This window comes from Rhizobium sp. C1, from assembly GCF_021026335.1.
Taxonomy (GTDB): Bacteria; Pseudomonadota; Alphaproteobacteria; order Rhizobiales; family Rhizobiaceae; genus Ensifer_A.
Genome location: NZ_JAJNCY010000004.1, coordinates 115,090 through 227,382 on the forward strand (window position 1 = coordinate 115,090; position 112,293 = coordinate 227,382).

Below are 112,293 nucleotides of genomic sequence, written 5' to 3' on the forward strand. Positions count from 1 at the left end.
AGTTTTCCGGCGTCCAGTCGCCGATGCGCACCGGGGCGTCGTTGCGGATCGAGTCCGGCGTATCGCCCAGTTCAAGTGCTGCAACATAGACAAACGGCTTGAAGGCGGAGCCGGGCTGGCGCAGGGCCTTGTAGGCACGGTCATACTGGCTCTCGGCATAGTCTTTTCCGCCCACCAGCGCCCGGATTGCGCCGGTTCCGTCGATGGAGACGAGCGCCCCCTGGCTGACATTCAGGCGTTTGCCTTCCTTGTCGATGGCATTGCGAATGGCATCGCCAGCTTCGGTTTCCAGCTTGGGATCGATCGTCGTGTCGACGATCAGGTCTTCCTTCACGTCGCCGACCATGTCGTGCAGCTTGTCCATGACCATGTCGGCGACATACTGGCCGGCACTGGACATGTAGGGCCGCGCCGGATCAGGCGTCATCGCCAGCGCGCTCTGCACCTGCTTCTCGTTGATGTAGCCGGCATCCCGCATCGCGCCGAGAACGACCTCGGCACGCGCCTTGGCGGCCGCAGGATCCTTCACGGGCGAAAGCCGCGACGGCGCCTTGAGGAGCCCGGCAATGGTGGCGGCCTCCATCAGATTGAGGTCGCGCGCCGATTTGTTGTAGTAACGCCGTGCCGCCGCCTCCACGCCATAGGCATTCGCGCCGAAATAGACGCGATTGAGATACATGGCGAGGATTTCGTCCTTGGTGAACTTGTGCTCGAGCCAGATGGCGAGCAGCACTTCCTGCACCTTGCGCTCCATGGTGCGCTCAGGCGTCAGGAAAAGGTTCTTGGCCAGCTGCTGGGTCAGCGTCGAGCCGCCCTGTACGGTATGACCACTCACAAGGTTCGTGACAACGGCGCGGGCCAGACCGATCGGATCGAAGCCGAAATGGTAGTAGAAGCGCCGGTCCTCGATGGAAATCACGGCTTCCGGCAGGTAGGGCGACATACTGTCGAGGCTGAGCGCCTCGCCGCCGGTCGAGCCGCGATTGGCGATGATCGAGCCGTCGGCCGCCACGATCTTGATATTCGGCGGCCGGTCCGGGATGGTCCAGGAGGTCGCATTCGGCATCTGCGCGCCGTAGTAGAGGAAAATCCCGCCAATGCCGATCGCACCCCAGATGGCGAGCACGATGCCCCAGTAGATCATACCGCGGATAAGGGCGAAAATGCCGCCGCCGGACCGCTTGCGCGAACGCCGAGAAGAGGCCTTCGCATCACGATCCTCACGTCGGGAGCCGCCCCGCCGCGATCCGCCGCCGGAATTGTCACGCGAACCACGCGACGGGCCGCCAACGCGATCGCTTTGGCTCGCGTTCAATCCACCATCGAACGAGGGTTCGATGCGCCTGTCACTATCGTCGTGTCTTGCCATTCCGCCGGGTTAAGTCCTTGAAGGGCTGGAGGGCCTTCATTGCCCTGGAGTTTCGATGTCGCCGTGAACTTTAAATGTGGCGGTTTAAGGGGGCGTTAAACATTCTGACATGAAGCCACAATCCGCAAAGAAAAGGGCCGGCCAGCGGCCAGCCCCCTCCCCGATCGAAAAATCTGCAGCCGTCTCAAGCTGCCAGCGCGTCCATGATGCGGATCCAGGAGCGTATGCCCTTGCGGTAGGATTCGAGATTGTACTTCTCGTTGGGCGAATGGATGCGGTCATCGGCAAGCGCAAAACCGGCCAGCAGCGACTGCATGCCAAGCATCGACTGGAAGTCGCCGACGATCGGGATCGAGCCGCCCATGCCGATCATCAGCGCGGGTTTCGACCATTCCTGCGACAGCGCTTCACGCGCCCTGGTGAGCAGCGGCGAATCATAGGGCAGCTGGATGGCCGGCGAGCCACCATGTTCATGGAACTCGACCGAGCAATCGGCCGGAATGCGCGACTTGACATAGGCGCGGAAGCTCTCGCGGATCTTTGCCGGGTCCTGCTTGCCGACCAGACGGAACGAAACCTTGGCCGACGCCTGGGCGGCAATCACGGTCTTGAAGCCACCGCCGGTATAGCCGCCGATGATGCCGTTGACCTCGGCGGTCGGACGCGCCCAGGTCAGCTCGAGAATGGAACGGCCCTTTTCGCCCGACGGGATCGACAGGCCGATGGCGCCCAGAAAGTCCTCGCCGGTACGGCCAAGCTCTTCCCATTTCGCCTTGATGTCGGCCGGCGTTTCCTCCACGCCCTCATAGAAGCCCGGCAGCGTGACGGCACCGTTCTCGTCATGAAGACCGGCGAGAATGTCGGAGAGAATGTGGATAGGGTTGGCGGCCGCCCCACCATAGTAGCCCGAGTGGAGGTCGCGGCTCGCCGCCTTGACCACGATTTCCTCACCGACGAGGCCGCGAAGGCCTGCGGAGATCGCCGGCGTTTCGGCATCCCACATGGACGTATCGCAAACGAGCGCAAAGTCGGCCTTCAACTCGTCCTTGTTGGCCTCGAGGAAGGGCTTCAGCGACGGCGATCCCGATTCTTCCTCGCCCTCGAACAGAATGGTGACGCGAACGGGAAGCGTACCCTTGACGTCCTTGTAGGCCCGCACGGCCTCCACAAACGTCAGCAACTGCCCCTTGTCGTCGGAAGTGCCGCGCCCCGTAATGATCTTGCGGCCCGATGCGTCCTCCTTCACGGAAGGCTCGAACGGATCGGTCTCCCAAAGCTCGATCGGGTCGACCGGCTGGACGTCGTAGTGGCCGTAGAACAGCACATGCGGACTGTCGGCCTTCGCGCCTGCATGATGCGCCACGACCATGGGATGACCGGGCGTGTCGCGCACCGAGGCTTCGAAGCCGAGACCGATCAGGACGGAGACCAGATAGTCCGCCGCCTTGCGGCACTCCGCCTTGAAGGCCGGATCGGTAGAGATCGACTGGATGCGAACGAGTTCAAAAAGCCGGTCAAGGCTTGCAGGCAGGTTTTCGTCCGCGCGGGAGAGCACGTTGTCGATTTGGGGCATGGCAGGATTTCCAGCGTTGTTTAAGCAGGTGGGTTGGGCCGGACCATAGCCCACATTGGCTCAGACAGGAATCTGTTTTCTTTCCGAAATCGGGCCGGGGACGGATTGCGGATCTTCGTCCAGTTTGCGGGCATTCTCGACCAGCCAGCGCATGTATTCCAGCAACAGTTCGCGCTCGAAACGGCGAAACCCGCCGAACATGGCGTCCTCTGCGGCGCGGGCGGCGGCCTCGGCCTCGGGCTGCATTGCGCTGGCGCGCTCGGTCAGGAAGAGAAGCTGGGCGCGCTTGTCGCTCGGATGTGGCCGGCGCTCGATGAGCCCGTCCCGCTCCATGCGGGCGAGCGTATTCGCCATCGTCGCCTGCTCGATATCCAGCCGGTCGACGAGCTGACGCTGCGTGAGCCCGTCCTCAGCCCAGAGCGCGACAAGAACCGGAAACTGCCCCGGAAGGAAGCCGAGGCTCGCCGTCCGCTCCTGAAACGCCCGCGCAAATCCGCGAGCCAGAAGGCTCGAAAGATAGGTCGCGGAAGTGGTTAGGTCGAATGCCATATTCGTCTTGATAGACGAGCCGGCGATTCGCAGCAATCCGGTTGACAGCAGGCTATGGAACTGAAGGTGGGCCGAACCGGCAGGGGCGGCGAAGCCTGAAAAAGCAAAAGCCGCCATGGCCTGGAGGGGGGGATGCCATGGCGGCTTGCGATTTGGGGACAAAGACCCGGAGAGGGGGGATGAGGTCTTTGTCCACGTCTGACAATGGCGGGGGACAGGCCGTTTGTCAGACAGCGGCGTGATCAATCGCCGACGCACTCAAAATGACTGTCGGAATGTGGCTTTTCAAGGTCTCCAGAATTACAAATTGGTAATGCAACGTGATCATCCGCCGGCGCGCAGCGAACGCTTGAAAATATTAGCAAACCATTGAATTACCGAAGAGAAAAGGCCGCAACGGAAGGGGCAATTCCGCTGCGGCCGCGATGTAGCGCAGCGCCACGGGGCGATGGCAGCTGCAATCGGCGCGAACACTATTGGGGGGACGGTTTCGCGCCGGTCAGGCCGCAGGCGGCGGCCTATGAAAAAGAGGTTGCCGCCCGAAAATGGCGATTTGATGATCCGCCATGACGCCCGACCGACCTTTCAAGTCAGGCCGTTTTCAGTTTGGACAAGTGCGAAGCTGGGCGGCGTAGCGATAGGCCATCCTGGTGAAGCGCTGCGCACCGTTCAACGCCTCCGCGTTTCCAAGATAGCTGCGCCTTGCATAGCCCTGCTGCCCCGAGTGATAGGCCAGGTAGAGATTATAAGGATCGTTCAGGGCGATCCCGTTTACGGCAGCACTCTTGCGATGGAACCAGCCGGCGAAGTCGACCGCGTCGGCGAAGCTGGTACGGCGCGCCGTGTAGCGCCCGGTTTCGGCAACATAATGCGACCAGGTGCCGTCGAGCGCCTGCGAATAGCCATAGGCCGTCGAGGGACGCGACCAGGGAATGAAGCCGAGAAGCTTCCTGCGCGGCGGCCTGGCGGCGGGCCGGAAGCCGGATTCCGTGTAGATCGTCGCCAGCAGGATCGGTGCCGGAACGCCCCACCGGGCCTCGGCCTTTCGCGTCGCGTCGCGCCAATTGTCGAAGAAGCTGTCCTTCTCGTCGAAAATGGCACAGGCATTCGTCGTATGCCGAGGAACAGTGGCGCAGCCCGCCAGCAACAGCAGGCATGCCAGAAACACCCAACGCATCGTCATTACTCCATACAAACATGCCTGGAATGATGCGGACTGTTACGGTCCGCAACGGCATGGACTGAAAGCGTTTGGCCGCCGCTGGACAGGCCGTGAGACAGGTGCAGCGGCGAACGGAACTCAGACCGTTTATAAATCCTGAAGCTTAACGTTCGGTTTTTATCGAAATCGTACATCTCGCCGGGTGGTCAAGTTTCGCTTTGACACGCGGCGACAAGATCAGTAAGGGACCGGCTTGATTTTATTTCGTCTCAACCACCAGTCCGGCCCGGCCGGGCTTCGAATGGCGACACACGAGGTTTCACCGTGGCGAAAGCAGAACTTGGCACGAAACGTGTCGACCCGGATACGGGCCGCAAATTCTATGACCTGAACCGCGATCCGATCGTCTCGCCCTACACGGGCAAGTCCTATCCGCTGTCCTTCTTCGAAGAAACGAAGGTCAGCGCGCTGATGGAAAAGGAAGAAGAGGAAGACGTCGCAGAGGTCGATACCGAAAACCCGGAAATCGAACTCGTCTCTCTCGAAGACGCCGATGACGATGCAGCAGGCGGCGCGGAAGACCTGCCGGATCTCGGCGACGACGACGTCGAACTGGACGACGATGACGACGATACGTTCCTCGAAGCCGACGAAGACGATGAAGACGACGACATGTCGGGCATCATCAGCGTCAACAGCGACGAAGACGAAGTCTGATATCGACGCGATTTCGCCCCGCAGGCAAAGGAACCCGGCGGGGCGGCATCAAGGCCGGAATAAAAATTTCCGACTTTCGAATTTGGGGCTTGCCAACGCGATTAAGCAGCGTTATCAAGCCGCCACCTTCCGGGGACCCAAGCCCGGACAGTCGAGCGAAACGCTTGGCGAAAATGGGGCTATAGCTCAGCTGGGAGAGCGCTTGCATGGCATGCAAGAGGTCAGCGGTTCGATCCCGCTTAGCTCCACCAAATCTTCTCCCGATGATGACAACAAACTAGACTGTGAACATGTCAGGTCGATGAAATGAGCGCGAAAGCGCGCTCACTCGACAGCCACGACCGACAGCAGGTCGACAGCCACCATCGATGCCGCCACCAGCGCCAGAATGCCGTAGGTCGTCCATTTCACGAAAGTCTTGTTCACGCCGTCTCTCCATTGCGGGTTTTTGATGGAGGATAAACTGGTGGCGTGATGGGCGAAATTCAAGGCGCGCCGATTGAAGGACGAATGGCCACCCTTCCCGCCTTCGCATCAATTGGTCATGCGCGTCGTCTGATTCGCGACTTTGCCGCCGATATCGCTGAAGGCCTTCACCAGACTGTTCATGTCGGTCGCCTTGTAATAGTTCGAAATGTCGCCGGCGCAGGATTTCAGCAGGGCTTCTCCATTCGGCGGCGCCATATAGGCGACGGTAAAAATGGTGACGTCGGACGCACGGGCGGCAGTGCAGATTGCCAGGGTTTCGGCATCCAGCGGCGGCTTCCAGTCGGCACCGTCGCCGGTGTTCTGACCATCCGTCATCAGGACGATGAACTTCTTGAAGGTCGAATTTCCGCTTGCCGCCTGCGTTTTGGCTTCGCTGGGATCATTGACCAACTTGTTGGCCTGATCCATCGCATCGGTCATGTCCGTGCCGCCCATGGGCTTCCTCGGCAACCTGGAGACATATTTTCGCGACGCCTTGGTTCCCCAGCTCAGCGGCGAGGTTTTCTGCAGCTGGTGGTTAAAGGAATTGAAGCCCGTCCGGACCAGTGCATTCGTCGCATCTGCGGCCTCGATCTTGTCCATCTGATCGAACAGGGCTGCGGCCGCCGTCTTCAGCGAGGCGATCTTGCTGATGTAGCAGGGCGACATGTAGCGGGCGCTATCCCAATATTTCTCCGGATACTGATAGCACCCGTCGGGCTGCGACGTATCGACTGTACTGGTGGGCCATGCCATCGAGCCAGATTCGTCCACCACCAGGAACAGGGAGATTGCCGTTGCCGTCTGCGCCTGACTGGTGGATGTGCTGCTTCCCGACACCTTGCGCGCGCCGGGCGTATGAAAGGCGGAAAAGGCAAGCAGTTGCGCGGTGAACTGCCCGCTGACCTTGACCGTGTAATCCTTTTTGGCGCCGACACCCTCACTCGTGACATCCGCCACGATCGTGGACTTCAACTCCCTGATCTGAGCCTCCGACAGCGAGGCCGCCATCTGGCCGGAAGCGATCCGAAGGGCGAAGTTCTGCGCTTGCGGGACCGTGATGTCGCCGTTGGTCAGCGCCGCAGCCGTGGCCAGCGACGCGGAATCAAGAGCCGCCGACAGCCTGCCCTTGTCGGAGAGAAGCTTAGAGATGTCCAGACTGACCGCGACGGTCGTCAGCATGATCGGGAGGATCACCGCCGCCATAACGGCAAAATTACCGCGCCTTTCCGAAAGAAGGCGACAAACCGTCGATCTGAAAATGCCCTCGCAATACATAACCGCGTGTTTTCCGTTGAAACAGGAAACGTACTTTAGGTTGGAAAGCATTAACGCGAACCTTCCCGGAAGCCTAAAAGTCGAGCGACAAGCAGAGTTGCCCAGGATGCTGCGATCCACTGTCCCGCTTCGGAACAAATCTCGCAACGTGGCACAGATACAGGATCGAAAGGGTGGGGTGAAAACACTCAAGCCTGACGGCAGGTCGGCCCGCTATATTGCCGCACAGCAAATCTGGGGGAACGACGAATGAGTTTTGCCGACATTCTCAACTATGCCGGAATAGGCGTCTTCGCCGCCACGGGTGCGCTCTCGGCCTCGCGCAAGCAGATGGACGTCATCGGCTTCCTCTTCCTGGCCGTGGTCACGGCCGTCGGAGGCGGTACGTTCCGCGACCTCATTCTCGGCGATCTGCCGGTTTTCTGGGTGCTGAACCCGATCTACATCATGGTTTGCGCTGGCGTTGCCGTCCTGCTGTTCTTCACGGCCCACCTTCTCGAATCGCGCTATGTCTGGCTGCTCTGGCTCGACGCGATCGGCCTGTCGGCCTATTGCGTCATCGGCGCGCAAAAGGGGCTGGAAGCCTCGACCTCACCCACGGTCGCCGTTGTCACCGGCGTTCTGACAGCTGCATTCGGGGGCATTCTGCGCGATCTTCTGACGGGCGAGCCGTCGGTGCTGCTGCGTCCTGAAATCTATGTGACTGCGGCTCTGGCCGGCGCAGGCACCTATACTGCTCTGGTGCAGCTCGACCTCTCCCATGCGGTGGCGGCAGCGATCGCGGCACTGGCGGCCTTCATCATTCGTGGCGGTGCGCTGAAGTTTGGCTGGCGGCTGACCGGATATCGTCAACGGCCCGGACGTCACCCGGATGACATCCCCTCAATCCGGCACTGAGCGATCTCCCATCGCGCAAAGCAAGTGCTCAATGGAAGATAACGGAAAAACCCGCAAAGCTGGGACAGGACCGACGATCAGCGCGTCTTGCGGCGAAGCCGGATCACCACGTCGACATGGGCAATTTCCAGGCCGTCCGGCGGTTCCGGCAGATTATTGATCTCGAGATTGCTGACCGGGATATCGACCACTTCGCTGTCGCCCTCGACATAGAAGTGGTGGTGGTCGGACACGTTCGTATCGAAATAGGTCTTGGCACTCTCGATGGCGAGCACACGAAGGAGACCGGCTTCGGTAAACTGATGGAGCGTGTTGTAGACGGTCGCAAGCGACACCGGCACACCGGCAATCGTTGCTTCTTCATGCAGCTCTTCCGCCGTGAGATGGCGATCACCCTTGGCGAACAACAGGTCCGCAAGCGCAATCCGCTGCCGCGTCGGCCGCAAGCCGGAGTGGCGCAGTCTACTCTCGGTATCGGGAAGCATTCGTTGGTCCATGCGTCTCATGCCGTCTCGTTCCGCCCGCGTAAAACTGGACGAATTCACTACTGTTTATCATATATCGCGCCCAACAGCCTGTTGCAACCGCTTCATGACCGTAAAAGCCCGCAAAAACCTGTCGTTAAGCCCGGCAACGCAAAATCAGGACTGGCTGCAGGCTTGCAACTCGACTAAGAAACCGCACAATAAAGCTGGCATTGGGCCGGCATGGGGCGAAAGCCTTTGGGGGAATTGCACAGGCCCGCGTCGAGCGCCATATGAGAGAAGGCGCCCCTCATCCGAGCCTTGGAGTTTCCCCCGCGTCGATTTTTTTGCTAGAGGCTTCGGAGCGACATTCTCCTGAGCCTTTTGCAAGGTAGGCAAATGTCGGAGCCGTACCATGAAGCTCGGTTCGCAGACGGAATTAGGGACCTGCATTTGATGACCTCCAGAAAGTCCAGCTACACATATGAAGAGATTTTGACCTGCTCGCACGGGCAGATGTTCGGACCCGGCAATGCGCAGTTGCCGCTGCCGCCGATGCTGATGCTGCACCGGATCACGGAAATTTCCGAGACCGGCGGCCCGAACGACAAGGGTTTTGCCCGCGCCGAATTCGACATCACGCCAGACCTCTGGTTCTTCCCGTGTCACTTCGAAGGCGACCCTGTCATGCCGGGCTGCCTTGGCCTTGATGCACTCTGGCAGTTGACGGGCTTCTATCTCGGCTGGCTCGGCGAACCCGGCAAGGGCCGGGCGCTTTCCACCGGCGAAGTGAAGTTTACCGGGCAGATCACCCCGGAAACGAAGCTCGTCGAGTTCGGCATCGACTTCAAGCGTGTCATGCGCGGCCGCCTCGTGCTGGGTACCGCCGACGGTTGGGTCAAGGCAGACGGCGAAGAGGTCTTCAAGGCCACCGATCTGCGTGTCGGCCTGTTCAAGGAAAAGACCGCCTGACGCTTTGTCATGCACTGAATTCAGCCGCCCGGCGGCACGAACAATCCTGCGCGCGACCAACGTCGGCGCGGCAGACACAAGGACGGGGAAAGGCTTCTCATTTGGCCTTTCACCCATCTGGTTAGAAAAAGGTAGGTTACATGAGACGGGTCGTCATCACGGGTCTCGGAATTGTTTCGTCCATCGGCAACAACGCCGAAGAGGTCACGCAATCGCTCAAGGAAGCGCGTTCGGGCATCAGCGCCTCGCCGGACTTCGCCGAACACGGCTTCCGCTGCCAGGTCTGGGGTCGCCCGACACTGGGCGCCGAACAGCTGGCCGAAATGGTCGATCGTCGCGCCATGCGCTTCCTCTCGCAGGGCGGCGCCTGGAACCATGTCGCCATGAAGCAGGCGCTCGCGGATGCCGGCCTTGCCGAGGGCGATTACGCCGAGAACGAGCGCGTCGGGATCATCATGGGTTCCGGCGGGCCCTCCACGCGCCAGGTCGTGGAAGCAGCCGACATCACCCGCGCCAACAAGAGCCCGAAGCGCATCGGCCCGTTCGCCGTGCCGAAGGCCATGTCATCGACCGCATCTGCGACGCTTGCCACATGGTTCAAGATTCACGGCGTCAACTATTCGATCTCGTCCGCCTGCTCAACGTCGGCGCATTGCATCGGCAACGCCGCTGAAATGATCCAGTGGGGCAAGCAGGACATGATGTTTGCCGGCGGCCACGAAGACCTCGACTGGACCATGTCGAACCTCTTCGACGCCATGGGCGCCATGTCGTCGAAGTATAACGACACGCCGGCAACCGCATCCCGTGCCTATGACGCTTCGCGTGACGGCTTCGTCATCGCGGGCGGCGCCGGTGTTCTGGTCCTTGAAGAGCTGGAACATGCCAAGGCTCGCGGCGCGAAGATCTATGCTGAAATCACGGGCTACGGCGCGACCTCCGACGGCTACGACATGGTCGCTCCTTCGGGCGAAGGCGCGATCCGCTGCATGCGCCAGGCGCTGAAGACGGTTCAGGGCGAAGTTGACTACATCAACACGCACGGCACCTCGACGCCGGTGGGCGACAGCAAGGAAATCGGCGCGATCCGCGAAGTCTTCGGCGACAAGATCCCGCATATCCAGTCGACAAAGTCGCTGACGGGCCATTCGCTGGGTGCCGCAGGCGTACAGGAGTCCATCTACGGCCTCCTGATGATGCAGAACCGTTTCATCGGCGAAAGCGCCCACATCACCGAACTGGATCCGGAATTCGACGGCGTACCGATCGTGCGCAAGCGCATCGACGACGCCAAGATCGACACCGTGCTTTCCAACTCCTTCGGTTTCGGCGGCACCAACGCCACGCTGGTCTTCCAGCGCTATAACGGGTAATCGTCCATGTCGGGTTTCATGCAGGGTAAACGCGGCCTCATCATGGGGGTCGCCAACAATCATTCAATAGCCTGGGGCATTGCCAAGACGCTGCACTCGCAGGGTGCAGAACTAGCCTTCACATTCCAGGGCGAGGCACTGGGCAAGCGCGTGAAGCCGCTGGCAGCCGAAGTCAACTCCGACATCGTGCTGCCCTGTGATGTTGAGGATATTGTATCCGTGGATGCCGTTTTTTCGGTACTGAAGGAGCGCTGGGGAACGATCGATTTCGTCGTGCACGCGATCGGCTTCTCCGACAAGAACGAGCTGAAGGGCCTCTACGCCGACACGACGCGCGAGAATTTCGTGCGCACCATGGTCATCTCCTGCTTCTCCTTCACGGAAATCGCCAAGCGCGCCGCCGCCATGATGAATCCGGGCGGCTCGATCCTGACGCTGACCTACAACGGCTCGCAGCGCGTCATCCCGAACTACAACGTCATGGGCGTTGCCAAGGCGGCTCTTGAGGCCTCCATGCGCTATCTGGCGGCCGACTATGGCCCGCGCGATATCCGCGTCAACGCGATCTCCGCAGGCCCGGTTCGCACGCTGGCTGGTGCCGGCATCTCGGACGCCCGCGCCATGTATTCCTGGAACCAGAAGAACGCGCCGCTCCGCCGCACGGCCTCCATCGAGGACATTGGCGGCTCAGCGCTCTACCTGCTCAGCGACCTGTCGCGCGGCGTGACCGGCGAAGTGCACTATGTCGATGCCGGCTACAACATCACGTCCATGCCGGTGCTCGACCAGCTTATGAAGTCCGACCAGGACTGAGCGCTCCCCAAAAGGAAGCCTGAAATGACAAGGCCCGGTCGTTGGGAGCGACCGGGCCTTTTCCGTAGGATGGGTCCGCCTTCGGCGCGATGGCAATCAGGTCAACGCCCCAAAGGCATCATACCGCCAGCAATACGCAGAAACTTCAAGCGCCGTTTATCATCCCCGGATTAGTCGTTGCACTCGATCAGGTTCATCGCCGCCGCGCGGCAAAGCGCGTGCATACGATTTTCAGCACCGAGCTTGCGCTCGGCGCAGAACAGCAGCGTCTCGACCTCGTGCGTCGCCATCGCCAACTTGCGGGCGATCGATTCCACGCCGTGTCCCGACGCAGTTAATGCCAGACATTTCAGTTCCGAGCGGGTCAAGGTTTCGACAAGCGAAACACTGTCGCCGACCATACGCGAGGGAATGGCCACGATTGTCTCCAAAAGGCGGCGTCAAAGCGCTTAAAATGGCGCGAAAAAAATAATGCGCTTGATCCGGAAGAGATCCGCGCATCTCATGAGCGAATATATAAACCGGATTTATCAATCTGTCTTTGACAGACCATGCCAATCGCTTGACACTGGAGCACAATCTTATGACCCGGGCACAGTGTCTTTGATCTGTATCAAATTTTGAGAGCGAGTGAGGCTACGGTATTCCCGCGGTGTGATACCGAACCAGCGATGAAAGGATCGGGTGAACACGCTGGGAGCGGAATAACCGAGCCTGTAGGAGACTTCCGTGGCGCTGAGTGCCGTCTCGGCCATCAACTGCTCGGCGAGGCGTCGTCGCATGCCGTCGCGCAACTCGTTGAGCGTGGTGTCAAGCTCGGCCAGGCGGCGCTGCAGCGTCCGTTCCGAGACGCCGAAGAAGCTTGCGGCCGAAGCGAGCGTGATTTCGTCTTCCGAGATGCGTGACAGGATAAAGCGCTCCATCTCCTCGCGGAAATCCGCTTCCTCCGTCAATTCCGGCCGAAGCTGTCGGCATTGCAGGTCCATCAACTCGAATAGCTTCGGATCACCGTTGGCATTCGGAAGCGAGAGAACTTCAGTGGGAACCCAGAGACTGTTGATATGACAGTCGAATGTGATGTGGCCCGCGATGTTTTCACGGAAAGGTCGCGGATCGACGGGCGGCTTCCGCTCCAGTTCCACCTCGATCTCCGATGTCCTGGATCCAAACAGATGCCGGATATGCCGCATGACCAGAGTTATGCCGAGATCAACAAACTGGTCGCGCTTGAGGATAATGGGCGCGAATGTCCAGCGATAGACGAGATAGTTGTCCTCGGCCTGCAGACGGCCGTAACTGGTCTGTGCGCTGTATTGCATATGCTCGCTTTGAAAGCGCAGAAAGTGCTCCAGCGTGGGCGCAGCCATGAGGCCGTAGCCGAACGGACCGGTCGAGCCTGCCTTGTATTGCAGGCCGAACTTCAGTCCGAAAGCCTCGTCTTTCGTCGCTTCGGCGCAATATTCCAGGAGCGCGCAGAAACGACCGAGACTCATCCGCCCGACCATCGAATTGAAGAGTGAAGGATCGATCCCCAGCCGCCGGCATTCGGGCAGGATATCAAGCCCCTGCCCCTGCGCAAACTCCACCAGCCCCGCGCCCATCCCGGACACGATGCTGTAACGATCCGAAAAAGCCTCCTCCAGCATAGCAATCCAAGTGTCAAATAAGTGGCGTCTAAAGTTAAAACGCACACATATCTGAAAAAGTCTAGATGTCATGCCTTCCAAAGCGCTTGCGACACACCGCGCGCATTCATACGCAGAGGCTCAACCAGAGGAAGGGGCAGGAAACGGCCTATTTGCGCGCCCAGAGCACCTTGTAGCGCGCGTTGCGGCAGGTCTCGCCATGCGCCTTGAAGAGCGTCGCGAGCGTGTCCTCGTAGGGCAGGCCCCGGTTGGCAACCATGAGCAGGCTACCCCCGATCTTGAGAATATCCGCAGCCCGCTTGACAAAGGCTCTACCCAGCGCCGGATCGGCAGCGTGGCCCTCATGGAAGGGCGGGTTCATGATGACGAAATCGTATTTCGCCTTGATCTCTTCGCCAGCCACGTCGTGCCAGTTGGCGTGCGAAGCCAGACCCGGGTGCGCGGCCGCCAGATTACCCTTGGCCATCTGCAACGCGGCATAGTCAGCTTCATAGAGATCAATGGACTTCAAGCGCGGCGAGGCATCGGCCAGCATGACGGAAAGATAGCCCCAGCCCGCGCCGAGATCGGCCGCAGCGCCATCCAGATCGGTCGGCAGGCGGCCGGCCAGAAGCTCGGAGCCGGCATCGACTTCCGCGTAGGAGAACATGCCCGGTGCCGTGCGGAAACGGCCTTCGACCATGGCAGGCTCGGGCGCCAGCGCCGCAGCCAGTGCATCGGCATTGTCCGGACGCACGAACCAGACGGCCTGACCGTGATACTTCGGCATGTGCTCGACCGAAACGCCGAGCTTGGCAATCCGCTTGCGCAGCGCCTCGATGCCGTCTTCCTTGGCGCCTGCCAGTACGATCATCGCACCCAGCTTCGTGCGGCGCAGCGCTTCGGCCACGCGCGCCTCGTTGTTGCCCTTGAACTTGTCGCAGAGCACCAGCGCGAGATCGTAGTCAGTCCCTTCAGCGGACGGCGTTGCCGAAGCGCCAGCGGATACCAGACGATTGTAGACCGGGCGGAAGCCCTGGACGCAGGCGATCTCCGCCGCAAAGCCTTCCGGCAGCCGGAAACCCGCTTCGGCCCCGAGGAACAGAGCCTTCTGCTCCGCGCCCGGCGCGTCAAGCGTTCCGGTGTCGAAGGGATGGAAGAGGGTTTTCAGCGCGTCGCGGGCCATGGTGGTCAATCCGATTGTTCAAACAAAAAAGGCGCGGGAACTGGTCCCGCGCCCGATCGGGAATAGCAGACGCTTATTCAGCGTCGCCTTCATCCTTGGACTTCTTCTCAGGGGCCGGAAGCTCCTTGCCGGTTGCCTGATCGACAACCTTCATGGAGAGGCGAACCTTGCCGCGTTCGTCGAAGCCCATGAGCTTGACCCAGACCTTCTGGCCTTCCTTGACGACATCGGTCGTCTTGGCAACGCGGTCGCCGGCGAGCTGCGAGATGTGGACGAGACCGTCACGCGCGCCGAAGAAGTTGACGAATGCACCGAAGTCGGCGGTCTTGACGACCGTGCCTTCGTAGATCGCGCCGACTTCCGGCTCTGCAACGATGGAGTGGATCCACTTGCGGGCCGCTTCGATTTCCTTGCCGGAGGCAGAGGCGATCTTGACGGTGCCGTCGTCTTCGATGTTGATCTTCGCGCCGGTCTTCTCAACGATTTCGCGGATGACCTTGCCGCCCGAACCGATGACTTCGCGGATCTTGTCGACCGGGATGTTCATGACTTCGATGCGCGGAGCGAATTCGCCGAGCTGGCCGCGGCTTTCGGAAATGGCCTTCGCCATTTCGCCGAGGATGTGCTGGCGGCCGCCCTGAGCCTGGCCGAGAGCGACCTTCATGATCTCTTCGGTGATGCCGGCGATCTTGATGTCCATCTGCAGCGAGGTGATGCCGTCGGCAGTACCGGCGACCTTGAAGTCCATGTCACCGAGGTGGTCTTCGTCACCCAGGATGTCGGAGAGAACCGCAAAGCGGTCGCCTTCGAGGATGAGGCCCATGGCGATACCGGCAACCGGCTTAGCAAGCGGAACGCCTGCATCCATCAGCGCCAGAGAGGTGCCGCAAACGGTTGCCATCGAGGAAGAGCCGTTGGACTCGGTGATTTCCGAGACGACGCGCAGCGTGTAGGGGAACTGTTCCACCGTCGGCAGCATCGGGCGGATTGCGCGCCAAGCGAGCTTGCCATGGCCGATTTCGCGGCGGCCCGGGGAGCCCATGCGGCCCGTTTCACCGACCGAGTAGGGCGGGAAGTTGTAGTGCAGCAGGAAGCGTTCCTTGTACATGCCGGTCAGGCTGTCGACATACTGTTCGTCTTCGCCGGTGCCGAGCGTGGCGACAACGATCGCCTGCGTTTCGCCACGGGTGAAGAGAGCCGAACCATGGGTGCGCGGCAGCAGGCCGACTTCCGAGACGATCGGACGGACGGTGACGAGGTCACGGCCATCGATGCGGCTCTTGGTGTCAAGCACGTTCCAGCGAACGATCTTCGCCTGCAGGTGCTTGAAGGTCGCGCCGATTTCTTCAGCGGTGTACTTGGCTTCGCCGCCCTCGGGCAGGAAATGCGCCTTCACCTTCGCCTTGACGGCGTCGACGGCAGCGTAACGGGCAGCCTTTTCAGTGATCTTGTAGGCAGCGCGCAGTTCGGTTTCGGCAAGGCCGAGCATTTCGGCTTCGAGCGCGGAATAGTCTTCCGGCTGGAAGTCGCGCGGTTCCTTGGCGGCAACTTCGGCCAGCTTGATGATCGCGTCGATCACCGGCTGGAAGCCACGGTGGCCGAACATGACGGCGCCGAGCATGGTCTCTTCGTTGAGTTCCTTGGCTTCCGATTCCACCATCAGAACGGCGTCGGACGTGCCGGCAACAACGAGGTCGAGCGTCGACTCGTCCATCTCGTCGATATGCGGGTTCAGAACGTATTCGCCGTTGATGTAGCCAACGCGTGCGCCGCCGACCGGGCCCATGAAGGGAACGCCGGAGAGCGTGAGCGCAGCAGACGTCGCAACCATGGACAGGACGTCCGGGTTGTTTTCGAGGTCATGCTGGACGACGGTGACGACAACCTGCGTGTCGTTCTTGTAGCCTTCCGGGAAGAGCGGGCGGATCGGGCGGTCGATCAGGCGCGAAACCAGCGTTTCGTTTTCCGACGGACGACCTTCGCGCTTGAAATAGCCACCCGGGATCTTGCCGGCGGCATAGGTCTTTTCCTGGTAGTTGACGGTCAGCGGGAAGAAGTCCTGGCCGGGCTTCGGCGACTTGGCCGAAACGACGGTCGCCAGAACGACGGTTTCGCCGTAGGTGGCGAGAACTGCGCCGTCAGCCTGACGGGCAATCTTGCCGGTTTCGAGGATGAGCGGGCGGCCTGCCCACTCGATTTCGACCTTGTGAGTCTCGAACATGTCTTGTCCTTCAATAGAAGGCGGATCAGCCGGCTACCCCTTCGGGAAACACGCGCTTTCGCCTTTTGATGCAGCACATCACGGGCAAGACAACAGGAAGCTTTGGTCCGACTGGTGAGACATTCCCACCAAAAGCATCCGGCAATCCTGCCCCATGACAGGCCAACGGTTAAGTTGCGGCATTCCGGCCCATCCGGACAGCCAGCGCCCACCCCGGTTGAAACGGGAAGGGAATTCTTGAGAAACACCGCGCTCTTTGTCTTGACTTTGTCTTGAGCAATTCGGGGCGCGAAACCGGTTTCCACTTTCGGCTCGAAATTGCTCTAGGCGGTGCGACAAGGCCGGCGAAACCGTGAGGCTCGCCGGCCTTGCAACATATTAGCGGCGGATGCCCAGCGAACCAATCAGCTTGGTGTAGCGGGCTTCGTCCTTCTTCTTGAGGTAATCAAGAAGCGAGCGGCGGCTGGAAACCATCGTCAGGAGGCCACGGCGGGAATGGTTATCCTTCTTGTGGTCCTTGAAATGGTCCGTCAGGTTGTTGATGCGTTCCGTCAGGATGGCAACCTGGACTTCCGGAGAGCCGGTGTCGCCTTCGAACGTTGCATATTCCTTGATGAGGGCCGTCTTGCGCTCAGCAGTGATCGACATCGTGTGATCCTTTCATATTAAGGAGTAATCGGACGCCACAAGCCGGGATGTCGTCCAGCTTCGGCCATGAGGCTTTCGGGCAAACTGCCCAAAGCTGGCTGCGCTATACAGGAAAGTCTTGAAGAATGGAAGGGGCGGCGTTTTCGCGCAACCTGAACGATTCCACGCTCTCAGGCAGCACGCTTCACATCCCGCCCAACAAGCGCAAACCCGATCATGCCCAACGCGCCCAGCGCGGCATTGAGAAGGAGCGAGACTGGGATGCCGAGCCGCTCCATGGCAAGCGCAAAGACAGCAGGGGCAGCGGCGCTTGCCACCAGCCGCGCCGCCGTCATCCGCCCGGCAATCGCCCCATAGCCCTCGGAGCCGAAGAGATGCAGCGGCACGGACCCTTGAGCGATACTGCCGATACCCGATCCCATGCCGGCGCAGAGCGCAAAGACGACAGCGCCGACCAGATTGCCATCCGTGACCGCCAGGACGACGCCGCCGAGTGCAATCAGCGCCGTCGAAAGCATGGCAAGCCCGGTCGGCGGCAGGCTTTCGCCGAAGATCATATTGACAAGCCGGCTCGCCACCTGCGCCGGACCGAAAAGCGCGCTGACGGTGACGGCCGCCCCGGCCAGCCCCATAGCACCGAGCATCGGCACCATATGGATAAGCAGCGAGGAGAGCGCGAAGCCAGACAGCGCAAAGGCAAGCGAAACAATGATCATCGCCCGCCGCCGCTCCCCCGGCGCGATCACGCCGGTGACCGGCGGACGTGGCGTCTCGCTGGAGACAAGCGCGGCCCGCCGCGCCCGGCCGCCTGCCAGCGCCAGATGCACAGGCAGACAGACGACAAGGTTCAGCCCGGCAAAGATCAGATAGATCGTGCGCCAGTCGAAATGCGCGGCAAGCGTCGTGGTGATCGGCCAGAAGACGCTGGAGGCAAAGCCGGCCATCAGCGTGAGATAGGTGATGTTGCGCGTCGCGTTCTGCGGTGCATGTTCGACCAGCGCGGCAAAGGCTGCCTGATAGGTTACGAGACCCGTCGCGACCTGGGCGAGAATGACCGCGCCGACGAAAAACCACGCGGTCGGTGACCAGGCGCACAGGACCAGCAGCAGGGCACACAGGACGGACCCGAGCGCCATCATCCGCGCAGCACCGAAACGGTCCAGCCATACACCTGTGAAAGGCGCCGCCAGCCCGCCGGCCAAAAGCGCCGCCGAGAAGGTGCCGAACACCGCCTCCCGGCTCATTCCCACATCCTTGGCCATGCCGGGCGCAAGAATGCTGAAGCTGTAATAGAGCGTGCCATAGCCGATGATCTGCGTGAGCCCCAGCGCCGCAACGATGGCCAGGGATGGGCGGACATGGACGTGGGACAAGGCGAGGCTCGTTTGGTGAGTCGAACGGCGGAAACGCGCCAAGCGTTAGCCCAGGTCACGGCCGCTGTCATGGAAAAATCGAAGGGGCCGCAGACCGAAACTCGCTCCACCCTTTAAGGCCGCGGCCAAAGCCCCCACAACCCGCTTGAAAAATGATTAAGGCTCCCTTACTGCTTGCTTTGCGTTTTGTTAAGCTTTTGAGACGCTTCTGAAATGCGCCTTGGGGAGGGCCGGGACATGCAAAGGACCCGTGTTTCAAGCACCGCCGCCAGACCCTGATTTTCGCCGCCTGCTTGCAGCCCCGCAGGGCTCTAAGCGTGTCTGGTTCAATATGGAGGAGAGACCTTGCGTTATATTCTTCTGCTCATACCGTGCATCGCCTCGGTCGTGACGCCCTTCTACAACATGACCGACCCAATGCTCTTCGGCATTCCGTTCTTCTATTGGTATCTGATGCTGCTCATCCCGGTATCGTCTCTGTTCATCTGGCTCGCAGCCAAAACCGGTGGAGATGACCTGTGAGCGGGATCAATGTCACGGCAACGGCCGTCTTCATCTTCTTCTTCGTCCTCGTCACCGTCATGGGCTTCATCGCCGCACGCTGGAAGGCGGGCGACCTCAACGAGCTGCATGAATGGGGCCTCGGCGGCCGCCGCTTCGGCTCGTGGATCACCTGGTTCCTGCTGGGCGGCGACCTCTACACAGCCTATACCGTGATCGCGGTTCCGGCCGTGGTATACGCCATCGGCGCCTACGGCTTCTTCGCCGTGCCCTACACGATCCTGATCTACCCCTTCATCTTCCTGACGATGCCCCGCCTCTGGAACGCCACGCACAAGCGCGGCTATCTGACCGGCGCCGACTTCGTCTACGGCGCCTATGGCAACAAGTGGCTGGAAGGCATGGTTGCGCTGACCGGCATCATCGCCACCATGCCCTATATCGCGCTGCAGCTCGTCGGCATGGAAAAGGTTATCCAGGCGCTCGGCTTCCCGCATGAGGGCATGACGGGCCACCTGCCGCTGACGATCGCCTTCCTCATCCTGGCCGTTTACACCTATCGCAGCGGCCTGCGCGCACCGGCCATGATCGCCTTCGTCAAGGACATCATGATCTATATCTTCGTGATTGCGGCCGTCATCATCATCCCGGCGAAGCTTGGCGGCTATGGCGCGATCTTTGACTCGGCACAGAAGGATTTCGCAGCACAGCTCGCGACCAATCCGAACGTTGCCCGAGGCGTGCTGCTGGCACCGGCACAGATCTGGCCGTTCATCACGCTGGCCATCGGTTCGGCCATGGCGCTGTTCATGTATCCGCATTCGCTGACCGGCGTGCTTTCCGCCTCCGGCCCGAAGGCGATCCGTCACAATGCGATCTCGCTGCCCGCCTATTCGCTGGTTCTGGCGCTGATCGCCATGCTCGGCTACATGGCCCATGCGGCAGGGATCAAGGTGCAGAACCCGCAGGACGCCGTCCCGCAGCTGTTCCTGGCCATGTTCCCGAGCTGGTTTGTCGGCTTCACCTTCGCGGCGATTGCCATCGGCGCGCTGGTCCCTGCAGCCGTGATGTCCATCGGTGCGGCCAACACGTTCACGCGTAACCTGTGGCGGCCCTTCGTCAATCAGAACATGTCTCCGTCGGAAGAATCGACGCTCGCCAAGCTGATGTCGCTGGTGGTCAAGATCGGCGCGCTGATCGTCATCCTCTTCCTGCCGACGCAGTTCGCCCTCGACCTGCAGCTGCTGGGCGGCGTGTGGATGATCCAGATCTTTCCGGCGATCATCTTCGGGCTCTACACCCGCTGGTACAAGGGTGGAGCGCTTCTGGCCGGCCTGATCGTCGGTCTGGCGCTCGGAACCTACCTTTCGATCGGTCCGACATCCTGGGTCCCGGTTTCCAAGGCGTTCTTCGGCATTCCGCTCTATAACGGCCTGACCGCCGTGATCGCCAACGTGATCGTTGCCACCCTGCTCTCCTTCATCCTGCCCGCCAATAAGTCGGACGAGCTGACGGAAGCGGACTTCCGCGACGCCAAGGCCTGAACAAACAGGCCTATTAAACGACAAAGGCTGCCGCAAGCGATTGCGGCAGCCTCTTTTTTGTCCGTTTGAAAGACGTTTGCGATCAGCCGAAGACGCGCTTCGGCCGGAACTCGCCCTCTTCGACGGCACCGATGGCAACAAGCTCGCCAGAGATCGACGTCGCATAGGCTTCCGGCGTCGGCAGCGGCGCATCGCGGCCCCGCAGGATCACCGGATTTCCCGAGCGCAGACGCCGGACCTGATCATCGCTCACGCGCACATGCGGCAGGTTGGTCAAAGCCTCGACCGGGGCGATGAGGAAGGCATCGAGCGCGGCCAGACGCTCGTCGGCATCCTCGATCTCTTCCAGTGCCACGAGCTTTTCCAGCGGCACCAGACGCTCTTCGCCGAACGGGGCAACCAGCGTGCGGCGAAGACCGGCAATATGGCCATAGCAGCCGAGATCGCGGCCCATGTCGCGGGCGAGCGAGCGGACATAGGTGCCCTTGCCGCACTCCACTTCGAAATGCGCCTGATCCTTTTCGGCCTTCAGCAGCGTCAGGCGATGGATCTCAACCTCGCGGGCAGGGATTTCAACGGCCTCGCCTTCGCGCGCCATGTCATAGGCCCGCTCACCGGCAATCTTGATGGCCGAGAACTGCGGCGGCACCTGCTCGATCACGCCGGTATATTTCGGCAGCAGCGCGCGGATGTCTTCTTCCGATGGACGCTTGTCGGAGGTCTGCGTCGGCTCGCCCTCCAGATCGTCCGTATTGCGCTCCTCGCCCCAGGCGACGGTGAACTCATAAATCTTGCGGCCATCCATGACGTAAGGAACGGTCTTGGTGGCATCGCCGAGCGCGATCGGCAGCATGCCCGAGGCAAGCGGATCGAGCGTGCCGGCATGGCCCGCCTTCTGCGCCTTGAAGAGCCATTTCACCTTGGAAACGGCTTCCGTGGAGCCGAAATCGAACGGCTTGTCGAGCACGAGCCAGCCCGAGACCGGGCGGCCTTTCGGTTTACGCGGTTTGGACATGTCTGCTTATTCTTCTGTTTCTTCGTCGAGATCGCGGGCAACTTCCGGCGAGCGCAGAAGCTCGTCGATCTTCTGGTAATTGTCGAAGCTCGTATCGTCGCGGAAGCGCAGTTCCGGCATGTATTTCATCTGCCGGAGCGCATTGCCCAGCCGGCCGCGAATGAACTTGGCGTTGCGGTTGAGCGCCGCGACGGTCTCGTCGTGGTCGGTCGCGCCAAGCGGCGTCACGAAGGCCGTGGCGATCTTGAGATCGGGCGACATGCGCACTTCCGAGATCGAGATCACGGTTTTCTCGATCAGCGGATCGCGGACATCGCCGCGCTGGAGCACCTGTGTAATGGCGGCGCGAACCTGCTCGCCGACACGCAGCATGCGCTGCGAGGGAGCCGATGAAGTCGGTTTTTTCATCTGTCTTTCTGTCTGTATGGTCGTGAGGCCGCTCAACGCGGCAAATTCGGGGTTCGAACCCGGGGAATTTCAAAGAGGCGCCTCAATGCCTCGTTTCGTCCCCGAGGTCAAGGGGCGGAGGGTCCTTGCGCACCGGCTCACCGCGCGCGGGCGCTTTGCGTGCGGGCTCGGTACGGGCCACCTCCGGCCGTGCAGCCGCTTTTGCCCGTCTCCATAGATCGACGATCTCCTGGCCACGAAGCTCGAATTCCTTGCGATCCTTGAACGCGCGGGCAGGAATGGAAAACAGCGCATCATCCCGGAAGAAGGTGATCGCATTCTTCTCCAGCTGAACATCGAGAAAGGCCGGCCAGCTGCAATAGCTGAAAACGCCGCCAATGCTCGTCTCCATGCCGCGCTCATAGATATCGACATCGATCATGACATTTTCAGCCAGCGAGGCAATCAGTCGCTTGCGCCGCCCGCGCCGCACGATCTCCCGCTGGATGACGGCACCGGCACCGATCGCCAGCATGACCGGCAGCATTTCAAACGCCACGACCTGGATGGTCGGCAGCGCGTTGATGCCGAAATAAGGCGCCAGCACGAATTGCCGGAAGGCCTCGATGCCGACACCGCAGACCATGCCGAAAATGACAGCGCCAATGAGATAGGGAACGGGCTTGCGCCGCGAACGCGATTGCAGGAAGAGCTTGCCCGCGCGCAGCATCAGGTCCGCATGCTCTTGCGGCATGCGTTTGAAGCTCAATTGTGTGACGCGTGCGCCAAACGGGTTCATGTCTTCCTTCCGGTCTTTCAGGGGCCGTTATAATGATCACACACGGAACTGGGCAGAGACTTGCGGCAACGCAGATGGGGAAAACGGGAAGCCTAGCGCTTCTCCCAGTTCGATGTTGCGGCATAGGTCCGAAATGCGGCTTCTCCGGCCTCGTCAATGGCCCGTTTCGGCACGATCACGGCCTGAAGGCGGTTGATCCAGAAGAAGAAATGCCGCTCCGTCTCCGTGAAACTGCCGATTTCGGACCGCACCACCCGCGAAGACAGGCCGCCCGCTGTCAATTCTATATCGTCCTCACCGAAGACGATCCGGTAGTCGCGACCCGCAAGCTTCAGCCTCCCAAGCGTCCATCGCCGCATCCACGGTATGAAGACGTATCGCCCTGCGAGCATCAGGAAAGCAAACAGCAGATTGGCGATATCGATCCATTCGAGGCTGCGTTCGCCCGACAGAACCGGCTGGAGAAACAGCGCCCCCAAACCCAGATTCGCAAGGAAAAGCGGCCAGAATGCATAGCGGTATAGCCAGCGGCTCAAACGATCGCTGGCGGCTTTCGCCATCTCATCATAGTCGGCTTGGGTCAGTGTATATAAAACGACCGGCGGCAAAGCCGCCGGTTCGAATGTTGTATCTGACATCGTCACACCTCCCGTTACGGTTCCAGGCTGACGCGGCAGGTGTCACCCGCCGATCAGAGCGTGCGGGTGATGTGCTCGACGCGGAAGCATTCGATGACGTCGCCGGCACGGATGTCTTCGTAATTCTCGAAGGCCATACCGCATTCCTGGCCCATCGGCACTTCTGCCACTTCGTCCTTGAAGCGCTTGAGCGTCTTGAGCTTGCCTTCGTGGATGACGACGTTGTCGCGCAGCAGGCGTACGCCTGCCCCACGCTCGACCTTGCCCTCGATGACACGGCAACCGGCAACCTTGCCGACCTTCGTGATGTTGAAGACTTCGAGGATTTCGGCATTGCCGAGGAAGGTCTCGCGACGTTCCGGCGACAGAAGACCGGACATGGCCGCCTTCACGTCATCCGTCAGATCGTAGATGATGTTGTAGTAGCGGATCTCGATGCCGGCCCGTTCGGCCGCATCGCGGGCCTGCGGGTTGGCGCGAACGTTGAAGCCGATGATGGCGGCGTTCGAAGCTTCAGCCAGCGAGATATCCGATTCCGTGATCGCACCGGCACCCGAATGGACGATGCGCGCACGCACTTCGTCCGTTCCAAGCTTTTCGAGCGCGCCGGCAATGGCTTCGATCGAACCCTGCACGTCGCCCTTGATGACCAGCGGGAACTCCTTGAGACCGGAGGTCTGAAGCTGGCTCATCATCTGTTCGAGAGAACCGCGCGAACCGGCATGACGTGCCACCGCCTTGTCGCGAGCAAGACGCTGGCGATATTCGGAGATTTCGCGGGCACGGCTTTCGTTCTCGACGACCGCGAAACGGTCACCGGCCTGCGGCGTGCCCTGAAGGCCGAGGATTTCCACCGGCATGGCGGGACCCGCTTCCTTCACATGTTCCCCGCGATCGTTGACGAGCGCGCGGACACGGCCCCACTGATCGCCGGCAACGATAATCTGGCCGGGCTTGAGCGTGCCCTTCTGGACGAGAACGGTCGCAACCGAACCACGGCCACGGTCGAGCTGCGCTTCGATGACGCTGCCTTCTGCGGTACGCTCCGGATCGGCCTTGAGGTCGAGGATTTCGGCCTGGAGCAGGATCGCCTCGAGCAGCTTGTCGAGGTTGAGCTTGTTCTTGGCCGAGACTTCGACGTCGAGCACTTCACCGCCGAGCGATTCGACGAAGACTTCGTGCTGCAGCAGCTGCTGGCGAACCTTTTCGGGCTTTGCCTCGTGCTTGTCGATCTTGTTGATCGCCACGATGATCGGAACGCCGGCCGCCTTGGCGTGGTTGATCGATTCGATCGTCTGCGGCATGACGCTGTCGTCAGCGGCAACCACGAGGATCGCGATATCGGTGGCCTGCGCACCGCGTGCACGCATCGCCGTGAAGGCGGCGTGGCCGGGGGTGTCGATGAAGGTGATCTTCTGGCCGTTATGCTCGACCTGATAGGCACCGATATGCTGCGTGATGCCACCGGCTTCGCCGCTGACCACGTTGGCATTGCGGATGGCGTCGAGGAGCGAAGTCTTGCCGTGGTCGACATGGCCCATGATGGTGACGACCGGCGGCCGCGGCTGCATGGCGGCTTCATTGTCCTCGACATTGAAGATGCCGGTTTCAACGTCCGATTCCGAGACGCGCTTGACGGTATGGCCGAATTCCGAGGCGATGAGTTCTGCGAGGTCGGCGTCGATGACGTCGCCCGGCTTCATCATCTGGCCTTCCTTCATCAGGTACTTGATGACGTCGACGGCGCGTTCGGACATGCGCTGCGACAGTTCCTGAATGGTGATGGTTTCCGGCAGGATGACTTCGCGCATGACCTTTTCGCGCGTTTCCTGCATCTGGCTGCGGCGGAACTTCTCCTGACGGCGGCGCATGGCGGCCATCGAGCGGCCACGCTGCGAACCATCTTCGTCGAGCGCCGTGTTCAGCGACAGCTTGCCCTGGCGGCGGCCATCGTCGGCCTTCGGACGGGCGGGAACCTTGGCGGGAGCCGGACCGGCCACCTTGCCGCGCGGCGCACCGGGGCGGGCACCACCACGGTCTTCTTCTTCGTCGTCAGCACCGCGACGGCCACGTGGTGCACCGGCTGCCGGCACGGGTGCGCGGGCGTCGGGACGCGGAGCGGTCGCATCGGGCTGCGCCGGACGGCGCACCTGGACACCACCGGCCGGCTGTGCAGCGCGCGGAGCGGCAGCAACGGGTGCCGGGGCTTCTTCAGCCTCGACGACAGGCTCCTCAACCTTGGGCTTGAGCGCTTCTTCGCGGGCACGGGCTTCGGCCTCGAGGCGCTCGCGCTCCAGACGTTCAGCCTCTTCAACCTTGCGACGGGCTTCCTGTTCGGCGCGCTGCTTGGCTTCTTCCGCATCGCGGATCTGCGCTTCGGCGAGCGCGCGGCGGCGCGCTTCCATCTCGCCGGCGGAGAGATCGTTGAGCACGGTTACGGGACGCGGGCGAGCCTGCGGCGGCGGGGCCACCGGCTGCTGGGTGCGCGTCTGCGATTCCGGCTGGCGCGGCGCGGGGGCCGGCTGCGTCTGCTGTACGGGTGTGATTACTTTTTCGTCTTCCGGGCGGTTGATGCGACGCTTGCGCGTTTCAACCACGACGGCTTTGGTGCGACCCCGACCCATGTCCTGGCGGACGGTCCCCTGCGCGAAGCCGGAGGGCTTCAGGGTCAGCGTCTTCTTGCCAGCCATGCCGGTCTTGTCGTCATTGTTATCGGTCATTCCGTTCCAGTTCCTCAGGGACCGGGTACGGAATCGTCATCACCGATCCGGTCGTTCAACGTTCAAAAATGAGATGCGCACACCGGCTTCAGCCGGGAATTTCAACACTTGTTCATCAGGGCACCTGAACCCTTCTCCCTTGTGCATTGCCGAGGCTTCGAAAGCGCTCAAGCAGTCTTGCGCGCTTCACTACACCCTCTCCGGCCTTTCCTGCAAGCACGCATGCGTGAATAAAGCCATTCTCGCCCATCAGTTTGACCATTTCTTCGGCAGAAAACGGCCGGTAGGCAGGAATTTCCTCATCCGTCTCGGCAAGCATGTGAAAGGCCTTGCGGGCCTGCCCCACCTTGCGGACGCCGTCATCGGCAGCGTCCTGGGCATGCAGCACGGCAATGGCCTTGCCGGATCGCACCGCGCTATCGACCTTGGCGAAGCCGGAAACGAACTCGCCCGCCTTGCGCGCCATGTTGATCATGCCGGCAAGATCTGCCGCAAGCAACCGGTCCACCTGGTCGGCCAGATCGTCCGGCACGGTCACCTTGTTCTTGAGCGCGCGGGCGAAGAGGTTCTTCGCCATCGCCTTTTCAAGCACAATCCGCTCGGCCTTCACCCAGCAACCGCGCCCGGGAAGCTTGCGCTTGATATCCGGCACGACGGTTCCGTCGGGGCCCGCCACGAAGCGGATCAGGTCATCGACCGATCCACTTTCTCGCGTCACGATGCATTGGCGGCCGTTCACGTCAGAAATGTCCTCATCTTCCGTCATGAACGGCCCCTGATCTCCAAGACGCCTTTAAATCAGGCGTCCTGCTCCTCGTCGCCGGCCTCAACTTCGGCCTCGGCAGCGAGATCGTCTTCCGTGATCCAGCCAGCCGCCAGGCGAGCCTGAACGATCATGGCTTCGGCTTCGGTGCGCGAGATTTCGACGTCGGAGAAGATGCCCGGGAACTTCTTCGTCTCGCCGTTCTTGCGTTCCGACCAACCGATGAGGTCGTCTGCAGCGCAGCCGGCGAAGTCTTCCATCGACTTGATGCCGTCCTTGCCGAGTGCGACCAGCATCTTGCGGGTCATGCCATCGATGGAGAGCAGTTCGTCGGAAACGCCGAGCTTCTTGCGCTCTTCGTCGAGTTCGGCATCGAGGCGATCCAGATAGTCGCGGGCGCGGTTCTGGATTTCCTGAGCCGTTTCTTCGTCGAAGCCGTCGATGGAGGCGATTTCGTCGAGATCGACATAGGCCACTTCCTCGATCTGGGCGAAGCCTTCGGAGGCGAGAACCTGACCGACCATTTCGTCGACGTCGAGGGCATCCATGAACAGCTTGGAGCGTTCGTTGAATTCCTTCTGGCGGCGCTCGGACTCTTCCTGCTCCGTCATGATGTCGATATCCCAGCCGGTCAGCTGCGAAGCCAGACGCACGTTCTGGCCGCGGCGGCCGATGGCGAGCGACAGGTGCTCGTCCGGAACCACGACTTCGATGCGCTCTGCATCTTCGTCAAGCACGACCTTGGCGACTTCCGCCGGCTGCAGCGCGTTGACGATGAAGGAGGCCGGATCCGGCGACCACGGAATGATGTCGATCTTTTCGCCCTGAAGCTCGCCGACAACGGCCTGAACGCGCGAACCGCGCATACCGACGCAGGCGCCGACCGGATCGATCGAGCTATCGTTGGAGATCACGGCGATCTTGGCGCGCGAGCCCGGGTCACGGGCCACCGACTTGATCTGGATGATGCCGTCGTAGATTTCCGGCACTTCCATGGTGAAGAGCTTGACCATGAACTGCGGATGCGTGCGCGACAGAAAGATCTGCGGACCGCGCTGTTCGCGGCGCACGTCGTAAACATAGGCGCGGACGCGGTCGCCATAGCGCATGGTTTCGCGCGGGATCATCTCGTCGCGACGGATGATGCCTTCACCACGGCCGAGATCGACGATGACGTTGCCATATTCGACGCGCTTGACCGTGCCGTTGACGATCTCGCCGATGCGATCCTTGAATTCGTCGAACTGGCGGTCACGCTCGGCTTCCCGCACCTTCTGCACGATGACCTGCTTGGCCGACTGGGCGGCGATGCGGCCGAAATCCATCGGCGGCAGCGGATCGGCAATATAGTCGCCGAGCTTGGCATCGACGTTACGATCGCGGGCAAGTTCCAGAGCGATCTGCGTCGAGTAATCCTCGACCTTCTCGACGACTTCAAGAAGACGCTGCAGGCGGATTTCGCCGGTCTTCGGGTTGATGTCGGCCTGGATGTTCGATTCCGTGCCGTAGCGGGAGCGGGCCGCCTTCTGGATCGCATCGGCCATGGCGGCCAGAACGATCTCGCGGTCGATGACCTTTTCGCGCGCAACAGCATCCGCAATCTGCAGAAGCTCAAGCCGGTTCGCACTCACTGCCATTTCATTCGTCTCCATTTGAGGACCGGGGCATTATGTTCAAGCCCGGCGGTCAATCGTCTTGGGGTTCTTCATTCTCGTTGGCGGCCTCGCGGGCGGCTGCCTTTGCATCCTTGTCGGCCTTCAGCGCATCGCGGATCAGGTCGTCGGTCAGGATCAGCCGCGCTTCGGACAGCGCCGTATAGGGGATCTCGACCGTCAGCTCCTCGCCGTAACCCGGCTGGTCGCGCTCGACGGTAAAGCCCGTCTCGCTTGCCGAAACCAGCTTGCCGCGGAAGCGCTTGCGGTTGTCGACAATCACCGAGGTCTCGCACTTCAGGAGATGGCCGATCCACTTTTCGAAATCGGACTTGCGCACCAGCGGCCGGTCGATTCCGGGCGAGGACACTTCGAGATGATACGCCTTGTCGATCGGATCTTCCACATCGAGAACCGGCGAAACGGCCATCGAGACCTGTTCGCAGTCCTCGACGGTCATCGTGCCGTCGAAGCGTTCGGCCATGATCTGCAGCGTCAGGCCGTTCTGCCCTGAGAGGCGAACGCGCACCAGATTGTAGCCCATGGACTGAAGCAGCGGCTCGATCATCTGCGCGATGCGCAGGTCAAGACCGGTTTCGGTGATCAGACGCGCTTCCGGCGCGAATTCGGTATCGGACAAGGCCGTTTTCCCAAGGGTTAAAGAATTCTTTCTCCCGCCGGCAGGTAACAAAAAAGAGCGGGACCTCGCGGACCCACTCTTCATCTACCGATCAAGAATTTGAGGCTCATATAGGCCGATTTCGGCTAAAAGGCAAGCGAATTGCGAGGGTCACACTTTTCGCGCCGCCGGACACATTCTGCCATAGGTCAGCCACGTCTTCTTGCCTATAGTCAACGACGCAAGCAGACGAGTCCCCACCGCAGCAGCAAAGCAATCCATACCCATGCCCGACAGAAAACCACTCTTCGCGCCGCTTTCCAACACGACGTTTCGCGATTTGTGGATCGCCAACAATATCTCCAACCTCGGCGGCCTGATTCAGGGCGTCGGCGCGGCCTGGATGATGACCTCGATCTCGGCGTCCGAAAACATGGTCGCGCTGGTGCAGGCCTCGACCACGCTACCGATTATGCTCTTCTCGATCCTCTCCGGTGCGCTTGCCGACAATTTCCAGCGGCGGCAAGTGATCCTCTGGGCGCAGACCTTCATGTTCATCGTGTCGGTCCTATTGGCTGCCTTCGCCTATCTCGGCTGGATCACGCCATGGACGCTGCTGGCCTTTACCTTCCTGATCGGCTGCGGTACGGCGCTCAACAATCCGGCCTGGCAGGCCTCGGTTGGCGACATGGTGCCGAGGCAGGATGTGGCCGGAGCGGTCTCGCTCAATTCAGTGGGCTTCAACATGACGCGCAGCGTCGGCCCCGCACTCGGTGGTGCCATCGTGGCCTTTGGCGGCGGAGCTGCCGCTTTTGCGGCCAATGCCGTGAGCTATCTAGCGCTGATCTATGCGCTTTTCCGCTGGAAGAATTCAGAGAAGGTACGGACTCTGCCACGCGAGGATATCGGCCCCGCGGTGGCCGCTGGCCTTCGCTATGTCGCCATGTCACCCAAACTGCTGAAGGTCTTCTTCCGCAGCTTCGTCTTCGGCCTCTCGTCCATCGCCATCCTCGCCCTCATGCCCATCGTGGCAAAAGACCTGATCCAGGGCGGCCCGTTGACCTACGGCCTGCTCCTCGGCGCTTTTGGCATCGGGGCGATCGGCGGGGCCTTTGCCAATGGCTGGCTCCGCGAGAAGCTGACGAGCGAGAACATTGTCCGCCTCTCCTTCGCCGGCTTCGCGCTTTCGGAAGCCGCCATGGGCGCGACCGGCAACGGCATCGTGTCGGGCCTTGCGGCCGTGTTGGCCGGCGGATGCTGGGTCGTTGCGCTCTCGCTCTTCAACACCATCGTGCAGCTTTCGACGCCGCGCTGGGTCGTCGGCCGCGCCGTCTCCTTCTACCAGACCGCGTCCTTCGGCGGCATGGCGGCTGGCAGCTGGCTGTGGGGTTCGGTCGCCGAAAGTTCCGATGCCGGAACAGCGCTTTCCATCGCCGCAATTGTCACCGCCGTCGGGGTCCTGATCGGCTTCTTCATGCCCATGCCGGTCTTCGAGGATCTGGACCTCGACCCTCTAGACCGCTTCCGCGAACCGGATCTCAACCTCGAAATCCTGCCCCGCAGCGGCCCCATCGCGATCAATATCGATTATGAAATCGCCGATCAGGACGTTGCCGAATTCCTCAAGCTGATGGTCGAGCGGCGACGCATCCGCATCCGCGATGGCGCGCAGGCCTGGGCGCTGATGCGCGATCTCGAAAACCCGCATATCTGGACCGAGACCTATCACACTCCGACCTGGGTGGAATACGTTCGCCACAACCACCGCCGCACCAAGGCGGATGCGATGAACTTCGACCAGATACGCGCCCTGCATCGCGGCGAAGGTCCACCCAAGGTCCACCGCATGATCGAACGGCAGGTCATCCCGCCGTCCGACGATGTCTTCCACAAGTCGCATATCGTCCCGCACTGAGCGGCAGGGGACGACTCAAGCCTTCCCGGCAATCACCACGGCCGTATCGAGCATGAAGCTGCCATCCGCCTCGAAGGCAAAGTGCTTCGCGACTTCCGCAGGCGCCTGTGCCTGAAGCGCGCGGATCGCCGCAGCATTGACCTCCGGCGTGCGGATACGCTTGATCCAGGACGAAAACTCGAGCCGGATGCGCAGGCGCTTGACCTCGCGGACCTTGAAGCCGGCCGCTGTCACCATCGCCTCCCATTCGCTGACCTTGAAATCCCGCACATGCGAGGGATCGCGCAGCAGTTCGATGGATTGCAGCCATGTGTCGATCAGCGGGTCTTCATGCGCGACAGCATCGGCAAACAGCGCGAGCGCGCCCGACTTGGCGGCACGATACATCTGCGCAAGCCCAGCCGGCACGTCGCGCCAGTGATGCGCGCTGAAGCGCGTCGCCACGACATCGAAGGAATTGTCGGGACAGGGGAGCTGTTCCGCCGCACCGTTTTTTGTCACGACACTGGCAAGCCCCCGCTTTTCAGCCTCGCCCGCCACCGTCTGCAGCATGTCGGTCGAGAGGTCGTAAGCCACGATCTTCGCGACATGCGGCGCGAGCCGGAAGGTCACATGACCACCGCCGCAGCCCATGTCGAGCGCGATGCCTTGGGGCCGCTTGCCGACGGCGCGCTCCATGATGTCGAGATCCTCGCCGGCGCTATGCACGGCGCTTTCGAGATAGGCGCGCGCCTGCTGGCCGAATTGCTCGGTGACGAAACTGGCATGGGATTTCTGGGCGTTATCGGTGCTGGCGGACATGGGTCTCTTCCTCGGTGCTTATATCCATTGACAGGAGGCAATCTGACAGCAATTTGTACTGGTACAAGATGAGCATTTATCCTGGTATAAAACCCACCATGAACGACGCATCCGCCAACAAGCGCCTCGGCGATTTCATCCGCGCCCACCGCGAGCGGCAGCCCCCGCCACCGAACGCCGCGAACCGCCGGCGTACGCCCGGCCTGCGCCGCGAAGAACTGGCCGACGCCGCCGGAATCAGCGCAACTTGGCTCACCTGGCTCGAGCAGGGCCGCGAGGTGAAGGCTTCCGTACCGGCCCTTGTCAGGCTTTCAAATGCGCTGCGTCTGACGCCCGCCGAACGCGCCTCGCTTTTCGATCTGGCCGGCAAGCGCGATCCGGATGAGACGGTTCCGGACGAGACCGATCTGCCAACGGAACTGCTCGCGCTGCCTTCCGGCTTCTCAGGCCCCGCCTATCTGCTCGATCATCTCTGGACGGCGCGCGCCTGGAACGAAGCGGCGGCCGACCTCTTTTCGGGGTGGCTCGATCCGGAAACAACCGAGCGCAACCTGCTCGCCTTCGTTTTCCTGTCGCCCGAGGCACGAACGCTCATCGGCAGCTGGCAGGACCGCGCCAGCCGACTGGCCGCGGAATTCCGCGCCGATTTCAACCGCCATCCCGACGATGACGCGATGCGTCAACTCGTAGCAGATCTCACTGCAAAGAGCCTGGAATTCGCCCGGCTCTGGAAAGCACAGACTGTGCTGGGCCGCGAAGGCGGCGAGCGGGACTTCAACCACCCGGCACGCGGCGCGCTGTCCTATCACCAGACCACGCTGCTCATCGCCGCGCGGCCTGACGTCAAACTCGTCTGCCTCACTGCTCGCTGAGCTTCATGGCGGGATCGTATTTCTTGCCCCGGACCTTCTTCACGACGGCCTGACCACACTTCATCGTGCCGGTCGCGGCATCGAAGGCATAGGTCGGCGAGCCTTCGAGAGACCAACCCTTGTTCAGCGCCGCCGTGACCTTGTGGCAGAACGTGGCGTCATCGGGGCCGGTGAGAAAACGATAGAGCTTCATGGGGTTTCCTTTTCTTCAGAGCAATGCCAGCAAAAGTGCGTCGCGGTTTTGCGTCCGGAATTGCGTAAAACAAACAGTCTAGGATGACACGCGCGCGAGAAGTTTCCGCGCCTCTTCGAGATGCAGCCTTTCGACCATCTCGCCGTCGATATTGATCGCGCCCTGTCCTTGAGCCTCAGGCGCATCAAAGGCCGCAACGATCTTCCGCGCCGCCGCAATCTCCTCCTCCGACGGGCCGAAGCGGCGGTTGGCCGGTTCGATCTGCGCCGGATGGATCAGCATCTTGCCGTCAAAGCCCATGGCACGCCCCTCCGCACACTCCGCGTCGAAAGCGGAAAGATCGCGGAAATCATTGGAAACGGCATCGATCGGCGAAACGCCGTAGGCACGCGCAGCCAGCACGACCTGCATCAGCCACGGCACCAGAACGCGGCGATCCGGCCCGCGCGGGACCTTCGTTTCCTTGCGCAGATCGTTGAGGCCGACAATCAGCGCTGCAAGGCGTGGCGCATGGGCCTCTGCAATCGCGGCAGCGTTCAACACACCCTTCGGCGTCTCGATCATCGCCATCAGCCGCGTTCCATTGACCCCGGCCTTGTCCAGCCGGGCCGCAACTTCGGAAAGGTCGGCAGCGCTCTCCACCTTGGGGACCAGCACCGCATCCGGCCGGCATTGCGCAACGGCCTCAAGATCGGCCTCGCCCCAGGGCGAGGTCAGCGCGTTGATGCGAATGATATGCTCGACGCCCGCCTTGGCCCCTGCGGCAAAATGGCCGATCAGAGCTTCTCGAGCGGCCGCTTTCATATCAGGCGCAACGGCATCCTCGAGATCGTAGATTGTTGCATCGCACTCCAGAATCGCAAGCTTTGCCAGAGCCTTGGCATTGGAGGCGGGCAGGCAGAGCATGGAGCGGCGAAAGCGAGCGTCAGTCATGGTGCAATATTTGGCGCGGATCGCTTGGCCTCGCAAGAGCAATATCTTGAAGACCTGCCCTTGTGTGGACGCATTTGCCCTCCCAAATGTGGTTCAAGCTGAAAGGAAAATTCCAAATGATCATGCTCAGGACCGTTGTTTTCACCGTCATCGGGCTTGCCGTCGCGCTGCTTGCGACGCTGTTCACCGCGTCCCTCGTCGTCGCCTTCGCCGGCATTGCGACCGTGCTTCTCGCCGGCCGCGCGCTGACGATGAAGATGCAGGCGAAAGCCCAGCCGGCCTACGTCTATGCAGACCGCCGCAATGCCAATGCGCGCCAGCCGGTCCGCATCTGGAACGACGGCCGCGGCACGATCATCGACATGTAAGGAACGCAGCGGGCCGGAAACGGCCCGCAAGATTCCCCTTCATTTCGGACGCCGTTTGTTTTAAAGGCAGGTCAGTTTTACGTTTCTGACACGATTGAAGGCGAGACCATGGACAAGTTTGTCAAGCTCACCGGCGTTGCAGCGCCCTATCCGGTCGTCAATATCGACACGGACATGATCATCCCCAAGGACTATCTGAAGACGATCAAGCGCACCGGTCTCGGTGCCGGCCTGTTCGCCGAAGCCCGCTTCAAGGAAGACGGTTCGGAAAACCCCGATTTCGTCCTCAACAAGCCCGCTTACCGCAATGCCTCGATCCTCGTCGCCGGCGACAATTTCGGCTGCGGCTCCTCGCGCGAACATGCGCCGTGGGCGCTTCTCGACTTCGGCATCCGCTGCGTGATCTCCACCAGCTTCGCCGACATCTTCTACAACAACTGTTTCAAGAACGGCATCCTGCCGATCACCGTAACGCCGGAAGAGCTGGAAAAGCTGCTGGATGACGCATCGCGCGGCTCCAACGCCGTGTTGACCGTCGACCTCGAAGCCCAGGAAATCACCGGCCCGGATGGCGGCAAGATCTCCTTCTCCATCGACGAGTTCAAGCGCCACTGCCTGCTGAACGGCCTCGACGATATCGGCCTGACGCTGGAAAAGGCTTCCGCCATCGACGCTTACGAAAAGAAGACGGCCAACGAGCGCCCCTGGGCCTGACGCGTGGCTTGATCGTGCTTCATGAGCCCGGCGAGGTGTGAAGCCTCGGCCGGGCCTTTTTTTATACGCAAACGCCGGACCGGATCATGCATATCGGGATCGTCATCGATGCAACTCTGCCGCCCCGTCTTTATGGCGGGACCGAGCGGGTCGTGATCTGGCTTGGCAGGGCGCTGATCGAACTCGGCCACAAGGTGACCTATTTCGCGCGTCCAGGCTCTCGTGTCGAGTTCGCGGCATGCGAGCCTCTGTCAGGACCGATTTCAGCCGCCACCGCGAAACAGCTGGGCATCGATCTTTTCCATGTCCACGCGGGCGCCTTTCCGGACGAAAGCGGAGTGCCGTTCTGCACCACGATGCACGGCAACGCGCACGATCCGCGTCAACTCCACCCCAACACCATCTTCGTTTCGCAGGATCACGCGCACCGGCATCACGGCACCGCCTTTGTGCACAACGGCATGGATGAGCGCGATTATCCCGCACCCGACCTCGAAGCGCGCGGCGGTCATTTCACCTTTCTCGCCAAGGCGGCCTGGAAGGTGAAGAACCTGAGCGGCGCCCTCGCCGTCGCCCGCAAGGCCGGCGCGCCGATCGACATTCTCGGCGGCCACCGGGTCAATCTCAAAATGGGCTTTCGCATCACGCTAGACCCGAATGCACGCTTTCACGGCATGGTCGACGACAAGGCGAAATCCCGGCATCTCAAGCCTTCGCGCGGACTGATCTTCCCGGTTCTGTGGCACGAACCCTTTGGGGTTGCCGTGGCCGAAGCCATGTATTTCGGCGTCCCGGTCTTCGCCACGCCCTACGGCTCGCTGAACGAACTGGTGACGCCCGAGACCGGGCATCTCTCGGCCAGCGCCTCGGAGCTGGCGGAGGCGGCCCGTGATGAAACACGCTATGACCGGCGCGCCATACACGCCTATTGGCGCGAAAATTTATCCGCTCGCCAAATGGCTCTGAAATATCTGGATTATTACCAGCGCATTCTCGACGGCGAGATGCTGCATCCCGGCCCGATCAACGCGCCATCGACCCGCTCGCACGACCTTATGCCCTGGCTGCCCTGATCCGCGCGGCAATGCCTCTGCCCGCCGCACGGCCGGTGGCGAAACAGGCCGTGAGCAGATAGCCGCCCGTCGGCGCTTCCCAATCGATCATCTCGCCAGCGACGAAAACGCCTGGCAGCGCCTTCAGCATATAGGCCTCGTCAATGGCGGCCCAGCGGATGCCGCCCGCCGATGAAATCGCTTCGGCAATCGGCCGCGACCGCACAAGGGGAATTGGAAGCGCCTTTATAAAGCCGGCTATCTTTTCCGGCGAACCAGCAGAAATATCCGGCACCAGCTCCCGCAACAGGGCGGCCTTGACCCCCTCGATGCCTGCGGCCTTGCGCAGGCGGTTGGAGAAACTGACCTTGGCCGGCAACCGAGAAAGATCGCCGGCTATGCGCGTCACGCTCCGCCCGGGCGCCAGATCGAGCAGAAACTCAGTCCGCCCATCATGCTCCAGCGCATCGCGAAGCGCGGCCGAATGCGCATAGACAAGACTGCCTTCAATTCCGTGGCGGCTGATGACGAATTCACCCTGAACAGTCCCCGCCGGAGATGTCCCGGCGACCGATTTCAGCGGCGCGCCCGCGAAACGGCCCCGGAAGCTCTCGCTCCAGGCAACATCGAAACCGCAATTGGCAGGCTTCAGCGGCGATATCTCGACGCCCTCCGCCTCCAGAATCCCAGCCCAGGCTCCGTCCGAACCCATTCGCGGCCAGCTTGCGCCGCCGAGCGCCAGAAGGCAGGCATCGAAGGAAACAATTTTGTCACCCGAAGAGCTCTCAAAGCAGAGCGCCCCGTTTGAAAAGCCGGTCCAGCGATGACGCGCATGAAATTGAACCCCAAGCTCCGAAAGCCGCCCGAGCCAGGCCCGCATCAGCGGCGAAGCCTTCATCGCCCTGGGAAACACGCGCCCCGACGACCCCGTGAAACAATCCGCGCCCAGCCCATCCGCCCAGCCGATCACATCCTGCGGCGAGAACACATCCAAGGTCGCACGAAGACGCGGTGCAGCCGCCCCGTAGCGCGACACGAATGTCTCATACGCCTCGCCATGCGTGAGATTCAATCCGGTTTTTCCGGCCAGCAGCATCTTGCGGCCGAAGGACGGCATAGCGTCGAAGACATGAACGTCATGCCCTTCGGTGGCCAGAATTTCCGCCGCGGCAAGACCCGCAGGTCCGCCGCCGACAATCGCGATGCCGACCTTCATGGGCGTTTTCTCGTCGGCACCCCTCATCGGCCCGCCGCAAGGCGGCTTCCCAGCGCGAAGGGCGCAGTCAGCGTCCGGCCGACCGCATCGAAAACGAAGACGCCTGCCTGGCTGAGCCGCAGGACGTCGCCGCCCTTGTCGCCCTGCTTCTTCATTTCCGGATAGATCGCCGCAAGGGCTGCAAAACCGTTATGCTTGAACGTGTCGTCGGTCTCAACGCCGGAAATGTCGATGAACTGGATGTTCGCCTCCTTGGCCCCCGCCTGCACACGCGGATCGCTGATATCGAGCTGGCCGATACGCATCTGATCCAGCGAGATGAAGCTTGAGACCGAAAGCGCGATATCGTCTTTGGACACGAGAATAGTCATCGGCTTTTTCATCCGCCCGATCTTCTGCATCTGCGCCAGAAAAACGATGCCGTCGATATCGGGCGCGGCGAGCACGACCTTCAACCGGTCGAGAACCGCCTGTTGCCCAGTCAGCTTCAGCTGACGCAACGCCTCGCTCGTCAGCCAGCCGCCCATACTGTGGCCGATCACGGTAATCTCACCCGTCGGCCGCGCCTGAACGGCCATGGTCAGAAGATCGGTCAACTGGTCGCGCGACGCCGTCGCGGTCGCCTTGTCGGCGAGATAGCCTGAAATGCTGCCCGCAGATGGCCAGGCGAAGAGCACGGAGACATCGTTGTCTTCCGGATCGTCCGCGTCGGCTGTCAACTGCGCCTGACGGAAGACTGCTTCGGGAAGATTCGTGTTGAAACCATGAACGAAAATGCTGAGTTCGCCATGCTTGCCCTTGGTCCGCGCCGTGATGCGCTTCAGGAAGGTCGCGCGGTCAAGCACCTCTTCGCCCACAACGGTGAAGGCCGTGCGCGGATCGGGGCGATCGGTCGGATATTCGATCAGCCCTGGCTTGTGCGTCGGCGGGATGGAGACACGATATTCGGCGAAATTCAGCGTCTCGGAGGGGACATCATTGTAGCGGTTCGCTCCGGGGCTGATGCGCTGGCGGGATGTCGCGAGATAGAGCGTCACAATCTTTGCGCCGGCGATATTGGCCGCCGCGCGCGCGTCCAGCGTTTCCGGCCCGGGCCGACTGGCGCAGGCCGCCAGCAGCAGGGCCGAGAACAGAGCGAATGCGATCGCGGCCATCCGCGCGGACAATGCATCGCTTATGCTGGCGCTCAAAAATCGCATCTTCGCCCGCGAATCTGGTTCAACAGAAAGGTCATACGAAATCGCGCAGGACGAGGGAAGCAGGGCGGCCTGACAGATCGCAATTCTGTCATGGTCGTGGCGCGGGCGCCGCAGGACAAAAGCCTGTCAGCAGTGCCGTTCTCAACAGTCGTTTTCGCCGATCCGCGATGGACGTTTCTCGCCGCCCGCGCTATGCCATGGACCCATGAAAAAAGGTGATCATCTCTTCCTCGTCGACGGCTCCGGCTTCATCTTCCGCGCCTTCCACGCCATCCCGCCACTCAACCGCAAGTCCGACGGCTTGCCGGTCAATGCCGTCTCGGGCTTCTGCAACATGCTGTGGAAGCTGCTGAACGACGCGCGCGACACCTCGGTCGGCGTGACGCCCACACATTTCGCGGTGATCTTCGATTATTCGTCGAAGACCTTCCGCAACGAGCTTTATGACAAGTACAAGGCCCACCGTCCGCCGCCGCCAGCCGATCTCATCCCGCAATTCGGGCTGATCCGCGAGGCGACCAAAGCCTTCAACCTGCCCTGCATCGAGAAGGAAGGCTACGAGGCCGACGACCTGATCGCCACCTATGCGCGGCAGGCCGAAGCGATCGGCGCGGATGTGACGATCATCTCCTCCGACAAGGACCTGATGCAGCTCGTCACCGCCAATGTCCACATGTACGACGCCATGAAGGACAAGCAGATTTCGATCCCTGAAGTGATCGAGAAATGGGGCGTGCCGCCGGAAAAGATGATCGACATGCAGGCCATGACCGGTGACTCCACCGACAATGTGCCCGGCATTCCCGGCATCGGTCCGAAGACGGCGGCGCAGCTGCTCGAAGAGTTCGGCGATCTCGATACGCTGCTCGCCCGCGCGGACGAGATCAAGCAGGTCAAGCGCCGCGAGACGATCATCGCCAATCGCGAACTGGCGCTCATCTCGCGCCAGCTCGTGACGCTGAAGACCGATACGCCGGTGGACGTTCCTCTGGAAAAGATGGAGCTTCACCCGCAGGACGGTCCGCGCCTGATCGGCTTCCTGAAGGCGATGGAATTCACCACGCTCACCCGCCGCGTCGCCGAAAAGACCGGGACGGAAGCAGGCGAAATCGAGCCGGCAAACGTTCCCGTCCAATGGGGCGAAGCGGCCCACGGTCCCGATCTCGATCCGGGCGAGGCCGGCGCTGCTGGCACGGTCGCCGCCGCCGCGAAGCCGGCAGCCTCCGCACCCGCCTCGACAAAGGCTGCTTCCGTCGAAGCCCCCGCCGATGGCTTCAAGCCCGCCGATCTCGCTGCCGCCCGCGCTTCCGCCTTCGCCGGCAAGCCCATCGACACGACCGGCTACGTCGCCATCCGCGATGTCGAGACGCTGAAGCAGTGGATCGCCGAAGCCTATGAGACCGGAATCGTCGGCTTCGACACCGAAACCACCTCGCTCGACCCGATGCTGGCGGAACTTGTCGGCTTCTCGCTGGCGATTGCCGATAACGCCAAGTCGCCGGATGGCGCGGATATCCGCGCCGCCTATGTGCCGCTCGGCCACAAGGACGGCGTTGGCGATCTCTTAGGGGGAGGCGGTCTCATAGCAGGCCAGATTCCGATCCGTACCGCCCTCGACCTCATCAAGCCGCTGATGCAGGACCCGGCGGTGCTGAAGGTCGCGCAGAACATGAAATATGACTGGCTGGTGATGAAGCGCCACGGCGTTACCATCGACGGTTTCGACGACACGATGCTGATGTCCTATGTGCTCGATGCCGGCAAGGGCAATCACGGCATGGACACGCTGTCGGAACGCTGGCTCGGCCACAAGCCGATCGCCTACAAGGACGTGACCGGCACCGGCAAGGCCTCGGTGACCTTCGACATGGTGGCCATCGACAAGGCGACCGCCTACGCAGCCGAAGACGCCGACGTGACGCTGCGCCTCTGGATGGTGCTGAAACCCCGCCTCGCGGCCGAAGGCGTGATGAGCGTCTACGAGCGGCTGGAACGTCCGCTGGTTCCGGTTCTCGCACTCATGGAAGAGCGCGGAATTTCGGTCGACCGCCGGATCCTCTCCCGCCTTTCAGGCGAACTGGCACAGGGCGCGGCGGCACTTGAGGAATCCATCCAGTCGCTCGCCGGCGAGCCCTTTAATCCGGGCTCGCCCAAGCAGCTCGGCGATATCCTCTTCGGCAAGATGGGGCTTCCCGGCGGCTCGAAGACGAAGACCGGCCAATGGTCGACCTCGGCCCAGGTTCTCGAAGACCTCGCCGCCGAAGGCCACGAACTGCCCCGCCGCATCGTCGACTGGCGCCAGCTCACCAAGCTGAAATCGACCTATACCGACGCACTGCCCGGCTATATCCATCCGGACACGAAGCGCGTCCACACATCCTATGCGCTGGCCGCCACGACAACAGGCCGCCTCTCCTCCTCCGAGCCGAACCTGCAGAACATCCCGGTCCGCACGGCGGAAGGCCGCAAGATCCGCACCGCCTTCATCGCCTCGCCCGGCAATGTTCTGGTTTCGGCCGACTATAGTCAGATCGAGCTGCGCGTTCTCGCCCATGTCGCCGAGATCCCGCAGCTGCGCCGCGCCTTTGAGGATGGCGTCGACATTCACGCCATGACCGCATCCGAAATGTTCGGCGTGCCCGTCGAAGGCATGCCATCGGAAGTGCGCCGCCGCGCCAAGGCGATCAATTTCGGCATCATCTACGGCATCTCCGCCTTCGGCCTCGCCAATCAGCTCAGCATCGCGCGCGGCGAGGCCGGCGATTACATCAAGAAATATTTCGAACGCTTCCCCGGCATCAAGGACTACATGGAAAGCACCAAGGCCTTTGCGCGGGAGCACGGCTATGTCGAAACCATCTTCGGCCGCCGCGCCTGGTATCCGGAAATCCGCTCGTCCAACCCGTCGCTGAAGGCCTTCAACGAACGCGCCGCAATTAACGCGCCAATCCAGGGCTCAGCCGCCGACATCATCCGCCGCGCCATGGTGCGCATGGACGGCGTGCTGGAAGAGGCGAAGCTCTCGGCCCGTATGCTGCTTCAGGTCCACGACGAACTGATCTTCGAAGTCCCGGAAGCCGAAGCCGACAAGACGATTGCCGTCGTCACCAAGGCCATGGAGGGCGCTGCCTTCCCCGCCATCAACATGAGGGTGCCGCTGAAGGTCGACGCCCGCGCCGCACAGAACTGGGACGAGGCGCACTAGCGCCTCCGCCCCCCTTAAGTGCGGAATACTTGACAACGCTCATATATCCATTATTCTGGATATATGGATGAAAAGAGCACGATAACCGCCCTCGCGGCGCTGGCGCAGTCGACGCGGCTTCAGACCTTTCGGCTGCTGGTCTCGCATGAACCCGAAGGTGTGCCTGCCGGAGAGCTTGCGCGCCTTCTCGGTGTTCCGCAAAACACCATGTCGGCGCATCTGGCAACGCTTGTGCAAGCCGGACTGATCATGGGCGAACGCCACAGCCGTTCCATTATCTATCGTGCCGATCTCAATGCTTTCAGAGATTTGGCACTCTATCTGCTCAAGGATTGTTGCGGCGGAAATGCCGATCTTTGTGCGCCGCTTGTCGATCAACTTGCCCCCTGCTGCGTTCCCGCGCAGATCAAACCCGACGGAAAGGTGGCCTGAACATGGGCGTTACCATCTATCACAATCCAGCCTGCGGCACCTCCCGCAACACGCTCGAACTGATCCGCCTGAGCGGTGTCGAGCCGACCGTGATCGAGTACCTGAAGTCGCCCCCGGACCGGGATACGCTGGTGAACCTGATCGACGATGCCGGCCTGAGCGTGCGCGAAGCCATCCGGCAGAAGGGCACGCCTTACCAGGAACTCGGCCTCGACAACCCGTCCCTGTCGGACGATGCGCTTCTCGACGCCATGCTGGCTCATCCGATTCTGATCAACCGGCCCTTCGTCGTGACCCCCATGGGCACGCGACTCTCACGACCGTCCGAGATTGTTCTGGACATCCTGCCTGCCGATGCCTTCAAGGGACCCTTCGTGAAGGAGGATGGCGAGGCGGTACTGGATGCGGAGGGACGGCGCCTTGTCTGACTTTCCCGCCGCCGACCCGCGCTTCCTCGAGAACCCCGACCTTGCAGCTCTGCGCCCGACGTTTTCCGACCATCCGCCGCGGATTCTCATCCTCTACGGTTCGCTCCGGCAAGTCTCCTATAGCCGTCTGCTGGCCGAAGAGGCGGGACGATTGCTGACCCGCTTCGGCGCAGAGGTGCGTTTCTTCAATCCTGCCGGCCTGCCCCTGCCCGACGACGCTCCTGCAAGCCATCCAAAGGTGAAGGAGTTGCGCGAACTGTCGGAGTGGTCGGAAGGTCAGGTCTGGGTCAGCCCGGAGCGGCATGGCCAGATCACGGGGATCATGAAGGCGCAGATCGACTGGATTCCGTTGTCCATCGGCTCGATCCGACCGACACAGGGCAAGACGCTCGCGGTCATGCAGGTATCCGGCGGATCGCAGAGCTTCAACGCCGTCAACACGCTCCGTCTGCTCGGTCGCTGGATGCGGATGATCACCATCCCCAATCAGAGCAGCGTGGCGAAAGCCTTTCAGGAATTTGACGAGCACGGCCGGATGAAGCCGTCATCCTACTACGACCGCGTTGTCGATGTCTGCGAGGAGCTGATGAAATTCACGCTGCTGACGCGCGATTGCTCAGGCTATCTGACCGACAGGTACAGCGAGCGAAAGGAAGACGCCGCCAAGCTGGAAAAGCGGGTTAATCTGCAATCCATCTGAGGTATGCCTTCAAAGGTATGATCGACGCTCGCACGGGGACCTGACGCTCGAAGCAGGCTTGGGTACAACACCGAAGTCCAGCTTAAGCGCGGCCTGAGCGCTGCGTGAGCGTTAACGACCATGGCCGATCCGTAATCTGCCTTTCTAATCTTTAATTTGCCGGAACCATATCGGCTTCCTAAGTGTTCATCTGCGCGGGCATAACTTGAACAGAGGAAGACACCATGAAATCAGGAAAACTGGTTCTGGCGGGCATTGCTTCGGTGATGTTGGTCAGCGCAGCCGCGATACCGTCGCTGGCCCAGCAAGCGAGTGGCGAAAAGATGCCGGGGCCGCGCGGTCCTATGGCTTATGCCTTTATGATGCTGGACACGAACAAGGACGGCAAGATCACGCGGGACGAGTTCGAGGCCGACAAGGCGAAAATCTTCGCCGAGATCGACAAGAATGGCGACAAGAAGCTTTCCTATGACGAGGTGAAAGCCTGGTCGAAGGATGTCATGGCAAAGATGGCGGAAAACAATGCCGGTCCGGACGAAGGTCCCGATGCGCCACCGCCGCCGGCTGACGGCAAGGCCCCGCCTCCGCCACCACCGCCGGCTGATGGTAAGGCACCGCCGCCGCCCCCGCCGCCGGGTCCTGAAAAGGCAGATGCCGGCCCCGATGGCTGGGGTCCGGGACCGAGAGGTCCGCACGGCAAGCACCACCACGGTCCGCGCATGGACCCGCGTGAGCGGCTGGCCGAGATGTTCTTGCGCGCCGATGCCAATGACGATGGCTTCATCAGCCAGGAAGAGTTCAACGTCATGGCCGACCGCATGTTCACGCGGATGGACCGCAATGGCGATGGCGTGATCGACATGAAGGACATGCCGCGCATGATGCGCGACCGTGGCCCGGGCGCACCGCCGCCTCCGCCGAAGAAGGGTTGATCCCTTTTTAACTCCTAGTCGAATGACGATCCGCGGCGGGACACCCTGTCGCGGATCGTTTGCATGAGAAGGGTGAGCGACGGCGACGGCTCGGCGCTGGCCAGCCGCGTCAGCCCCACGGCGCCCCGCGTTTCCGCCATGTCAACATCAAGCGCCCGGAAGCGCCCCGCCGAAAGCTCCGAGGCCACCACGCCCCGCGAGATGATCCACACCGCGCTATGCTCCATCACGAAGGCGCGGCCGAAACTGTCCGACACCGTCTCGATCACAGTCGGAAAGTCGGCAATTCCGTTCGTCAGCAACAGCCGTTCGACATAGGGCCGGATGACCGAGCCGCGCGTTGGCATCAGCACCGGATAGTTGGCCAGTTCGCTCAGCGAAAAATTTCGCCCCGCCGCCAACGGATGGTCGGCCGCAACGACGAAAACCACCTCCTCGTTATAGAGCGGCTCGAAGGTCAGCCCCGTCATCATCTCGGGCGCGGCCATGCGGCCGACGACCAGATCGAGCCCGCCGACGCGCAGCTCTTCCAGCAACCAGCGATTTTCCCCCGTCACCACCGTCAGCCGGCTCCCGGTCTTCAGACCCAGGAAATCCGCCGCCACATCCGGCATGACGGTCGCGGAGACCGTCGGCAGCGCGCCGACCCGCACCGGCGGCCCCTCCTCCTTCAATGCCTGCGAAATCGAATCGAAACCGCGCCGCACCGATGCCACGCTCTCGCCCGCATGGCGCAGAAAAATTTCGCCCACATGCGAAAGCCGGATACCGCGCCCGTCCTTTTCCACAAGCGCCGTCTCCAGAATGTCTTCGAGCTCCCGCATCGTGCGGGTCACGGCGGGTTGCGTGACATGAAGCGCCTCGGCTGCCTTGCCCACGCTTTTATGACGTGCGACTTCTATCAGCACCTGCAAATGGCGGAACTTGATGCGGCTGTCCAATTCATAACCACCCCGTTATCAATTGAGCCAGAAATATCATTTTACCAAACAAAATACAGCATTTATCACACCCTTACGGAGGACATCATGGCTTTTGCTGAAATCGGCGGAACGGTACTGCATTACGAACTTCTGGGCGATCCGGAAGCCGACCGCACGATTGTCTTCGCCAACTCTCTCGGCACCGATTTCCGCATCTGGCTGCCGGTCTTCGACGAACTCGATGATGACATCGCCATCCTTCTCTACGACAAGCGCGGCCATGGCCTCTCGGGCCTCGGCAAGCAGCCGTCGTCGATCGAGGACCATGCGCAGGACGTCATCGATCTCTGCGCGATGCTCGGCATCGACAAGGCTGTCTTCTGCGGTCTCTCCGTCGGCGGACTCATCGCGCAGGGCATCTGGAAGCTCAAGCCTTCGCTGGTCGAAGCCATCATCCTCTGCGACACCGCCGCCAAGATTGGCACCGCCGACATGTGGAATGGCCGCATCGCCGCCATCGAGGCAAACGGCATCGCCTCGCTCTCGACGCCCGTTCTGGAGCGCTGGTTCACGCCGAAATTCTTCCAGGACCGCGCGACCGATCTGGAAGGCTATCGCCAGATGCTCGAGCGCCAGCCGGTTGCCGGCTATAATGGCGTATGCGCCGCCATCCGAGACGCGGATTTCACCGCCTCCACGGCAACCGTCACGGTTCCGACCCTTGTGGTCGTCGGCGATCAGGACGGCTCGACGCCGCCGGATCTCGTGCGCGCCACCGCCGATCTTATTTCGGGCGCCGCCTTCGAAATCATCAAGGGCTGCGGCCATATTCCTTGCGTGGAACAGCCCGAGGCGCTTGCCCGGCTGATCTCGCGCTTCCTGTCGAGACTGGGAGACTGACACTTGAGCGAACAGCGTTCGGAACGTTTTGAACAGGGCATGAAAACCCGCCGGTCGGTTCTGGGCGATGCCCATGTCGACCGCGCGGAGAAGATGAAGACCGCCTTCGACGAACCGTTCCAGACGCTGATCACGGAAGCCGCCTGGGGCCATGTCTGGTCCCGGCCGGGGCTCACGAAGCGCGAACGCTCGCTGATCACCATCGCGCTGCTCGCAGCGCTCGGCCATCACGACGAGGTCGCCATGCACACCCGCGCCACGGCCAATACGGGCGCGACGCCAGACGACCTCATGGAGGTCATGCTGCATGTGGCGATCTATGCCGGCGTGCCCGCCGCCAACCATAATATCAAGATCATAAAAGACGTGCTGGAGAAGATGCACCCCGAAGCATGATCCGACCGGAGCGAAGCGAGGATCGACAAGATTATGCTTGAACAAATCAACCCAACCGGAGGAAGGGAAATGACCAATTTTCAGCCCGAAACCGGCGGATTTTTTGCGCGCGACCGCGACATGCATCCGCCAGCCTATACGCCATGGTACAAGACTTCCGTTCTCCGCTCGCCGCAGCGCGCGCTGATCTCGCTGGAAGGCACCAAGAGCGAAATCACCGGCCCGGTCTTCGGCCACAACATGCTCAACGAACTCGATAACGACCTGATCCTGAACTATGCCAAGCCCGGCGAAATGCCGATCGGCCCACGCATTCTGGTTCATGGCCGCGTGCTCGACGAACGCGGCGTCGGCGTGCCCGGCGCGCTGGTGGAATTCTGGCAGGCGAATGCCGGAGGACGCTATCGCCATAAGAAGGAAACCTATCTGGCGGCGCTCGACCCGAATTTCGGGGGCGTCGGCCGCACCATTACCGACGAGAACGGCTATTACTGGTTCAAGACGATCAAGCCCGGCCCGTACCCGTGGCCGAACGGCGTCAACGACTGGCGCCCCGCCCATATCCACTTCTCGATCTTCGGCCACGGCTTCGCCCAGCGCCTGATCACGCAGATGTATTTCGAGGGCGATCCGCTGATCTGGCTCTGCCCCATCGTCAAGACGATCCCGGACGAAGAGGCGATCAAGCGCCTCGTCGCGCCGCTCGACATGAACAACACCATTCCGCACGACATGCGCGCCTACAAGTTCGACATCGTGCTGCGCGGCCGCCGCTCCACCCTGTTCGAAAACCGCAAGGAGGGCAACTGACATGGTCCAGCCGCTCGGTTACCTGAAAGAATCCGCCTCGCAGACGGCAGGTCCTTATGTTCACATCGGCTGCACGCCGAATTTCGTCGGCATCGAAGGCGTCTTCGAGACCGATCTGGGTTCCGGCCCGCTCTATAACGACAAGACCAAGGGCGAGCGCATCACCGTGCGCGGCTTCGTCTTCGACGGCTCCGGCACGCCACTGAAGGACGCGCTGATCGAAATCTGGCAGGCCGACGCGGACGGGCTCTACAACAGCCCGTCGGAAACGCGCGGTTCCGCCGACCCGAACTTCCTCGGATGGGGCCGTACGCCCGGCGACATGGCAACCGGCGAGTTCGTCTTCGAGACGATCAAACCCGGCAAGGTCCCCTTCAAGGGCGGCCGCTGGATGGCCCCACACATCACCTTCTGGGTTGTCGCGCGCGGCATCAATATCGGCCTGCAGACGCGCATGTACTTCCCCGAAGAGGAGGAAGCCAACGCCGCCGACCCGATCCTCGGTCGCATAGAACACCGCGTCCGCGTCCCCACGCTGATCGCGAAAAAGGACGGCAACACCTACACGTTCAACATCCATCTTCAGGGTGAGAACGAAACGGTGTTCTTCGACATCTGACGGGGTTTGCCGTCTCTCGAGACAGGGCCGCCGCTTCCGAAAAGGAGTGGCGGCTTTTGCGTTTTCAGAGCCTTACACCGACGACACGCACAAAATGAGCGGCAAGCGCATCCAGAAGCGCCTCGCGGGCAGAACTGTCCGTCTCCAGCGCCGACATGCCGATCGCGCCATGAAGCGCATTGAAGAGGAAAATCGCCGTCAGGGCCGCATCGTCCAGTTTCCAGCACCCGGCAGACTGCCCGGCAAAGAGCAGGTTCCGCAAATCGTCTATCAGGATATTGTTCGTCAGCCCGTCCTTGGGTGGCGGTGCAGCCGAGAAGGCCAGCATATGGGCGGCTGCGGCGACGAGATAACCGTGGGCGCAGGCTTTCGCCCAGGTTCGCAGCCTGGCGCCGTGATCCGTCACCGGTTCCTTTTCGACAGCCTGCCTGATCTCGAAGAGCAATCGCGCGATGAAACGATCACGCAGCGCTTCCGCTACCTCGATCTTGGTGGCGAAATGGAGATAGAAAGCACCCTTGGAGATACCCGCTCCCTTGGCGATCTCCTCGATCGACGCGCTCTCGAAACCCTTTGAAAGGAAAATGCCCTCTGCGGCATTCATAATGTCTTCGCGTCGTTCCGTCGCCGGCTTGGTGCGCGGTCTTCCGGACTGTTTCAAGACGCCACACTCCTTTCGCGGCGCACCGGCTCGGCGCGATGGAGATAGCCGGCGAAGACATCGCGCATCGACGCCGCCTCAACCTCCGGAACAAGGCTCCCCGCCTCGCCGCGGTGATAACCGGAATGGGTCGCCACATGCAGAAGCATTTCGGCCCGCGTCATTCGGCCCGCTTGCCCATCGGTAAAGGTGAAGGCGACGGCCTCTACCAGAGCCTCTTCATCGAGCGACGAAAGATAGGCCCGGTAGCGCCCGTCGATCTCCGCCGTCGACTGCGCAAGTTCGGCAAGTCCCGGCGCCTCGGTCTCCCAGCTTCCGGCATAGCCATGCGGCCTGCCTTCCAGATGCGCCAGGAAGATGCGGTCGACGATATGCGCGTGATTGAGGATGCGCAAAGCGCGGCGGAGATTGTCCGGCGGAATCGCAAGCTCGGCCTCTTGCAACGCCCCGAAGAGTTCACCGCCTGCCGCAGCCTTGTAGTCGAAGAGGGATAAGAGGATCGATTGCGTACTCATGGGTCTCTCCTTTTCTCCATAACTACATTATTGACTAACGGTCAGTCAATTATAACTGAGTTGTCCGTCATGATTTTATGTTTCCGGAGCGTCGATGTTGAAACCGAGCGAATGCACGTCCAGGCATTGCCATGAACTTGTCGTCGGGGGATGTAAAAAGTCAGAAGCGGAACCGTGCCAAGTTAGGCATGCTCAGCAAAATTGGAGCAAACCAAATGCCGCACGACGAACCCCGCCCTCGTTTCTGCGCCATCAGCGGCCGCTTCTACCGCGCCGTTCTCGTCGAGCGCATTGGCAACGTGCTGGACCCGCCCGCACCGCAAAGCGCCGGGCGCTATCATCGCCACGGCCAGCCCGCGCTTTACATGAGCCCTGAGCCGGAATGGGCAATGCGGGCGATTTCCGGTTACATGCGCGAAGATGGCAAGGCGCGGGTGCTGATTCCGGTCCGGGTGAGCGAGGCGTTTGTCCTCGATCAGCATGACGAGGCCCTGTGCGACCGGCTTGGCATCGACCGGATGCAATCGAATGTCTCATGGCGAACGGCTCTGGAGGCGGGCGGCGAACCGCCATCCTGGCGCACCGCAGACCTCGCCCGCGCGGCTGGGGCCGACGGCCTGATCGATCCGTCCCGCAACATTCCCGGCGGCTGGCATCTCGATCTGTTTCGCTGGAATGACCTCGGCGGTCCGAGGGTCGAGGTGGTGGGCGACCCGGTCGAAATCCGCCTGTCCGCCAACGGCGGCAAATGGGAGCTTTAGACACGCTCCGAAAAGTTTGACCGGCGCGCCGCGGAGAGAGGGGCGGGCGCGCCGGCCGTTCGGGTTTCCGCAGGGACGTAAACCCGAATGGTTGAGCTCAGAACTCGGTCCATTCCTGGGTGACGCGACCGCCATTGGCGGCAAGCTTCGGCCGCGCCGCTGGTGCAGCGGCCTTCGGCACCATGGCCCGCGCTGTCTGCCGCAGGGCTTCAGCCTGCATGCCGGCGGAATGATCCAGCCGGAAGCGAGCGATCAGCTCCTTCAGCGTGTGGGATTCATCCGCCAGCGCGCCGCTGGCGGCATTGGCCTCTTCCACCATGGCGGCGTTCTGCTGGGTCACCTGGTCCATCTGGTTGACGGCCGTGTTGACTTCCGACAGGCCGACCGCCTGCTCACGCGCCGAGGTGGCGATGGCGTCCATGTGATGGTTGATGTTGATGACATAGTCGGCAATCGTCTTCAGCGCCTCGCCGGTTTCGCTGACCAGCTTCACGCCATGACCGACCTCTTCCGCAGAGGACTGGATCAGCGCCTTGATTTCGCGCGCCGCCTGGGCCGAGCGCTGGGCGAGTCCACGAACTTCCTGTGCCACAACCGCGAAGCCCTTGCCTGCATCGCCGGCGCGTGCCGCCTCGACGCCGGCATTGAGCGCCAGAAGGTTCGTCTGGAAGGCAATCTCGTCGATTACGCCGATGATGTTCGCGATCTGCGACGACGACTGCTCGATCCGGTGGATGGCGTCAACTGCGCCGGCAACCACCCGGCCGGACTCCGTCGCACTGACATTGGCGCGAGCCGCGATCTTGCGGGCCTCGTCGGCGCGCTGCGAGGAATTGTTGACATTGGCCGTGATCTCGTCGAGCGCAGCTGCCGTCTCTTCCAGCGACGCGGCCTGCTGCTCGGTGCGCCGCGACAGATCGTCGGCGCTGCGGCTGATTTCGCGCGAACCGCTGTCGATGGATTCTGCCGAATTCGCCACCGCAGACATGGCCTGCGCGAGCTGCGAGAGCGAACGGTTGAAGTCCTGCCGCAGCTGTTCAAAGTCGGCTGCAAAAGGCTCGTTCAGGCGGAAACCAAGATCGCCATCGGAGAGATGCTGAAGGCCGAGCCCGATCTGCATGGTCGCATGCGTTGTCTCGGCCGCCTTGCGATGCTCGGCTTCGGCGACACGCTGGCGTTCGGCCTCCGACATCTGTCGCTGTGTGGTGGCGTCAGCCTCGAGTTGACGGTTCGCCATGGCGTTTTCACGGAAGACGACGACAGCGCCGGCCATCGCGCCGATTTCGTCCACACGGCCTTCGCCCGGCACGGCAATCTCAAGGTCACCGCCAGCCAGTCGACGCATGGCAGCTGTCATCGCGCCGATCGGACCGGCGATGCCGCTGGCAACCAGCCACATGGCCGCAATGCCCAGGCAACCCATGACCGCCGAAACAACAAGCTGAAGTGTGGTGTCGTGCTGGTTGCGGCTTGAGAGTGAATCGCGCAGACGGTCCGCCTTGGCGAGCGCAACGGCGCGCGGCACATCGACCACGACCGACCAGGTCGATTGGGTACGGCCGTTGACGATGGGAGCAAGCGCCGTAAATGCCTTGTCGTCGGCAACGACCGACTCGACGCCCTTCGAGATATCGGCCAGAACCTTGGATGCATCGCTGCGAACCGCCGAATAGCTGCCGCCGATCTTGTCAGGATGTTCGCTCGACGCCACCACGAGACCCGCCGAGGTCACGATATCGACAGAAGCCTTGCCATCATAGATTGAAGCCTTGACGGTCTCCGCCAGCTTTTGAACGAAAGCGAGATCGAAGTCGGCGCCAGCAACACCGGCAAACTTGCCATCGACCATGATCGGAACCGACATGGTGGCGAGATAGACATTTCTGCCCTGTACAATGTAGGGGAGCGGCGCAAGAAGGCTTTCCTTGCCCGTCGTCGCCGGACCGATATACCAGCCTCCCTTCACCAGCCCGTTTGCATGGGTGGCGCTGCTGTCATATTCGACGAGCGGCTGGATCGCGATTTTCCCGTCGGCAGAGCGTGTCCAGTAGGGCAGGAATCGCCCGGTCGAATCAGAGCCGGCACCGGCATTGTTCTTGTAGCCGGCGTCGTTGCCGTCGATCGCGTTCGGCTCCCAGGCGCTGTATGTGCCGTTGAAGCCCGGATTGCTTTCCAGCACATCGAGAAGGATCGCGTTGAATTGCGCGCGACGCATCTCCGCTGGCGTTCCGGTCTGCTTGGCAGCAGCAATCTCGAAGGCCTGCGCCATGTTGCGCGCGGCGGCGAAAGCCTCGTCAAGCGAAGCGCGGACAACCCCGGCCTGCGTCGATGCAAGCCGTTTGAGCCCGTCCTTGGTCAGGTCCTCCGTAAGCGAGGACACGTTTTCGGTGACGAATGCCTGCCGGCTTTGCGCCGAGAAGACGCCATAGCCCAGAACGCCGCCGACCGCCGTCAGGACGCAGAGCCCCGATAGAACCGCGATTTTCGATTTGATCGATTTGAACTGCATGAAGGACCCCCAAAGCCCGACGCGATCTCCCATGGATCGCATTCCGTTGAACCGGCGGCGGCCTCAGGCGGGAACGGCCGTAAACCCCACGATTCTGAGGGGAATGCTGTCAGGTCTCATTTTCACAATTCTTAACAGGAACCCTGAGATATGGTGATATATCCTGCCAAAATTTCAGTATAAAATTTTTGCAGACTGAATAAATTAGGAAATATTCCTCAAAATTGAAAATAATCAATTTATGGTATGTCGCATTGATGCGACATATGATCCGGATTTCTCGAAAATAAAATTCCGATTCTACCAAAATCTGCGAAAACTATAAATACAATCTGGTGAAATCGCGCTTAACAGCCAGAAGCGGAGGCAAGAGACGCGACGCAATTGTATTGGGCGACTCCCCACTAGCGGCCAGCCCTACGTTCAGAGCAGCCACTGTTGCGCCGCGGGCATTGACAAGCGGCACGGCGAGCGAACGAAGTCCGATCTCGACCTCCTGATCAATAAAGGCGAAACCCTGCGCCCGTGTTTCGCCAAGGATGTCCATCAGCGCATCAATATCGGTCACAGTCTTATCCGTGCGTGCCAGCCGGGGCTGGCTTGCAAGGATTCCGCGGGCTTCATCCGTCTCGAGAGACGCCAGCAATACGCGACCCATCGAGGTGCAATAGGCGGGTAGGCGCGAGCCCGGCATGAGCGCAATCGACATCACCCGACGCTGCGCGGCGCGGGCCACATAGACGATCTCCGCCCCATCGAGGATCGACACGGACGTACTCTCCCCGATCTCCTGTGACAGCGCGTCCAGCAGCGGCTGCACCACGCGCGGCAGCGGCATGGCAGCGAGACAGCCGACTCCGAGCCGCAGCACGCGCGGCGTCAGCGTGAAGAACTTGCCGTCATAATCCGCATATCCGCCCTCCGCCAGCGTCAGCAGGCAGCGCCGTGTCGTCGCGCGGTCAAGCCCGGCGATCTCCGAAGCCTCGGCGATCGACAGCCGCGTGCGCTCGGCGCTGAAGGCTTCGATCACCTTCAGACCTTTCATCAGCCCGCCCATCAGGTCGCGATCCTGAATTGCCATCGTCACCCCCTTTTTGTGCGATATTCGAACAAATATCGTATAACGCACAAATTGTTTGCCGTCGAGCCGGATTCGCCGTATCCATCTCACTATGACAGGTCGGGAGATACTGCCGGCCGCGACGGAGGATTTCATGAACAAGACGATTGGAAGTCTGGCGGAGGCGGTGGCCGGTATCGGCGACGGTGCAACCGTCATGATCGGCGGTTTCGGCGGCTCCGGCGCGCCGATCGAACTCATTCACGCCCTCATCGACAAGGGGCCGAAGAACCTCACGGTCATCAACAACAATGCCGGCAACGGCCGCATCGGCATCGCCGCGATGATCGATGCCGGCATGGTCAGGAAGATGATCTGCTCCTTCCCGCGCTCGTCCGATCCCCGTGCCTTCACCGACCGCTATCTCGCTGGCCAGATCGAGCTGGAACTGGTGCCGCAGGGCACTCTGGCTGAACGCATCCGCGCCGGCGGCGCCGGCATCCCCGCCTTCTACACGCCGACAAGCTTCGGCACCGAACTGGCTAACGGCAAGGTGATTGCCGAATTCGACGGCCGCAAATATGTGCAGGAGCGCTGGCTGAAGGCCGACTTCGCCATCGTCAAGGCGCATGTCGGCGACACGATGGGCAACCTCACCTACCGCATGGCCGGCCGCAACTTCAATCCGCTGATGTGCATGGCTGCCGCCAAGACGATCGCCCAGGTCTCGAAGATCGTGGCCCCCGGCGGCATCGATCCCGAACAGGTGATCACACCTGGCATTTTCGTCGATGGCGTCGTCGAAGTCGCCAATCCGCAACAGGAAGAAGAGCTCATCCGAGCCGGAGTGGCCTACGCATGACCGACGCCCCCACGATTAACACCCGCGAAGACATCAAGCTCTCCAACGCCCAGATCGCCTGGCGCGCCGCGCAGGACATTGCCGACGGCGCCTATGTGAACCTCGGCATCGGCTTTCCGGAAATGGTCGCCAAGTTCCAGCCGCCCGGCCGCGAAGCGATCTTCCACACCGAAAACGGCGTGCTGAACTTCGGTGAGGCCCCCGCCTCCGGCGAGGAAGACTGGGATCTCATCAATGCCGGCAAGAAGGCGATCACGCTGAAGCCGGGCGCCGCCTTCTTCCATCATGCCGACAGCTTCGCCATGGTGCGCGGCGGCCATCTCGATGTCGCGATCCTCGGCGCCTATCAGGTCGCCGAAAACGGCGACCTCGCCAACTGGCGCGTCGGCTCCAAGGGCGTTCCGGCCGTTGGCGGCGCGATGGATCTCGTCCACGGCGCCAAGCAGGTCGTCGTCATCACCGAGCACGTCACCAAGGACGGCAAGCCGAAACTGGTCGAGCGCTGCACCTTCCCGCTGACCGGCGTCGGCTGCATCACCCGCGTCTATACGAGCCATGCCGTGATCGACATCGTCGACGGCAAGTTCGTGGTGCGCGAGAAGCTCGCCGCGATGACGATGGACGAGCTGCAGGCCATGACTGGCGGCAAGCTCCACACCGACGGCCCGGTTGCCGATCTCGTCGTGCCTGCACTTTAAGGGAATAGCATCATGACCGAAGCATTCATCTGTGCCTATATCCGCACCCCCATCGGCCGTTTCGGCGGCTCGCTCTCATCCGTCCGAGCCGACGATCTGGGTGCCGTACCGCTGAAAGCCCTGATGGCGCAGTATCCGACCGTCGATTTCGAAGCGATCGATGATGTCATCTACGGCTGCGCCAACCAGGCGGGCGAGGACAATCGCAACGTCGCCCGCATGTCGCTGCTGCTCGCCGGCTTGCCCGTCTCGGTGACCGGCACGACGATCAACCGCCTCTGCGGCTCCGGCATGGATGCCGTCATCACGGCCGCCCGCGCCATCAAGGCCGGCGAAGCCGAGCTGATGATCGCCGGCGGCGTCGAATCGATGAGCCGCGCGCCCTTCGTCATGCCGAAGGCGGAAACCGCCTTCTCGCGCAACGCGGAGATCTACGACACGACCATCGGCTGGCGCTTCGTCAACCCGCTGATGAAGAAGCAATATGGCGTCGATTCCATGCCGGAAACCGGCGACAACGTCGCCATCGACTTCAAGATCTCCCGCGAGGACCAGGACGCTCTTGCCGTCCGCAGCCAGGCCCGCGCTGCTGAAGCGCAAGCCAATGGCCGCCTCGCCAAGGAAATCACGCCCGTCAGCGTCGCGCAGAAGAAGGGCGACCCGATCGTCGTCGACCGCGACGAGCACCCGCGCGCAACGTCGATGGAAGCGCTCGCCAAGCTCAAGCCGGTCAACAAGATCGAGGGCGGCACGGTGACGGCCGGCAACGCCTCGGGCGTCAATGATGGTGCGGCAGCCCTCATCATCGCTTCGGAAGCGGCCGCGAAGAAGCATGGTCTCACCCCCATCGCCCGCGTTCTAGGCGGCGCCACCGCCGGCGTTCCGCCGCGCATCATGGGCTTCGGCCCGGCCCCGGCTTCAAAGAAGCTGATGGCACGCCTCGGCATGAAACAGGAGCAGTTCGACGTCATCGAACTCAACGAAGCCTTTGCAAGCCAGGGTCTTGCTACGCTCCGCGACCTCGGCATTGCCGACGATGACCCGCGCGTCAACATCAATGGCGGCGCCATCGCGCTCGGCCACCCGCTCGGCATGTCCGGCGCACGCATCACCGGCACAGCGGCTTTGGAACTGGCGCTCAACGGCGGCCGCTACTCGCTCTCGACGATGTGCATCGGCGTCGGCCAGGGCATCGCGGTGGCGCTCGAGCGGGTGTGATGTCTCCTGCTGCCCTCCCCTTTTGTGGGCGGAGGGCGCACCCAACTCTCCGTCATACCGGCCTTGAGCCGGTATCCAGCGCGCGATGTCCATCGCGCAGAAGACTCTTCCCTTGGGAGTCCTTTCAGCCCGCAGACGCGGGCTGGCTGGATGCCGGATCCAGTCCGGCATGACGGAAGCATTGGTCCCTGCATTGCGACCCCACACGCTTCATGACATCCTCCCCCTAAGATGCATCGCCACGTCCCTTTCAGGACCCTCACATGACCGAATTCTTCCCCGCCTTCCTCAACGACCTGCTCTACGACCCAGAGGTGGCCGCACTCATTGGCACCGGGTCCGACCTGAAGGCGATGCTGGCTTTCGAACTAGCGCTGGGCGAGGCTGCGGCGAAGAACGGCTTCATCCCGCCGGAACACGCGAGCGAGCTGAGCGAAAAGGCTGGGACCTTCGCGCCTGATCTCCTGTCGCTGCAAACCGCCACCCTCAAGGACGGCGTCGTCATCCCCGACTATGTCCGGCAACTGCGCGCCCATGTCGGCGGTGAAGCGGCCAAATCCGTGCATTTCGGCGCGACCAGCCAGGATGTCATTGACACGGCTCTCGCACTGAAGCTGCGCGATGTCTTCGATCTCTTCGAGGCCCGCTTGACTGGCGTCGCCGCGCTGCTGCAAGGCCTGATCGAAAATTTCGGCACCGCCGAAATCCCCGGCCGCACCCGCATGCAATCGGCCATTCCGATCACGGCGGCCGATCGCCTCCGAGTTTGGCACGCCGGTGTCATACAGGCATTGGCGGCTCTTGAGGCCGTTCGCCGTGAAAACCTCATCCTCTCGCTCGCCGGTGCAGCCGGCACGGCCGAGAAATATGGCGACAGGATCGCCGCGGTCCGCGAGGACCTCGCCAGCGCCCTTCGCCTGAGCGTCCCCAATTACGTCCCCCACGCCGTCCGCGGCCGCATCGCCGATCTCGGAAACTGGCTCTCCCGTGTGACCGGCGCACTTGGCAAGATCGGCCAGGACGTGGCGCTGATGGCGCAGAACGAGTTGGGGGAGATTGCCCTGTCCGGCGGCGGCGCATCCTCCGCCATGCCGCACAAGCAGAACCCGGTGCGCGCCGAAGTGCTTGTCAGCCTCGCCCGCTTCAACGCAACGCAGGTTTCCGCGCTCCATCAGGCGCTTATCCACGAACAGGAACGCTCGGGTGCGGCCTGGACGCTCGAATGGATGGTCCTGCCGCAGATGCTGAATGCGACGGGTACGTCACTGAAACATGCGGCCAGCCTGCTTTCCGGCATCAAGCGCGTGGGCAAAGCCGGCTAAGCTTCGCGCCTCGGCGAGCTTTTCAGCCGCCCTCCCGCTTCTCGCCGGACATCAGCGCGTGCAGCACGCTCGCCGGAATGGCATCGTCCGCATAGTCGAACGTGCCCCGACTCAGCACCTCCTCCGCAGCGCGTTTGAGAGCGCCCAGCGCAGCCCGCGCAAATGAGCCTCCGACGCTGATGCGGCGAACGCCGGCCTCTGATAGCTGCTCAACCGTGTAGCGCGGCCCCCTCAGACCCATGACTACATTGACGGGCCTGTCGACCTCGCGACACACGGTCCGTATGGCATCAAGATCCGGTAGGCCGGGCGCATAGACCACATCGGCGCCCGCCGCGCAGAAGGCCCGCAGACGCCTGATCGTGTCGTTCAGATCGGGGCGGCCCCAGAGATAGTTCTCGGCGCGCGCGGTCAGTAGAAACGGCTTGCCCCTCGCGGCTTCGGCAGCAGCCTCGATTCGCGCCACCGCAGACGCAATGTCATGAATGGGATCGTCCGCATTGCCCGTTGCATCCTCAATCGACCCGCCGACAAGACCGATGGTAACGGCCATCTCGACCGTGCGTGCACAAGCCTCCGGCGATACGCCAAAACCATCTTCCAGGTCGGCGGAAACCGGGAGATCGGTCGCTGCGACAATCTGCGCCGCGTTTGCCAAAATCTCATCGCGGTTAAGGCCCGCAAAGGAATCCCGCTTGCCGACGGAAAAGGCATAGCCCGCGCTCGTCGTCGCCAGTGCCTCGAAACCAAGGCTTGCGAGTAGACGCGCCGATCCGGCATCCCAAGGATTGGGAATGACAAAAGCCCGATCTCGCGCATGTAGCGATTTGAAGAAATCGAACTTTGACTGCTGTTCCTGCATTTTCTCGCCCCGGATTGAACAAAAAGAGAACAAATATTCCCGCGAATGTCAACCGCCGAGGCGAGGACCTGTCATCAAATCGTTTGAGATCGCGCCGTATTTCCGGCATGTATCGCCGCAACAATGGTCTTGAAGGGAGAGAAATCATGTCCGCAAAACTCGGCAACGGCTGGCAGAAGAGGCAATTTCACCGCGACTGGCTGGCGGCCGAAGCCGTCAATCTGCTCGATTTCTTCAGCCTCAACGCCATCGATCCCGCCGGCGGCTTCTATGATCTCGACCGGGAAGGCGAGCCGATGGAAGGACCGAAAGCGCTGCATGCGACGACCCGCATGGTCCATTGCCACGTCGTCGGCCATCTGCTCGGCCGTCCCGGCTCCGCCGAAATGATCGACCACGGCATGAACTTCCTCAAGAAGGGCCATCGCGACGACAAGTTCGGCGGCTACATGTGGTCGCTGGAAGACGGCCAGCCGAAGGACGATACGAAGCAGGCCTATGGCCACGCCTTCGTGCTGCTCGCAGCCTCCAGCGCAAGCCTCATCGGCCATCCGCTGGCCAAGGAAATCCTGGCGGATGTGTCCGAGGTGCTCGACACGCGCTTCTGGGAAGAGGCGAACGGCGCGGTCTCGGAAGAATACCAGCGCGACTGGTCGCCGATTTCCGACTATCGCGGCCAGAACTCCAACATGCATCTGACCGAAGCGCTGATGGCGGCTTACGAGGCAACAGGCGAGCGGCTTTATCTGACCCGCGCCGAGCGCATCGCCTCGCTGATCATCGAAAAGCACGCGCGTTCGCTGGGTTACCGCGTCGCCGAACATTTCAAGTCTGACTGGAGCCTCGACAATGCCTATTCCGGCAACGAGATGTTCCGCCCCTCCGGCTCCACGCCGGGCCACTGGCTGGAATGGGCGCGTCTGTGCCTCCAGCTCTGGGTGCTGGGTGGCAAGAAGCTGGATTGGCTGAAGGATGCGGCGGTCGCGCTCTTCAAGACCTCCATCGATCTTGGCTGGGACAAGGCCTATGGCGGCTTTTTCTACACGCTCGACTGGGACAACAACCCGAAGCGCCGCGAAAAGCTCTGGTGGCCGATCTCCGAAGGCATTGGCGCCGCCGCATTCCTGAATGCGCACGCGCCGTCGGACTTCCACGAGGAATGGTATCGCAAGCTTTGGGACTTCGCCGCTTCCAACCTGATCGACCAGGATTTCGGCGGCTGGATGCCGGAGCTGTCGGAAGAGCTCCATCCGGAAGAAAACCTCTTCGTCGGCAAGCCCGATATCTACCATGCCTTCCAGGCCTGCCTGATCCCGCTTTTCCCGGCGGAAGGCAGCCTGACCGCGATGATCGTGGAAGAGAACAAGGCCTGACCCGTCTGGGGGCTGCAGAGCTTTAACGGCTTAGCAGCCCCCGACCGCGAAAACGCAAAGAGCGTTTCAGTAAAATCCTGAAACGCTCTTGCCAACAGATGATGGATTGTCATCTCCCGTCATGCAGGCTTACGCCGGCATGACGAAAAGAAGCCGCTGTTTCAGGCCTTGACGGGCTCCACCGGCATGGGCTTCACCATCGAGATGAATGCGCCATAGGGCAGCAGCAGAACGATGCCGCACAGAAGCTTCACCACGAAATCGCCGATCAGCCAGGAAATCCAGCGGGGAGCTTCCGTCGCAAAGACGCCGAGGATGGGGGACCAGCCGGTGGCGAAGTCGTCGTTCGCTCCGATAAAGGCGAAGATCGGGGCAAATGCCAGCGAGAAGAAGATGATCGTGTCGATGGCCGAGCCGAGCAGGCTGGCGATCAGCGGCGCCTTCCACCACGACAGACGACGCAGGCGGTTGAACACCGTGATGTCGAGCAGCTGGCCGACCAGATAGGCCGTGCCGGATGCAATCGCGATGCGATGCGTGGAGGCGAAGATGGAGAAGAGAACCGCGATGGCAAAGCCGACGGCAACCACCTTGCGCGCAGCCGAGGTGCCGAACTGACGGTTCGTCAGGTCAGTAACGAGGAAGGCGAAGGGATAGGTAAAGGCCCCATAGGTCAGCAGGTCGGCGAGATTGACGCCGAAGAGAGTCAGATTGAACGGGAACTGGACGAGATAGTTGGAAGCGACGACCACGAGGGTCATCAGGCCCACGAAGGGCAGAGTGCGCTTGTCGATCAGCATTTTTTTATCCTGGGTGATGCCACCAGTTGGAGGAACGAACATATGATGCGGGAGACCAGAAGATCTCATTCACGAGAAAAGGCCCGGATGCAGGGCATCCAAGCCTCTTATCAGAAGACTTGTCTCAGTCGATCAAGCAGCTTCAGCGAGCTTCTTGGCGATCTGACGCTTCAGCAGGCGAGCGCGCATGCTGAGCTCGTTCTCGTTTGCCTTGGCGAGGAAGGCATCGAGGCCGCCGCGATGCTCGACAGAGCGGAGCGCTGCAGCGGAAACGCGCAGGCGGAAGCTCTGGCCGAGCGCGTCCGAAATCAGCGTCACGTTGACGAGGTTCGGCAGGAAGCGGCGCTTCGTCTTGTTGTTGGCATGGCTGACGTTGTTGCCAACCTGAACGCCCTTGGCGGTCAATTCGCAGCTGCGCGACATGGTTACACCTATATTTTCTTCGGGCCGGGCAAAAGGTTTCCGTTGCCGGAACGGCCTTTTCCATCTGGCCATGATTGGAAAGTTGCGGTTCTATAGTCACACGACGGACATACGTCAAGCCAAACCTCATGAAAACGCCGAAATTCCGGGCTGCACTCTGCTGAACGTGGCGTTCAGCAGGCATTCAGCGGGGCAGTGGCAGGATTGCTTCCAGATCGTCTCCCTCCTTTTCGGTTTGAACAGATGGACCAGAATCGCGTGACAACCTCTTTCCGGACGGCCAGAATGGCTTTTCTTGCTGCCACCGCAATCGGCGTTGCCGCGCCGCTCAATTCAGCCCTGCCCGCAGCCACCATCAGTCACATCACTGACTATTCGATCACCTTGTCCGGCCTCAGCCTCGCCAAGGCGTCTTTCCGCACCGAGATCGCCGGCAAGGATTTCCAGATACAGGGACAGTTCAGGACGACCGGTCTGGCCCGCCTGTTCAGGAAGGTGGAAGGCACCGCCAATGTCTCGGGCAAATTGAAGGGCGACAATTTTATCCCCGAGAATTACCGGTCCGACTATGTCGCCGGCACCGCACACAAGGTCTATCAGGTGTCCTTCGCCGGTGGCGGCGTAAAGTCGTTTCAGGCCGAGCCGCCGCTGAACCCGCCGCAAAACTGGGTGCCGATCACGCCCGCCGATATCGCCCGCGCCGTTGATCCGCTGTCGGGCCTGATCCTGCCGGCGGATGCCAATCCGTGTGCCGGAACGATTCCCGTCTTCGACGGCGAGGCGCGGACGGATTTCCAGCTGACAGACAAGGGCGTGAAGACCTATCGCAACGACCGCGAAAAGCTCGAAGCGCATGTCTGCGGCCTGAAAATCGGGTTGAAGGCCGGCTATCGCAAGGGGAAGAGCGACATGGAATATGTCGCCAAGCTCAAGGATATGGAGATCTGGTTTGCCAAATCGCCGGTTGCGGATGTATATGCTCCGGTCAGGATCCTCGTGCCGACCGGGTTTGGATCCGTGGAGATCGCAGCAACCCGATTTGGTGCCTGAGGCCCGATTGTCCCGGCCGTGGCCGGAGACGTATCCATGAAATCCCGCGCCACGCTTATCGGGTTCACCGCCATTCTCATGTGGTCCCTGCTGGCGCTGATGACGGCGGCGTCAGGCAAGATGCCGCCTTTCCAGCTTGCGGCCGTGACCTTTCTGATCGGTAGCCTGCCGGGTCTGGTCATGCTCGCCGCAAAGCCGTCGCGCATCGCAGCCTTCCGCCAGCCCTGGCCTGTCTGGCTCACCGGCATCGCCGGGTTGTTCGGCTATCATTTTCTGTATTTCACCGCGCTGCGCAACGCGCCGCCGGCGGAAGCCGGGCTTATTGCCTATCTCTGGCCGCTGTTCATCGTGCTGGGCTCCGCGCTGCTGCCGGGCGAAAGGCTGAGGCTGCATCATGTCATCGGCGCGGTGCTCGGTCTGTCGGGCTCTTTCCTGATCGTCTCGCGCAACGGGCTCTCCTTTGATGGCGCCTATACGCTCGGCTATGTCATGGCCTTTCTCTGCGCCTTTACCTGGGCCGGCTACTCGCTCATGTCGCGGAAATTCGGCTCGGTGCCGACGGATGCCGTCACGGCCTTTTGCCTGGCAACCTCTTTCCTGTCGATGATCAGCCATCTGGCGCTGGAGCAGACCGTCTGGCCGGAAACGACGAGCCAGTGGATGGCCGTTGTCGGCCTCGGGCTCTTCCCGGTCGGACTTGCCTTCTACACCTGGGACTACGGGGTAAAGAAGGGCGATATCCAGCTTCTGGGGGCGGCAAGCTATGCCGCGCCGCTGCTGTCGACCGGCGCGCTGATCCTCGGCGGCTTTGCCGAACCGTCATGGCGGATCGCAGGCGCCGGCCTGCTGATCACAGCCGGCGCCGTGATTGCAGCACGCGACATGATCTTCAGACGCCGCACCACCGCATGAAACTTATCGGCCCGGCTGCCAGTCTGGCGGAGCCATTTCAAAGCTCTCGAATGTGAAGCCCGGTGCGACCGTGCAGCTGACCAGCGTGAAATCGCCCGACGACTCCGCAGACTGCCACCAGCCGGCCGGCACGACGACCTGCGGCCGCTCGCCGGAAACGACGTCAGGGCCAAGCCTGTACGTCACGGCCACCTTGCCGTCCTCCGAGAGCGAAAGCGTCAGCGGCGCACCCGCGTGATAGAGCCAGACTTCGCTGGCATCCGTCACCTTGTGCCAATGCGAGCGCTCGCCCTTTTCCAGGAGATAGTAGATCGCCGTCGAATGCCCACGCGGTCCGCCCGCCGAGTCGCGAAAGGTTTCGGCATACCAGCCGCCTTCCGGGTGTCGCTGCATGTTCAAGGCCGCGACGATATCGGCAGGCTTCATATTCGCCGCACTCACTTGAAATTGTCCTTCCCCTTGCGGATTTCGGCAAATTCTTCTGCCGATTTCGCGCGCAGGAAGGGGTTTGTCAGCTTTTCCAGCGCGATCGTGGTCGGCGCAGTGAACCGGCTCTTCTCGCGCAGTTCCGCAATTTCCTCTGCACGGGCGACAAGCGCGGGATTTTCCGGCTCCACCGTCAATGCATAGCGTGCATTGGATTGCGTATATTCATGCCCGAAATAGACCGTCGTATCGTCTGGAAGCGCCCCCAGCCGCTGAAGCGATTGGTGCATCTGCTCCATCGTGCCCTCAAAGACGCGGCCGCAACCGAGTGCGAAGAGCGTGTCGGCGGAAAACAGCAGCTTGTCCTCCGGCAGGTGATAGCAGATATGGCCGAGCGTATGACCCGGCGTCAGAATGACCTCGACGGGCCGGCCGGCGAATTCGAAGCGTTCTGCGTCCGCGACCGTGCGCGTGAGGCCGGCAATCTTGTCCTTCTCGCCCTCCGGGCCGATCACCTCGAGCTTGAAACGCGCCGCAAGCGGCGCGATGGCACCGACATGGTCGGGATGGTGATGGGTGATAAAGATATGGCTCAACGTCCAGCCGCGCCGCTCCAGCGCTTCCAGAATCGGGCCTTCTTCCGGTGCATCTATTGCCGCCGTGAGCCCGGTTTCCGGATCGTGGATGAGGACGCCGAAATTGTCCGAGAGGCAGGCAAAGAGATCGATATCCAGCACAGTCATTTGGTTTTCCCGGTTGTTGACCTTATCTGAAATCTAGTCACTCGACGCTTGATGTCCACCCGTCAGCTGGTAACAATCATTTCATGTATGCCGATATCGTCGATTTGAGAGAATTCTACCTGTCGCCCGTCGGGCGGACGGCGGAGCAGTCCATCACCATGGCGCTCTCGGCGATCTGGCAGGGCGTACCGGACGAGCGGCTGATGGGGCTCGGTTATGCGCTGCCCTATCTAGACCGTTTCAAGGCAGGCACGGAACGCACCTTCGCCTTCATGCCGGCGGGCCAGGGCGCGGTGAACTGGCCGGTGCCCGGACTTTCGGCTGCGGCTCTGGTCTTCGACGAGGAATTGCCGCTGCCGGACGCCGCCATCGACCGCGTGTTGATGGTGCATTCGCTGGAATTTGCCGAAAGCCCGCGCGAAACGCTGAAGGAGCTGTGGCGTGTGCTCGCCCCCGGCGGCCGCCTTGTTATCGTCGTGCCGAACCGGCGCGGCCTCTGGGCGCGGCTGGACAATACGCCCTTCGGCACCGGGCGACCCTATTCCCGCAGCCAGCTGATTGCGCTGTTGCGCGAAACCAATTTCACCCCCGGCGCGATGAGCGAGGCGCTGTTCTTCCCGCCCGCCGCGCGGCGTTCGCTGCTTGGCATGTGGCAGGGCATGGAAACCATCGGCCGCAAACTCTGGCCTGCCTTCTCCGGTGTCGTCATCATTGAGGCGCACAAGCGGCTCTATCAGGGGCTTCCCGTTGCGGTTCGGGCCTCGCGCCGGGTGTTCGTGCCGGTGCTTGCACCGCAAGGGGTGCCGACGACACGGGTGGGGATGGATTGAAAGATACCGGCAATACGCGTATATACATGGACGTTTATACGCGGAGGCTGACATGGCACATTTGGCGCGGGTTTTTCAGTCCGGCAATTCGCAGGCAGTTCGTCTCCCAAAGGAATTTCGTCTCGATGTCGATCGGGTGGAAATCACCCAGGAGGGTGACGCCATCATCTTGCGCCCTTACGTCGAGGACGCTGACCCGTGGGCGTCCCTCAAGAAAGCGATTGCGCACGGTGTCAGTGACGATTTTTTCGCTGACGGGCGCGAGCAGCCGGACATGCAGGAGCGTGAGGGTCTCGACAAGGTGTTCGAGTGATCACTCACCTTCTGGACACCAATGTCGCTATTTCCCTTCTTGCCGGTAAATCGGAGCCGTTGCTGAAGCGCGTTCTGGCGCATTCTAATAGCAGTTTGGCATTTTCAGTCGTTGTGGTGCACGAGCTTTACTATGGTGCTCACAAAAGCCAACGTGTTGATCATAACCTGGAAGCCGTACGCCTTTTCCTGCGGAGCTTTCCCATTCTCGAGTTGGATCAAAAAGACGCAATTGCCGCAGGTGAAATCCGAGCGACGCTTGCACACAAGGGAAAGCCCATAGGACCGCTTGATCTCCTCCTTGCGGGCCAGGCACGAGCGCGTGACCTGACCATGGTCACCAACAACATTCGCGAATTTGAGCGCGTACCGGGCCTTCGCGTCGAAGACTGGCTGCGCTGATCCGTCCCAAATCCCCGCCCTCGACAAGAACCTCTTTCCGCACTATTGCCTTTGGCTTCCAAGTTCAGGGGCTTTTCGCATGACTACGACTGCATCCGCACCCGTGCCGCGTCCCGGCGTGATGGATATCTCGGCCTATGTGCCGGGCAAGGATGGCGCTGGCTTTTCCGGCCGCATTTTCAAGCTGTCCTCCAACGAGACTCCGCTGGGCCCGAGCCCGGCAGCGATCGAGGCCTATCGTCATGCGGCGGACCATCTCGAGCTTTACCCGGACGGTCAGGCGACGGAGCTGCGCGAGGCAATCGGCGCGGTGCATGGACTGAACCCGGCCAACATCCTCTGCGGTGCGGGCTCGGATGAGCTTCTGGGTCTCATTTGCCGCTGCTATCTGGGCGCCGGCGACGAGGCGATCATCACCGAGCATGGCTTCCTAGTTTATCGCATCCAGATCATGGCGTCGGGTGCAACCCCGGTCACGGTGAAGGAAGACGACTGCCGGGTGAATGTCGACAACATTCTGGCCGCCGTGACAGAGAAGACCAAGGCCGTCTTCATCGCCAATCCGGGCAACCCGACCGGCTCCTATATTCCGATGGCCGATATCCGCCGTCTCCATGCTGGCCTGCCGCCGCATGTGCTTCTGGTGCTCGATGCCGCTTACGCCGAATATGTCCGCCGCAACGATTACGAGACGGGCGTCGAGCTGGTCTCGGCCAATCGCAATGTCGTCATGTGCCGCACTTTCTCCAAGGCCTATGGGCTGGCAGCACTCCGCGTCGGCTGGCTGTATGGACCTGCGGAGATACTTGCGGCGCTCAACCGCGTGCGCGGGCCGTTCAACATGACCGTTCCGGGTCTCGCGGCAGCGTCTGCTGCCGTGCGGGATCAGGCCTTTGTCGAAAAGGCGGTGGCGCACAACTCGCTCTGGCTGGAAAAGCTGACGCAGGCGTTCGAAGCCATCGGCCTCAAGGTCACGCCGTCGGTCGCCAATTTCGTGCTGATCCATTTCCCCGACATCGACGGCAAGCGGGCGCCGGATGCGGATGCGTTCCTGTCGTCACGCGGCTATATCCTGCGCGGGGTCGCCGGCTATGGCCTGCCCAATGCGCTGCGCATGACGGTGGGAACAGAAGAGGCCAATCGCGGCGTCATCGAGGCGCTGGGTGAATTTATGGGGCGTGCATAACGTGGCGAAGATTTATGAAAACATCGCCCTGATCGGTATCGGCCTCATCGGCTCGTCGATTGCGCGCGACATCAAGGCGCATGGTCTGGCTGGCAAGGTGACGATCTCGACGCGCAGCGCCGCGACCCTCAAGCGGGCGGAAGAGCTGGGCTTGGGCGACGCCTATGTGGCGGATGCGGCAGAGGCCGTGCGTGATGCCGATCTGGTGATCGTTTCGGTTCCGGTCGGCGCATCCGGCGCCGTTGCCGAACAGATTGCCGGCTCGCTGAAGCCCGGCGCAACCGTGACGGATGTGGGCTCGACCAAGGCCTCCGTCATTGCGCAGATGCAGCCGCATATGCCCGAGCATGTACATTTCATCCCCGGCCACCCGATTGCCGGCACCGAGCATTCGGGTCCGGATGCGGGTTTTGCCGGTCTCTTCGTCGGGCGCTGGTGCATCCTGACGCCGGTTCCTGGGACCGATCCGGACGCCGTTGCCAAGCTGCGCGACTTCTGGAACGCACTCGGCTCCAAGGTCGAGGAGATGGACCCGCTGCATCACGACAAGGTGCTGGCCATCGTGTCGCACCTGCCGCATATCATCGCCTACAACATCGTTGGCACGGCCGACGACCTGGAGACGGTGACGGAATCGGAAGTCATCAAATACTCGGCTTCCGGCTTCCGCGACTTCACGCGCCTTGCCTCCTCCGACCCGACCATGTGGCGGGATGTCTGCCTGCACAACAAGGATGCGATCCTGGAAATGCTGGCACGCTTCTCCGAAGACCTCGCCTATCTGCAGCGGGCGATCCGCTGGGGCGACGGCGACAAGCTTTTCGATCTCTTCACCCGCACCCGCGCCATCCGCCGCTCGATCATCGAGGCGGGCCAGGATACGGCTGCGCCGAACTTCGGCCGCAACGGCGCTTCTCTCGAGGTCAAAGCGGGGGAATAGTTCCCAGCGGAATGATGCCGAGCGAAACGTGGCCATCACGCACATTCAGCGTAATGCTTCCGGTCTTGCTCCCGGCAGAGAGGGTTTTCAGGAGGATCGAGGCCGTGTCGAAAAGCGTGGTCGCCTGCGGAAAGCTGGCGCTCAGCGTACCGCGAAGCGCGGCATAATTCTCGACATCGATCGTGAAATCACCCGAAAGCAGGCCGTTTTCGGCGATCTTGAAAGGCCCTGACACCGCAAGCGCGCCGTCGGTGCCGAAATTGATTTCCAGACGATTGATATTGCCCTGCACAGCTTCCCCTGCGGTGATCGGCGCGCCGGATAGCACATTGCCGCGTCCGTCCAGGCGCGCATCCAGACTTGTCGAGAAGGCGGGGAGGTTTGCCGAAATCAGCGCGGTCTGCAATTTCGTCCCGTCGGAGCGCGAAGCGACCTCCAGATCCGGGCCGTTCTGGCGGACATGGAATTCCGCATGATCGCTGGTGACCTTGACCGGGCTCGGGACCGACGGCAGCGCGATCGTGCTGTCAATGGCGCCGATGAAGACCGATCCGTAATTAATGCCGGACAGATCGCCGCCAATATCACTGTCGAGGCTTTGCCAGTTGGTGTCGATGGTCGCGCCATTGGCGAGCCTCGCCTTGACGGGGCTGGAGATCGAGAACGTGGCATGCGTCGGATTTTCGACGAATGTGGTTGTGCGAACCGCTCCCGTCGTCAGGTCTATACCGGTCACGGGATCGACGAATTTCGCTGACTTGCAGACGGCGGAAATGCGCATCGGCAGGCCCCTGAGGTCGTATTCGGCGCAGTTTTCCGACACGGTCGCGCCCGGCGGAGCAACGACCGCGTTGAGATAGACCTTGGCCTGATGGGCAGCGAAATAAAGCGCAGCCCCATAAAGCACGACGACGAGCAGAATCAGTCTGGCCCACCAGGGAAATCGGCGGCGGCGATTGACGGGCTCTTTGTAAGTCGTCATGGAAAACTCCGTGTTGTGCTTGGCCTTCAGAATCGGCCAGGCTCGATCTGAACAAGACAGATTCTCGATTCGTTTGTTGTCGTTTGTCTTTTCGGGATAAACGATTTCCACTTGTCCCTGACAAACTGATGCGTCGTTCGCATAGTGGTTCGCGATATGGAAGATTTTTGGGTCTTTGGCTACGGTTCACTGATGTGGAAGCCGGGCTTTACATTTGAGGAACGGCAGATCGCCCGAGCCTATGGCTATCGGCGCTCGCTGTGCATCCGCTCCTGGGTGCATCGCGGCACCCGCGAGCGTCCCGGCCTCGTGCTGGGCCTCGATCGCGGCGGAAGCTGCAAAGGCGTCGCTTTTCGGGTCTCGGAACAGGAACATGACAGTGTCGTCGCCTACCTGCGTGAACGTGAGTTGGTGACAAATGTCTATCTGGAGCGCTTGGCCCCGGCCCGTCTTGCCGACGGGCGCTGGGTCAAGACGCTGATCTATGTCGCCGACCCGGCCCACGAGCAGTTCGAGCGGCCCTCAAGCCCTGAAGAGGCGGCGCATATCGTGGCGAGCGCCGCTGGCGTCTCCGGCGACAACCTGGATTACGTCCGCAACACGGTCACGCATATGCGCGATCTGGGCATCCGCGATCAGTGGCTGGAAAACGTCCTGGCCCATGCCGAAGCGGTCATGAGGCCAGCTACGACTGCGCTCTGAGCTCCGCGATCCGCTTCTTCGCCGTCTCCGGCAGGATCAGATGCGGGTTGGCGTCAACCGTGTCGAGAAGACACTTGTCGCTCGCCTCTTCCATCGTCTTGACCAGATGTTCGAAGAATTCCTTCTCCTCCATCCCCGGCTGGATCGGCGGCAGGATTCGCGCAATGATGACGCCGCCCTGACGCAGCGCCTTGCGGCGCGGCCAGAAGATACCGGCCTGATGAACGACTGGCACGACCGGCATCTGCAGATCGCGATAAAGCCGCGCAATCCCGTATTTGTAGACCGGTTCGGCTCCCGGCGGGCGGCGTGTGCCTTCCGGGTAGATGATCAGCTGGCGGCCGGTCTTCATTTCCTTCAGCGTCCGGGTCATGACCTCGGCCATCGCCTTTCCGCGGGCGGAGCGGTCGATGCCGATCATGCGTTGCTTGGCGACATACCAGCCGAAAACCGGAATCCAGAGCAGTTCGCGCTTGAGGATGTAAAGCGGGTCTTCGATATGCGGCAGAAAGGCGAACGTGTCCCAGAAGGTCTGGTGCTTCGGCGCAAAGATGAAGGCGCCCTTGGGCAGATTTTCCAGCCCCTCGATCCGGACCCGCGTCCCCAGCACGACGCGCATCAGCCACAGATTGGAGCGCGCCCAGAACTTGGGAACGAAATAGGCCTTCTTGCGCGGAAGAATGAAGTAAATCGGTGTGAAGATGATCATCTCGGCGATGAACATCATGTAAAACAGCACATTGAAAATTATCGACCGGATCACGATCATTCTTGTCTTCCGTCATGTCTTTGATGGTCGCAATCCCGCTGACGCCGTCCGTCGCCGCCTCGAAATTGCGCGCATCTGCAGCCCGTTAATCCCCGGCCCCAATGTCGCCGCAAGAGCTACACGAAAACCCTTGCGGACAAAAGCAAGCAAAGCACTTTTGTTTGTCGCGCTCGCCCGGGCGCAAGATGACAGCCGCTGAGCTCTGCCCGGTGCTCAGCGCTCGCCTTTGCCGCTGCGCAGGCTCGATCTGTCGGGCGTGAAGAGATGCGCGCGGATCGTTGCCCCGACCAGCTTCACATATTCGGAAAGCATTGCCTTGACGACCTCCGGCATGGCCATCCAGTTGGTCGACTTCAGATCGGTATAGACGATCGGATAGCCTATATATTGCGTGTCCGGGTCGATGCGGTGCAGCTCGAGAAGGCTGCGCGGCATGTGATAGTTGCTGGTGACGACGAGAACGCGGCGATAATTATGCGCGCGCACCCATTTGGCCGTTTCCAGCGCGTTGCCCACCGTGTCGATGGCGTCGTAGCCGAGATCGACACAGCAGACGAACAGGCTCTGCGGCGCACGCGTCATCTCGCGGATGCGCGCCGCCGACGTGTCGGGATGCACGCCGGAAATGAGGAGCCGCTGGCCAGTGCCGGTTTCCAGAAGATTGACGGCCTGATCGATGCGCTGGGTACCGCCTGTCAGCACAACGACCGCATCCGCCTTGGGCTTTTCGGCCGGCGTCAGGCCCGCCACCGTGTCGGCAAAGCGCAGAAAGCCGCCAAACAGAAGCCCCACCAGAATGAGCACGACATAGCTCAGCCGGCGCAGGAAAACGCGATGGAACGGCCGCGTGGGCTGCCAGACGCCCCGCCCCTGTCGCTGATCTCGTGTGTTCACACTCGGCATGTCAGCACCCTGTGATCCGTTTGCGGCGCGTCGCGGATAGTGACTTCATGAGTTCAAGCCGTCACTGCGGGCCGGATCGGAACGGATCTGGTCGATCTCGTATATGGTACGCATCACCGTCAGCCGTGCGGTCAGTGTGGTGAGACCGGCAATCAGGAGCATTGTCAGGGCAATGCCGAAATAGCCGAGCCAGCCGACGGAAAACGTGCCGAAAAGCGCCGTCGCCTGATCGCTGGCCGGCGTTGCCAGCGAACGCGACTGCCACCAGGACGCGATCATGAAGAAGAGCGCGGCAAGCGCACTGCCCGCACCCGAGCCTTTGAGGCTGATGATCAGAAAATGCTTCTGGAATTCGTTGGCGACGAAGGAGGCTTCTGCGCCGACGAAATGCAGCACCTCGACGATATGACGATTGCCGGACAGCGCGCCGCGGGTCGCAAAGATAACGGTGAGCACCATGGCGGAGAAGACAAGGATCAGAACGCCCGTGCCGATCATGACCGTGGTGCGTGCCATGGAGACGAGGCGGTTGACCCAGGTGCGGTGATCGTCGAGCGAGGCCTGCGGGATCTTCTTCGACAAGGCGTCCCGCAAAGCCTCGAAATCAGGCGGTGCGCTTTCGTCGATGGTCACGATGACCAGACGCGGCACGGGAAGCTCATCGATATTGAGGCTCGCGCCGAGCCAGGGCTCAAGGAGGCGCGAAGTCGCCTGCTTGTCCATGATCGTCGCGCCGGTGACCCCGACAAAGGAGGAGGCGATGTTGCGCGCCTCGATGAGCGCCTTTTCCATGTCGAGACCGTCGTCCGGCTTGATCTGGATGGTGATCTCGCGCGAAATCTGGCTCTGCCAGCTCGCCGCCGTGGCGCGGACCATGCTCACGCCGCCCAGCGTCAGGCAGGCCAGAAACGACATGATGGCGATGACGGCCAGGAGCGCACTGCCCTGAACATTGGCCGACGGCACGATCGGTCCGTGCGGACGGGTCTTCACATCGCCTGGCCTCTTCCGTTCCGGCGGCGCCGGTGTCTTCTCCGCCACGCTCATGAGAAGATATCCAGCCGGCCTTCGGACAGGATCATCCGGCGGGCATCGACCTGATCCATCAGGGCAAAATCGTGGGTGGCGATGAGAACGGCGGTGCCCTGCCGGTTCAGCTCGCGAAAGAGCCCGAGCAGGCGACGCGCCATGGGTGGATCGACATTGCCGGTCGGCTCGTCGGCAAGCAGGATTTCCGGCCGGTCCATCAGTGCCCGGGCAATCGCGGCGCGCTGCTTCTCCCCGCCCGACAAAACCGGCGGCAACACGTTGATACGCTGGCCGAGGCCGACCCATTTCAGAAGTTCGATGACGTCGCTGCGATAGGTATGCTCCTCCTTGCCACGCACGCGCAGCGGAAGCGAGACATTCTCGTAGGTCGTCAGATGATCGAGCAACTGGAAATCCTGAAAGACGATGCCGATGCGCCGGCGCAGCATGGGCAGGTCTTCGCGGGGGATTGCGGCAATGTCGCGGTCGAACATGCGGATGAGCCCGCGCGTCGGCTTCAGCGACAGAAACAAGAGTTTCAGAAGCGTCGTCTTGCCCGCGCCAGAGGGACCGGTCAGAAACTGGAAGGAGCTCGCCGGGATATCAAAGGTGATGTCCCGGAGGATTTCCGGTCCCAGCCCATAGCGCAATCCGACATTTTCAAAATGTATCACAGCTGATCGCGGTTCCTGATGGACGTTTTCCAAGTTGGGCGCGCCGTATCTTTGCAGTTCGGCGCGTCGCGCCGGGCCACCCGGCTTTGCGAAGCATTAACCATTATCGTTTACGTCTCATAAGGATTCGTTTCAATGCCCGAGCCCGCTTGTCCAAAACCGCGGGGCGCGCGCGCAGGGGGGAGATTAGGCATGGCTCCGTTTCAGTCCGACAGCAGCGCTCGCCAGACTTACGATCTCATTCCGCCGGAGCGGTCCCTGCAGAAAGCGACCCACAGGCCGGGCGGAAGAAGGGCGCGCGACATCGAGGACGCCGAATTCGAAGTGGTTTCGGCGGCGCCCCGGACACGCGCGCATGCGACATTCAACGACAACCGCACCGGCGGCGATAGGCAACGGACGCAAACCGCTTCGCGCGGACATTTCGGCACGGGCACGGCCGCGCAGCAAAAGAGCGATCCGTCCTCCTCTCCATCCCGCCTGCCGCAATATGGCCTGGCGGGCCTCGCCGCGACCTTTCTGCTGACCTTGGGGATTGCCGCCTATTTCAATCTCGGTGCCTTCGCCGCCGCCGAGGGCGGGCTCATCATCACCGACATCCACCAGTCACCGATCGATTCGAACGGGCTTCGCGTCATGGAGCTTTCCGGCATTGTGGAGAACCGCTCGCACGAGGCTCTGCCCCTGCCGGCGCTCATCGCACAGATGAAATCGGAGACCGGCGCCGTCAACCAGTCCGCCGTCAGTCTGGGCGACGGCCTGCTGGCCGCCGGCGAAACAGCGCGTTTCAAGCTTCGCATTCCCTCTCCCGGTGGAAAACGTCAGGAAGTCTCCATCTCGTTTGCGCCAAAGGGTGTCTGAAACGCCTGCCCCATGTTAGGCATGGAGATGTTTCATTCCCCCGGAGCCTCCCATGCCTGTCATTCGTGGTAAAGTCATCGAGCCGCTGTTTACGTCCGAGGCGATTGCCAAGCGCAATGACGAGATGGCTGCCGAAATTGCCAAGGGTCCGACTCAGGACCTGCTGGTCATATCGATCCTCAAGGGTTCCTTCATTTTCGCCGCAGACCTGATCCGCTCGCTGCACCATGTCGGCCTCGCGCCTGAAGTCGAGTTCATCACGCTGTCGAGCTATGGCAAGGGGACCGTGTCGCAGGGCGTGAAGATCATCAAGGACATCGACAGCGACGTGAAGGGTCGCGATGTTCTGCTCATCGACGACATTCTCGAATCGGGCCGCACACTGCAATTCGCCCGCGATCTCATGTTTGAGCGCGGCGCGGCCAACGTGTCCATTGCCGTGCTTCTGGACAAGAGCGTGAAGCGTCAGGAGAAGCTGGAGGCCGATTATGTCGGCTTCGAATGTCCCGACTATTTCGTCGTGGGCTACGGCATGGACGTGGCCTATGCCTTCCGCGAACTGCCCTTTGTCGGCGTGGTGACGGGCGACGCCTGAGAGCTCGGGCAGTCGCTGTTTGTTAACCACAGTCGCCATCAGACGGGCTCTTGCGAGCTATCTGGCCGGAAATTTACCTGTCGAAAAGAAAAGTCTGGTGTTTTTGTCCCATAAGACAACATGAGCAGGGATAGACACGTGGCCAGGATTCTCATCACCGAAGACGAAGATTCACTGCGGTCCTTCGTCGCCCGTGCGCTGCGTCTCGACGGACACGAGACCATGGAAGCCGCCGACGGCGCCGAAGGTCTCGAGCGTCTTTCGGAGGGCCCGTTCGACCTTCTTCTTTCCGATATCCGCATGCCCGTCATGGACGGGATCGAGCTTGCCCATCAGGCGGCCGACCGGTTCCCGGGCCTCAAGATCCTGCTGATGACCGGCTATGCCGAGCAGCGCGAACGCGCCGACGACCTCGCCGTCAAGATCGTGGACGTCGTGTCCAAGCCCTTCAGCCTGCCGGATATCCGGCTTGCCGTGGCCCAGGCGCTCGCTGCCTGATTCTCGAATTTCCTGCTTTATAAACGGCTGGCCCGGCTGACGTGGTGCGCTGATCACTGCAGCTGCAACAGCCGCTCGAGATATTGCCGTTCCAGTTCCGGGCTCGCGTTTTCACCGAGCTTGCGGCGGATGATTTCCAGGATCTGGCGGGCGCGTTCGGCATCGAACTCGTCCGGCACCTTCACATCCTCGCCGAATTCCGGGCCGGTGCGGCCTTGCGGACGACCAAGCGGGTCAAGACCTTCGCGGTTCTGGCCCTGCTGCTGCATGCCACCCTGACCGCTGCCCTGCTGCCCCTGCTGGGCGAGCTGCTGCATCAGTTCGGACGCACCCTTGCGCAGCGCCTCGATAGCGCGGCCCTGCGAATCAAGCGCCGTCTGCCCCTCAGCCTCACCCAGAGCGCCTGTGGCGTCCTTCATCTCCTTGCCGGCGCTGTTGAACCCTTCACCCGGCTTCACACCGAACTTTTTCAGGCCCTCCTGCAGGCTCTTCAGGTCCTTTTCAAGCTGCTTCTGCCGCTCGGAAAGGTCCTTGAGCGCCTGCTTCAGCTGCTCCTGCGTCATGGAATCTTCCGGACGGCGTTCCTTTGGCTGCTCGCCGGCATCCGGCTTGCGTCCGCCCGGATCCGGAGGCATCGGCTGGTTCAACCCGTTTTCCTGGCCGTTTTCCGGGCCATTCTGCTGGTCTTCGCCGTCACCGTCCTGCGGCTGGCCAAACGGATTCGGCGTCTTCTCGAAAAGCCGCGGCTGGTCCTCGCGAGTGCTCGGATCGCCGAACTGCATGCGGTCGCGCAGCGCCTGTTCCTTGGTGAAGGTATCGTCGAGCAGCTTCTTCTGGTCCTGCAGCAGCTTGCCGAGCTTGTCGATCTCGCCGCGCATCTGGTCCTTGCCCTGCTGCTTGCCCTGGTTCGGCCGGGCGGTTTGCAGGTTGTTCATCATGCGCTGCATCTGGTTCAGAAGATTGCGCGCTTCGTCGCGCGAGCCGCTTTCGGCAAGCTTCTGGATCTCGTCCAGCATCTTTTCCAGATCCTGCTGGCGCAGCATCTTCCGCTGGTCGGCGGTCATCTGGTTCTGGTCGGGATTGTTCTGCATCTGCTTCGCCAGCGCCTGCATGAACTCGTTCATGGCCTTGCGCAGATCGTCCGTCAGCTTGCGGATCTCTTCGTCAGAAGCATTGCGGTTCAGCGCATCGGACAACGCCTGCTGCGCATCCTTCACCTTGCGTTCCGCGTTGGCCACGTCACCGCCCTCGATTCCGAGCGCGATCTGCCAGAGGTAATCGGCGGTCGCCTTCAGGTCCTTCTCCGACCGCGCAAGCCGCATCTGCTGGCCGGCCGAGCGGATCAGCAGGAACTGCGTCATGTCCGGGATCGTCTCTTCCGGCCGGACGAACAGCGCGTCATTAAGCTCGATGGCACGGTCGAGTTTGCGCTCATCAAGTGCAAACACCTGCCGCTCTTCGGCGACGGCCGCCGCCAGCGGCTCGCGGAAATTGCGTGCCGGCAGGATGATATCCTTCGTCTCGCTACGCCCCGTATGGCCGGCGGCATCGGTCGCGATCAGCGTCAGATGGACCTTCTTTCCAGCCAGCGGATGTTCTGTCAGGTCGCGGCTTGTCACGCCCTTGGCTTCGCGCGCATCGGTGCGCGGCAGTTCGAGCCGGAATTCCGGCGGCGGATAGAGCGCAATCGCACCCGGCTCCTGCTCCGCCGGCTCGATCAGCGCCTGCGCCGAGGTCAGGCCATAATCGTCGCTGGCCTTGAAGCCGATTTCGAGCGCACCGCTCACCGCCCGCTGCGGTTCGCCTTCAAAGGTGATCTTCGGCGGCTCGTCCTTCTGGATGTGGAAGGCCCAGCGGTTGCCGCCGACATCGAGCGTTCCGGGAACGGAAAGCGCGGCCTGGAACGTCTTGCCGTCGGCCAGCTGCTTGTCCTCCGCCTTCGGGCTCGCCTCAGCTGCAAGCGGCACAGGAGCCTTTGCGTCGCTCGGCGCATAGGTCACGGCGACATCGGTTCTCTCGCCCGAAAGCCGAACCGTGAGGCGCGAGCCTTCCGGCACGACAATCGGCTTGGCGTCGCCAGAGTTCGGCTCGTTGACCGTCAGAAAGACTGGTGGCTTGCGCGTATAGACCGGCGGCGTCACCCAGGCATCGATCCGAAGCCCCGCCGCAGCACTATCGACCGGGATCGGTCTGAACGGATCACTCAGGCGGCCGGCATTGTTCGACCAGGAAAAACCGAAGGCGACGAAGAGAAGCAGCGCCGGAATGGCGCGCAACGCGAATCGGTCAGACGCCGCGATATCGGGCGTCGGCGTCCCGGCGGTCAGCGAGCCAACAAGGCCGGCCATACGCCGCTTGTGCTCGCGCCAGAGCGCCTCGCCGAAGGCGCCGCTCGTCGTGGCGGGAACGTCTTCCAGCGCCGCCAGCGCCCGATGGGCAAGGCCGCTGCGCTCCTCGATGCGCCGCGTCGCTTCCGCATCCGTCGGCCATTTGGCGGCGGCAATGCGGATCAGCGACCACAGAAAAACAAGACCAAGAAGAACGGCGAGCCCCCGCGACACACTCGCCGGCATCAGCCGGAAAAGCCCGAACCAGCTTGTGGCCGCATAAAGTGCTGCAACAGAAAGCGGGACGAGGCTGAGCGGCGCAAGCCGTTCGAGGAATAGCACGAGCTTGGCGAGGCCACGGGAGCGCGCGATGCGGCGCTTCAGCCGCCCCATGCCGTCGCTCTCGTCTCTCCCTTTGTCTTGCCTATCCATGCCGCTCCTGACCATCCATCAGGCGACAGAATAACATTCTTTGTGGCAAAGGCGAGGGCAGGACGGGTTATTCCAGCCAGTCCGGCACGGAATCGAGGCCGATCAGTTGCTCATAGGTCGTGCGCGGACGGATGACATGATAGCGGTCGCCGCTGACCAGCACTTCGGGAACCAGAAGGCGGCTGTTATAGGTGCCGGCCTGCACCGCTCCGTAAGCGCCTGCCGAACCGATGGAGAGAAGATCGCCGGGCTTCGGCATCATCATCTCGCGGTCGAGCGCCATGTAATCGCCCGTCTCACAGACGGGGCCCACGACATCGGCCTTGATCAGCGGCGCGTTCGCCGCCGAAATGACGGCAGGCTTGATCTCGTGCCAGGCCTCGTAAAGCGTCGGGCGCACGAGGTCGTTCATGGCGACATCGACGATGACGAAGGTCTTCTCGCCGCCGTCCTTCACATAGAGGACTTCCGTCAACAGAATGCCGGCATTGCCCGCGATCAGGCGGCCGGGTTCGGCGACGATCTTGCAATCGAGGCCGCGCAGCTGGTTCTTCACCACATCCGCATAGTCGGCCGGAAGCGGCGGAATGTCGTTCGAATCCTTGTACGGTATGCCGAGACCGCCGCCGATGTCGACATGCTCGATCGTGTGACCGTCGGTGCGCAGCGTCTCGACCAGTTCCTTGAGCAGCCGGAAAGCGTCGGCGAAGGGCTGCAGTTCGGTGATCTGGCTGCCGATATGCATGTCGATGCCGGTGACTTCGATGCCGGGCAGGCGCGCGGCATGGGCATAGACGGCGCGGGCGCGGTCATAGGAAATACCGAACTTGTTTTCCTTCTTGCCGGTCGAGATCTTGGCATGAGTCTTGGCGTCCACATCCGGGTTGATGCGGAAGGAGACCGGCGCGCGCTTGCCGGCCTTGACGGCGCGTGCGTTCAGCAATTCGAGTTCAGGCTCGGACTCGACATTGAAGCAGTAGATGCCGGTTTCGAGCGCCAGATCCATTTCGCGCACGGTCTTGCCGACGCCGGAAAACATGATGCGCGAAGCGGGAATGCCGGCGGCAAGCGCCCGGCGAAGCTCGCCTTCGGAAACGACGTCGATGCCGGCGCCGAGGCGGCCGAGCACCTTCAGGACGGCCTGGTTCGAGTTCGCCTTCATCGCATAGCAGACGAGCGAATCGACATCCTTGAAGGCTTGCGAAAACACCGTGTAGTGGCGCTCCAGCGTAGCGGTGGAATAGACATAGCAGGGGGTGCCGACGGCGGCGGCGATTTCTGCCACGGGCACGTCTTCGGCGTGCAGCACGCCGTCGCGATATTCAAAATGGTTCACGGGGGTGTGGCCTTATAGAAGCGGATCGAGAATGAAGGGCTTGTCTTCACGCACGACCGGTTTGGTCTTCACCGTGCCGGTTGCCTTGTCCATCGTCTGCCCCTCATAGGCCCCCGGCTGATCCAGATCGCCCTTGCGGCCGCAGGAGGAAACACTTGCCACGATGGCGACGCAGACGGCGGCAAGCGCCAGCTTCTTGAACAATCCCGGCATCGGAAATGCAGGCCCTTCTTGTTAACTTGCGAAAACACATAGCGGATTGACGGCGCGCTTGCACTCCAATTCTGTTGAAGTCAAATCGCGCGCGGTGATTGGTGGGCGAAGGCGGCGGGGGGGGTACCCCACACTCAAACCCGCTTCTTCCACTCCGAAATCTGGAACCGCACCTGATCCGGCGCCGTGCCGCCATAGCTCTTGCGCGAGGCAACGGAGGCATCCACCGTCAGCACGGCATAGACGCCGTCGTTGATATCCGGATGGATCGCCTTCAGCTCATCAAGCGAGAGCCCCGAGAGATCGACGCCCTTCTTCTCGGCGGCGGCAACGGCAGCGCCCGTGACATGATGCGCATCGCGGAACGGAAGGCCCAGTTCGCGGACCAGCCAGTCCGCAAGGTCGGTCGCAGTCGAGAAGCCGGAGCCGGCGGCCTTGCGCATCGAGGCCGTGTTCACCGTCATGTCGCCGATCATGCCGGTCATGGCGGCAATCGACAGTTCCAGGCTTTCGGCGGCGTCGAAGACCTGTTCCTTGTCTTCCTGCATGTCCTTGGAATAGGCGAGCGGCAGGCCCTTCATGACAGTGAGCAGCGCGATCAGCGAGCCGTTGATGCGGCCGGTCTTGGCGCGCACCAGTTCGGCCGCATCCGGGTTCTTCTTCTGTGGCATGATCGAGGAGCCGGTGGAGAACGAATCCGACAGGCGCACGAAATTGAACTGCGGCGTCGACCAGATGACGATTTCTTCGGCCAGACGCGACAGATGCGTGGCGCAGATTGAGGCGAGCGACAGGAATTCCAGCGCGAAATCGCGGTCGGACACCGTGTCGATGGAGTTGCGCGTCGGCTCGCGGAAGCCGAGCGCCGAAGCCGTCATGTGACGGTCGATCGGATAGGGCGTGCCGGCAAGGGCCGCGGCGCCGATCGGGCTTTCGTCCATGCGGGTGATGCAGTCGCGCACGCGTGACCGATCGCGGCCGAACATTTCGACATAGGCCATGCAATGATGGCCGAAGGTGACGGGCTGAGCGGTCTGCAGATGGGTGAAGCCGGGCATCACCGTGTCGGCATGTTCCTCGGCGCGGGCGAGGAAGACGGAAATCAGCGCGGAAAGCGCCGCATCGACCTTCATCAGCTCTTCCTTCACCCACAGGCGGAAGTCGAGCGCTATTTGGTCGTTGCGCGAGCGGGCGGTGTGAAGGCGCTTGGCGGCCAGCCCGATCTCGTCGGCCAGCCGCGCCTCGATATTCATGTGAATGTCTTCAAGTTTGCGTGAGAACTCGAATTTGCCGTTTTCGATTTCCGCGCGGATGCTATGGAGACCTTGCGTAATCTGTCTCAGGTCCTCGGCGGAAATGATGCCCTGCTTTGCCAGCATCTCGGCATGCGCCAATGAGCCGCGGATATCCTGGGCGTAGAGTTTCTTGTCGAAGCCGATGGAGGCGTTTATCTCCTCCATGATCGCGGCGGGGCCGGAGGCGAAGCGTCCGCCCCACATCTGGTTCGAGGATTTCTTGTCTTCGGCCATGGATCACGATCCCGGAGTTGATGTCGATATGGTCACTGAAAACCGAAAGGCGCTTCCCGTCCTCACACTCGCCACGGCGGCGGTGGTTCTGGGCGTCCTGTCCGGAGCCGTCGCGGTTTACATGAAGAGTTCCGGGTCTGGCAAGGATGCGCTTGCCGCGAGCGGCGATTGCGCCAAGTCTGATGCGCTGGTGACGAAGCTGAAGCCGCTGATGAAGGGCCAGGTCGCCGCCCTCGTCGCCGCCAATCCGCCGCGTTCGCTCGGCGACTTTTCATTCAAGGGGCCTGACGGCAAGGCGATGACGCTTGCCGATTTCAAGGGCAAGACCGTGCTGCTCAATCTCTGGGCCACATGGTGCATCCCCTGCCGCACCGAAATGCCGGAACTCGACGCGCTGCAAAAGGACATGGGCGCGGACGGCAAGTTCGAGGTCGCGGCGATCAATATCGACACCGGCAATGACGACAAGCCCAACGCCTTCCGCAATGACACCGGCATCACCTCGCTCGCCTTCTATCGCGACAACACGCTGGGGACGTTTAACCGGCTAAAGAAAGAAGGCCTCGCCTTTGGTCTTCCTGCGACGATGCTGATCGACAAGGACGGGTGTCTGGTGGCCGCGATGAACGGGCCGGCGGCGTGGCATAGCGAGGATGCCAAGGCGCTGGTGGTTGCGGCGAAGGGGGAGTGAGGGGGCTGAGGCTCAACCTCTCCGTCCGTCATGCCGGACCTGATCCGGCATCCAGTCGCCCGCGTTCGCGGGCGGGGAGAGTTATTTATGAGCGCAAAGAATGTCGTTCGGAGTTCGGAGATTATTTCCTTTGTGTTGTGAATGAATCGCGTCCGAGCGATGCTGCAAACGTCTTGAAGAATGGGTTCTTAATTCCACCGTCGGCCAATGCGTCACGATACATGCTTCCCCATCGCTTGAAGAACTCGGCAGGCAACACCTTCTCAACCTCGCCCTTCGTCACCGGTTCCTTCGTCAGCGACAGCGTGATCCCGTTCAGCCGATAGCCGGGGCCGAAGGTGGCTTCGAGATTGGCGGGGTTGACGCGCTTGACGCTGGCTGGGTCTTTGATGTCATCGAAGGTGACGAGGAGGGGGTATTGGTTGCTGGAAAGCATGACTTCGCTCGGCTCTGCGCCGAGGCCTTTCTCCATCAGCTTGGCCGACTCGATGGTATCCATCTTCGGATAGAGCTGTTCAGCCAGCGAGGGGACTCCCTTCCGGAGTGCAAAGAGATATCGCCCGGGCGCGACCTGAACGACTGCGGCTTCGCCGCTGAGGGTGAAACTGACGCCGCGCGCCTCCGGAGGATTGAAGGAGCTTCTCTGGTCGCTCACACGCATTTTCATGACCGATGCGCCGCTGATCGGACCATTGGGCGTGTCCACGGTGACGGTCAGCTTCTGATGCCATTCATAATTGCCGCATCCCGTCAGCGTCAGCAGGGGCAGCACGATGACGATCAGGCCTCTCAAGAAAGCGCGCATGGGCTCGATGGCTCTCCGTTCGGCGTCGCGATGCCGGTGTTTGCAGGGTCAGTTCGACCATACCGGCCCCACCGCCAAAATCGCAAGTTGCAGAGCGCGGGAATGCCTGGGCTTCGGGCGATGGAGCGGCCGGAAAGCAGAAATGTCGTTAAGGGTTGGTGATTGCGCCCTCGCCTCGCCGCTCTGCCCCGGCCGACCTCAATCCCCTAGCCGGAACTCCAGCATGATATTGCTCTGCAGGAAGGAGTTGTTGTTGTCGGAGACGAGGATCAGATGCGTCGTGCCATCGGCGGCGCGGAAGGCGTCCACGCCTTCCATATTGTCGATCCGATGGCTCATGTCCGCCGTCATCAGTTCTTCGCCATCGACTGTCGCATCGGGATTGATATCCTCGGCCCGGATCAGCCGCAGCCGGATCGCCACGCCCTGCAGCAGGCTGAAACTGCGTTCCAGCAGCACGAGGTCGCCGCCCGGCAGGAAGGTTCCGTCGCTGATGTCGAAAGAGGCGTGGCGGCGCACGTAGAAAATGCCTTTGCGCGGTCCCTCGAGCACGGCTGCATAATTGTCGCCTGCCGCATTCAGGCTTTCTTCCGCGACAATCACCGGCGAACCGGCCAAAGGTCCGTCACGGGGTGCGACGACCACAGTTTCGAGGCTCTTGTTGGCCTTCAGCCGCGCATCGGGAATGAGCTTCGAAAGGGTCCGCTTCGGTGGCGAGGTCTGAAATCCCGGATCGGGATAGACATCGACCCGATGAAATCGCTCGAAACTGACCAGAACTTCGCCGGGCCGGAAGGCGAGGCTTTCGGCGTCCATCTTTTCCTTGCGCGCGTCCGGCTTGCCGGATTTCGACAGCATGGGCGTCACATCCACATCGGCGATGCCGGCAAGACGGCCCGCTGCATCGCGCTGAAGCGCGCCGGTGATCCAGTCGCCATTGTCGATCACACCGACGAAATGCGTCTGATCCGGCCGCAGCCGGATGGAGGACCAGCCGCCGAACTTGGCGTCCGGCGATTTCATCACCAGCCCACCGAGAAACTCCAGCCGGCCGAAAACCCTCTCCGCGCTGCCCGCGCGGAATGCCTCGATCCGCTCACTGGTAACAGCGACGGGGTCGGCAAACGCAGGCGCCGCCAGACACAGAAGCGCCGCCGTTGCAGACGACAAAAACCATTTAGGCAAGTCAACATTCCTCATGCGGTGAGGGATCAACCGGCGCGGCGCATGCCCCGCCGGCTGCCGCCCGCTTCGCTCTCATCGGCAAACAACGCCGCCAGCTGCTCGGTCATCGCGCCCGCCAGTTCGTCGGCATCCACGATGGTCACGGCCTTGCGATAATAACGCGTGACATCGTGGCCGATACCGATGGCCAAAAGCTCGACCGGAGACCTGGTCTCGATCTGTTCGATCACGGCCCGCAGATGGCGCTCGAGATAATTGCCCGGATTCACCGAAAGCGTCGAATCGTCGACCGGCGCACCGTCCGAGATCATCATGAGAATACGCCGCTGCTCGGGGCGAGCCAGCAAGCGGTTATGCGCCCAGATCAGCGCTTCGCCGTCGATGTTTTCCTTGAGCAGGCCTTCGCGCATCATCAGGCCGAGATTGGCGCGGGCGCGCCGCCACGGCGTGGCCGCCGACTTGTAGATGATGTGGCGCAGATCGTTGAGACGGCCCGGCGTCTGTGGCTTGCCATCGGCCAGCCACTTCTCGCGCGACAGACCGCCCTTCCAGGCCTTGGTGGTAAAGCCGAGGATCTCGACCTTCACGCCGCAGCGCTCCAGTGTGCGGGCCAGAATATCGGCGCAGGTGGCGGCAACCGTGATCGGCCGGCCGCGCATGGAGCCGGAATTGTCGATCAGCAGCGTGACGACCGTGTCGCGGAACTTGGTGTCGCGCTCCTGCTTGAAGGAGAGCGGCTGCATCGGGTCGATGACGAGGCGCACAAGCCGCGCAGGGTCGAGATAGCCCTCTTCCAGATCGAAGTCCCAGGAGCGGTTCTGCTGCGCCATCAGGCGGCGCTGCAGGCGGTTGGCCAACCGGCCGACCGCGCCCTGCAGATGCGCCAGCTGCTTGTCGAGGAAGGCACGCAACCGCAGAAGCTCGCTTTCGTCGCACAGCTCTTCCGCGGGAATTTCCTCGTCGAATTCCTGCGTGAAGACCTTGTAGTCGACCTTCTCGTTGAAATCATCAAACGGCGTTGCCGGACGCTTCATTTCGCCGGGCGTTTCCGAGTCCTCGTCGCCGTCGTCGCTCATGTCGTCGTCGGAAATTTCCGCGCCGTCCATCTCGCCGTCGTCAAGCTGCTCTTCCGAGGTCTCGCTATCTTCGGAAGGTGCGGCATCATCGCCGGCCTCTTCCTCGACATTGTCCTGATTTTCCTCGTCGCTGCGCGGGCTGTCGTCCTCGGAGGAATTGTCCTCGTCGTTATTCTCTTCCGTGTCGTTGTCGCCGTAATTCTCGGCCATTTCCATCGACGTCAGCAGATTGCGCACGAGCTTGGCAAAGGCCTGCTGGTCCTCGATCGCAGCCGGCAGCTTGTCGAGATCGACAGCACCCTTTTCTTCGAGGAAATCGCGCCACAGGTCGAGTACGGGACCCGCTTCCGCGGGCGTCTTGCGCCCGGTCAGCCGCTCGCGCACCAGAAGGGCAACCGCATCGTGGATCGGCGCATCCTCGCGCCGCGTCACGGTGCGATAATTGGACTTCGCCAGCCGATCGGACAGCACGGTGTCGAGATTGTCGCCCATGCCGGCCATGCGGTTGGAACCGATGGCTTCCACGCGCGCCTGCTCGACGGCATCGAACACGGCCTTGGCATCCTCGCCTTGCGGCGACATGACGGCATGAACCTTGGCGTTATGGCAGGCCTTGCGCAACGCCATGGAGTCGCCCAAGCCCCGTGTCATCGAGACGTCATGGGCCGTCGGGCGCTTGGAGAGCTCGGGCAGGCGCATGCGGTCGCCGGCAAAGCCGGGCCGCTCGCTCGAAAACACGACCTCGATCTCCGGGCTTCCGGCAACCGCGCGGATACAGCCCGTGATCGCCTGCCGAAGCGGCTCGGTATCAACCCCGCCGCCCGGTTTGGCCTTCGAATTGTCGCCTCTGCCTGCCATGTTCGTCTTCTTTGTTTACGCGTTTCCGGACGGAAAACCGCGCCACACTTTTCCTGGAAACGGTCCCCTGTTTAACGCAATTCCAGACGCGAAACCGGGGCCCACTTTCGCTGGAATTGCTTTACGCCGTCAGCACGATATTGGCGGCGCTTTCCTTGAGTTCGACGCCAAAGGCACGCTGGTAATGCTCGGCCACCAGCGTCCGCTCCAGCTCGTCGCACTTGTTGAGGAAAGTGAGACGGAAGGCGAAAGCGACGTCGCCGAAGATTTCCGCGTTTTCCGCCCAGGTAATGACGGTACGCGGGCTCATCACGGTCGAGAGATCGCCGTTGACGAAGGAGGCGCGGGTGAGATCGGCAACGCGAACCATCTTGGAGACCGTGTCGCGGCCGTTCTTCTCGCGGAAGCTCTTCACTTTGGCGAGGATGATGTCGACTTCGTTGTCGTGCGGCAGGTAGTTCAGCGTGGTGACGATCGACCAGCGGTCCATCTGCGCCTGGTTGATCTGCTGCGTGCCGTGATAGAGGCCCGTCGTGTCGCCGAGGCCGACCGTGTTGGCGGTCGCGAACAGGCGGAAGGCCGGGTGAGGACGGATCACGCGGCTCTGATCGAGCAGCGTCAGGCGGCCCGAGGATTCCAGCACGCGCTGGATGACGAACATCACGTCCGGGCGGCCGGCATCGTATTCGTCGAAGACGAGCGCGACATTGTGCTGATAGGCCCAGGGCAGGATGCCGTCCTTGAACTCGGTGATCTGCTTGCCGTCCTTGAGGACGATGGCGTCCTTGCCGACGAGGTCGATGCGGCTGACATGGCTGTCGAGGTTGACGCGGACGCAGGGCCAGTTGAGGCGGGCCGCGACCTGCTCGATATGGGTCGACTTGCCAGTGCCGTGGTAACCGGAGACCATCACGCGGCGGTTATGGGCAAAGCCGGCGAGGATCGCGAGCGTCGTGTCGCGGTCGAACAGATAGTCCGGATCGAGATCGGGAACGTAGGGGTCGCCCTGGGAGTAGGCGGGAACCATCAGGTCGCTGTCGATGCCGAAAACCTTGCGAACCGAGACTTTGGTGTCGGGAAGGTTGGAAATTTCCAAATCGATCTTGCTCATTGCGTCTCCATCGCGGCGGACCCTGTCCGGCCGACCGCGCAAGGCCTTCCCTGGCGGCTTTGTTCAATCTTGTCCTATCTCAACGGGTTAGCAGAAACCCGCCTGCTTTAGCAACTGATAGGCCTGGATCACGGCGCGAAAACGCTCCTCCGATCCACGGTCGCCGCCATTTGCATCCGGATGATGCTTTTTGACAAGCTCTTTGTAGCGCGACTTGATGTCCTCAGGGCTGGCATTTGCGGCAAGCCCCAGCGTCTCGAAGGCCTTGCCTTCCAGCGGCTTCAGTTTCTTCACCCGCGGCTCGAAGCGAGGGCCCCGCCCGCGCCCCTGTTCGACAAAGCCGAACGGGTCCTTCATGCGCGCCTGTGAAGCGGCCGACCCGGAGCGGGTCGTACCCTGAGTGGGACCATGCTTGGCGTTCTTGTTGACGCCCACGGTCCAGGTCGGGCGATGGCCGGTGATCGCCTCTTTCTGGTAGCGCGCAATCTCGCTATCGGAGAGGCCGGAGAAGTAATTGAAGCCCTTGTTGTACTTCTGCACATGCTCGAAACAGAAGAGAAAATACTGCCCCTCCGCGTGACGCCCGACAGGCGCGCGGTGCTTTCCGGGTTCGTCACAGCCGTCCCACTGACAGGTGGGAGCGGAAGGCTCCGGCCTCGCCTGCGCATGCTTACGCGTGCGGATGCGGTCGAAATATTTGGAATCAAGTTTCATGAGGCGCTGAGTATGGGGTTTTAAAAAACCCATCACAAGAATTGACAAGCAAGAATGTTGGTGGCCTTCTGGAACCCTTTTCCCGCTTTGCAAGGGTGCATATGTCCGTTCAATCCGAGATTGAGGAGCTGCTGAAGACACACTTTCAGCCGGAACGCCTCGCCGTGATCAACGAAAGCGACCGCCATGCCGGCCATCGCCCGCCGGAAGAGGGCAATGAGACGCATATGCGCGTGCGCATCGTCTCGCCCGCGTTTGCCGGCATGACCCGCATTGTCCGTCACCGCGCCATCAACGACGCGCTGAAACCCGCCTTCGACAAGGGCCTGCATGCGCTCGCCATCGAGGCGGCCGCGCCCGGTGAGGCGACGCGGTGGTGACGAGACAGTCTTTTGCTGGTAATGCGGCGCCGGCAATGTAAGACTGGTTCACATGAGAGACGACAAGACATCGCGCGACAAGCGAGGCTATCACCACGGCAATCTGCGCGAGGCGCTGATCGAGGCTGCGCTGAAGCTGATCAACGAGCATGGCTCGGATGGCGTGACGCTTTCGGAGGCTGCGCGCATGGCCGGCGTCAGCGCTGCCGCCCCCTATCGCCATTTCAAGGACCGGAACAGCCTGATGACGGCCGTGGCCGAACAGGGCTTTGCCACCTTTGCCGAAGTGCTTGAGAAGGCCCGTTCGGCAACGCCGAACAATCCTGTAAAATCACTGATGGCGATCGGCGAAGCTTATCTCGATTTCGCCCGCCGCGCGCCGGCCCATTATGCCGCCATGTTCGAGGCGGGCATTGCCCATGGTTCAACCCCGGACCTTGCACGCGAAAGCGCCCGCGCCTTCAATGTTCTTCGCGATGCCGCCACAGACATCCACGCCATCCTGCCCGCGGACCGCCGGGCGCCGGCCTTGATGATCGCACTCCATATCTGGTCGCTCACCCATGGCGTCGCCTCGCTTTTCCTGCGTGGCGACAATGCGCGGCGTAATCTGCCGGTGAAGCCCGAGGAGCTACTGGAATCCGGCGTGCTGATCTATCTCGACGGCCTCGGCTACGCCCCGCGCTGAGCGCCCCGAGTTCAGCCTTTCCAAATATTTTCGCGCGCTTCTTGACTTTCCTCCGCAGTCCGCCAATCTATGTGAATGTTATTAACATTAACACTGACGGAGGCAGCGATGAGCATCGCCACCAAACTGGATGAAGTGGGACGTCCCGCATGGATCGTGGCGATGATTGCCGGCTTCATCATCTTCTGGCCGATTGGCTTGGCCATTCTGGCTTTCACCATATGGAGTGGACGAATGGGTTGCAGATCTTACGCATATGCCGGCTATCGTGACGAACGCCGCGCGTGGAAGGAAGCCTGGCGGGAGCGCAAGCGCGAAATGCGCGAGATGTTCCGCTCGGAGCGTAACCGCTTCGGCGGCGCGATGAGCACCGGCAACAGCGCCTTCGACGACTACAAGGCCGAAACGCTTCGCCGCCTCGAAGAAGAACAGGCCGAGTTCAACGAATTCCTCGAAAACCTGCGCCGCTCGCGCGACAAGGCAGAGTTCGAGCAGTTCATGCAGAGCCGCCGCAATGCGACCACGCCGGCGACGACTGAGAACAACGGTTCGTCCAACGGCTCGAACAATCTTGAGCCCTGGCGCGACCAGTCCGGTGAAAACAACACGCCGAACTACTGACCACCGGTCTGAAATCACATGAAGAACGGCGTCGCTCTCAGGGCGGCGCCGTTTTCGTTTGCCGTCTCGACAGGAACAAATTCCGCGTACCTCGCGTTTGTTCGACCGGATGCCGCAACGCCCGCGGCATTATCAGTGCAGCAGTGCGGAGGTATGGACTATGCTGAAATGGGCTCTGATATTTCTCGTTATTTCGGTTGTTGCCGGCCTCTTCGGCTTCACCGGTATTTCCGCGGCGGCAGGCGGCATCGCGCGCGTCCTGTTCTTCATCGCGATCGTGATCTTCCTGATCTTTGTCGTTCTGGCCCTGCTCGGCATCGGCGCAGTCGCATAAGGTAAGCGAAGGAGCCTGGAGCAATTCCAGCGAAAGTGGACGCAGGTTTCGCGTCCGGAATTGCGTAAAAACAAAGAGCTAGAGCGCTTCAGTGTTTCCGTTTAATGCTGAAGCGCTCTAGATATCATCCTCGACGGCGGGGCGGATGCGCAGCTTGGTAATCCGGTTGCGCTCCCGCTTCATCACGATGAAGCGCTTGCCATAGAAGGTGAAGGCCTGCCGTTCGTCGGGAATGGATTTCGACTCGTGAATGACGAGGCCGGCGATCGTGGTCGCCTCTTCATCCGGCAGGTCCCAGTCAAGCGCGCGATTGAGATCGCGGATCGGGACTGAGCCATCCACCACCATCGACCCATCCGCCTCCTGGCGGACACCCTGCATGTCGAGGTCGTATTCGTCGGAGATATCGCCGACAATCTCTTCCAGAATATCTTCCAGGGTGACGAGACCCTGCACCTCGCCATATTCGTCGACGACGATCGCGAAATGGCCCTTGCGGCGCAGGAATGCGTTGAGCTGGTCTTTGAGATTCGTCGTGTCCGGCACGAACCACGGCTTCTGCGCAAGCTTGACGATATCGATCTTGGACGTGTCCGCGTCGACATCCGCCATCGCGCGCAGCAGGTCCTTCGCATGCAGCACGCCGATGATATTGTCGGTCGAGCCACGCCAGATCGGCATGCGCGTATAGGGGCTGTCGAGAATGATGCGGACATTGACGTCCACCGGATCGTCCGCATTGATGGCCCGCATCGCAACGCGATGCACCATGATGTCGGAGACCTCCAGTTCGCCGAGATCGAGTACGCCGCCGAGACGGTCGCGGTCGGCCTTAACCACCGAGCCTTCCTTGTGGAGATAATCCACCGCGCCGCGCAACTCTTCATGTGCGGTGAGCATCGAGACTTCGCTCGATAGCCTGACGCCGAAAAGGGCCAGGATCGCGCGCACCAGCCAATTCACCGCCGCCGAGACCGGGCCGACGACGAGAACGAAGAGGCGCACCATAGGCGCAACAGCAAGCGCAAAGCGGTCCGGCCCGGCAATCGCCCAGCTCTTCGGCAGGACTTCGGAGAAGACGACAACGATGGCCGAGGTGACCAGCGTCGCGATCGCCACACCGGAATCGCCGAATACGTCGAGAAACAGGCTCGTCATCAGCGAGCCTGCCAGAATATTGACGATCGTATTGCCGATCAGCAGCGCCCCGATCAGCCGGTCACGCCGCTCGATCAGATGCGTCACGATATTAGCGCGCATCTCGCCATTGTTGCCCAACGTATGCATGCGCGACTTCGACGTCGCGGTCAGCGCGGTTTCCGACCCCGAGAAAAAACCCGACAACAGCACCAGCGCAAGAATGCTGGCAATGCTGATCCAGTAATTTCCCAGAAAGCTCAGGACCGCGTCGAACATCATAGGCCGAGTTTCTCCTCCAGGAAGCGAACGACTTCCGAAGCGGGGACGTCATCCGCGATGAAGGATTCGCCGATGCCGCGTGTGAGGATGAAGGTGAGCTTGCCGCCCTTCACCTTCTTGTCCTGCGCAATCGCCTCCATGAGCCGCTCGGCCGTCGGCCGCTCACCCGGAATTTCCTGCATCGTGGTCGGTAGACCGACCTCCTTCAGATGGCGAATGACCCGCGCCGCCGCATCCGGGCTTGCGAGATTCATGCGCGCCGAAAATTCATGCGCCAGCACCATGCCGATCGAAACGCCTTCGCCATGCACGAGCCGGGCGCTGTCGTACTGGGTGAAAGCCTCCAGCGCATGGCCGAACGTGTGTCCGAGATTGAGCAGCGCGCGGGCGCCGTTCTCGCGCTCGTCTGCCGCCACCACATCGGCCTTCGCCTGACAACTCGCGGCGACAGCCTCGATGCGAGCCTCACCGCCGGCAAAGACATCGCGCCAGCTTTTCTCCAGCCAGGCAAAGAAGTCCGGCTTGTCGATGAGGCCATATTTGGCGACTTCCGCATAACCGGCGCGGAACTCGCGCGGGGTGAGCGTATCGAGCACATCGGTATCGGCCAACACGAGGTCCGGCTGGTGGAAAACGCCGACAAGGTTCTTGCCGTGCCGCGTGTTGATGCCCGTCTTGCCCCCAACGGAACTGTCGACCTGCGAGAGAAGCGAGGTCGGCACCTGGATGAAGCGTGAGCCGCGCCTTACGATGCCGGCCGCAAACCCCGTCAGGTCGCCGATGACCCCACCGCCCAGCGCAATCACGGCATCGCCGCGCTCGATGCGCGCTTCCAGAACATGGTCGACCACGCTGATCAGATGCTCGAAGCTCTTCGTCTTCTCGCCCGCCGGAAGCGTGAGCGAGGTCGCCGTAAGTCCAGACTGACTGAGACTTTCCATGAGCGCGGGCAGATAGCGCGCGCCGACATTCTCGTCGGTGATGATCGCAAGCTTGCGGCCCTTCAGGCGCGCAGAAATCTCGCGCCCTGCCGAGGCAATCAGGCCGGGGCCGATCAGGATGTCATAGGAACGGTCTCCGAGCGGGACGCGGACGGTGCGTTTTGCTTCAGCCAGCATGGTCGGCCTCTTGAATGGATGCGGGAACGGCATGGGCGGCGATAGCCTCCAGCACTTCCAGCAGGATGACTTCCTTCTTGGCGTCGCGCGACATCACTTCGATATCGGCCTCCGCATAGATCGGATAGCGCGCCGCCATCAGGTTGGCGAGCGTTTCGCGCGGATTGGTCGTTTTCAGCAGCGGACGATTATCGCGCTTCGAAACCCTGGCCCACAGCGTTTCCAGATCGGCATTGATCCAGACAGTCAGCGCGCCCATCTCGCGGATCACCCGGCGGGTATTGTCGTTGACGAAGGCCCCGCCGCCGGTTGAAATCACGCGCGGCCCGGTCTTCAGCAGCCGCTCGATCACGCGGGTTTCCAGAGCACGGAACTCCGGCTCACCATAGGCCGCAAAAAGCTCGTTGATCGTCATGCGCGAGACGCGCTCGATCTCGTGATCTGAATCGACGAAGGGAATTTCAAGTGCCTGCGCGGCTATCTTGCCGATGGCGGATTTGCCAGCCCCCATGAGACCGACAAAGACGAGGTCGCGTTTGCCCAGCGCCTGCCGGGCCCGCGTCACCACATCGTCCTCATGCACCGTCTCGGCCACGCTTCATCCTCAAGTCTTGCCGTCTCTTCAGTTCCTATCGGCAAAAGCGCCGCAGGCGTCAAGTGCGGCTCGGCTTGTGTTACCCGTGCGGAGACCGCATATAGACAAAAGCTCGATTCGCTTGCGGGATTTCCGATGCCCACTCTGTTCCGCCTCATGCTCTGGTGCGCGATGATCGCCGGGACCGGTTATGCGATCCTCTATGTCCTGGCCTATGGTGTTCAGCCGACCCCGCGGGAGGCTTACGTGAAAATCCCCTCTGAGCGGGTCAACACCCAGCCGGCGAGCCAGTGACATGGCCGACCTGTCGGGCGCCCATGTCGAAGCTTTTCTGGAAATGATGAGCGCCGAGCGGGGTGCTGCACAAAACACGCTCGCCTCCTACAAGCGCGACCTCGATGACGCCCGCGCTTTCATGAAGCGGCGGGGTGTCGCATTGACGGAAGCGGCCTCCGCCGATCTTTCCGCCTACCTGACGGATCTCGCCGCTCAAGGGTTCGAAACTTCGTCTCAGGCCCGGCGACTGTCGGCGCTTCGGCAATTCTACAAGTTTCTTTACGCGGAAAACCTGCGCGGCGACGACCCGTCCGGGATCATCGATGCGCCGAAGAAAAGCCGGCCGCTCCCGAAAATCCTCCACGAGGACACTGTCGGCAAGATGCTGACGCTGGCCGCCGAAGAGGCGCAGCGCCCTGGCCCCGGCCAGACGGACCGCCTGCGCATGGCCGCCCTTCTCGAACTTCTCTACGCGACCGGCATGCGCGTCAGCGAACTCGTCTCCCTGCCCGCCCGCGTGCTGAACGGCGAAGGCCGCTTTCTGCTAATCAAGGGCAAGGGCAACAAGGAGCGCATGGTGCCCTTGTCGCGCCCTGCCATCGCCGCGCTCGATGCCTATGGCGCAGCCCTGAAAGCGGAAGCCGCAGCCAAGGATGGACCCGAGAGCCCGTGGCTCTTCCCCGCCCGGAGCAAGGAAGGTTATCTGCCGCGCCAGGTCTTCGCCCGCGATCTCAAGGCGCTCGCGGCCCGCGCCGGCGTTCCGGCCGCTGCCGTCTCGCCGCATGTGCTGCGCCACGCCTTTGCCAGCCACCTTCTGCAGAACGGCGCGGACCTGCGCGCCGTGCAGGAACTACTGGGCCATTCCGACATTTCAACCACACAGATCTACACGCATGTGCTGGATGAACAGCTGCAGAAATTGGTCCACGAACATCACCCCCTTGCAAAAAAGCCAAAAACCGACGATTAGGGTCCGCGTAAACTGAAGCTGCCAGCGCTTGAAGCGCGGCTCACGCGCGCGCCACGTAGCGACCGGAACGGATCAGATGCACAATTACCTCGACTTCGAAAAGCCGATCTCCGACCTGGAAGGCAAGATCATTGAGCTGAAGAAGCTGGCAGAACAGGACGACAGCGTCGACACGTCCGAAGAAATCCAGAAGCTGGAAGCCCGCGCCCATGAGGCGATGGTGGAAATCTATGCCAAGCTTTCCGCATGGCAGAAGACACAGGTGGCCCGCCATCCGCAGCGCCCGCATTTCATCGACTACATGGAAGCGCTCTTCGAGGACTTCACGCCGCTCGCCGGCGACCGCGCCTTTGCCGAAGACGCCGCCATCCAGGCAGGCCTTGCCCGCTTTCGCGGCCAGCCGGTCGCGCTGATCGGCCAGGAAAAGGGCAACGACACGAAGTCCCGCATCAAGCACAATTTCGGCAGCCCACGTCCGGAAGGCTATCGCAAGGCAATTCGCGTCATGGAACTGGCCGACCGCTTCGGCCTGCCGATCGTCTCGCTGATCGACACCGCCGGCGCCTATCCGGGCGTTGACGCCGAAGAACGCGGCCAGGCGGAAGCCATCGCCCGCTCGACGGAAATGTGCCTTAACGTCAAGGTGCCTGTCATCTGCATCGTGCTCGGCGAAGGCGGCTCCGGCGGCGCAATTGCAATCGCCACCGGCAACCGCGTCTACATGCTCGAACATGCGATCTACAGCGTGATCTCGCCGGAAGGTGCGGCCTCGATCCTGTGGCGCGATTCCGCGCGCGCCAAGGAAGCCGCGACCAGCATGAAGATCACCGCCGAAGACCTCAAGGGCCTCGGCGTTATCGATGGCATCATTCCGGAACCCGTCGGCGGTGCGCATCGCGATCCGGAAGCCGTGATTGCTGCGACGGGCGATGTGATTGCCCGCGCGCTCGCGGATCTGAAGGGCGTGAAGGACCTGCGCAAGCAGCGGCGCGAGAAGTTCCTGGCCATCGGCCGGAATCTCTAAGGGAAGGGCGCGTTAGCCCCTCCCGTCCCTGAAACGTCGCATGAAGACGGTCGGCAAGCGGAAATTCGTGTTTTAGCTGGTCACAGTCTTTCCACATTTGCCCAAACTTCAACACAATTGACCTGTTTGGAGTGGATAAGTTCGAATCCATCCTCCGGCGGTGCGTCCTGATAAGGTCCGCTTAACGATTTGTGAACTATAACAAGGCTGCCGGAACTGTTTGCCCGGCCCTCACGTGTCAGTTTATCGAGCGGTGAATATGCGGTTCAAAGCCTTCGTCATCATGGCCTTCGCGGCGACCATGCTTTCGGCGTGTCAGCAGGAAGATGTGCTGGACGTATCGCGTCTCCAGGGCAAGCCGGAGTTGCGCCTCACCAACGCGACGCTCTCGCGCATGAAGGCGCTGAACATGGATCGGAATTCGCCGATCATGATCCGCATCTTTAAAGAGGAAGGCGTGATGGAGGTCTGGAAAGCCAACGCGTCCAACCGCTATGCGCTCCTGAAGAGCTATCAGATCTGTGCCTGGTCGGGCATGCTGGGGCCGAAGAAGAAGGAAGGCGACCGACAGGCGCCAGAGGGCTTCTACGACATCACCAAGGCGCAGATGAACCCGAATTCACGCTATTATCTCGCCTTCAACATCGGCTATCCGAACGCCTATGACCGCTCGCTCAACCGCGGCGGCACGAACCTTATGGTGCATGGCGCCTGCTCGTCGTCCGGCTGCTATTCGATGACGGATGCGCAGGTGCAGGAAATCTTTGCTCTCGCCAACGACGCCTTTGCCGGCGGCCAGCAGGCCTTCCAGATCCAGGCCCTGCCCTTCCGCATGACGGCTGACAACATGGCCCGCCACAAGAACAGCCCGAATATCGACTTCTGGAAGATGCTGAAGATCGGCTACGACCAGTTCGAGATCAGCCATCGCCCGCCGGTCGTCAATGTCTGCAATCACACCTACGTCTTCAACCAGATCGCTGCCCCCGGTCAGAGCTTCAATCCGTCGGGCGCCTGCCCCGCCACCTCGACGCCGCCGGAAATGGCGCAGGCCTATTCCGCCTATGAAGCGAAATACAACACCGACTATGCCGCAGCCGAAAAGAAATATGCTGGCTATATCTGGGATGAACCGACCGAAGCACAGCGCAAGGCCGCCGTTGCTGGTCTCAAGAAGAAGAGCACAGACCTCGCCTTCGCGCCCACCGGCAACGGCCTTCAGGCCGGCAAGCTGGTGAAGATCGAGGAATTCCAGGCGGAAGAGCAGAAGCGCGCCCAGACCGAAGCCGACAAGGCACTGGCCGAAGCCGCCATCAAGGCCGTGGAGAAGACCAAGCGCGCGCCGGTGCCACAGGCAAACCCGATCGTGCCTGCCGCCCAGCCGACCACCGCGAGCATCGCCTCGAACGTTCCGGAAAACCGCCCCTTCTGGAAGCTCTGGAACTGACCGGCATGTCCGGTCAGACGCCTGAAAAACCCGACCTCATCCTCGACCTCAAGGGCCTCAAATGCCCCCTGCCGGTCTTGCGCACCCGCAAGGCTCTGAAACCGCTTTTGCCCGGCTTAATCATCGAAATCGAAACCACCGACCCGCTGGCCGGCCTCGACATCCCGCATATGTGCAATGAGGATGGGCATGTGCTGGTGTTTTCGGAGCGGACGGAGACGGGGCATCGGTTTCGGGTACGACGGGGCTGAGGCAGCGGAAACGCCCCCCTCTCTCGGGATTTCTAACACTTAGCCTGCGACTCAATGTAAGAAATCCCTTTTTCCCCCACCAAGGGGGAGATTGGAGCAAGCGGCAGCCTCACACTCCCCATCTCCCCACTTGTGGGGGAGAAAGCAAAAACAAGGTCTTAGCCGCAGGCTAAGTCGTAGATTTTGCAAGCGAGGGGGTCTGCCACAACCTCAACGCCCTCTAAAACTTCATCCCCGGCACCGCCAGCGGATTGTCCGTCAGCGCGGCGCGATCCGCCCCGCCGACACGTGGCTTTCCGATGAACGCATCAAACAGCTCACGCACGAAATCCTCTTCGAGGTCCTTGGTGATGAGCACCAGACGCGTGCGCCGATCCTCGCCAGGCCAGGCCTCCAGCCGCGCCGGCGGGTGGAGCGTCGATTGGGCGGCATGCAGCACCAGCGGGCGGGATGGGTCGTCGGAGAGCATGACAATCGCCTTCATGCGCAACAGTTTCTCGCCGTGGGCCGAGCGCAGCAGGTCGACAAACATCGCTACGGCGTTCCGGTCGATCGGCTGGTCATGCACGATGGAGAATGAGCGGATGCTGGCGTCGTGACGGTTCAGGTCGTCATGATGATGGTGATGGTGGCCATGGGCGTGATGTGCATGATTGTGGTCGTGCCCGTGATGATGGTCGTGGTCATGCTCATGATGCCCATGGTCATCGTGATGATGATCCTGCGCCTTGTCCTCCTGCGCCAGCCAGCGGGCCACATCCGGGCTCTTGGCCGTCACGTCGAAATAGCCGGCCTGGAGCAACGGAGCCATCCCCGCCTCGACACCATCGGCATCGACAATCCGCGCATTGGGATTGATCGCCATCAGCCGCGCCGCCAACGCGCTGACCTCCGACGCCTCGGCCATCGTCGACTTGGAAATCACCAGCCGGTCGGCCACCGCTGCCTGCCGGCGCGCCTCCTCGTGATTGTCGAGCGAGCGCATGCCGTTCAGCGCATCGATGACCGTTACCACACCGTCGAGATGGAAATTCTGCGCGAGAACCGGATTGCCGATGACCGATTGCAGCACCGGCACCGGATCGGCAAGCCCGGTCGTCTCGATGACGACGCGTGAGATCGGCTTCATCTTGCCCGTCTGCATCAGGTCAATGAACGAGGCCAGCGTATCGACCAGTTCACCGCGCACCGTGCAGCAGAGGCACCCGTCGGACAACTCCACCATCTGGTCGCCGGAGGTTTCGACCAGCATGTGGTCGATGCCGACATCGCCGAATTCGTTGATGATCACCGCGCAGTCTGACAACTGCCGGTCCTTGAGCAGCCGGTTGAGCAGCGTCGATTTGCCCGCGCCGAGAAAGCCGGTGATGATGGAAACGGGGATGCTTTTCACGGAAGCACCTTATTGTTGCGACGGGCGCGGCTTGGGGATCGGGATTCGCTTGAGCTTCGGCCCGCCATCGCCCTGCTCTATACCGTCACCCTGCGCGGCGCTCGGCTCCGGCGGCAGCAGATTGGCGACCACGAAACGCGGATCGTGATCCATTTCGTGCAGGTAGGGCGATTTGAGCTTCATCTTGCCGTCTTCGTCGCGGCCTTCGGAGCGCACCTGCGCGGCCTTCGGATTGCAGATCTCGTTGCGCACATCCGCCACCTGATCGCGCGTCGCGCCGTAAGGGGCGAGCGTTGCCAGCGTATCGGTGCCGGTCTCGGGCTTGGTGAGACCGAGCTGCATCAGATCGGCGGCCTGATCGGCGCGCCCACCCAGGCTGTCGGCGCCCAGCACGACAGCAACCACGGTGCGGCCATTGCGGGTGGCCGAGCCGATCTGGTTGAAGCCCGACGAGCAGATGAAGCCGGTCTTCATCCCGTCCGCGCCGTCGAAACGACCGATCAGCAGATTGTAATTTGTGTATTTCTTGGTGCCGTTGATGAAGCCTTCCACCGAAAAATAGCCCGCATACTCCGGAAACTCGCGCCGTAATGCGACGGTCAGGACAGCAAGATCGCGTGCAGTGGTATATTGGCCTTCCTGCGGCATGCCGTTGGCATTGACGAAATGGGTGGAAAACATGCCGAGCCGCGCGGCTTCCGCATTCATCATCGACACGAAATTCTCGTCCGAGCCGCCGACAGCCTCGCCGACCGCCATCGCGATATCATTGGCGGACTTGACCAGCATGATCGTCAGCGCCGTGTTCATGGTCATCCGCGCGCCGGGCTTGAAATACATTTTGCTCGGCTTCTGGGCTGCCGCCTGCTTGGACATGACAACGGGCGTGTCCAGCGTGATGCGGCCGCTTTTCAGGGCCTTGAAGGTGACATAAGCGGTCATCAGCTTGGTCAGCGAAGCAGGATACCAGCGCTGGAACGCTTCCTGATGATAGATGACGCGGCCCGTCGCCACATCGACAACAATCTTCGGATTGGCAAATGCATCCGCAGGCACGGCGACGGTTGCCGCCAGAGCCAGCGCAACCGCGCCGCCCATGATCTTCTGCAGGATACCGACCGCTGCCATTTGTAAAACTCCTTGAAACGAATGCCTGTCGCTCGAAACGCCCGGCCTTTTACCCTATATGCCGGATGGAGGCAAAGGCCATTGATTGATTTGCCCTGCCGGTCCAAGATCGGAGACAAGGGCGCGTGACCGCCGCCGAATAACCATCAATGACGACAGGAATTCGACCATGCCGATTTTGAACCGGGCCGCCGAACTTCAGGACGAAGTCGCCGGCTGGCGGAGAAAGCTCCACGAGAACCCGGAGCTTCTTTTCGACGTTCACGCCACCGCCGCCTTCGTTGCCGACAAGCTGAAGGCGCTGGGCGTTGACGAGGTTGTGACCGGCCTCGGCCGCACCGGCGTCGTCGGGATCATCAAGGGCAAGGGCCCGGGCCGCACGATCGGCCTGCGAGCCGACATGGATGCGCTGCCGATCAACGAGCAGACCGGCAAGCCCTGGGCCTCGAAAACGCCCGGCAAGATGCATGCCTGCGGCCATGATGGCCACACGGCCATGCTTCTGGGCGCGGCGAAATATCTTGCCGAAACGCGCAACTTCTTCGGTGCCGTTGCTGTGATCTTCCAGCCGGCAGAAGAAGGCGGCGGCGGCGGCAACGAGATGGTCAAGGACGGCATGATGGAGCGCTTCGGCATTGCCGAGGTCTATGGCATGCACAATTTTCCGGGCGTCCCCGTCGGCACCTTCGCGATCCGCAAGGGCGCCATCATGGCCTCGACGGACGAGTTCATGATCACGGTCAAGGGCCTCGGCGGCCACGCCGCCATGCCGAACCGTGGCGTCGACCCCGTTGTCATCGGTTCGCAGATCGTCATGGCGCTGCAGACGATCGCATCGCGCAATGCCGACCCGCTGGAATCCGTCGTCGTCTCCGTCACCAAGTTCAACGCCGGCAACGCGCATAACGTCATCCCGAACGAGGCCAAGCTCGGCGGCACCGTGCGTACGCTGAAAAAGGAAATGCGCGATCTGGCCGAAAAGCGCCTGAAGGAAATCGCTCAAGGCATTGCCGCGGCTGCCGGCGGCAGCGCCGAGATCTGGTATGACCGCAATTATCCGGTGACCTATAACCACGATCTCGAAACCGAACACGCCATTGCCGCCGCGATCGAGATCGCCGGCGAGGCCAATGTCGAGAAGAACATGAACGCCACCATGGGCGGCGAGGACTTCTCCTACATGCTCGAAGCCCGCCCCGGCGCCTTCATCGCCATTGGCAACGGCGAAAGCGCCAGCCTGCACCACCCGGAATACGACTTCAATGACGAGATCATCCCGCATGGGATATCGTACTGGGTGAAGCTGGCGGAGAGCCGGCTGGCGGGGTAAAGCGCGACGGTCTCCTCTCCCCTTGGGGAGAGGTCCGCCGAGCAAAGCGGAGGCGGGGTGAGGGGTTAGGCCGGCAAGGCCTCCGTCGAAGACCCCTCATCCGGCCCTACGGGCCACCTTCTCCCCATCGGGAGAAGGGGAAACTCACCCAACATTCTCCGCAAAAAGCTGCAGCGTTCGCTCCCAGGCAAGCTTTGCCGAGACCGGCTCATAGGCCGAACGCGCATCACAGCTGAAACCATGGCCTGCCGGATAGATATAGACCGGCACATCCGGCCGCTTCTGCTTGACGATCTCGGCCTTTTCGATCGGTATCGAATGATCCGTCTCACCGAAATGCACGATGGTCGGGCATTTCGGTGCGTGATCGACCATGTCGGGAACCATGCCGCCATAATAGCAGGAGGCCGCCGCCAAATCGTCGCGGGTGATCGCCGCGCGATAGGCGAGCGACCCGCCCAGGCAATAGCCGACAATACCAACCTTGCCATATTGCTTCACCGCGTCGACCGCCGCACCGATGTCCAGCATCACGGCGTCCCGATCGAAATCCTTCATCATCGCGATACCAGCCTGCACGTCGTCCGGCTCATAACCGCGCTCGTAACCCGGGGAAAGGCGATCGAAAATCGCAGGTGCTGCGGCCACATAGCCTTCCGCCGCATAGCGCTCGCAGACAGAGCGGATATGCGCGTTGACCCCGAAAATCTCCTGCAGGACAACAATCGCACCCTTAACCTTGCCATCCGGGATCGCGATATACATCTTAATAGTCTTCCCGTCGGAAGCGGTAATGTCCAGCCATTCCGTTTTCAAAGCTCTCTCCATTTTTCGCTGATAGGCGGATGTAACAAATCCCACGAAAAAGGCTGTTTCAAGTGAAGATGCGGTAACAAATCGGAACTTTGTGCATTTTCGTCACTGGCTATGTTCACAACAAAGAGGAACCACCCCATGGCTCAACCCACAATCCAATTCAACGACGGCAAGACCATTCCCCAGATCGGCCTCGGCGTCTGGCAGACACCGAATGAGGAAGCCTCCCCTGCCGTTCGCAAGGCGCTGGAAGTCGGGTACCGCCATATCGACACAGCCGCGATCTACGAAAACGAGGAAGGCGTCGGCGAAGGCATTCGTCAATCAGGCGTCAGCCGCGGCGACATCTTCCTCACGACCAAACTCTGGAACGACCGTCAGAGCCATGACGCGGCACTGAAGGCCTTCGACGAGAGCCTGAAGCGGCTCGGCACGGATTATGTCGATCTCTTCCTCATTCACTGGCCCTCGCCCCATCGCGGCACCTATGTGGAAGCGTGGAAGGCTCTGGTCGAGCTGAAAAAACAGGGTCGCGCCCGCTCCATCGGCGTCTCCAACTTCGCCGAAGAGCACCTTGAGCGCATCATCGGCGAAACCGGCGAAACACCGGTCTTGAACCAGATCGAGCTGCACCCGGATTTCCAGCAGAAGGCGCTCCGCGCCGTCCATGACCGCCTGGGGCTTCGAACGCAGTCCTGGAGCCCGCTCGGCCAGGGCAAGCTGCTGTCCAACCCGGACATTGCGAAGGTCGCGCAGCGCCTCGGCAAATCACCGGCGCAGGTCATCATCCGCTGGCATCTCGACAACGGTCTGATCGTGATCCCCAAATCGGTGACGCCGTCGCGGATCGAGGAGAACTTCAAGGTCTTCGATTTCACGCTGGATGCCGAGGCCAAGGCTGTTCTCGATGCGCTGGACGGCGACAATCGCGTCGGCCCCGACCCGATGACGGCAAAGTTCTGACCAGCCTCGGCAGCGCCCGCCGTTTGACTGCGGCGGGCGCATCAGCGCTTGAAGAGAACGGGAACCGTAAACGGCCATTGCTTTCGTCCCGCCTCTGGCGGGATCGCCGGAAAAGGCGAGGCACGGCGCACGGCCTCCATGGCCGCCTGATCGAGCACGGGCGAGCCGGAACTTGAGACGAGGCGTATCCCGCTCGCGCTGCCATCGGCGAGCACGGTGAAGGCCACCTGTGCCTGACCGCTGCCGCCCGAGACGGCGCTCTTCGGATATTTCAGCGCGCGCCGAAGCTTGGCCGCGACCTTACCCGGATAATTGGACACCGCCGCATTTCCGGGATCGAAGAGCGATGCGCTGCTGCCACCCGCAGAGGAGCCGCGCTCGGCGCTCTTGCTCGCCTCGCCGGCCTCGCCTTTCCGGCGATGAGCCTGGGTCTGCCGAGCCTCTCGTTCGGCTTCGGCCTTCTTGCGCGCTGCTGCCTTCTTTTCCTCCGTCTTCCGCTTCTCGACCACCTTCTGAACGGGCTTCGTCTGCTGCGGCGGCTTTTCCGGTGTTGGCGGCGCCTTCACCGGTTCAGGCGGCTCAGGTGCCTTGACGGGCTCGGACGGTTTGACGGGCTCAGGCGGCGGCTCGACCTTTTCGGTCGGTTCCGGCGGCCTGGGCTGTTCAACCGGCGCGTCCGGTTTCGGATTCAACTCACCCGTTTCCGAGACGGCGGCGGGATCCACGGCAAGATTGTCCGGCGCTGCGGCCGCCGGTGGTGGCGGCGGCGGTTGCTGCGGGGGTGGCGCAGGCTCGGGGGCGTGTTGTTCCGATGGCGCGGCGGGTGCCGAAGGCACAGGCGGCGGCGGGTCCGGCGGCAGCTCTTTCTCCGGGGGCGCGGGAGGCTCCGCGGCCGTGGCAGGCGGCGCGGCCTGCTCGGACGTCTCAGGCACACGGGCCTCTTCGACCGGCGCGGACGCAACCTCCCCGTCCGTGTCACCCGCGGCGAGACTATCCACCACCTGTTCGCCCAGAAGCGTCACGGAGATCGCCCCGCCCCCTGCAATCTCCAACGTATCGGGCTTGGGCGTGACAATCAGAAGAGCGACACAGGCGAGATGCAAGGCGACGGATGCCAGAAGACCGACCTTGAGCGCGCGGCGCGGTGCCGGGACCCCTGGCTGGACAGGACTGCCCTCGGAGAACCCCGCCTCCGGCCGCGGCGTAAAATCCTGGCCAAGTTCGCCACGCTCCGGGCGTTCCAGCCAGTCATCATCCTTGCACTCGAACGTCTGCCCCTCTGGCCACTCCAGACTGGGCGCAACCTTGCCTTTCCCGCCTGCGAGAACAGGCAGCAACGGCCAGGCACGGAAGGTTCGGCGGTCGATGCGCTGTTCCTTGCGGCGCGGAACGTCCCCGGGAGACAACACACCGCCCAACCGGCTCTCGCCCTTGTCTTTATCTTTGCGCAGATCGGTCATCACCTGCGATCCCGCGCTGTTGCCTGCCGTGGAAAAGAGCAGATGCATCGGCATATCGATATCGGCCCGACAAGCTGTCGGTCTCGACGATCAATTCAACCACGCGCGTCTTCGCAATGCCGCGTCTCGCCGGCCAAGGCATCGCGCCGCTCAGGTCTATCCCGATCGTCAAAGCCGTTCTCACTTGTTGAGGATCAGCTTGCCCTGGCGGGTGATGCGCAGCCGATAAATCTCGCCATTATGCGCGATCTCGATCTCGCGGGCACCGTTGAACAAGGTTTCCGTCGAATAGACGGTGCTGCGCTCAGCGGGTGCACGACGATCGTCGGGCGTGGGGCTCGTTTGATCTGCTCTCTGCATGGGCCTTGGCTTGCTTTTCCGCGGGGCCTGGCTGGCATCGAGCTGGCTGGGCGCATCCTTTCTTCAATACTTGAATTCTATAGTCATGTTAACGACAGGACGCAACACACGAGTGGATGTTTCATCTTCCGAGACCCGCGAAAGGCAGCCGCCAAACAAAAAAGCGCGCTCGAAAGAGCGCGCTTCACGTCCCGCGAACGGGAAATCAGATTGGCTTGAACTCAAGCAGCGCCGACAGCGCGGCTCTTTTCGAAACGCTTGCGGTCGTTCGAGTCGAGATACAGCTTGCGCAGGCGGATCGACTTCGGCGTGACTTCCAGCAGCTCGTCGTCCTGGATCCAGGAGAGAGCACGGTCGAGCGTCATGCGGATCGGCGGCGTCAGCTTCACGGCTTCATCCTTGCCAGCGGCGCGGATGTTGGTGAGCTGCTTGCCCTTCAGCACGTTGACTTCGAGGTCGTTGTCGCGGCTATGGATGCCGATGATCATGCCGGCATAGACCTTTTCACCCGGCTCGATGATCATCGGGCCGCGGTCTTCCAGGTTGAACATGGCATAAGCCACAGCCTCGCCCGAACCGTTCGACAGCAGCACGCCGTTGACGCGGCCGGCAATCGCGCCCTTGTAGGGCTGGTAGTCGTGGAACAGGCGGTTCATGATCGCCGTGCCGCGTGTATCGGTCAGCAGTTCCGACTGATAACCGATGAGGCCGCGGGTCGGTGCGAAGAAGACGAGACGGACGCGATTGCCGCCCGACGGACGCAGCTCGACCATTTCGGCCTTGCGCTCGGACATCTTCTGCACGACGACGCCGGAATGCTCTTCGTCCACGTCGATGACGACTTCTTCGATCGGCTCCATCGTTTCGCCGGTCGCTTCGTCCTTGTGCATGACGACGCGCGGACGCGACACGGCAAGCTCAAAGCCTTCGCGGCGCATGGTTTCGATGAGAACGGCGAGCTGCAATTCGCCACGGCCGGACACGAAGAACGAGTCCTTGCCTTCCGCTTCCTCGATCTTCAGCGCAACGTTGCCTTCGGCTTCCTTGAGCAGACGGTCGCGGATGACGCGGCTCGTCACCTTGTCGCCTTCGGTGCCGGCGAGCGGCGAGTCGTTGACGAGGAAGGACATGGTAACCGTCGGCGGGTCGATCGGCTGGGCAGACAGCGGCTCGGAAACGGACGGATCGCAGAACGTGTCGGCAACCGTGCCCTTGGAGAGACCGGCAATCGCCACGATGTCGCCGGCATGCGCTTCATCGATCGCGGTGCGCTCGATGCCGCGGAAGGCGAGGATCTTGGAAATACGACCGTTTTCGATCAGCTTGCCGTCCTGGCCCAGAACCTTGACGGCCTGGTTCGGCTTGATCGAGCCGGAATGGATGCGGCCGGTGATGATGCGGCCGAGGAAGGGGTTGGCTTCCAGGATCGTGCCGATCATGCGGAAGGCGCCATCTTCGTCGCCGACGCTCGGCTTCGGAACGTGCTTCAGAACGAGATCGAGCAGCGGGGCCAGACCTTCATCCTTAGGGCCTTCCGGATTGACGTTCATCCAGCCATCGCGGCCCGAACCGTACATGATCGGGAAGTCGAGCTGTTCGTCGGTGGCGTCGAGGTTTGCAAAGAGGTCGAACACCTCGTTGATCACTTCCTCATGACGGCCGTCCGGACGGTCGATCTTGTTGATCGCAACGATCGGCTTCAGACCAACCTTCAGGGCCTTGCCGACCACGAACTTGGTCTGCGGCATCGGGCCTTCCGAGGCATCGACCAGAACGATCGCGCCGTCCACCATCGAGAGAATGCGCTCCACTTCGCCGCCGAAGTCGGCGTGGCCGGGGGTGTCGACGATGTTGATGCGAACACCCTTCCACTCGACCGACGTCGCCTTGGCCAGAATGGTGATGCCGCGTTCCTTTTCGAGGTCGTTGCTGTCCATCACGCGCTCGGCGACGCGCTGGTTTTCGCGGAACGAACCCGACTGTTTCAGAAGCTCGTCGACAAGCGTGGTCTTGCCATGGTCAACGTGCGCGATAATCGCGATATTGCGAATTTCCATCGTCTTTAGATCTCTGAGGCTTGGGCGCGGCAAATATGCGGGGAGGACGCCAGTTACTTTTGCCGGGCTCATACCCTTTTTTTTGCAAATGCGAAAGGGGGGTGGGCGCAAATGCGGCCTTCACGGCCGAGTGGGGCGCGAAAATCGAAGCTCCCCGCATGCGTGACGCAGGCCGTTTACAGGCCACACCGAGAGAGACGATCCAACCGGGACCGACAGCCGCGCGGACCGATCCGTCCTGCTACATTTCCTTGCGCACAGAAGAGCATCTCCCAAAAACGAAAAAGCCTGCCGCGGGAGGAGGTGCGGCAGGCTTTTCGAAAAGAACCGAACAGCGACTGGGAGGAGGAGTGCCGCTGTTCCGACGGGGCCCCTGGGAGGAGGAGTAGGACCCGGTCACTCGAAGCTCTGCGGGAGGAGGTGCATCGCTTCGATGCTTAGAAGATAGTGCATCTGCAAAAAAAACAAAATGCCTTTTGCTGCAGTGCAGCTATGCACGATTTGCATACCGGAGCAGCGATCCAATCTTTGGAGTCGCGAAAGCAAAACGGCGCCGCTCCAGGGAAGCAGGCGCCGCAATTCTTCGTCGTCAGGCGACGTCGATTAACGGATGGAACCGCCGCGAGCAACGCGCGGGATGTCGGCGCGAGTGAGGCCGAGATCCTGCAGTTCCCTGTGGCTCATGCGGCCGAGTTCGTTAACGGTCTGACGATACTTGCGCCATTCGTTGAAAGAGCGAGCGAGGTTCATGGGTGTTTCCTTTCTGAGGTCTTGTCGACGTCAGCGGCTCAGCTTCAAGTCCCGGCGTCTTCTCTATAACCCTTATATAATTCAGGCAAACGCCTATAAAAAGTGCTGATGCTGCACAGCACCTATGCAAATAGCGCAAATATGAGGCATCCATCCGCTGCACTGCGATGCGCGCTCCCAGGATCGCAGACGCAAAAAAGGGGTGCGTTCGTTTCCGGACGCACCCCTTGACATGACGGGCTAATTTTTTCGTTGGGCGAAGCGGGACTTCCCGAGCCTTAGAGACTTTCGAGCTTGGTCTGGAGCGCCTTCAATTGCTGCTTCAGCTCTTCGATATCGGAAGCCTCGGCCTTCTTGGCCGGCTTGACGGCTTCTGCCTGCGCACCGGCGGAGAAAGGCGAGAACATCTTCATCGCGTTCTGGAAGATTTCCGTATTGCGGCGGACCTGCTCCTCGATCATCTGGATCGGAAGCTGAAGATTCTTGGAGAGCGGCGTCTCTCCGAAAGCCTTGGAAATCTGCTCCTGCATCTGCGCCTGCTGCTCGGCGAAGGATTGCATGGAATGCTCGAGGAAACTCGGCACGACCATCTGCATCTGGTCACCATAATAGGAGATGAGCTGGCGCAGGAAAGAGATCGGCAAGAGCGTGTTGCCCGTCTTCGATTCCTGTTCGAAAATGATCTGCGTCAGAACCGAATGCGTGATGTCTTCGCCGGACTTCGCATCCTGAACGACAAAATCCTCACCACGCTTCACCATGCCCGCGAGATCGTCGAGGGTCACATAAGTGCTGGTACCGGTGTTGTAGAGCCGCCGGTTGGCGTATTTCTTGATGACGATTTCGCCGTCGTTCTTAGCCATGCAATCCTCCTCACCTCCAGCGTCTGTTGCGCTGCCGAAAACGAGATTAAGCGGAGTTCCCGTCCCAAGGCAATCGATTTTGTGCATCGCCGCGAAAAGCGCAGACTCCCGGACAAGTCTGCGCTTTTCGTTTTATTTCACTTACATTAGCATGAGTGAAGAAAATCGTGGCTCAGCGGCTCGTGCAGGCCCAGCGGACGACACGGCAATTGTCGCCGCGATTATAGCAGGCCTCCAGCGCGTTGCTCTCCGCCTCGCCCCGGTCATCGCCCCAATCGGCACCCCATCCGCCATTGGAAGCCCGCGCCACGGCGCCGCAGGCATTATAGAAATAGGTCGCGATCTGGCAGTCGTAGGCATGGTTTCCGCAATTGCCCATGGCGACACGCTCAGCCCGCCGGCGCGAAGGATGATCGTAGGACCAGCCCACCGCGCCGGTTGCCGGCGAGTAGGCAATGGCGCCGTAATTGTCAGCGCGAGCATCTGCGATCGAGAAGGACGCGGCAACGAACGCTGCCGCCGCTACAACAACACAAAATTTAGGCATGAGAACCCCCTAGAATTAACTGGACCAGAATCCAGTAAAGCCGCGTTTTTTCAATCTCGTGCGAGATTATCCCGGAAATGTTTCCCGCAGTAACGCCCCAGGGGGAGCAAAATGTAAGAGATAACTTACTCTGAAGATGCCGTCCTTTTCCTTATCCTGCGGCTCCAGTCGATCGGCATTTTGAAGTTCATTTTAGAAGGCGAGAAATCGGGTTTGACTCCTCTCGACGGGTTTGTCAGGCTCACGTAAAAGACGCAAAGGGCAAATCATGCCCAAAGGACGCGAGGAGACCAAGTCGTGAGCACCCCATCCATCGTCATCGCCAGCGCAGCCCGCACCGCCGTTGGCTCTTTCAACGGCGCTTTTGCCAACACACCGGCACACGAACTGGGTGCGGCCGCCATCAAGGCAGCGCTTGAGCGCGCCGGCGTCTCCCCAGCGGAAGTCAACGAAGTCATCATGGGTCAGGTGCTGCCGGCCGGCGAAGGTCAGAACCCGGCCCGCCAGGCTGCCATGAAGGCCGGCATCCCGCAGGAAGCCACCGCGTGGGGCCTCAACCAGCTCTGCGGCTCAGGGCTCCGCGCCGTCGCACTCGGCATGCAGCAGATCGCCACGGGCGACGCCTCCATCATCGTGGCCGGCGGCATGGAATCCATGTCCATGGCGCCCCATTGCGGGCATCTGCGTGGCGGCACCAAGATGGGCGATTTCAAGCTCATCGACACGATGATCAAGGACGGCCTGACGGACGCCTTCTATGGCTATCACATGGGCACGACCGCTGAAAACGTCGCCAAGCAATGGCAGCTGACCCGCGACGATCAGGACTCCTTCGCCGTCGCTTCGCAGAACAAGGCGGAAGCTGCCCAGAAGGCCGGCCGCTTCAAGGACGAGATCGTTCCCTTCACCATCTCCACCCGCAAGGGCGACATCATCGTGGATGCCGACGAATATATCCGCGCCGGTGCCACCATCGACGCCATGACCAAGCTGAAGCCCGCCTTCGACAAGGAAGGCACCGTGACCGCCGGCAACGCCTCGGGCATCAACGATGGCGCAGCCGCCACTGTACTCATGTCGGAAGCCGAAGCCGGCCGCCGCGGCATCAAGCCGATGGCCCGCATCGTCTCCTGGGCCACCGCCGGCGTCGATCCGCGCATCATGGGCACGGGCCCGATCCCGGCGTCGCGCAAGGCGCTGGAAAAGGCTGGCTGGTCGATCAACGATCTGGACCTCGTCGAAGCCAACGAAGCCTTCGCCGCGCAGGCTTGTGCCGTGAACAAGGACCTCGGCTGGGATCCATCGATCGTCAACGTCAACGGCGGCGCGATCGCCATCGGCCACCCGATCGGCGCATCGGGTGCCCGCATCCTCAACACGCTGCTCTTCGAAATGGCCCGCCGCGGCTCCAAGAAGGGCCTTGCCACGCTCTGCATCGGCGGCGGCATGGGCGTCGCCCTCTGCGTCGAGGCGATGTAATCGACCGGCAACGGCTCGACCGACAGGCCCGCGACCCCGGGAAGGTCGCGGGATATAACAAAATCCATAAGCTTCCGGAGGACTATCATGAGCAGAGTCGCACTCGTCACAGGGGGCTCGCGCGGCATTGGCGCGGCCATTTCCATCGCTCTCAAGAATGCAGGCTACAAGGTTGCCGCCACTTACGCCGGCAATGACGAAGCCGCCGCCGATTTCACCAAGGTGACCGGCATCCACACCTTCAAATGGGACGTTTCGGACTACGAAGCCTGCGGCCATGGCATTGCCAAGGTGGAAGCCGAGCTTGGCCCGATCGACATCCTCGTCAACAATGCCGGCATCACCCGCGACGCCATGTTCCACAAGATGACGCCGCAGCAGTGGAAGGAGGTCATCGACACCAACCTCACCGGCCTGTTCAACATGACCCATCAGGTCTGGGGCGGCATGCGCGACCGTTCCTTCGGCCGCATCGTCAACATTTCCTCGATCAACGGCCAGAAGGGCCAGGCGGGCCAGACGAACTATTCCGCCGCCAAGGCCGGCGACATCGGCTTCACCAAGGCGCTCGCCCAGGAAGGCGCGATGAAGAACATCACCGTCAACGCCATCTGCCCCGGCTATATCGGCACGGAAATGGTGCGCGCGGTGCCGGAGAAGGTGCTCAACGAGCGCATCATCCCGCAGATCCCGGTTGGCCGCCTCGGCGAACCGGAAGAAATCGCCCGCTGCGTGGTCTTCCTCGTCAACGACGACGCCGGCTTCATCACCGGCTCGACGATCACGGCCAATGGCGGGCAATATTTCGCCTGATTGATGAGGCTGTGCCGGCCGTGCCCTGGGGCACGGCCGGCACGACAACAGGAAGCCGTTTCTCGGCTGCGCCGCCCCCTCATCCGCCTGCCGGCACCTTCTCCCCGATGGGGAGAAGAGGCAAGAGCCGCAGCGTGCAAGGACCGCCTCGCCCCTTCGGGGAGAGGTCCGCCGAGCAAAGCGGAGGCGGGGTGAGGGGGGAGCCGCAGGAAACAAGTTCACATGTTGTCGATTGATGCGTCGCCGGAGGCGGCGTTCAACGCCCAGTGGCCAATAGGCGACAGCGCATGAAGCCTCACGCGTCAGCCAGATAGGCCTTCGCTCCCTCGACCATCTCCGGCGGCAGCGGCGTCGATTTGCGCGCCACGAGATCGAACAGAATGGTCACGGCGGTGATTTCCGCCGACAGCGTACCCTTCTCCGAATTGTACATGGCATGATGCGTCGTCAACGACGTGCGCCCCACCTTCAGGAACCGGCTGCGGATTTCGAACAGGCTGCCCACCGGCAACTCGTCGATAAAGTCGATCTCGTAGCGCCTGTCCGCCCAGCCGCAGTTCCGCTCTTTCAGCCAGGACGGCTTGTAGCCGATCGCGGCCACCAGATGCCAGCCGGCCTGATCGAACGCGCCGATATAATGCTGCACGTTCATATGCCCCATGACATCGCATTGCACCGGATAGACGACGCCACGATAGGTGACGAGTTCCATGCTGACCTCCCCTGAACTCACCTGATTCTCATTGCTCCAAGCAGAAATCAGAACCCTCGCACCCGCAAGCGCAAAGGTTAACAAAAGCGCGGTCAAGAGGCTTTGCGCGGACTCAAATCTATGGTTAACAAATTGTTTTTCCACCACATATTGCGGTGAACAAACCAAGAAGACGGCAAGGTCGGTGATTCGTCGGTGATTCGTTCCCGCTTTGGTTCGGAGCTCCAAAAGTTAACGTGAGAGATAACTTACCGAAAGGTGAAGGCCCCCCGGCAAATCGTTAACGCGACACGGTCGCGTCGCGGAAAACAGAACGCCTCCGAATCGTTTCTATGTCCGAAGCTCGAGCCGAACCACCACATCTTGTGGAGAACGCAACGGGAACAAGAACACATCTCTGATTCGTCGATGATTCGTTCCGGCTTTGGTCGAGGTGTTAACGCCAGTGCTGAAATCGTGCGGAATTGGCCCAAATTAACAGTCTGTTAACCATAATTTCCAAATCGTCTTGCCAGGCCTTTTCGTCGATTCTCAGGCCCGGCTTAGAGTCGAATCCGGATTCGCCGTGACGATTCACGATCTGGATGGGAATCGGCGAATCTCTCTACATCTGGTATGGAACATAAAAGGAACGCGCACAAGTCATCGATTCGTCTCCGATTCGTTCCCAAGCTGTTCCGAGGCTTGCGGAACGCCGCCTGAGACGCCATCTGCAGGCCAGCCGCAATCGCCTTCGCCCTTGCACTTCAGCGCCCAAGCGGGCATGTCTCTCAGCACGAGAGTGAAGCAAGGCCGGCCAAGCCGGGAACAAGAACGACGTGACCATCCAGCCCATGATCCTGAGCGGCCGCGGCGTGACCGCGGTGCTTGGACCGACCAATACCGGGAAAACCCATTTCGCCATCGAGCGCATGGTTGCGCACGGCTCCGGCGTTATCGGCCTGCCGCTGCGCCTTCTGGCGCGCGAGGTCTATACCCGTGTTGCCGAGCGCGTCGGGGTTGCCAATGTCGCCCTCGTCACCGGCGAAGAGAAGATCTCGCCACCCGGCGCGCGCTTCACCGTCTGCACGGTCGAGGCCATGCCGCGCGAGACGAAGGCGGCCTTTGCGGCGATCGACGAAGTTCAGCTCGCCGGCGATCTCGAGCGTGGCCATATCTTTACCGACCGGATTCTGCATCTGCGCGGCCGCGAGGAAACGTTGTTTCTCGGTGCCGCGACCATGGCCCCGATCCTCAGCCACCTCCTGCCCGGCATCACCATTGTCGAGCGCCCGCGCCTGTCGCAGCTTCTCTATGCCGGACAAAAGAAGATCACGCGTCTCCCCGCCCGCTCGGCCATCGTCGCCTTCTCGGCGGAAGAGGTCTATGCGATTGCCGAGCTCATCCGCCGCCAGCGCGGCGGTGCGGCTG

115 protein-coding genes and 1 tRNA gene (2 of these 116 cut by a window edge) are annotated in these 112,293 nt (G+C 61.7%); 54 read left to right on the plus strand and 62 right to left on the minus strand.

What is annotated here, in order from left to right; all coding sequences use genetic code 11:
• The 4 genes from LQK83_RS10745 to LQK83_RS10760 form a co-directional block, all read right to left on the minus strand.
• On the minus strand, positions 1-1,369 hold the 5' portion of the coding sequence (locus LQK83_RS10745; protein WP_230837408.1) for a transglycosylase domain-containing protein. It extends 1,043 nt beyond the left edge of the window; 1,369 of the gene's 2,412 nt are visible here — the first part of the coding sequence; it begins with the start codon at positions 1,367-1,369; the stop codon falls past the left edge of the window.
• 184 nt (positions 1,370-1,553) lie between these two features.
• A complete protein-coding gene (locus LQK83_RS10750) occupies positions 1,554-2,942 on the minus strand; it encodes a M20/M25/M40 family metallo-hydrolase (protein WP_230837409.1) in 1,389 nt (462 codons plus the stop codon).
• Positions 2,943-3,002: 60 nt separating this feature from the next.
• Complete coding sequence (locus tag LQK83_RS10755; RefSeq protein WP_230837410.1) at positions 3,003-3,491, minus strand: MarR family winged helix-turn-helix transcriptional regulator; 489 nt, start codon at positions 3,489-3,491, stop codon at positions 3,003-3,005.
• 601 nt (positions 3,492-4,092) lie between these two features.
• Positions 4,093-4,668 carry a transglycosylase SLT domain-containing protein gene (locus LQK83_RS10760; protein ID WP_230837411.1) on the minus strand — a complete coding sequence of 192 codons (576 nt, stop codon included), beginning with the start codon at positions 4,666-4,668 and terminating at the stop codon, positions 4,093-4,095.
• Between the two features lie 309 nt (positions 4,669-4,977).
• On the opposite strand from LQK83_RS10760, the gene LQK83_RS10765 reads away from it, so the two are divergent.
• Both LQK83_RS10765 and LQK83_RS10770 read left to right on the plus strand, forming a co-directional pair.
• Positions 4,978-5,370, plus strand: a complete 393-nt coding sequence (locus tag LQK83_RS10765) for a TIGR02300 family protein (RefSeq protein ID WP_230837412.1) — start codon at positions 4,978-4,980, stop codon at positions 5,368-5,370.
• Positions 5,371-5,545: 175 nt separating this feature from the next.
• Positions 5,546-5,621: transfer RNA gene (locus LQK83_RS10770), tRNA-Ala, on the plus strand.
• A 283-nt stretch (positions 5,622-5,904) separates the two neighbouring features.
• On the opposite strand, the gene LQK83_RS10775 is transcribed toward LQK83_RS10770, so the two are convergent.
• Positions 5,905-7,236 carry a vWA domain-containing protein gene (locus tag LQK83_RS10775; protein WP_230837413.1) on the minus strand — a complete coding sequence of 444 codons (1,332 nt, stop codon included), beginning with the start codon at positions 7,234-7,236 and terminating at the stop codon, positions 5,905-5,907.
• A gap of 129 nt (positions 7,237-7,365) precedes the next feature.
• Between LQK83_RS10775 and LQK83_RS10780 the strand changes: the two genes are divergently transcribed.
• A complete protein-coding gene (locus LQK83_RS10780; protein WP_230837414.1) occupies positions 7,366-8,013 on the plus strand; it encodes a trimeric intracellular cation channel family protein in 648 nt (215 codons plus the stop codon).
• A gap of 77 nt (positions 8,014-8,090) precedes the next feature.
• On the opposite strand, the gene irrA is transcribed toward LQK83_RS10780, so the two are convergent.
• Complete coding sequence (irrA, locus tag LQK83_RS10785; protein WP_442966736.1) at positions 8,091-8,558, minus strand: iron response transcriptional regulator IrrA; 468 nt, start codon at positions 8,556-8,558, stop codon at positions 8,091-8,093.
• A gap of 375 nt (positions 8,559-8,933) precedes the next feature.
• Here irrA and fabA point away from each other — a divergent pair, with 375 nt between their 5' ends.
• The 3 genes from fabA (at position 8,934) to fabI (ending at position 11,635) form a co-directional block, all read left to right on the plus strand.
• A complete protein-coding gene (gene fabA / locus LQK83_RS10790) occupies positions 8,934-9,449 on the plus strand; it encodes a 3-hydroxyacyl-[acyl-carrier-protein] dehydratase FabA (RefSeq protein ID WP_230837416.1) in 516 nt (171 codons plus the stop codon).
• 140 nt (positions 9,450-9,589) lie between these two features.
• A complete protein-coding gene (fabB, locus tag LQK83_RS10795) occupies positions 9,590-10,822 on the plus strand; it encodes a beta-ketoacyl-ACP synthase I (protein ID WP_230837417.1) in 1,233 nt (410 codons plus the stop codon).
• Between the two features lie 6 nt (positions 10,823-10,828).
• Entirely contained in the window at positions 10,829-11,635 is an 807-nt protein-coding gene (fabI, locus tag LQK83_RS10800; RefSeq protein WP_230837418.1) for an enoyl-ACP reductase FabI, read from the plus strand.
• A 170-nt stretch (positions 11,636-11,805) separates the two neighbouring features.
• Here fabI and LQK83_RS10805 read toward each other — a convergent pair whose 3' ends face one another.
• The 6 genes from LQK83_RS10805 to arsK form a co-directional block, all read right to left on the minus strand.
• On the minus strand, positions 11,806-12,054 hold the full coding sequence (locus tag LQK83_RS10805; protein ID WP_230837419.1) for a LuxR C-terminal-related transcriptional regulator: 249 nt from the start codon (positions 12,052-12,054) through the stop codon (positions 11,806-11,808).
• Positions 12,055-12,216: 162 nt separating this feature from the next.
• On the minus strand, positions 12,217-13,353 hold the full coding sequence (locus LQK83_RS10810; RefSeq protein WP_230837420.1) for an AraC family transcriptional regulator: 1,137 nt from the start codon (positions 13,351-13,353) through the stop codon (positions 12,217-12,219).
• Positions 13,354-13,429: 76 nt separating this feature from the next.
• Positions 13,430-14,446 (minus strand): class I SAM-dependent methyltransferase, encoded by a 1,017-nt coding sequence (locus LQK83_RS10815; RefSeq protein WP_230837421.1) that lies wholly within the window; start codon positions 14,444-14,446, stop codon positions 13,430-13,432.
• A gap of 73 nt (positions 14,447-14,519) precedes the next feature.
• A complete protein-coding gene (pnp, locus tag LQK83_RS10820) occupies positions 14,520-16,667 on the minus strand; it encodes a polyribonucleotide nucleotidyltransferase (protein ID WP_230837422.1) in 2,148 nt (715 codons plus the stop codon).
• A 378-nt stretch (positions 16,668-17,045) separates the two neighbouring features.
• Positions 17,046-17,315 (minus strand): 30S ribosomal protein S15, encoded by a 270-nt coding sequence (rpsO, locus tag LQK83_RS10825; RefSeq protein ID WP_230831148.1) that lies wholly within the window; start codon positions 17,313-17,315, stop codon positions 17,046-17,048.
• A 170-nt stretch (positions 17,316-17,485) separates the two neighbouring features.
• Entirely contained in the window at positions 17,486-18,688 is a 1,203-nt protein-coding gene (gene arsK / locus LQK83_RS10830; RefSeq protein ID WP_230837423.1) for an arsenite efflux MFS transporter ArsK, read from the minus strand.
• A 345-nt stretch (positions 18,689-19,033) separates the two neighbouring features.
• On the opposite strand from arsK, the gene LQK83_RS10835 reads away from it, so the two are divergent.
• Both LQK83_RS10835 and mctP read left to right on the plus strand, forming a co-directional pair.
• Entirely contained in the window at positions 19,034-19,210 is a 177-nt protein-coding gene (locus LQK83_RS10835; protein ID WP_230837424.1) for a DUF3311 domain-containing protein, read from the plus strand.
• Positions 19,207-20,733, plus strand: a complete 1,527-nt coding sequence (mctP, locus tag LQK83_RS10840; protein ID WP_230837425.1) for a monocarboxylate uptake permease MctP — start codon at positions 19,207-19,209, stop codon at positions 20,731-20,733. Before LQK83_RS10835 ends, mctP begins: the two co-directional genes overlap by 4 nt.
• Before the next feature lie 82 nt (positions 20,734-20,815).
• Here the strand turns inward: mctP and truB are convergent, their stop codons facing one another.
• The 8 genes from truB to rimP all read right to left on the minus strand — a co-directional run bounded on the left by truB (position 20,816) and on the right by rimP (position 29,347).
• Entirely contained in the window at positions 20,816-21,748 is a 933-nt protein-coding gene (truB, locus tag LQK83_RS10845; RefSeq protein WP_230837426.1) for a tRNA pseudouridine(55) synthase TruB, read from the minus strand.
• A 6-nt stretch (positions 21,749-21,754) separates the two neighbouring features.
• Positions 21,755-22,156, minus strand: coding sequence for a 30S ribosome-binding factor RbfA (gene rbfA, locus LQK83_RS10850; protein ID WP_230837427.1), 402 nt, complete (start codon positions 22,154-22,156; stop codon positions 21,755-21,757).
• An 82-nt stretch (positions 22,157-22,238) separates the two neighbouring features.
• Positions 22,239-22,934, minus strand: coding sequence for a hypothetical protein (locus tag LQK83_RS10855; protein ID WP_230837428.1), 696 nt, complete (start codon positions 22,932-22,934; stop codon positions 22,239-22,241).
• Between the two features lie 92 nt (positions 22,935-23,026).
• The gene (locus tag LQK83_RS10860) at positions 23,027-23,572 is read right to left on the minus strand and encodes a YcxB family protein (protein WP_230837429.1); all 546 of its coding nucleotides are present in this window, start codon (positions 23,570-23,572) and stop codon (positions 23,027-23,029) included.
• 53 nt (positions 23,573-23,625) lie between these two features.
• Positions 23,626-26,292 (minus strand): translation initiation factor IF-2, encoded by a 2,667-nt coding sequence (gene infB / locus LQK83_RS10865; RefSeq protein ID WP_230837430.1) that lies wholly within the window; start codon positions 26,290-26,292, stop codon positions 23,626-23,628.
• A gap of 115 nt (positions 26,293-26,407) precedes the next feature.
• Positions 26,408-27,058, minus strand: a complete 651-nt coding sequence (locus tag LQK83_RS10870) for an RNA-binding protein (protein ID WP_230837431.1) — start codon at positions 27,056-27,058, stop codon at positions 26,408-26,410.
• A gap of 32 nt (positions 27,059-27,090) precedes the next feature.
• Positions 27,091-28,692: a transcription termination factor NusA gene (gene nusA, locus LQK83_RS10875; RefSeq protein WP_230837432.1), complete on the minus strand. Its 1,602-nt coding sequence runs from the start codon at positions 28,690-28,692 to the stop codon at positions 27,091-27,093.
• 49 nt (positions 28,693-28,741) lie between these two features.
• Positions 28,742-29,347, minus strand: a complete 606-nt coding sequence (rimP, locus tag LQK83_RS10880; RefSeq protein ID WP_230837433.1) for a ribosome maturation factor RimP — start codon at positions 29,345-29,347, stop codon at positions 28,742-28,744.
• Positions 29,348-29,612: 265 nt separating this feature from the next.
• On the opposite strand from rimP, the gene LQK83_RS10885 reads away from it, so the two are divergent.
• Positions 29,613-31,241: an MFS transporter gene (locus LQK83_RS10885; RefSeq protein WP_230837434.1), complete on the plus strand. Its 1,629-nt coding sequence runs from the start codon at positions 29,613-29,615 to the stop codon at positions 31,239-31,241.
• Between the two features lie 15 nt (positions 31,242-31,256).
• On the opposite strand, the gene LQK83_RS10890 is transcribed toward LQK83_RS10885, so the two are convergent.
• Positions 31,257-32,042 (minus strand): class I SAM-dependent methyltransferase, encoded by a 786-nt coding sequence (locus LQK83_RS10890; RefSeq protein WP_230837435.1) that lies wholly within the window; start codon positions 32,040-32,042, stop codon positions 31,257-31,259.
• A 98-nt stretch (positions 32,043-32,140) separates the two neighbouring features.
• On the opposite strand from LQK83_RS10890, the gene LQK83_RS10895 reads away from it, so the two are divergent.
• Positions 32,141-32,914, plus strand: a complete 774-nt coding sequence (locus LQK83_RS10895) for a helix-turn-helix transcriptional regulator (protein WP_230837436.1) — start codon at positions 32,141-32,143, stop codon at positions 32,912-32,914.
• Here LQK83_RS10895 and LQK83_RS10900 read toward each other — a convergent pair.
• Together LQK83_RS10900 and LQK83_RS10905 are read right to left on the minus strand one after the other, a co-directional pair.
• Entirely contained in the window at positions 32,901-33,107 is a 207-nt protein-coding gene (locus tag LQK83_RS10900) for a DUF1737 domain-containing protein (RefSeq protein WP_230837437.1), read from the minus strand. The two genes, LQK83_RS10895 and LQK83_RS10900, sit on opposite strands and share 14 nt — an antisense overlap.
• Before the next feature lie 78 nt (positions 33,108-33,185).
• Positions 33,186-34,040: an HpcH/HpaI aldolase/citrate lyase family protein gene (locus tag LQK83_RS10905; RefSeq protein WP_230837438.1), complete on the minus strand. Its 855-nt coding sequence runs from the start codon at positions 34,038-34,040 to the stop codon at positions 33,186-33,188.
• 116 nt (positions 34,041-34,156) lie between these two features.
• On the opposite strand from LQK83_RS10905, the gene LQK83_RS10910 reads away from it, so the two are divergent.
• The 3 genes from LQK83_RS10910 to LQK83_RS10920 all read left to right on the plus strand — a co-directional run bounded on the left by LQK83_RS10910 (position 34,157) and on the right by LQK83_RS10920 (position 36,195).
• Positions 34,157-34,408, plus strand: coding sequence for a hypothetical protein (locus LQK83_RS10910; RefSeq protein WP_230837439.1), 252 nt, complete (start codon positions 34,157-34,159; stop codon positions 34,406-34,408).
• Between the two features lie 108 nt (positions 34,409-34,516).
• The gene (gene leuD, locus LQK83_RS10915) at positions 34,517-35,122 is read left to right on the plus strand and encodes a 3-isopropylmalate dehydratase small subunit (RefSeq protein ID WP_230837440.1); all 606 of its coding nucleotides are present in this window, start codon (positions 34,517-34,519) and stop codon (positions 35,120-35,122) included.
• 86 nt (positions 35,123-35,208) lie between these two features.
• Positions 35,209-36,195 (plus strand): glycosyltransferase, encoded by a 987-nt coding sequence (locus LQK83_RS10920; RefSeq protein ID WP_230837441.1) that lies wholly within the window; start codon positions 35,209-35,211, stop codon positions 36,193-36,195.
• Here LQK83_RS10920 and LQK83_RS10925 read toward each other — a convergent pair.
• Both LQK83_RS10925 and LQK83_RS10930 read right to left on the minus strand, forming a co-directional pair.
• The gene (locus LQK83_RS10925) at positions 36,176-37,390 is read right to left on the minus strand and encodes a TIGR03862 family flavoprotein (RefSeq protein ID WP_230837442.1); all 1,215 of its coding nucleotides are present in this window, start codon (positions 37,388-37,390) and stop codon (positions 36,176-36,178) included. The genes LQK83_RS10920 and LQK83_RS10925 overlap by 20 nt on opposite strands.
• A gap of 23 nt (positions 37,391-37,413) precedes the next feature.
• On the minus strand, positions 37,414-38,544 hold the full coding sequence (locus LQK83_RS10930; protein ID WP_230837443.1) for an alpha/beta hydrolase: 1,131 nt from the start codon (positions 38,542-38,544) through the stop codon (positions 37,414-37,416).
• Between the two features lie 250 nt (positions 38,545-38,794).
• Between LQK83_RS10930 and polA the strand changes: the two genes are divergently transcribed.
• The 5 genes from polA to LQK83_RS10955 all read left to right on the plus strand — a co-directional run bounded on the left by polA (position 38,795) and on the right by LQK83_RS10955 (position 44,286).
• A complete protein-coding gene (polA, locus tag LQK83_RS10935) occupies positions 38,795-41,794 on the plus strand; it encodes a DNA polymerase I (RefSeq protein WP_230837444.1) in 3,000 nt (999 codons plus the stop codon).
• A 63-nt stretch (positions 41,795-41,857) separates the two neighbouring features.
• Positions 41,858-42,226 carry an ArsR/SmtB family transcription factor gene (locus tag LQK83_RS10940; protein WP_230837445.1) on the plus strand — a complete coding sequence of 123 codons (369 nt, stop codon included), beginning with the start codon at positions 41,858-41,860 and terminating at the stop codon, positions 42,224-42,226.
• A gap of 2 nt (positions 42,227-42,228) precedes the next feature.
• Positions 42,229-42,654: an arsenate reductase (glutaredoxin) gene (gene arsC, locus LQK83_RS10945; protein WP_230837446.1), complete on the plus strand. Its 426-nt coding sequence runs from the start codon at positions 42,229-42,231 to the stop codon at positions 42,652-42,654.
• Complete coding sequence (gene arsH, locus LQK83_RS10950; RefSeq protein WP_230837447.1) at positions 42,629-43,354, plus strand: arsenical resistance protein ArsH; 726 nt, start codon at positions 42,629-42,631, stop codon at positions 43,352-43,354. The genes arsC and arsH overlap by 26 nt, the downstream gene beginning before the upstream one ends.
• Before the next feature lie 224 nt (positions 43,355-43,578).
• Positions 43,579-44,286 (plus strand): EF-hand domain-containing protein, encoded by a 708-nt coding sequence (locus tag LQK83_RS10955; protein ID WP_230837448.1) that lies wholly within the window; start codon positions 43,579-43,581, stop codon positions 44,284-44,286.
• 14 nt (positions 44,287-44,300) lie between these two features.
• On the opposite strand, the gene pcaQ is transcribed toward LQK83_RS10955, so the two are convergent.
• Positions 44,301-45,227, minus strand: coding sequence for a pca operon transcription factor PcaQ (gene pcaQ / locus LQK83_RS10960; protein WP_230837449.1), 927 nt, complete (start codon positions 45,225-45,227; stop codon positions 44,301-44,303).
• An 87-nt stretch (positions 45,228-45,314) separates the two neighbouring features.
• On the opposite strand from pcaQ, the gene pcaD reads away from it, so the two are divergent.
• The 4 genes from pcaD to pcaG all read left to right on the plus strand — a co-directional run bounded on the left by pcaD (position 45,315) and on the right by pcaG (position 47,934).
• Positions 45,315-46,109 carry a 3-oxoadipate enol-lactonase gene (gene pcaD / locus LQK83_RS10965; RefSeq protein WP_230837450.1) on the plus strand — a complete coding sequence of 265 codons (795 nt, stop codon included), beginning with the start codon at positions 45,315-45,317 and terminating at the stop codon, positions 46,107-46,109.
• A 39-nt stretch (positions 46,110-46,148) separates the two neighbouring features.
• On the plus strand, positions 46,149-46,505 hold the full coding sequence (gene pcaC, locus LQK83_RS10970) for a 4-carboxymuconolactone decarboxylase (protein ID WP_442966744.1): 357 nt from the start codon (positions 46,149-46,151) through the stop codon (positions 46,503-46,505).
• Between the two features lie 69 nt (positions 46,506-46,574).
• Positions 46,575-47,315, plus strand: a complete 741-nt coding sequence (pcaH, locus tag LQK83_RS10975; RefSeq protein WP_230837452.1) for a protocatechuate 3,4-dioxygenase subunit beta — start codon at positions 46,575-46,577, stop codon at positions 47,313-47,315.
• A 1-nt stretch (position 47,316) separates the two neighbouring features.
• Complete coding sequence (gene pcaG / locus LQK83_RS10980; protein ID WP_230837453.1) at positions 47,317-47,934, plus strand: protocatechuate 3,4-dioxygenase subunit alpha; 618 nt, start codon at positions 47,317-47,319, stop codon at positions 47,932-47,934.
• 64 nt (positions 47,935-47,998) lie between these two features.
• Here pcaG and LQK83_RS10985 read toward each other — a convergent pair whose 3' ends face one another.
• Together LQK83_RS10985 and LQK83_RS10990 are read right to left on the minus strand one after the other, a co-directional pair.
• Positions 47,999-48,595 carry a TetR/AcrR family transcriptional regulator gene (locus tag LQK83_RS10985; RefSeq protein WP_230837454.1) on the minus strand — a complete coding sequence of 199 codons (597 nt, stop codon included), beginning with the start codon at positions 48,593-48,595 and terminating at the stop codon, positions 47,999-48,001.
• A complete protein-coding gene (locus tag LQK83_RS10990; protein ID WP_230837455.1) occupies positions 48,592-49,110 on the minus strand; it encodes a DinB family protein in 519 nt (172 codons plus the stop codon). Before LQK83_RS10990 ends, LQK83_RS10985 begins: the two co-directional genes overlap by 4 nt.
• Positions 49,111-49,325: 215 nt before the next feature.
• On the opposite strand from LQK83_RS10990, the gene LQK83_RS10995 reads away from it, so the two are divergent.
• On the plus strand, positions 49,326-49,871 hold the full coding sequence (locus LQK83_RS10995; RefSeq protein ID WP_230837456.1) for an RES family NAD+ phosphorylase: 546 nt from the start codon (positions 49,326-49,328) through the stop codon (positions 49,869-49,871).
• A gap of 97 nt (positions 49,872-49,968) precedes the next feature.
• Here LQK83_RS10995 and LQK83_RS11000 read toward each other — a convergent pair whose 3' ends face one another.
• Positions 49,969-52,413 carry a methyl-accepting chemotaxis protein gene (locus tag LQK83_RS11000; RefSeq protein WP_230837457.1) on the minus strand — a complete coding sequence of 815 codons (2,445 nt, stop codon included), beginning with the start codon at positions 52,411-52,413 and terminating at the stop codon, positions 49,969-49,971.
• A 286-nt stretch (positions 52,414-52,699) separates the two neighbouring features.
• On the minus strand, positions 52,700-53,461 hold the full coding sequence (locus LQK83_RS11005) for an IclR family transcriptional regulator domain-containing protein (protein ID WP_230837458.1): 762 nt from the start codon (positions 53,459-53,461) through the stop codon (positions 52,700-52,702).
• Between the two features lie 133 nt (positions 53,462-53,594).
• On the opposite strand from LQK83_RS11005, the gene LQK83_RS11010 reads away from it, so the two are divergent.
• From LQK83_RS11010 to LQK83_RS11025, 4 genes are all read left to right on the plus strand, one after another.
• Positions 53,595-54,302, plus strand: a complete 708-nt coding sequence (locus tag LQK83_RS11010) for a 3-oxoacid CoA-transferase subunit A (RefSeq protein WP_230837459.1) — start codon at positions 53,595-53,597, stop codon at positions 54,300-54,302.
• Positions 54,299-55,000: a 3-oxoacid CoA-transferase subunit B gene (locus LQK83_RS11015; protein WP_230837460.1), complete on the plus strand. Its 702-nt coding sequence runs from the start codon at positions 54,299-54,301 to the stop codon at positions 54,998-55,000. The genes LQK83_RS11010 and LQK83_RS11015 overlap by 4 nt, the downstream gene beginning before the upstream one ends.
• 12 nt (positions 55,001-55,012) lie before the next feature.
• Positions 55,013-56,218 (plus strand): 3-oxoadipyl-CoA thiolase, encoded by a 1,206-nt coding sequence (gene pcaF / locus LQK83_RS11020; protein WP_230837461.1) that lies wholly within the window; start codon positions 55,013-55,015, stop codon positions 56,216-56,218.
• A gap of 263 nt (positions 56,219-56,481) precedes the next feature.
• A complete protein-coding gene (locus LQK83_RS11025) occupies positions 56,482-57,540 on the plus strand; it encodes a 3-carboxy-cis,cis-muconate cycloisomerase (protein WP_230837462.1) in 1,059 nt (352 codons plus the stop codon).
• A gap of 22 nt (positions 57,541-57,562) precedes the next feature.
• Here LQK83_RS11025 and LQK83_RS11030 read toward each other — a convergent pair whose 3' ends face one another.
• Entirely contained in the window at positions 57,563-58,402 is an 840-nt protein-coding gene (locus tag LQK83_RS11030) for an isocitrate lyase/PEP mutase family protein (protein ID WP_230837463.1), read from the minus strand.
• Positions 58,403-58,548: 146 nt separating this feature from the next.
• On the opposite strand from LQK83_RS11030, the gene LQK83_RS11035 reads away from it, so the two are divergent.
• On the plus strand, positions 58,549-59,775 hold the full coding sequence (locus tag LQK83_RS11035) for an AGE family epimerase/isomerase (protein WP_230837464.1): 1,227 nt from the start codon (positions 58,549-58,551) through the stop codon (positions 59,773-59,775).
• A gap of 161 nt (positions 59,776-59,936) precedes the next feature.
• Here LQK83_RS11035 and LQK83_RS11040 read toward each other — a convergent pair whose 3' ends face one another.
• Positions 59,937-60,575: a queuosine precursor transporter gene (locus tag LQK83_RS11040; RefSeq protein ID WP_230837465.1), complete on the minus strand. Its 639-nt coding sequence runs from the start codon at positions 60,573-60,575 to the stop codon at positions 59,937-59,939.
• 132 nt (positions 60,576-60,707) lie between these two features.
• Positions 60,708-60,998, minus strand: coding sequence for a 50S ribosomal protein L28 (gene rpmB / locus LQK83_RS11045; protein ID WP_109856484.1), 291 nt, complete (start codon positions 60,996-60,998; stop codon positions 60,708-60,710).
• Between the two features lie 285 nt (positions 60,999-61,283).
• Here rpmB and LQK83_RS11050 point away from each other — a divergent pair, with 285 nt between their 5' ends.
• Both LQK83_RS11050 and yddG read left to right on the plus strand, forming a co-directional pair.
• On the plus strand, positions 61,284-62,048 hold the full coding sequence (locus LQK83_RS11050) for a DUF3108 domain-containing protein (protein ID WP_230837466.1): 765 nt from the start codon (positions 61,284-61,286) through the stop codon (positions 62,046-62,048).
• 36 nt (positions 62,049-62,084) lie between these two features.
• Positions 62,085-62,960, plus strand: a complete 876-nt coding sequence (gene yddG, locus LQK83_RS11055) for an aromatic amino acid exporter YddG (protein ID WP_230837467.1) — start codon at positions 62,085-62,087, stop codon at positions 62,958-62,960.
• 3 nt (positions 62,961-62,963) lie between these two features.
• Here the strand turns inward: yddG and LQK83_RS11060 are convergent, their stop codons facing one another.
• Both LQK83_RS11060 and gloB read right to left on the minus strand, forming a co-directional pair.
• Entirely contained in the window at positions 62,964-63,386 is a 423-nt protein-coding gene (locus LQK83_RS11060; RefSeq protein ID WP_230837641.1) for a cupin domain-containing protein, read from the minus strand.
• A gap of 11 nt (positions 63,387-63,397) precedes the next feature.
• Positions 63,398-64,129: a hydroxyacylglutathione hydrolase gene (gloB, locus tag LQK83_RS11065; RefSeq protein WP_230837468.1), complete on the minus strand. Its 732-nt coding sequence runs from the start codon at positions 64,127-64,129 to the stop codon at positions 63,398-63,400.
• 83 nt (positions 64,130-64,212) lie between these two features.
• Here gloB and LQK83_RS11070 point away from each other — a divergent pair, with 83 nt between their 5' ends.
• The 5 genes from LQK83_RS11070 (at position 64,213) to LQK83_RS11090 (ending at position 67,799) form a co-directional block, all read left to right on the plus strand.
• A complete protein-coding gene (locus tag LQK83_RS11070; protein ID WP_230837469.1) occupies positions 64,213-64,959 on the plus strand; it encodes a class I SAM-dependent methyltransferase in 747 nt (248 codons plus the stop codon).
• A 52-nt stretch (positions 64,960-65,011) separates the two neighbouring features.
• Positions 65,012-65,272, plus strand: a complete 261-nt coding sequence (locus tag LQK83_RS11075; protein WP_230837470.1) for an antitoxin — start codon at positions 65,012-65,014, stop codon at positions 65,270-65,272.
• Positions 65,269-65,673, plus strand: a complete 405-nt coding sequence (gene vapC / locus LQK83_RS11080; protein WP_230837471.1) for a type II toxin-antitoxin system tRNA(fMet)-specific endonuclease VapC — start codon at positions 65,269-65,271, stop codon at positions 65,671-65,673. The genes LQK83_RS11075 and vapC overlap by 4 nt, the downstream gene beginning before the upstream one ends.
• Before the next feature lie 79 nt (positions 65,674-65,752).
• Positions 65,753-66,859 carry a histidinol-phosphate transaminase gene (gene hisC, locus LQK83_RS11085; RefSeq protein ID WP_230837472.1) on the plus strand — a complete coding sequence of 369 codons (1,107 nt, stop codon included), beginning with the start codon at positions 65,753-65,755 and terminating at the stop codon, positions 66,857-66,859.
• A 1-nt stretch (position 66,860) separates the two neighbouring features.
• Positions 66,861-67,799 carry a prephenate/arogenate dehydrogenase family protein gene (locus tag LQK83_RS11090; RefSeq protein WP_230837473.1) on the plus strand — a complete coding sequence of 313 codons (939 nt, stop codon included), beginning with the start codon at positions 66,861-66,863 and terminating at the stop codon, positions 67,797-67,799.
• Here LQK83_RS11090 and LQK83_RS11095 read toward each other — a convergent pair.
• The gene (locus LQK83_RS11095) at positions 67,783-68,781 is read right to left on the minus strand and encodes a DUF2125 domain-containing protein (RefSeq protein WP_230837474.1); all 999 of its coding nucleotides are present in this window, start codon (positions 68,779-68,781) and stop codon (positions 67,783-67,785) included. The two genes, LQK83_RS11090 and LQK83_RS11095, sit on opposite strands and share 17 nt — an antisense overlap.
• 156 nt (positions 68,782-68,937) lie before the next feature.
• On the opposite strand from LQK83_RS11095, the gene LQK83_RS11100 reads away from it, so the two are divergent.
• The gene (locus LQK83_RS11100; RefSeq protein ID WP_230837475.1) at positions 68,938-69,483 is read left to right on the plus strand and encodes a gamma-glutamylcyclotransferase; all 546 of its coding nucleotides are present in this window, start codon (positions 68,938-68,940) and stop codon (positions 69,481-69,483) included.
• Here the strand turns inward: LQK83_RS11100 and LQK83_RS11105 are convergent.
• From LQK83_RS11105 to ftsE, 4 genes are all read right to left on the minus strand, one after another.
• The gene (locus LQK83_RS11105) at positions 69,467-70,252 is read right to left on the minus strand and encodes a lysophospholipid acyltransferase family protein (protein ID WP_230837476.1); all 786 of its coding nucleotides are present in this window, start codon (positions 70,250-70,252) and stop codon (positions 69,467-69,469) included. The two genes, LQK83_RS11100 and LQK83_RS11105, sit on opposite strands and share 17 nt — an antisense overlap.
• A 213-nt stretch (positions 70,253-70,465) precedes the next feature.
• Complete coding sequence (locus LQK83_RS11110) at positions 70,466-71,155, minus strand: YdcF family protein (protein WP_230837477.1); 690 nt, start codon at positions 71,153-71,155, stop codon at positions 70,466-70,468.
• A gap of 45 nt (positions 71,156-71,200) precedes the next feature.
• Positions 71,201-72,202: a cell division protein FtsX gene (locus tag LQK83_RS11115; RefSeq protein ID WP_230837478.1), complete on the minus strand. Its 1,002-nt coding sequence runs from the start codon at positions 72,200-72,202 to the stop codon at positions 71,201-71,203.
• Positions 72,199-72,858, minus strand: a complete 660-nt coding sequence (gene ftsE, locus LQK83_RS11120; RefSeq protein ID WP_230837479.1) for a cell division ATP-binding protein FtsE — start codon at positions 72,856-72,858, stop codon at positions 72,199-72,201. The genes LQK83_RS11115 and ftsE overlap by 4 nt, the downstream gene beginning before the upstream one ends.
• Before the next feature lie 192 nt (positions 72,859-73,050).
• Here ftsE and LQK83_RS11125 point away from each other — a divergent pair, with 192 nt between their 5' ends.
• From LQK83_RS11125 to LQK83_RS11135, 3 genes are all read left to right on the plus strand, one after another.
• Entirely contained in the window at positions 73,051-73,719 is a 669-nt protein-coding gene (locus LQK83_RS11125; RefSeq protein ID WP_230837480.1) for a hypothetical protein, read from the plus strand.
• Positions 73,720-73,771: 52 nt separating this feature from the next.
• A complete protein-coding gene (gene hpt / locus LQK83_RS11130; RefSeq protein WP_230837481.1) occupies positions 73,772-74,314 on the plus strand; it encodes a hypoxanthine phosphoribosyltransferase in 543 nt (180 codons plus the stop codon).
• Between the two features lie 138 nt (positions 74,315-74,452).
• Entirely contained in the window at positions 74,453-74,812 is a 360-nt protein-coding gene (locus LQK83_RS11135; protein ID WP_230837482.1) for a response regulator, read from the plus strand.
• 53 nt (positions 74,813-74,865) lie between these two features.
• Here LQK83_RS11135 and LQK83_RS11140 read toward each other — a convergent pair whose 3' ends face one another.
• From LQK83_RS11140 to argH, 4 genes are all read right to left on the minus strand, one after another.
• The gene (locus LQK83_RS11140; RefSeq protein WP_230837483.1) at positions 74,866-77,571 is read right to left on the minus strand and encodes a TIGR02302 family protein; all 2,706 of its coding nucleotides are present in this window, start codon (positions 77,569-77,571) and stop codon (positions 74,866-74,868) included.
• Positions 77,572-77,638: 67 nt separating this feature from the next.
• Entirely contained in the window at positions 77,639-78,907 is a 1,269-nt protein-coding gene (gene lysA, locus LQK83_RS11145; protein ID WP_230837484.1) for a diaminopimelate decarboxylase, read from the minus strand.
• Positions 78,908-78,919: 12 nt separating this feature from the next.
• Positions 78,920-79,120: a lipoprotein gene (locus LQK83_RS11150; RefSeq protein ID WP_230837485.1), complete on the minus strand. Its 201-nt coding sequence runs from the start codon at positions 79,118-79,120 to the stop codon at positions 78,920-78,922.
• A 134-nt stretch (positions 79,121-79,254) separates the two neighbouring features.
• The gene (gene argH / locus LQK83_RS11155) at positions 79,255-80,649 is read right to left on the minus strand and encodes an argininosuccinate lyase (protein WP_230837486.1); all 1,395 of its coding nucleotides are present in this window, start codon (positions 80,647-80,649) and stop codon (positions 79,255-79,257) included.
• A gap of 28 nt (positions 80,650-80,677) precedes the next feature.
• Between argH and tlpA the strand changes: the two genes are divergently transcribed.
• On the plus strand, positions 80,678-81,340 hold the full coding sequence (gene tlpA, locus LQK83_RS11160) for a thiol:disulfide interchange protein TlpA (RefSeq protein WP_230837642.1): 663 nt from the start codon (positions 80,678-80,680) through the stop codon (positions 81,338-81,340).
• A gap of 121 nt (positions 81,341-81,461) precedes the next feature.
• Here tlpA and LQK83_RS11165 read toward each other — a convergent pair whose 3' ends face one another.
• From LQK83_RS11165 to LQK83_RS11185, 5 genes are all read right to left on the minus strand, one after another.
• Positions 81,462-82,145, minus strand: a complete 684-nt coding sequence (locus LQK83_RS11165) for a hypothetical protein (protein WP_230837487.1) — start codon at positions 82,143-82,145, stop codon at positions 81,462-81,464.
• 198 nt (positions 82,146-82,343) lie between these two features.
• The gene (locus tag LQK83_RS11170) at positions 82,344-83,330 is read right to left on the minus strand and encodes an esterase-like activity of phytase family protein (RefSeq protein ID WP_230837488.1); all 987 of its coding nucleotides are present in this window, start codon (positions 83,328-83,330) and stop codon (positions 82,344-82,346) included.
• Between the two features lie 26 nt (positions 83,331-83,356).
• The gene (cobT, locus tag LQK83_RS11175) at positions 83,357-85,264 is read right to left on the minus strand and encodes a cobaltochelatase subunit CobT (RefSeq protein ID WP_230837489.1); all 1,908 of its coding nucleotides are present in this window, start codon (positions 85,262-85,264) and stop codon (positions 83,357-83,359) included.
• A 121-nt stretch (positions 85,265-85,385) separates the two neighbouring features.
• On the minus strand, positions 85,386-86,375 hold the full coding sequence (cobS, locus tag LQK83_RS11180; protein ID WP_230837490.1) for a cobaltochelatase subunit CobS: 990 nt from the start codon (positions 86,373-86,375) through the stop codon (positions 85,386-85,388).
• Between the two features lie 87 nt (positions 86,376-86,462).
• Positions 86,463-87,089, minus strand: coding sequence for a J domain-containing protein (locus tag LQK83_RS11185; RefSeq protein ID WP_230837491.1), 627 nt, complete (start codon positions 87,087-87,089; stop codon positions 86,463-86,465).
• A gap of 101 nt (positions 87,090-87,190) precedes the next feature.
• Between LQK83_RS11185 and LQK83_RS11190 the strand changes: the two genes are divergently transcribed.
• The 4 genes from LQK83_RS11190 (at position 87,191) to LQK83_RS11205 (ending at position 89,112) form a co-directional block, all read left to right on the plus strand.
• Positions 87,191-87,469: a BolA family protein gene (locus tag LQK83_RS11190; RefSeq protein WP_230837492.1), complete on the plus strand. Its 279-nt coding sequence runs from the start codon at positions 87,191-87,193 to the stop codon at positions 87,467-87,469.
• A gap of 52 nt (positions 87,470-87,521) precedes the next feature.
• Positions 87,522-88,157 (plus strand): TetR/AcrR family transcriptional regulator, encoded by a 636-nt coding sequence (locus LQK83_RS11195; protein WP_230837493.1) that lies wholly within the window; start codon positions 87,522-87,524, stop codon positions 88,155-88,157.
• Between the two features lie 108 nt (positions 88,158-88,265).
• On the plus strand, positions 88,266-88,778 hold the full coding sequence (locus LQK83_RS11200; protein WP_230837494.1) for a DUF2852 domain-containing protein: 513 nt from the start codon (positions 88,266-88,268) through the stop codon (positions 88,776-88,778).
• Positions 88,779-88,938: 160 nt separating this feature from the next.
• The gene (locus LQK83_RS11205; protein WP_230837495.1) at positions 88,939-89,112 is read left to right on the plus strand and encodes a DUF1328 domain-containing protein; all 174 of its coding nucleotides are present in this window, start codon (positions 88,939-88,941) and stop codon (positions 89,110-89,112) included.
• Between the two features lie 117 nt (positions 89,113-89,229).
• Here LQK83_RS11205 and LQK83_RS11210 read toward each other — a convergent pair whose 3' ends face one another.
• From LQK83_RS11210 to LQK83_RS11220, 3 genes are read right to left on the minus strand one after another with little or no spacing between them, the layout of a single operon-like run.
• Positions 89,230-90,528: an HlyC/CorC family transporter gene (locus tag LQK83_RS11210; protein WP_230837643.1), complete on the minus strand. Its 1,299-nt coding sequence runs from the start codon at positions 90,526-90,528 to the stop codon at positions 89,230-89,232.
• Positions 90,528-91,649, minus strand: a complete 1,122-nt coding sequence (gene aroB / locus LQK83_RS11215) for a 3-dehydroquinate synthase (protein WP_230837496.1) — start codon at positions 91,647-91,649, stop codon at positions 90,528-90,530. The genes LQK83_RS11210 and aroB overlap by 1 nt, the downstream gene beginning before the upstream one ends.
• Entirely contained in the window at positions 91,639-92,244 is a 606-nt protein-coding gene (locus LQK83_RS11220) for a shikimate kinase (protein WP_230837497.1), read from the minus strand. Before LQK83_RS11220 ends, aroB begins: the two co-directional genes overlap by 11 nt.
• Before the next feature lie 135 nt (positions 92,245-92,379).
• On the opposite strand from LQK83_RS11220, the gene LQK83_RS11225 reads away from it, so the two are divergent.
• The 5 genes from LQK83_RS11225 to LQK83_RS11245 all read left to right on the plus strand — a co-directional run bounded on the left by LQK83_RS11225 (position 92,380) and on the right by LQK83_RS11245 (position 96,212).
• A complete protein-coding gene (locus tag LQK83_RS11225; RefSeq protein ID WP_230837498.1) occupies positions 92,380-92,538 on the plus strand; it encodes a hypothetical protein in 159 nt (52 codons plus the stop codon).
• Position 92,539: 1 nt separating this feature from the next.
• Positions 92,540-93,490, plus strand: a complete 951-nt coding sequence (locus LQK83_RS11230) for a site-specific tyrosine recombinase XerD (RefSeq protein ID WP_230837499.1) — start codon at positions 92,540-92,542, stop codon at positions 93,488-93,490.
• A gap of 76 nt (positions 93,491-93,566) precedes the next feature.
• Positions 93,567-94,514 carry an acetyl-CoA carboxylase carboxyltransferase subunit alpha gene (locus tag LQK83_RS11235; RefSeq protein ID WP_230837500.1) on the plus strand — a complete coding sequence of 316 codons (948 nt, stop codon included), beginning with the start codon at positions 93,567-93,569 and terminating at the stop codon, positions 94,512-94,514.
• A gap of 259 nt (positions 94,515-94,773) precedes the next feature.
• Complete coding sequence (locus tag LQK83_RS11240) at positions 94,774-95,961, plus strand: L,D-transpeptidase family protein (RefSeq protein WP_230837501.1); 1,188 nt, start codon at positions 94,774-94,776, stop codon at positions 95,959-95,961.
• 5 nt (positions 95,962-95,966) lie between these two features.
• Positions 95,967-96,212 carry a sulfurtransferase TusA family protein gene (locus LQK83_RS11245; protein ID WP_230837502.1) on the plus strand — a complete coding sequence of 82 codons (246 nt, stop codon included), beginning with the start codon at positions 95,967-95,969 and terminating at the stop codon, positions 96,210-96,212.
• A 220-nt stretch (positions 96,213-96,432) separates the two neighbouring features.
• Here LQK83_RS11245 and LQK83_RS11250 read toward each other — a convergent pair whose 3' ends face one another.
• Positions 96,433-97,605: a CobW family GTP-binding protein gene (locus LQK83_RS11250; protein WP_230837503.1), complete on the minus strand. Its 1,173-nt coding sequence runs from the start codon at positions 97,603-97,605 to the stop codon at positions 96,433-96,435.
• Positions 97,606-97,614: 9 nt separating this feature from the next.
• Positions 97,615-98,733 carry a D-alanyl-D-alanine carboxypeptidase family protein gene (locus tag LQK83_RS11255; protein WP_230837504.1) on the minus strand — a complete coding sequence of 373 codons (1,119 nt, stop codon included), beginning with the start codon at positions 98,731-98,733 and terminating at the stop codon, positions 97,615-97,617.
• 169 nt (positions 98,734-98,902) lie between these two features.
• Here LQK83_RS11255 and LQK83_RS11260 point away from each other — a divergent pair, with 169 nt between their 5' ends.
• Positions 98,903-100,063, plus strand: a complete 1,161-nt coding sequence (locus LQK83_RS11260) for a M20 aminoacylase family protein (RefSeq protein ID WP_230837505.1) — start codon at positions 98,903-98,905, stop codon at positions 100,061-100,063.
• A 144-nt stretch (positions 100,064-100,207) separates the two neighbouring features.
• Here LQK83_RS11260 and LQK83_RS11265 read toward each other — a convergent pair whose 3' ends face one another.
• The gene (locus LQK83_RS11265) at positions 100,208-100,828 is read right to left on the minus strand and encodes a dienelactone hydrolase family protein (RefSeq protein ID WP_230837506.1); all 621 of its coding nucleotides are present in this window, start codon (positions 100,826-100,828) and stop codon (positions 100,208-100,210) included.
• Between the two features lie 189 nt (positions 100,829-101,017).
• Here LQK83_RS11265 and LQK83_RS11270 point away from each other — a divergent pair, with 189 nt between their 5' ends.
• A complete protein-coding gene (locus LQK83_RS11270) occupies positions 101,018-101,842 on the plus strand; it encodes an aldo/keto reductase (RefSeq protein WP_230837507.1) in 825 nt (274 codons plus the stop codon).
• A gap of 41 nt (positions 101,843-101,883) precedes the next feature.
• On the opposite strand, the gene LQK83_RS21655 is transcribed toward LQK83_RS11270, so the two are convergent.
• From LQK83_RS21655 to LQK83_RS11300, 6 genes are all read right to left on the minus strand, one after another.
• Positions 101,884-103,302: an energy transducer TonB family protein gene (locus LQK83_RS21655; protein WP_269065478.1), complete on the minus strand. Its 1,419-nt coding sequence runs from the start codon at positions 103,300-103,302 to the stop codon at positions 101,884-101,886.
• A gap of 180 nt (positions 103,303-103,482) precedes the next feature.
• Positions 103,483-103,662, minus strand: a complete 180-nt coding sequence (hemP, locus tag LQK83_RS11280) for a hemin uptake protein HemP (protein ID WP_230837508.1) — start codon at positions 103,660-103,662, stop codon at positions 103,483-103,485.
• A gap of 221 nt (positions 103,663-103,883) precedes the next feature.
• Entirely contained in the window at positions 103,884-105,719 is a 1,836-nt protein-coding gene (typA, locus tag LQK83_RS11285) for a translational GTPase TypA (RefSeq protein WP_230837509.1), read from the minus strand.
• 603 nt (positions 105,720-106,322) lie between these two features.
• Positions 106,323-106,469: a DUF1127 domain-containing protein gene (locus LQK83_RS11290; protein WP_109856340.1), complete on the minus strand. Its 147-nt coding sequence runs from the start codon at positions 106,467-106,469 to the stop codon at positions 106,323-106,325.
• 278 nt (positions 106,470-106,747) lie between these two features.
• Positions 106,748-107,332 (minus strand): polyhydroxyalkanoate synthesis repressor PhaR, encoded by a 585-nt coding sequence (phaR, locus tag LQK83_RS11295; protein ID WP_230837510.1) that lies wholly within the window; start codon positions 107,330-107,332, stop codon positions 106,748-106,750.
• Between the two features lie 172 nt (positions 107,333-107,504).
• A complete protein-coding gene (locus tag LQK83_RS11300; protein ID WP_230837511.1) occupies positions 107,505-107,879 on the minus strand; it encodes a DUF4189 domain-containing protein in 375 nt (124 codons plus the stop codon).
• Positions 107,880-108,176: 297 nt separating this feature from the next.
• Between LQK83_RS11300 and LQK83_RS11305 the strand changes: the two genes are divergently transcribed.
• Together LQK83_RS11305 and LQK83_RS11310 are read left to right on the plus strand one after the other, a co-directional pair.
• The gene (locus LQK83_RS11305) at positions 108,177-109,358 is read left to right on the plus strand and encodes an acetyl-CoA C-acetyltransferase (RefSeq protein WP_230837512.1); all 1,182 of its coding nucleotides are present in this window, start codon (positions 108,177-108,179) and stop codon (positions 109,356-109,358) included.
• A gap of 87 nt (positions 109,359-109,445) precedes the next feature.
• A complete protein-coding gene (locus tag LQK83_RS11310; protein ID WP_230837513.1) occupies positions 109,446-110,171 on the plus strand; it encodes a beta-ketoacyl-ACP reductase in 726 nt (241 codons plus the stop codon).
• A gap of 295 nt (positions 110,172-110,466) precedes the next feature.
• Here the strand turns inward: LQK83_RS11310 and LQK83_RS11315 are convergent, their stop codons facing one another.
• Positions 110,467-110,883, minus strand: coding sequence for an acyl-CoA thioesterase (locus LQK83_RS11315; protein ID WP_230837514.1), 417 nt, complete (start codon positions 110,881-110,883; stop codon positions 110,467-110,469).
• A gap of 833 nt (positions 110,884-111,716) precedes the next feature.
• On the opposite strand from LQK83_RS11315, the gene LQK83_RS11320 reads away from it, so the two are divergent.
• On the plus strand, positions 111,717-112,293 hold the 5' end (the start) of the coding sequence (locus tag LQK83_RS11320; RefSeq protein WP_230837645.1) for a helicase-related protein. 2,552 nt of this gene lie beyond the right edge of the window; the window shows 577 of its 3,129 coding nt (coding positions 1-577); its start codon is at positions 111,717-111,719; the stop codon falls past the right edge of the window.

Coding starts and splice junctions, on each gene's coding strand:
- LQK83_RS11235 (WP_230837500.1), top strand. CDS start 93,567: ATGCACAATTACCTCGACTTCGAAAAGCCGATCTCCGACCTGGAAGGC.
- rpmB (WP_109856484.1), bottom strand. CDS start 60,998: ATGTCGCGCAGCTGCGAATTGACCGCCAAGGGCGTTCAGGTTGGCAAC.
- LQK83_RS10780 (WP_230837414.1), top strand. CDS start 7,366: ATGAGTTTTGCCGACATTCTCAACTATGCCGGAATAGGCGTCTTCGCC.
- LQK83_RS11210 (WP_230837643.1), bottom strand. CDS start 90,528: ATGTTCGACGCGGTCCTGAGCTTTCTGGGAAATTACTGGATCAGCATT.
- LQK83_RS10760 (WP_230837411.1), bottom strand. CDS start 4,668: ATGCGTTGGGTGTTTCTGGCATGCCTGCTGTTGCTGGCGGGCTGCGCC.
- pcaF (WP_230837461.1), top strand. CDS start 55,013: ATGACCGAAGCATTCATCTGTGCCTATATCCGCACCCCCATCGGCCGT.
- pnp (WP_230837422.1), bottom strand. CDS start 16,667: ATGTTCGAGACTCACAAGGTCGAAATCGAGTGGGCAGGCCGCCCGCTC.
- pcaD (WP_230837450.1), top strand. CDS start 45,315: ATGGCTTTTGCTGAAATCGGCGGAACGGTACTGCATTACGAACTTCTG.
- LQK83_RS11310 (WP_230837513.1), top strand. CDS start 109,446: ATGAGCAGAGTCGCACTCGTCACAGGGGGCTCGCGCGGCATTGGCGCG.
- LQK83_RS10900 (WP_230837437.1), bottom strand. CDS start 33,107: ATGAAGCTCTATCGTTTTCTCACCGGCCCCGATGACGCCACGTTCTGC.
- LQK83_RS11270 (WP_230837507.1), top strand. CDS start 101,018: ATGGCTCAACCCACAATCCAATTCAACGACGGCAAGACCATTCCCCAG.
- LQK83_RS10890 (WP_230837435.1), bottom strand. CDS start 32,042: ATGTCCGCCAGCACCGATAACGCCCAGAAATCCCATGCCAGTTTCGTC.
- LQK83_RS11070 (WP_230837469.1), top strand. CDS start 64,213: ATGTATGCCGATATCGTCGATTTGAGAGAATTCTACCTGTCGCCCGTC.
- LQK83_RS11040 (WP_230837465.1), bottom strand. CDS start 60,575: ATGCTGATCGACAAGCGCACTCTGCCCTTCGTGGGCCTGATGACCCTC.
- LQK83_RS11150 (WP_230837485.1), bottom strand. CDS start 79,120: ATGCCGGGATTGTTCAAGAAGCTGGCGCTTGCCGCCGTCTGCGTCGCC.
- LQK83_RS11035 (WP_230837464.1), top strand. CDS start 58,549: ATGTCCGCAAAACTCGGCAACGGCTGGCAGAAGAGGCAATTTCACCGC.
- LQK83_RS11185 (WP_230837491.1), bottom strand. CDS start 87,089: ATGAAACTTGATTCCAAATATTTCGACCGCATCCGCACGCGTAAGCAT.
- LQK83_RS10930 (WP_230837443.1), bottom strand. CDS start 38,544: ATGGCCGCGATCGCATTCGCTCTGTTCTCGGCCCTGCTGCTGGCGGCC.
- LQK83_RS11245 (WP_230837502.1), top strand. CDS start 95,967: ATGTCCGGTCAGACGCCTGAAAAACCCGACCTCATCCTCGACCTCAAG.
- phaR (WP_230837510.1), bottom strand. CDS start 107,332: ATGGCTAAGAACGACGGCGAAATCGTCATCAAGAAATACGCCAACCGG.
- hisC (WP_230837472.1), top strand. CDS start 65,753: ATGACTACGACTGCATCCGCACCCGTGCCGCGTCCCGGCGTGATGGAT.
- LQK83_RS10815 (WP_230837421.1), bottom strand. CDS start 14,446: ATGGCCCGCGACGCGCTGAAAACCCTCTTCCATCCCTTCGACACCGGA.
- arsH (WP_230837447.1), top strand. CDS start 42,629: ATGCGGAGGGACGGCGCCTTGTCTGACTTTCCCGCCGCCGACCCGCGC.
- nusA (WP_230837432.1), bottom strand. CDS start 28,692: ATGGCAGTGAGTGCGAACCGGCTTGAGCTTCTGCAGATTGCGGATGCT.
- LQK83_RS10810 (WP_230837420.1), bottom strand. CDS start 13,353: ATGACATCTAGACTTTTTCAGATATGTGTGCGTTTTAACTTTAGACGC.
- LQK83_RS10750 (WP_230837409.1), bottom strand. CDS start 2,942: ATGCCCCAAATCGACAACGTGCTCTCCCGCGCGGACGAAAACCTGCCT.
- arsC (WP_230837446.1), top strand. CDS start 42,229: ATGGGCGTTACCATCTATCACAATCCAGCCTGCGGCACCTCCCGCAAC.
- LQK83_RS11060 (WP_230837641.1), bottom strand. CDS start 63,386: ATGAAGCCTGCCGATATCGTCGCGGCCTTGAACATGCAGCGACACCCG.
- LQK83_RS10860 (WP_230837429.1), bottom strand. CDS start 23,572: ATGTCAGATACAACATTCGAACCGGCGGCTTTGCCGCCGGTCGTTTTA.
- LQK83_RS11260 (WP_230837505.1), top strand. CDS start 98,903: ATGCCGATTTTGAACCGGGCCGCCGAACTTCAGGACGAAGTCGCCGGC.
- yddG (WP_230837467.1), top strand. CDS start 62,085: ATGAAATCCCGCGCCACGCTTATCGGGTTCACCGCCATTCTCATGTGG.
- fabI (WP_230837418.1), top strand. CDS start 10,829: ATGTCGGGTTTCATGCAGGGTAAACGCGGCCTCATCATGGGGGTCGCC.
- LQK83_RS21655 (WP_269065478.1), bottom strand. CDS start 103,302: ATGACCGATCTGCGCAAAGATAAAGACAAGGGCGAGAGCCGGTTGGGC.
- aroB (WP_230837496.1), bottom strand. CDS start 91,649: ATGCTGGCTGAAGCAAAACGCACCGTCCGCGTCCCGCTCGGAGACCGT.
- LQK83_RS11205 (WP_230837495.1), top strand. CDS start 88,939: ATGCTGAAATGGGCTCTGATATTTCTCGTTATTTCGGTTGTTGCCGGC.
- leuD (WP_230837440.1), top strand. CDS start 34,517: ATGGACAAGTTTGTCAAGCTCACCGGCGTTGCAGCGCCCTATCCGGTC.
- fabB (WP_230837417.1), top strand. CDS start 9,590: ATGAGACGGGTCGTCATCACGGGTCTCGGAATTGTTTCGTCCATCGGC.
- LQK83_RS10870 (WP_230837431.1), bottom strand. CDS start 27,058: ATGACGGAAGATGAGGACATTTCTGACGTGAACGGCCGCCAATGCATC.
- LQK83_RS11050 (WP_230837466.1), top strand. CDS start 61,284: ATGGCTTTTCTTGCTGCCACCGCAATCGGCGTTGCCGCGCCGCTCAAT.
- LQK83_RS11000 (WP_230837457.1), bottom strand. CDS start 52,413: ATGGGAGATCGCGTCGGGCTTTGGGGGTCCTTCATGCAGTTCAAATCG.
- LQK83_RS10895 (WP_230837436.1), top strand. CDS start 32,141: ATGAACGACGCATCCGCCAACAAGCGCCTCGGCGATTTCATCCGCGCC.
- LQK83_RS11110 (WP_230837477.1), bottom strand. CDS start 71,155: ATGCCGAGTGTGAACACACGAGATCAGCGACAGGGGCGGGGCGTCTGG.
- LQK83_RS10920 (WP_230837441.1), top strand. CDS start 35,209: ATGCATATCGGGATCGTCATCGATGCAACTCTGCCGCCCCGTCTTTAT.
- LQK83_RS10940 (WP_230837445.1), top strand. CDS start 41,858: ATGGATGAAAAGAGCACGATAACCGCCCTCGCGGCGCTGGCGCAGTCG.
- pcaG (WP_230837453.1), top strand. CDS start 47,317: ATGGTCCAGCCGCTCGGTTACCTGAAAGAATCCGCCTCGCAGACGGCA.
- LQK83_RS11030 (WP_230837463.1), bottom strand. CDS start 58,402: ATGCAGGAACAGCAGTCAAAGTTCGATTTCTTCAAATCGCTACATGCG.
- truB (WP_230837426.1), bottom strand. CDS start 21,748: ATGTCCAAACCGCGTAAACCGAAAGGCCGCCCGGTCTCGGGCTGGCTC.
- LQK83_RS10925 (WP_230837442.1), bottom strand. CDS start 37,390: ATGAAGGTCGGCATCGCGATTGTCGGCGGCGGACCTGCGGGTCTTGCC.
- LQK83_RS10910 (WP_230837439.1), top strand. CDS start 34,157: ATGATCATGCTCAGGACCGTTGTTTTCACCGTCATCGGGCTTGCCGTC.
- pcaC (WP_442966744.1), top strand. CDS start 46,149: ATGAAAACCCGCCGGTCGGTTCTGGGCGATGCCCATGTCGACCGCGCG.
- LQK83_RS11125 (WP_230837480.1), top strand. CDS start 73,051: ATGGCTCCGTTTCAGTCCGACAGCAGCGCTCGCCAGACTTACGATCTC.
- LQK83_RS11230 (WP_230837499.1), top strand. CDS start 92,540: ATGGCCGACCTGTCGGGCGCCCATGTCGAAGCTTTTCTGGAAATGATG.
- LQK83_RS10905 (WP_230837438.1), bottom strand. CDS start 34,040: ATGACTGACGCTCGCTTTCGCCGCTCCATGCTCTGCCTGCCCGCCTCC.
- LQK83_RS11140 (WP_230837483.1), bottom strand. CDS start 77,571: ATGGATAGGCAAGACAAAGGGAGAGACGAGAGCGACGGCATGGGGCGG.
- LQK83_RS11025 (WP_230837462.1), top strand. CDS start 56,482: ATGACCGAATTCTTCCCCGCCTTCCTCAACGACCTGCTCTACGACCCA.
- LQK83_RS11100 (WP_230837475.1), top strand. CDS start 68,938: ATGGAAGATTTTTGGGTCTTTGGCTACGGTTCACTGATGTGGAAGCCG.
- infB (WP_230837430.1), bottom strand. CDS start 26,292: ATGACCGATAACAATGACGACAAGACCGGCATGGCTGGCAAGAAGACG.
- LQK83_RS11195 (WP_230837493.1), top strand. CDS start 87,522: ATGAGAGACGACAAGACATCGCGCGACAAGCGAGGCTATCACCACGGC.
- LQK83_RS11265 (WP_230837506.1), bottom strand. CDS start 100,828: ATGTATATCGCGATCCCGGATGGCAAGGTTAAGGGTGCGATTGTTGTC.
- LQK83_RS11165 (WP_230837487.1), bottom strand. CDS start 82,145: ATGCGCGCTTTCTTGAGAGGCCTGATCGTCATCGTGCTGCCCCTGCTG.
- LQK83_RS11095 (WP_230837474.1), bottom strand. CDS start 68,781: ATGACGACTTACAAAGAGCCCGTCAATCGCCGCCGCCGATTTCCCTGG.
- cobT (WP_230837489.1), bottom strand. CDS start 85,264: ATGGCAGGCAGAGGCGACAATTCGAAGGCCAAACCGGGCGGCGGGGTT.
- LQK83_RS11300 (WP_230837511.1), bottom strand. CDS start 107,879: ATGCCTAAATTTTGTGTTGTTGTAGCGGCGGCAGCGTTCGTTGCCGCG.
- rpsO (WP_230831148.1), bottom strand. CDS start 17,315: ATGTCGATCACTGCTGAGCGCAAGACGGCCCTCATCAAGGAATATGCA.
- LQK83_RS11315 (WP_230837514.1), bottom strand. CDS start 110,883: ATGGAACTCGTCACCTATCGTGGCGTCGTCTATCCGGTGCAATGCGAT.
- pcaH (WP_230837452.1), top strand. CDS start 46,575: ATGACCAATTTTCAGCCCGAAACCGGCGGATTTTTTGCGCGCGACCGC.
- LQK83_RS10885 (WP_230837434.1), top strand. CDS start 29,613: ATGCCCGACAGAAAACCACTCTTCGCGCCGCTTTCCAACACGACGTTT.
- LQK83_RS11255 (WP_230837504.1), bottom strand. CDS start 98,733: ATGGCAGCGGTCGGTATCCTGCAGAAGATCATGGGCGGCGCGGTTGCG.
- argH (WP_230837486.1), bottom strand. CDS start 80,649: ATGGCCGAAGACAAGAAATCCTCGAACCAGATGTGGGGCGGACGCTTC.
- LQK83_RS11190 (WP_230837492.1), top strand. CDS start 87,191: ATGTCCGTTCAATCCGAGATTGAGGAGCTGCTGAAGACACACTTTCAG.
- LQK83_RS10855 (WP_230837428.1), bottom strand. CDS start 22,934: ATGAACCCGTTTGGCGCACGCGTCACACAATTGAGCTTCAAACGCATG.
- LQK83_RS10995 (WP_230837456.1), top strand. CDS start 49,326: ATGCCGCACGACGAACCCCGCCCTCGTTTCTGCGCCATCAGCGGCCGC.
- polA (WP_230837444.1), top strand. CDS start 38,795: ATGAAAAAAGGTGATCATCTCTTCCTCGTCGACGGCTCCGGCTTCATC.
- LQK83_RS11240 (WP_230837501.1), top strand. CDS start 94,774: ATGCGGTTCAAAGCCTTCGTCATCATGGCCTTCGCGGCGACCATGCTT.
- LQK83_RS11115 (WP_230837478.1), bottom strand. CDS start 72,202: ATGAGCGTGGCGGAGAAGACACCGGCGCCGCCGGAACGGAAGAGGCCA.
- typA (WP_230837509.1), bottom strand. CDS start 105,719: ATGGAAATTCGCAATATCGCGATTATCGCGCACGTTGACCATGGCAAG.
- gloB (WP_230837468.1), bottom strand. CDS start 64,129: ATGACTGTGCTGGATATCGATCTCTTTGCCTGCCTCTCGGACAATTTC.
- LQK83_RS11290 (WP_109856340.1), bottom strand. CDS start 106,469: ATGAACCTCGCTCGCTCTTTCAACGAATGGCGCAAGTATCGTCAGACC.
- LQK83_RS11010 (WP_230837459.1), top strand. CDS start 53,595: ATGAACAAGACGATTGGAAGTCTGGCGGAGGCGGTGGCCGGTATCGGC.
- fabA (WP_230837416.1), top strand. CDS start 8,934: ATGACCTCCAGAAAGTCCAGCTACACATATGAAGAGATTTTGACCTGC.
- LQK83_RS11105 (WP_230837476.1), bottom strand. CDS start 70,252: ATGATCGTGATCCGGTCGATAATTTTCAATGTGCTGTTTTACATGATG.
- LQK83_RS11005 (WP_230837458.1), bottom strand. CDS start 53,461: ATGGCAATTCAGGATCGCGACCTGATGGGCGGGCTGATGAAAGGTCTG.
- rbfA (WP_230837427.1), bottom strand. CDS start 22,156: ATGAAAAAACCGACTTCATCGGCTCCCTCGCAGCGCATGCTGCGTGTC.
- LQK83_RS10990 (WP_230837455.1), bottom strand. CDS start 49,110: ATGAGTACGCAATCGATCCTCTTATCCCTCTTCGACTACAAGGCTGCG.
- LQK83_RS10955 (WP_230837448.1), top strand. CDS start 43,579: ATGAAATCAGGAAAACTGGTTCTGGCGGGCATTGCTTCGGTGATGTTG.
- hpt (WP_230837481.1), top strand. CDS start 73,772: ATGCCTGTCATTCGTGGTAAAGTCATCGAGCCGCTGTTTACGTCCGAG.
- LQK83_RS11200 (WP_230837494.1), top strand. CDS start 88,266: ATGAGCATCGCCACCAAACTGGATGAAGTGGGACGTCCCGCATGGATC.
- LQK83_RS10755 (WP_230837410.1), bottom strand. CDS start 3,491: ATGGCATTCGACCTAACCACTTCCGCGACCTATCTTTCGAGCCTTCTG.
- LQK83_RS11015 (WP_230837460.1), top strand. CDS start 54,299: ATGACCGACGCCCCCACGATTAACACCCGCGAAGACATCAAGCTCTCC.
- hemP (WP_230837508.1), bottom strand. CDS start 103,662: ATGCAGAGAGCAGATCAAACGAGCCCCACGCCCGACGATCGTCGTGCA.
- tlpA (WP_230837642.1), top strand. CDS start 80,678: ATGGTCACTGAAAACCGAAAGGCGCTTCCCGTCCTCACACTCGCCACG.
- cobS (WP_230837490.1), bottom strand. CDS start 86,375: ATGAGCAAGATCGATTTGGAAATTTCCAACCTTCCCGACACCAAAGTC.
- LQK83_RS11075 (WP_230837470.1), top strand. CDS start 65,012: ATGGCACATTTGGCGCGGGTTTTTCAGTCCGGCAATTCGCAGGCAGTT.
- LQK83_RS11225 (WP_230837498.1), top strand. CDS start 92,380: ATGCCCACTCTGTTCCGCCTCATGCTCTGGTGCGCGATGATCGCCGGG.